This window comes from Psychrobacter sp. AOP22-C1-C5 (genome assembly GCF_052378885.1).
GTDB lineage: Bacteria > Pseudomonadota > Gammaproteobacteria > Pseudomonadales > Moraxellaceae > Psychrobacter.
The window spans coordinates 57,672-173,014 of the sequence record NZ_JBQSYC010000004.1 but is presented as its reverse complement, the minus strand read 5'-3'; the positions used below and the strand labels follow the sequence as shown (position 1 = coordinate 173,014).

Sequence of the window (115,343 nt, the reverse complement as noted above, 5' to 3'; positions counted from 1 at the left end):
CAATTTATCCCATTAGTACGAGGATATTAACGTATCGACCTTATTTTGAACTGACTACAGTTATAGCTCATACTAATTTTTTAAAACTTAGTTTAAAAATTTGACAAATAAGGCAACCAAAACACTAAGGCCAGCAATGTCGCTAATAACACAGGCGGCGTGATAAGCAAACCAATTTTCATATACTGGCCCCAGCTGATTTTATAATCCTTTTCTGCCAATACATGCAACCACAATAAAGTCGCAAGACTACCAATAGGCGTAAATTTTGGCCCCAAATCATTACCAATTACATTGGCGTATATCATCAGCTCTCGAGTTGCTTCCGGGACTTGCGAGCTATCAATCGCCAGTGCGCCGACCAGCGTCGCTGGCATGTTATTCATAACAGATGCCACAATAGCCGATAAGAAACCAGTGCCCAACGTTGCGACAATAGTGCCCTGCTTCCCTAACCAATTCAAAACTTGTGCGCCATAAGCGGTTAGCCCAGCGTTGCCCAAGCCATAAACCACTAAGTACATGCCAATTGAAAACAGTACAATTTGCCAAGGTGCGTCACGCACCACATCAAGGACAGACACCACAGCACCGCGACCGCCTTGCCAAAAGCGGCTTGCGATTGCCATGAGCAATAACGCTGCGGCACCAGTGACCAGAGAAATAGGAATGCCTAGTGACTCGGTCGAAAAATAAGCAATAAGCAATAGTGCCAATAACGGAAATGCAGCTTTAAAAACCAACGGGTCTTCAATAGCGGATGCCGGCGCACTCAAATTATCAATTGAATACTGTTTTGGAATATGGCGGGCATATACAACCCATAATACTGCCAACGTCGCTATCACAGAGACAATATTAACTGGCACCATAACTGCCGCATAACGCCCGAAACCAATGTCGAAATAATTGGCACTGACAATATTAACTAAATTAGACGTCACCAATGGCAAACTTGCCGTATCAGCAATAAAGCCAGTCGCTATGATAAAAGCTAGCGCAGATGGTGGCGAAAAATTCAAACGTAGTAGAATAGCGATAACAATCGGTGTCAAGAGTAACGCGGCACCGTCATTGGCAAAAAACGCCGAAATAAACGCCCCTAAGATAACAATCATAGGAAACAGTAAACGGCCTTGTCCATTGCCCAGCCTTGCCACATGTAGTGCCGACCACCCAAAAAACCCTGCTCTATCTAAAATAAGTGAGATGATAATAAGCGCCACAAAGGTAAAGGTTGCATCCCAAACAATATCCCAAACGACGCCCACATCAGACAACTGTACCACGCCAAAAGCCAAGCCCACCAACGCCCCGCCAAGCGCGCTCCAACCAATGCCCAATCCTTTAGGCTGCCATATCACCAAAACCAAGGTTATAATAAAAATAACAAATGCGAGCATTGAACACCTTTATTTAAGCAGACTCAATTGAGTCTATCCAATCTTAACCATCGAATGTAGCAAGGAGACTAAATCGATTTTTGATTGACACGTTGTGAGACTGCTTCAGCGCTTTCTATGCGTTCTGAGTAACGGTCCGTTAGATATTCTGAGCGGCCGCGCGTGAGCCAAGTGAACTTCACCAGCTCTTCACAGACATCAACGAGACGCAGATATAAAGGAGACATATCCATACGATCATCGTCATTGAACTCTAAAAATGCTTTTGGGATAGACGATTGATTGGGTATCGTAATCATGCGCATCCAACGACCAAGAATACGTAGTTGATTGACCGTATTAAAGCTTTGACTGCCGCCACTCACTTGCATTAAAGCCAGCGTTTTGCCTTGGGTCGGACGCACACCACCAAGTGATAACGGTATCCAATCAATTTGGGCTTTCATAATACTGGTCATACTACCATGACGTTCTGGACTGACCCAAAGCATGCCTTCTGACCACTGTGCCAGTTCTCGTAATTCTTGTACTTTGGGATGCTCAGTATCTGCATCATCTGGCAACGGCAAACCAGATGGGTCAAACATTTTGACGTCACAGCCATACCAACGCAATAAGCGACTTGCCTCTACAGCCGCCAGTTTAGAAAACGAGCGCGTGCGTAAAGAACCGTACAAGACTAATATCTTAGGCGGATGACGCGGATCATTGGTGCCAACTAGGGATTCAATGTCAATTGGTTGTATATTGTCCGGATCAATATTGGGTAACTCTGCAAAATCCACTGCGTTAGCCTCAAAGGCTGTCATTGTTTGTTTGTCTTTAACGTTTGCCATGATGAATAACCTCTCCATCTTCTTTGGTGAAGCTACTGACAGGATTGTCTAACAACTCAAACACACGCTCTGAGGGACGGCACAATGCTGCACCTTTGTCAGTGACGACAATAGGACGGTTGATTAAAATAGGATGCGCCATCATCGCGTCGATAATTTGATCATCAGAAAGCTTAGGATTATCTAAGCCCAGCTCATCATTGATCGGCTCTTTGCTTCGTAGTAACTCTCGTGGAGAGGTTTTCATTTTTGCCAATAGCTCAACCAAGTAGTCACGCGTTGGTGGTGTTTTTAGGTATTCCACCACTTCTGGCTGCTCGCCCGACGCTATCATAATAGCCAAAGTATTACGGGAAGTACCGCAATTAGGGTTATGAAAAATTAATGGCTTCAATTGTTTCAGCGGTTTCATAGCAACCTCATGTGTTTTACGAGTGTATTTATAATATTGATTGAAATATCAATTGTCGTTTTAACTGTCCGCTTTGACTGCGTCGCATCCACTCAAGCTATCTATCAGAGAAGAACACAACTCAGGATGTCCTGCACAGCAGTCTTGTAGTAAAAACTGTACCACAGACTCCATATGGGACAGCGAAGCGCGATAGATGATTTGGCGACTCTGCCTTTTTGAGACCACCCATCCCGCTCGTGCCAGCACCGCCAAATGTGCCGACATCGTATTATGTGGCACGGACAGCTGACGGGCTATTTCACCCGCAGGCAGACCATCAGGTTCTTGAGTGACAAGTAACTTGAAGGCATTTAAACGAGTGTCTTGAGAGAGCGCAGCAAAGCTTGCGATTGCAGTAGTTATTTCCATATGTCCAATAATACAGACATATAAAAATAACTCAAGTGTTTAATAAATGAATTTTCCTAAAAACCTATCTGATTTTGCATGAAAGCAGACCAAAGCAGAAATTTGCCACAAAACTGCAATTGTGTCTTGCAAGACACCTAAAATCAGCATAGGCTAATCTATTTCATTTTTTATATTCATCTATCATCTGTTTAGGAATCACTATGTTGTCACACTGGGTACGAGCCATTTTGCAAGCCACCGTCTATGACGTTGCTATTCAAACACCACTAGAAGCTGCACCCAAGTTGACTCAACGTTTTTCCAATGACATTCGATTTAAGCGTGAAGATTTGCAGCCCGTTAAATCCTTTAAATTACGCGGTGCTTATAACCGTATCAGTCAATTGAGTGACGAGCAAAAAGCGCGTGGTGTGATTTGTGCCTCAGCTGGTAATCACGCCCAAGGCGTTGCCTACTCTGCCCGCAAGTTATCACTCAACAACATCATTGTTATGCCGACCACCACCCCGGATATCAAAGTAGATGCAGTAAGAGCGCTTGGCGGTAATGTTGATTTGCATGGTGATAGCTTTGACCAAGCCAACCGTTATGCGATTGATCGTGCTGAGCGCGAGGGTTTGACCTTTATTCCGCCCTACGATGATGAGCTGGTTATTGCTGGACAAGGCACCATTGGACTTGAACTGACCCAGCAGTGGCGCAACATGGATTACGTTTTTGTTGCAGTTGGTGGGGGTGGTCTCATCTCTGGCGTGGCAGCATTCTTAGGAGAAGTGGCACCACACGTCAAAGTCATCGCCGTAGAAGCAGACCAATCCGCCTGCTTAAAGGCCGCACTTGAAACAGGTGAGCGCGTGAGACTCGAGCAAGTAGGACTGTTTGTAGATGGCGTAGCCGTGGCGCAAATTGGTGAGTTGCCTTTTGACGTGATACGTACGCAAAAAAGCGATAACTCTGGCCCAGTGGTCGAGCCTGAGGTCATCACTTGTACCAATGATGAAGTCTGCGCCGCTGTCAAAGACATCTTTGAAGAAAACCGTAGTATCGTTGAGCCTGCTGGTGCCTTATCAGTGGCTGGCATGAAAAAATATATCGCAGCCAATAATCTACAAGGCAAAAACTGCGTCGGCATCATTTGCGGTGCTAACATGAACTTTGATCGTTTGCGTTATATCGCTGAGCGTACCGAAATCGGTGAGAAAAAAGAAGCCATCTTTGGTGTGACCATTCCTGAACAGACAGGCGCATTTTTAAACTTCTGCCGCAGCCTACATGGTCGCAACATCACTGAATTTAACTACCGCGCCGATAGTAAAAAATCGCCGGACTCAATGGAGCCTGCATCAATCTTTGTGGGTATTGCTCTAAAAGAAGGCGAAAAAGAAAGACAGACGATTAGTAACCAATTGACAGCTGATGGCTACGAAGCTCATGACTTAACAGATGACGATATTGCAAAGTCGCATATTCGTCATTTGATTGGTGGTCATGCTCGTATCGAAAACGAGCAATTATTAAAAGTAGCATTCCCAGAGCGACCAGGTGCCTTGTTGACATTCTTAGAAAAATTGGGCGATGATTTTAATATTACCTTGTTCCATTATCGCAACCATGGCGCTGCTGAAGGACGCGTGTTAGTCGGTCTACAAGCCACAGAAAGCAACTCGCGTCAGCTACAAGATGCGCTACTCGATATCGGTTATGACTGTACAATGCTGAACGATAATATTGGGTATCAGTTGTTTTTAAAGTAGTCATAATAAATATAAATCATCATCTATCGTGGCAGTTTTTTAATCAATTGAAAAACTGCCACGTTAAATTGATAGTAACTGCTTGCTTTTAGCACTTATTGTTTACAGCATTTATTAACAGGCACTGGTCAGTTATGAAAAAAATACTAACGATTGTAATGGTGCTAATTTTGGCCCTTGTAGGCTATAGAATTCTTCAACCTGAAAACTCGATCAATAACGCTACAGCTGATGTTGCGACTGACACGTCGACCACTCCGGCCTCTACATCTCCTGACTTTGATGACATACCACCAACGTATGTTGATTCAGACCTAGAGACGGTATCAGCTCCAGTAGGAAAAACAGTATTAAGTACACAGCAAGCAGCGCCAAGCTATGCATGTGATGGTAGACAGCATTGCTCGCAAATGACTTCTTGTGCAGAAGCCACTTACTTTAGTAATAACTGTCCTAATACTAAAATGGATGGCAACAATGACGGTGTACCTTGTGAAGAACAGTGGTGTAACTAATTTTATATAATACAAACACTGAGAACGCCATGCATATTCCATCCATTTTCGCTGAAGACAATTTTGACCGCATCATTGATTTTATAGCGGCGAACCCTTTAGCGACATTAATCGCGCAAACGGCTGATGGTATTGAAGCCTGCCACATACCTCTATTTTGGTATCAAGAAGACACTGACAATAACTACGGTAGTCTTTATGGACATTTTGGTCGCAAAAACCCCATTTATAAGAATGCTTTGCCGACCACTTCTTGGCTCATTATTTTTCAAGACTCAGGACATTATATTAGCCCCAACTGGTATCCTACCAAAGCAAAAACGCACAAAGAAGTACCTACTTGGAATTACCAAAGTGTGCATATTCAATCCACAATTGAATTGATTGAAGAGCCTAATAACCTTAAGTGGATATTAGAAACAATGACTGCGCAGCAAGAAATTATTTCAGACAATCCTTGGTCATTGGACGATGCACCTGTTGGCTATATTAATGCAATGTGCCGAGGTATTATTGGCTTCAAACTCACAATCGACTCCATACAAGCCCAATATAAATTGAGCCAAAATAAAACAGCAGAAAATATTTCGGGAGTGATAAGTGGCTTAGAAAAGCTAGATTCAGACCACGCAACGACAATGGCTGTAAAGGTTGCCAATTATCATAAGCCTTAACTCAAAGCGGCTACCTCTTTGTAATTAATGATAAAAATCTATTTGCAAAAATAGAATTTGCCCTAATATTATTGGTATTGTTTCGTTTTAGATAGATACAGAATTCAATACAAAAGGGCTATTATGAAAAGCAATACGGATGACAAAAATCAGGCCTTAGCTAAGATTCGTCTTGATAAATGGCTGTGGGCCGCACGTTTTTATCGGACGCGCACGCTTGCCAAAGAAGCGATTGAAAGTGGACGCGTACATTATGGTGGTAGCCGTGTAAAAACCAGCAAAGAGATCTCAGTCGGAGACGAGCTGACCATTCGCCAAGGTTCAGCTACCGCTATGACCGAAAAGACGGTCATTGTCGAAGCACTTACTGCCCAACGTGGAAATGCTGCCGCTGCCCAAGTGCTGTATTCAGAGACTGAGGAGAGCGAAGTGCGCCGCGCTTATTATGCTGAGCAGCGCAAGCTTGCCAATCTCGCCCGCCCGGATAACAAACCCAATAAAAAAGAGCGCCGTGATATTCAACGGTTTAAAAGCAAGCAAGAATAATCAGGCTAAAATCGTATAGCAGAAATACTAAATCACGCTGTCTATCGTCTATAATTAAACCGCCTAAAAGTAATACGGTACTTCAACCTTGGTCATTTTCTGGTTGCCCTATGACCGTATTGTTCAGCCTCTAACCTTGCCATTTAGGGCATTAACCGTTACGCTGGCGGCTGTTTTTTAATCGATTGCATGTTAATAAGAGCCACACTCACGATGCTGGTTTCTTATAGCATGTTTTTTTCGTTATAAAAGGTCATATTATGCTGCTAAAAACCTGTACTCCATCGTCTGTACTAGTGGTTTGCTTAGGAAATATTTGCCGATCTCCTACTGCTGAGGAAATTTTCCGTCAGCAAGCAGCGATTGCTGGATTGTCGATCAAAGTGGATTCAGCAGGCACAAGTGATTGGCATGTAGGTCGTACGCCCGATGAACGTTCACAGCGCCATGCAAAGTCACATGGATATAAAATCAACAAACTGGTTGCGCGGCAAGTAAGTGCTGACGACTTTCGCAATTTTGACTTAATCTTAGCGATGGATGCGCAGAATTTAGCGGATTTGCAAGCCATCAAAAACGGTTTGATAAACACAGAGGACAATTTGGCTATGCTCGCGCTGTTCAGCGAAGAAGACCCCAATTACGGTGGAGACGATGTGCCAGACCCGTATAAAGGAGATAGCGACGATTTTGAAGAAGTGATTGAGCGTATTGAATCAAGCGCACAAGCTTGGATCGAAAGCTGGAAGGCTTGTTAAGGACAAACGCTACATTTCCACCACTTTTATACTCTGTATCCTTTATAATAAATGCCGCACGATTCGCTATTTATTTGCCAGATAGGCTGCCTTATGATTTCAACTTCACGCTCTGATGCTAGCGCTCAATCTATTATAGCTACTGACTCACCGAATGGATTGATGTCCAGTCAATTGGTTGACTTGTCACATGGTAACACCATGGCATTAGCCTGTGTCGCTGACTCTGTAGTGACGCTGACGAATGAGGCTCAGCTTGATGTTTTTATGACAAGCTATTCAGAAAATACAGAGCATAATTTGCCATTGTTTGTGCTGTCTGGCGGGAGCAATGTCCTCTTACCAGCAGCGCTAGAAGCGATTGTGTTGCAGCCTCAGATGCGTGGTATTACGCTAATGGCGCAAACAGATAAGTACGTTGATATCGAAGTGATGGCGGGTGAAAACTGGCACGATTTGGTGGTACATACTGTCAGTCAAGGTTGGTACGGTCTCGAAAATCTAGCGCTGATACCCGGTCTTACGGGAGCTGCTCCTGTACAAAATATTGGCGCTTATGGCGTTCAGTTAGAAGACTGCTTGCAGTACGTACGCGCTTATCATCTGCCAACTAGAACATGGCATCATTTAACAAGAGTAGACTGTGAGTTCGGCTACCGCGACAGTATTTTCAAACAATCGCCAAATACTTGGTTGATCAGCTGCGTTGGTTTTAGATTACATACGGATGCAAAAAAAATCTTAGCCAGTTACGGCGATGTGCGAGCAGTGACCGAGCGCTATGCTGAACAGCAAGGACGATTGCAAGCTGAGCCTGCCGATGTTATGCAAGCGATTATAGATATTCGACAGCAAAAACTGCCTGATCCTAAGCAGTTACCTAATTGTGGCAGTTTTTTTCAAAACCCTATTATCCCTCAAGAGCAATTTACGGCGTTACAAACCACCTATCCTGCTATCGTTGGCTACTCGATGCCTGATGCGATGGTAAAGGTGGCTGCAGGCTGGCTTATTGAACAGGCAGGTTTAAAAGGTGGCGGTATTGCACCAATTGTCACTCATCAGCAGCAAGCACTGGTACTTACCAACCATACGCCTTATCAAGCAACTCAAGACGATGTTGCCACTGCACAAAGATATATTTCCAACGCCGTCTATGAAAAATTCGCAATTCAGTTATCGCGTGAGCCAGTTTGGGTAAATGCGGACGGCTCTATTGGATATGATGAGCATGTGGCGTAAATCGTCAAAGTCTAAACGACTGTCATCCAAACAGTCAGGAAAGCGCCCGTTGTCTAAGCGGCTCTGGCAGTACTACTTGCGTTCAGCTGAGCGTATGATGAAGCTACTTCGTATTATCAATATCACCTTTCTACTTGGTTCAACGACCGTCATTTTAGTCGTTATCAGTTTATTTACACCGCTGTTTTCTCAAGCGATCGTTTATGTATTTTCTTTATTGCCGTTACCGAACTTGTCTGGCGCTGCAATGAGTTCGCCGCCAACTGCTTACGTGGTATTAGGCGGCGGCCTTACCAATGACAATGACAATCAAATCGTACTAAACGATTATAGTCTCAACCGCGCACGCACTGCTGCCAGCGCCTATCACGATCTACCCTTGCCTATTGTGTTAAGCGGTGCTGAAGCGCCGTGGTTAGGTCAATGGCTTATTGAGCATGGCATCGATGGATTGATCAGCGAAAATGCCAGTATGAATACTTGTGAAAACGCACGTTTCACCGCCAAGCGTATTCCACTGCATCACGTGTATCTGATTACCGACAGCTACCATATGGCTCGTGCCCGCAGACAGTTTGCCTTAAACGGTATTAATAGCACGCCACTTAGTGCGCCTCTACCTGTCAATCGTGACTGGATGAAACCTGCGCAAAACTTAAGTCATTCAAGGCGTGCGGTCTACGAAGTTGCCGCCTATCTCCGTGATGTAATACGTCCGCAGGTAGATTGTCGTCATGCTAGAGACGTGACGTCACAGCAGTTATTGACACCCAGAGGTAATGCAGCCAAGACAAATACTGATTAATGTAAACTATTCTTTTATCAAAATATACGTTGCAACGCTCTTCTGGTTTCTTTTCTGCCTACAGGCCATCGTCTCACTTACAATGGGTGTATAATAGTACGATAAACTGCTATTTAAGAGAGTTATCATGCTCAGTATATTTTTGTTGATCCCCTTAAGTCTCATGCTGTTTGTGGTTGCCATCTGGGCAGTACGATATGCCGTCAAGTCAAACCAATTCGAAGATTTGGACAATGCATCACAGCGCATCATATTGGATGATCGACAAGAACGCCGGCAAACCATACAAGCTCATGCGCATTCGGTGCCTGCGTCACAAGCCCGTGATATTACTGATGAGAAAACGAATAATGTTGATGTAGAGTCCATCAATCACTCTAATCCAGATCAAAGCTCAAAAATATAACCTTGAATATTATCTAAGAATGATCTGCTGCTCATATCTTTTTATCCAATGTAAAAGACATCATTAGATTCGCCTTATTTAGGAGACGCACCCCATGACCACAGCTTTACTCGTTGCGGCATTATTAATGGGTTTTTTTGGCTCACCTCATTGTTTAGGTATGTGCGGTGGCCTTGTAACGGCATTTGGCTTGTCGATGAAAGACATCAGCCCAGCCAAGCGCCGTGCCCTTGTTGTCACCTATCACATAGGCCGTTTGACCAGTTATGCGTTTTTGGGCTTAATTGCAGGTTTGATTGGTACGACTGTGCTAGAGCCGTTAATGACTGGTAATAATATACCGCGTATTCTACTGGGTTTGGTACTGGTGTTCGTGGGTGTGACCATGCTTGGCCCCCCTTTCCTAAACAAGCTCGAGCGTTTTGGTATGCGCTTTTGGCAATACCTAAGCCCGCTTCGTCAAAAAGTATTCCCATTAAACACTTTTCCGCGCGCCCTAACCGCTGGTCTACTTTGGGGGTTTTTGCCTTGTGGTTTGGTTTATGGTGCTTTGCTTATCGCGGTGGTCGCTCATAGTCCGATAAGTGGTGCGGCACTCATGTTTGTTTTTGGCTTAGGTACAGTACCAATGCTCGTTGCCACGCACGAAACCGTTGGTTGGTTACGTGACAAGATTGGGCGTTTTCGCTTACGCCAGCTCAATGGTGCCGTTATGGTTCTATCAGGCTTAGCGGTGGTACTTGTACCTATAATGATGTCTAGTATGCATAGCGGACATAGTCACGGCGGTGGACATGAACATATGGATCACGGCAGACACTCTGCTATGATGTCTGATGCCGACACTGCCCCTCATGATATGAGCCAAATGGATCATGATGGTATGAAACAAGAGATGGATCACAGCATGCACAATATGAGCGATGATACCGCTCCTACGCATCATTCCCATTGATTCTCAAGTACGTACTCTAATCTTAAAAGTACAAATATTAAAAGTACAAAAAAGCCCCTACTCTCATTTCTGACAGTAGAGGCTTCTTTATGAGATAGCAATTTTTATAAAATCCCACTCAGTATATAGCGATTACTCTTGCCACTGCTCAAGCGTGAACTTGGTATCTAAATGCGTCTCTAATGCCGGTATGTTAAAGGCATCATCCTCACTCACAAAACTGATGCTAATACCTGTCTGGCCAGCGCGGCCAGTACGACCAATACGATGTACATAATCGTCTGGCTGGTCAGGCAAGGTATAATTGACCACGTGACTGATATCATCGACATGAATACCTCGTCCTGCTACGTCTGTTGCCACTAAGATAGAGGCATGACCGTCTTTAAAACGCTGTAAGTACTTTTCACGTTTTTGTTGAATGACATCGCCTGATAACATAACAATTTTGTGGGCTTGGCGCAGCTTATGATAGAGACGTTTTACTTGATCTTTGCGATTGGCAAATACAATCACTTTATCTACTGCCTCATCACTAATGATACGTTCTAACGCGGTTAGCTTTTGATCTTCGGTTAATAAATAAAAATGCTGATCAACCAACTCACTGGTTTTATGCTCAGGCTCAATCTCAACAAACTGTGGTTCATGTAACCAGCGATAGGCCAGATTCATCACATCTTGGTTAAAGGTGGCCGAAAACAGCAAACTCTGACGGTCAGTGTTGGCAGGCATACGGCCTACCAAACGTTTGATATCTGGGATAAATCCCATGTCTAGCATTCGATCTGCTTCATCCAATACCAGTACTTCTACGCGATCTAAAAAGACCATACCTTTATTGGCAAGGTCAATCAATCGACCAGGAGTCGCCACCAAGATATCAACATACTGACGGTCAAGCTCATGCTGCTGAGTTTCATAATTAGTGCCGCCCATAATACAGACGCTATGTAGCGAGGTGTATTTGGTCAAAGCGATACAATCCTCAAATATCTGCTGAGCAAGTTCACGAGTGGGTGCCATCACTACTGCACGTGGCTCACCTAAGTAACGATCTTCATCACTGGTAAAAGGACGCTTAAGCAAAGCTTCCATGATCGTCAACAAAAATGTTGCTGTCTTGCCAGTACCTGTCTGCGCTTGCCCAATAGCATCTTGATTTGCCAACGTATGAGGCAATATTTTTGCTTGAATAGGAGTTAATGCAGTAAAACCTAAATCATTGACGGCACGTAAGGTCGGTGCTGACAGCGGTAAATCACTAAAAGTCGTAAAATTACTCAAAAAAATATCCTTTTAAATTAACTGCTACTCGTGGTCGGTCATAGGTAATCGTGTATAAAACATTGTCCACTTATTTGCGTAATCTCACCAAAAATTGTGGTCAATAATGATAAAAACATTTAATTTATACGCCAATAACACACATACGAGCATAAAAAAAGCCAAACCCTATACCTGACCTTACCAAAAATGTTGGTTTCTACTCAACATAGGTAAGATAAGACGGGCTTGACTCAGTAGTATATCAGTAGCGTATACAGACATTATAGCTAAACCGCTCTAATGACTGTATAGATTACTCTTCTACTTTTCTGACTTCTTCAGCTTGAAGACCTTTATCGCCTTCGACTACGCTAAACTCAACCTTTTCGCCGTCCTTTAAAGAACGATAACCATCACCTTGAATCGCGCGGAAATGGACAAAAATATCTTCTCCACTGTCACGTTGAATGAAACCAAAGCCTTTTGAGTCATTAAACCACTTAACGATACCTTGCTCACGAGCTGACATAATATTACTTCCTAAAAAAGTCTGCTTAGCCCCAAATTCCTTTGCAACATTGCATATAAACGGGATCTAAGATTATGAAATCAAAAACTTAAGAGTACTACTTTAACCACTATTATTGATACAGAGCTTTTAAAGTAGATAACTGCCCTTATAACCAGTCAGCATTTTCTTTAATAGCCCACTATAATAACAGTAACAAACTTGCAATAAATACTGCGTAAAAAATATCATAGCACGGGTTTTTAGCAACATAAAGACTTTTTAACACGTTTTTTTATTCATAGGTCGATTTTTTCTGTAATTTTTTTATAACTTCACAGTAAGCTGTTATCATAACGATACAGATATAATTAGATTATATCGTCACCCTTTTTTGTCACCTATGTACGTTGCAATAAATTATAATTCACCATCATTATTCGATTGTTATAGAGACTACTATGATGTCCCCTGCTCAGTCTGCCTCAACTTCGCAACCTTCTGACCAAAATATGACCAAGTCTCTTACCCATAAACTGTTACTAGTTAACGGTGCAAATTTGAACTTGCTGGGCAAACGTGAACCTGATATCTATGGCCATACAACACTTGTAGACATTGAAACACGTTTGGTGGCCTATGCCGCCGAGCATGATATTGAATTAATTTGCATACAATCAAATCATGAAGGCAAGCTGATTGATGAGATTCAGCATTATGGTCTATTAGCGGACACAAGTGCACAGGTAGATGCGATGATTATTAACCCCGCAGCTTTCACTCATACTTCAGTTGCCTTACGAGATGCGCTACTGGCCACACAAAAACCATTTATAGAAGTGCACCTATCAAATGTCCATGCGCGTGAAGCTTTTCGACATCACTCTTACTTAAGTGATGTGGCAGTGGGCGTAATATGTGGTCTTGGACATTTAGGATATCAAATGGCATTGACATATTGGCTAAACAATCTCTACTCTGTGAATCTGAACAATTGATATTAGACAATGACTTTTTTACCCCATAATTCTGAATGCTTCTTTTAAATATTTACTGAACAATAAGCACACTCAAAACTTATGGTTTGTATCAGAGAGCTTTCTCATCAGCACACTAGTTAAACAGCAATCGTTTGACTAAAATACTAGAATTACGGCTGAGCAAACAACCCACTACATGGTGATATGAATGGCAAAATCGTCTGGAAAGCGCTTTATGAAACTCGCTGGTATGACAGCAAGTATTGCCGGAAAAGCAGCTAAAAACTCATTTAAACATCTCTCAAGCGACGAAGAAAAACGATTGCAAGCGCGCTCGGAGCTGATGCAAGACGTGGGTATTCAGATAGCCGAAACACTGGGTGAGATGAAAGGCGCGGTCATGAAAGTGGGACAAATTGCCTCTCAGTACAAAGACGTGTTCCCACCCGAAGTTGCCACCGCTCTAGAAAAGCTACAAAAAGACGCGCCGCCCATGCCATATGCGCAGATACGCGCGCAGATCGAACGTGAGCTTAAAGCACCTGTCACAGAGCTGTTCAGTGAGTTTGAAGAAACGCCATTTGCTGCTGCCTCTATCGGACAAGTGCATAAAGCTGTTTTGCCATCTGGACAAAAAGTCGTGGTAAAAGTTCAGTATCCTGATGTCGATGAGAACTGCGACAGCGACCTTAAACAAGTACGCATGGCTTTAAAAATCGCTGGCGTGCTCAATATGAGCAAACAATTACAAGAGCAATTATTTAATGAGATCCGCCAAAGCTTGCATGATGAGCTGGACTATACTAAAGAAGCTCACAACTTACGAGTATTTGGGGCTTTTCATGCAGAAGATGAAGGTCTTATCATCCCTAAAGTCATTACCAGCCACTCTTCTAAGCGGATTTTAACGTTGACGGAAGAGATGGGTGAAACCTTGACAGTCGCGGCTACATGGGACAATGCAGTCAAACAACAAATAGCAGAGCGCCTGTTTCACTTTACCGCAGGACAGCTATTTGGCTTATATCGTATGCACTGCGACCCCCATCCAGGAAACTTCGCCTTTCGCCATGACGGCAGCGTAGTCGCTTATGATTTCGGTGGTATTCGCAGCTATAGTGACAATGAAGTACAATTATTCCGCCGATTTGCAAAACATGCTATTAGAGGCGATGTAACTGCGTTGGAGCAAGACTTAATCGCCCTAGATATTCGACGTGATGATGATAAAAATATTCCAGGTGAATTCTACGAAAAATGGCTATCTATTGGCTTAAAGCCTTTGTCTGTCAAACCTTATCAGGAAGGTGAGTTTGATTTTGGCAGTAGCCAAATACATCACGAAGCCATTGCACAAATGCGCACTTCTTTAAAGTATTTCGGTCAGTTTCAGCCCTCTGCCACCACTATAATGCTGGATCGCACCATATCAGGACAATACTGGAATTTGGTAAACCTAGGCGTCAGGATTGATTTATCACCCCTTATTAGCGAATACATCGATGTCTAAAAGCCGGCACATCAACGAAAAAATCGCTACCAACGCATATTAGACGTGTAGCGCATGTCCACAACGATCACAAAACTCTGCACCTATCGCGTGGCCAAACTTACCGCAATTTGGACAGGTCACTGGGTTCAGCTGTGGACGCATATTACGTGTCAGCTCTGAGGTAAAAATTCCTGTTGGAACGGCAATGACTGCGTAACCTGTGATCATGACCATCGTTGCAATGGCTTGACCCAATGGCGTCTTTGGTGAAATATCCCCATATCCTACTGTGGTCAAAGTCACAACTGCCCAGTAAATAGAGATTGGAATACTCGTAAAGCCGTTTTCTGGCCCTTCTACCACGTAGACGATTGAACCATAAATAGTGACTAAGAGGACCAGCGATAAGAAAAATACCGTTATCTTTTGCTGACTGGTTCTAAGCGCAGACGCCAAAAAACCTGCTTGTTGCATATACCCTTTGAGTTTGAGCACGCGAAACACGCGCAAAAGACGCAAAATACGTATCACAATGAGGTACTGCACGCCGCCGAATACGAGACTCAAATAACTGGGCAATATAGACAATAAATCGACAACGCCAAAAAAACTAAAAATATAACGAAAGCGATTGGGTGCCGAGAAAAGTCTTAAGACGTACTCGATCGTGAACAAAATGGTAAAAAACCATTCTGCATAAAAAAATATCGTCCCATATTGCAAACGTACGAACAATACGCTGTCCAGCATAACCACACCGACACTCGTCAAAATCGCAATCAATAATACGATATCGAAGAGCTTGCCCAGACGGGTATCTGTCCCTTCAATAACGATATGAATACGGTTACGTAAGTGCGTGATGGCTTCAGCAGTTAGTTGTTTCATAGAATCGGTAACTTTATAAAATCAATGGCTTGATAATATCCAATGACTTAAAATGTGAGGGATAATGCCAAGTTAGTTAAAATATACAAAACTGGTTTATAATGTTGCTCACTTATCACCGCTAATGCGATCTATAAGTTGCCACAGTGTAGCAAAAAACCACTCGTAACGACATACAAATCGTTAACGTGTAGACATCTGCTTTACTTAAGATAAACAGCTCAGCTCTATTGAAAAGCAGTGAGCCGATATCGAAAAGTGTCATTAACGACTTTTTAAGCATGATAAATAATGTACAGAAATTAATACGCAAAAATTAAGGATGTTATATGGCAGGTCATTCAAAATGGGCAAACATCAAACACCGTAAAGCCCGTCAGGATGCGGTAAAAGGTAAGATATTTACCAAGATTATTCGCGAAATCGTTTCTGCTGCCAAGCAAGGTGACCCTGACCCTGATAAAAACCCACGCTTGCGTGCCGTCATTGAAAAAGCATTATCAGTCAATATGACTCGAGACACGATCAACCGTGCCGTGGATCGTGGTACTGGTAGCGGCGATACTGAAAACATGGATGAAATCAGCTACGAAGGTTATGGCATCGGCGGCGTCGCTGTATTGGTTGAAACCATGACTGATAATGTCAATCGTACTGTTAGTGAAGTGCGCCACGCCTTTACCAAATATGATGGCAATCTTGGTACCTCAGGCTCGGTTGCTTACTTATTTAATAAGCGTGGTGAGATCACTTTTAACGACGTGAGCTTAGAAGAAGAAGTCATGCTAACGGCACTAGATGCAGGTGCGCTGGATATCGAAAACGATGGCGAAACACTGCTTGTCATCACTGAATGGGAAAGTTTTGGTCAAGTTAAAGATGCGCTGAACGCCGCTGGTCTGGTCTCTGACAATGCTGAAGTAACCATGTCGCCATCAACCACTGCTGAAATCGACAACTTAGACGATGCCGAAAGAGTCATGAAAATGATTGATATGCTAGAGGACATCGACGACGTACAAGAGGTTTATAGCAATGTGAACTTCTCCGCTAGCGTCATGGCACAGCTTGAACAGTAACTTTATCTGACACTCACTTCTACTCCTTCATAAAAAAAGCCAGACGTACGTAGCGTTTGGCTTTTTTTGTTTGATCGTTTCTATTTACTAGCGAGTAGCAATCACTTACTTTACCCTAAATTTTGCAAGTGACACCTTCAAGTGCTAATAAGTATGTCTTCTTATCCAGTCCGCCTGTATAGCCGCCAAGCTTGCCATCACTAGCTATCACTCGATGACAGGGAACAATAATACTAAAGGGGTTTTTACCATTGGCATTCGCCACCGCACGAAAACCTTTAGGGTTGTCTACGCGCTGCGCGAGCGTAGCATAACTAATCGTCTCGCCATACTCAATGTCTTGCAACGCTTGCCAGACTCGCTGCTGAAAATCTGTTCCCAAACTTATATCGATCGGTATGTCAAAATCACTGCGCAGTCCTTGCATATAGTGCTGCATCTGAGTAATGCCTGCCAACAATACCTGCTGCTCATTGTCGGTAGAATTTAAATCATCAGCAGCTACGAATTTCACAGCATTGACATCAAACTTGTAATGCTTCGCCAGCCTATCGAGTTTGATTTTATCCTGCCAATGCTCATCAAGCTCTAGCCAATTACACCAAACAAGCTTTGCTGTACGGTCTATCGTATGGCTTGCCAGCAGTAAAGCCGCGTTAGGAGAAGACAATTCTTCATAATTGATATCCGATAAGGCAACACTGGTAATGATCATAATCTAACTCCTTTAGTACTTATTTAGTTGCTGGCGATTTGATTAATTACTCTTTGTCATCCGTTTCAAACAAGGCGGCGACAAACTGTTTTGGACTAAACGAGCGTAAGTCATCAATTGACTCACCAACCCCAATATAACGAATAGGTACATCGGTTGTTTCGGCAATATTAAAGACCACGCCGCCTTTTGCCGTACCATCTAGTTTGGTGATGGTAATACCAGTCAATGGCACAACTTTATTGAACAATTCCACTTGGTTGATTGCATTTTGACCAGTACCCGCATCAAGGACAATCATACCTTCGTGCGGTGCGCTTGGATCTGCCTTACGTATGACTCGAACCACTTTTTCTAGCTCTGCCATTAGATGAGTTTTGTTCTGTAAACGTCCTGCGGTATCCGCTATCAACACATCGATGTTTTTTGCTTTGGCAGATTGCATGGCATCAAAAATGACAGAGGCACTATCAGAACCGTGGCCTTGGGCTACCACCGGAATGTCATTACGCTCACCCCAAATCTGTAGCTGTTCAGTGGCCGCCGCGCGAAAGGTATCGCCTGCCGCTAGCATCACCGACTTGCCTTCACCTTGCAAACGCTTGGCAAGCTTACCGATCGTTGTGGTTTTACCCACACCATTGACGCCTACAACTAAGATAACAAACGGTTTTTTACTCGTATCAATGACTAGTGGCGCAACTTTTGGTGTCAAAATATCGACCAGCTCGCTTTGCAGAGCTTTATACAACGAATGGGCATAGATTAAATCGCCACGAGCTGTCTGCTCTGTCAAGCTTTTGATGATGCGGTTGGTGGCACTAACGCCAATATCTGCAACCAGCAATTGATCTTCAACTTCTTCCAACAGCTCATCATCGATCTCTTTGCCACCGATAAGAATACTGACCATACCTTCAGCCAAGTTCTTACGTGACTTACTAAGTCCCGTTTTTATACGGTTGAACCAGCTGCTTGTCTTCTTCTCTTCCGGCGTCTCTGTTGACTCTTGCACTTTTGGTGCAAACTCTTGTTGATCTATGCCTTTGGCCTTGTTATCGACACTTGCAATGTCGCCTAATTGCTCTTGCAGCGGCATAGTAGGGATTGAGGACATAGCATTAGATTTGCTCACTGCCTCTGTCTCTTTAGCGGTTGAAAAACTTTCAAAGGTATTCTTAAGCGCGCTTTGCTCTTCTGTCATACCAACCGGCATACCCAAAGCGATGTTGTTTGATTCATCAGCACTGACGATATCTTTATCAATTGTCTCGCCTGCTTGCTGCTTTTCTGCCGTATTCTCATCATTAGATACTTTAGGTGAGTCAACGGTTTCCGTCTTAGACTCAGGCTCATCAACAATGGGTACAGATTGCGCCGCTAGACTGGGTAAGGTAATATCATCGTCATCTAAATCATCAAGATTGCCATCGAGATTGATGACCACACGATTGCTATTATTTGGGTTGTTCATAAGCTTGCCCTAAAGATTGTCACTGTCAGTTATTTGTTTATTCTAGATAGATTCATCTGTCATCATGGTTTTACTGCCGTATGACAGACCATTTTTAGGCTAGTTTAGCATAATTCAAGTGGTGCTCAGACCTTACCATAGTAGACGGATGTCAAAATTTACAAGTTTAAAAGCTGATGTAGTCGTCTGAGAAAGTTTCGCTTAAGATTCGGACACAAAAATATGACCTTCTGTATGGTGAACTTCGCCTACTCTAACAGGTCATATTCGGCAATCTACTCTCCATTTAATCTTCACCTTTTAGGAATTTATTATGTCAATACTATCTAATACTTGCAAAAAATATAGCAAAAGAGTTGCTACTGTCAGCGTGACTTTATTACTAACAACAATGACGTTATCAGCAGTCTCAGGTTGCAGTACCACGCATGAGTTCAAGCCGACGGCTAGCGTACTGGCTGGGGCGCACAAATCGTTATAAGGCTTTTTATCGTTATCATTAAAGTTGCTATATTCACTCACCAATCTACCACTCTTCACTTTATATAAGTAGAGCACACTATGTCATCGCCTTTACCACTGTCTACTCTCTCATTATGTATTGCTTGCGCACTAACCGTAGCCACTACCCTTACCGCTTGTCAAACCAGTGCTATAGATTCTAGTCCCCCTTCTGTAGTTAAGAATCCAGTCACTCAGAACGCCTCTAGCCAAGATAAAGCAGGTCAAAGTAAAAAACCCCAAGACGCGCAATCATCAGATTTAGCAATGAATATGTCAGGCCGACATGAGTATCAGTTAGAAAACGGTCTAAAGATAGTGGTAAAAGAAGACCATCGCGCACCAGTTGTTATGACACAGATTTGGTATCGAGTTGGCTCAACAGATGAGCCATCTGATAAGGGCGGTATCTCTCATTTACTTGAGCACATGATGTTTAAAGGCACTACCAACGTTTCAAGCGATGACTATGAACGCTTAATTGCCAAATTTGGCGGCGTCAATAATGCATTTACCAGCTATGACTACACAGGTTATTATGAGCTGTTCCCAGCCAATCGCTTTCCTTTAGCCCTAGAGCTAGAAGCAGATCGCATGAAAAACCTCACTTTTAACGATGATGCCTTTGCAAAAGAGCATCAAGTCGTTATGGAAGAGCGTCGACAGCGCACCGATGACAATCCACTTGCAAAAGCCTACGAATCATTTCGTTTGCTGGCCTTACCTGATAGTCCCAAAGGCGAGTCGGTCATCGGACCAATGGATGAGATTGCGTCCATCACCCTTCCTGACTTAAAAAACTGGTATGAGACTTGGTATGCGCCTAACAATGCCACTTTAGTCATCGTTGGTGATGTCGAGCCAACTGAGGTCTTGGCTCAAGTCAAACGTTACTTTGGTGAGCTATCGCCAAGCGATTTGCCCAAACGTCCTGCTGTCACTCAAAAAGGCTTCCGTGGCTATCAGCAAGTCGATTCTGAACAGGCTGTACAAGTCCCTGTATTATTGATGGGTTATAATGTCCCAAGCCTTGTGACTGCAGGCACAAACAATGAAAAACAAGCTTATGCACTGTCACTTGCCCAAGACGTACTGGATGGCGGGTTGTCTGCGCGCTTAGAGAGTCGGCTGATACGTGAGCAAGGCTTGCTCACCACAGTGGGGACATCTTATGACTTACTTGATCGCGGCGATGGCTTATTTTTGGTGCAGGCAACGCCGCGTGAAGGCGTAAGCTTAGCGCAAGCCCAGCAAGCCATCATCGCTGAGATAGACAAGCTTAAAACCGACCCAATTGACGCAGATGAAATCAGCCGCGCCAAAACCAATACTGTGACAGGTCTCGTCTATGCGCAAGATAGCATGGAAGGTCAGGCACGTATGATTGGCTCACTACAGTCTATCGGTCTTGATGATAGATTGCTTGCCGAGCTACCAGCCGAACTTGATAAAGTGACGATCGCAGACATCCAAGCTGCTAGTAAAAAATATTTGGTCAAGGATAACTTGACGGTGATGCATATCGTGCCACCTAAAGATAAGACCGCTAAAAAGGATGAATAGTGACATATTATTCTTTCATCTAATAAAAACGCCCACTGTAAAGACTTCATTAATAAGAAGACAATCATGACTCACAATAGCGACTTATTTCAAACAAGAAAAAAATCTTTTGATAGTGCACGAAAATCAACGTTAGCAGCCACTCCTATACTTAACAAATTATCCTATCTTAGTTTTGGAGTTTTGATAGGTATGACAACCTTGACCGTGACGGCACAGGCAGACACAGCTGGCGCCGAAGAATCTCGCGGATCAGCAGCTTTGGTTGATACGAGTGCACCCATTGCAGCATTATCCAAACTGACAAGTCTTGACGATGCTAAACCTTTAAAGCTCACAGTGCCAACGATTCAAGAGTTCAAAACCAAAGTGGGTGTACCTGTCGCCTTTGTACAAACGACTGCATTGCCTATTGTTGATATTGATTTGCGATTTAATGCAGGTAGTGCTCGTGATGGTAGCATACGTAAAGAAGGTTTCGGTATCGCTAACATGACTGCCACTATGCTGACGCAAGGCACTAAAAAATTAGACGAGAATGCATTTACGCAAGCAGGTGAAACCTTAGGTATTGATCTAAACAGTAGTGCCTATAAGGACATGTTTATTGTGTCGTTGCGTAGCTTATCTGATGACAAGCATCTACTGCCTGCCATCGATTTGATGACTCAAATGCTCAAAGAGCCTGCTTTTGATGAGCAAGTCTTAGCACGCAATAAAGCGCGACTATTGGTCGGCTTACAGCAGCAAAAGCAAGACCCCAATAGTCTTGCCAGCCTCGCTTTTAACAAGGCATTATATGGAGAGCATCCTTACGCTCACCCATCGGCTGGCACCCTAGAGAGCGTACCTAGTATCGACAAACAGCAATTGATTGATTTTAAAAATCGTTACTTGGTTGCAGCAAATGCTTCCATTGCAATGACGGGTAATTTGACCCTAGATCAAGCAAAAAAACTGGCTGAGGAAATTACCACTGACTTACCAGCGGGTCAAGCCGCTGCAGCTCTACCTGAACCAAAACCCCTCAATCAATCAAAACACATTCACATTCCCTTCCCAAGTACTCAGACCACTATATTGATGGGTCAATTGGGTAGCAAACGCGCGACCAATCCAAAAGATCAGCAGCAGCAAACCAACTTTGCCGTGGGTAATGAAGTGATGGCTGGTAGTAATTTTAATGCGCGCCTGATGTCTGAGGTTAGACAAAACCTTGGTTATACCTATGGAATCACAGGTTCTATGAATCCGATGCTGGCAAAAGGCCCTTATCAGATTGGTTTTTCGACCCGTAATGATAAAGCGCTCGCAGCCATTAATGCCAGTTTAGCAGTTATTAATGATACCCTAGACAAAGGTATTACCAGCAGCGAGATGCGTCTGACAACAGACAATCTTAAAAACAGTTTTCCGATGAGCTTTGCCAGCAATGCAGGTATCAACAGCTTACTCGGTATGATGAATTTTTATCAATTGCCGAACACTTATTTAACCGATTACATTGATCGTATCGATCAGGTAAAACTATCGAGCGTCAACCAAACCATGCGCGATACGTTAAAACCTGATGACTTCTTGATAGTCACTGTGGGACAAGACGATCCTTGGAAGGGTAAAAAAACTGAAAAATAGCGAGACTTAACTTTGGTAAGTTTTGCGTACTTTATAGCATAAAGGGCGATGTCAAATAGCATCGCCCTTTATGGATTATTTATTCTAACCGCTACTGATACTTAATTGTAGACAGTCACTGCAACATCATACATTAGATTTTTAGGCTTATAAGTTGCCCCATTATACGCCAATCGAATCACATGTTTGTCGTAAGACTCTACTTGATAATCACCGTTAGCAAAGTCATGCAACATAGGCACGACTAATAGCGCTTCAATTCGACTGTCACTTAACATGACCGAAATGTTCTGACCGTTTCGCGGGTACAAGAAATAATCACAGTAATCATCTACCATGACTTCGTCGGTACGTTCAATGACATGACTACCGACCTCTTCTTGTATCAGTTTTGGACAGATATCAGTGCGCTTGGCCGCCAATCTAGCATAAGAGTTTCTTATGTTTTCTTCTACATCTTCAGCGTTCTGTAGTTTTCTATCAAGATTGGTAGAGTCATTTGCACTCAAAGAACCATCGTCAGAAGGCGTTTCTGGACTGCAGGCACTGACAAATAACAAGAACAAAAAAATCAAACCAAACAAAGCCACGTACGTATTATTTGATTTTAAAAAGCTTTTTTTTGATTGATCTACATCACTAGGTGTTGCTACTGTTGAATACTGCTTTTTCATAAAATCTGCTCATAACGAACGCTATTTTTTGCTTCATAAATAAAATGATATAAAGGTGAATAGCAAGCTCATTAATGAAGCATCATTTACGAACATCGAGAAAACTTAATGACATTCTTACTGGCTTTTCTGAGAATTTAGGCACCCATTTTCTAACTTTAGACCACTTATCATTTGGCAGCTATTTTTGTAAGCGCCATTATAGTGTTTCTTTTCTCACTTTATTACTATCGGCTTATATTTATTTTACATTTTCATAGCTGGCAAGTCATTTAGTAACGGCAAGAAGAGCTACTACTGGCATGGTTAAAACCCCATTTTCGATACCCATCTGTGTCTAAATGGATGGCACCTGTTGCATATAGTCCTAAACCGAAATTGTGTGCTTTGCCCTGATATTGCCAAAACTGACATAAGCCGTCTTGCATGGTACTGCGCTGCCATGGGTTATCTTCGTATTCTGGCACCCAAATGTCCATGGCACTTCCATTCATATGCTTACTACTATCAGCACCGCCTGCGCAGTTATTAAGGCCAGGACTACGATACACCGACCGTATCTCACTACTTACTGGTAGAACGCCTTGGTTTTTTAACTCATTATATAGACGCAATGTCGGCACAATATTTGCCCATAACTCTTGCGGAGGTAGCTGATAAGGCTCATAGCCACACTTATCCCAGCTACGAGCAGTCGTCAGTAGTTGAGACAATGGCGGCACATTTTGAGCGCCAACTCTTGTAGCCAGATAGCGTTGATACTCTGCCACTTGCTGAGCCCGGTAGCTATTACTGTTTAACCAAGCATTAAAGTCCATGCTATTGAAGTCGTTATTAGCAGTGTTATAGGTATTACTTGGTGTACTATATTTATTATAAGTCGTGTTATAGACAGGCGAACGTCGATTGATATTTACCTGTTTGTTCTCTTCGATAGACAGATTGGAATTGGGTGCAAACTCACGTTGTTTTTGAGCGATCAACCCTTGCATGCTATCACCACTTGCACCACTCAATATGGTAACGCCTGGACTGTTACTTGCGGCGTTTGTAGAAGGTCTAATGTAAGCATTACTGCTATTATTAGTGCTACTGCCCTGACGTACTTGAATACGGCGCTCACTGCTGTCACTCAATAGAGCGGCATGCACAGAGACGCTACTGACACACATAAGTAGCGCGATAATAGGCTTTTGAAGCTGTCCATAACCATGGTTTTTTGTGTTTGTCATTGCAAGAAACTACCGCTAAAAAGGTTTTATCGATACTATCAAATTTTTGGTAAGCAGGCTAAACTATTACATCTAATCCAAGGTGTGATATTCGCAAATAACACTTATCCTCATAATTTTTATAATTACGTGACTTTAGTACTTACGTGTTACTTTATCGTCGATATTCTATTAGAATAGACACAATATAATTGTGTTTCAACCCGCACTTTTAGAAAAACCCCTCCTTTTTCACCAATTATCAGCCACTCTTTGCCTATGTCTTCTAACCTGCAGTATCGTTTTTCACGTCAGAGCCATCACTTCGGTCAAGGTCATACGCCGACACTATGGCAACGTATACATATAGATCCGTGGTTGACCCTTCTTTTATTAACGGTTTGCTGCATTGGCTTGACGATTTTATACAGTGCTTCTGGTCAAGAAGTGAGTATGGTTTTGCGCCAAATGGTCAGTTATGGCGTAGCCTTCACCGTAATGTTTACGATGGCACAGATACCGCCCAGTATCTATCGCACTTTTACCCCAGTATTTTATGTACTTGGATTAATTTTGCTGATTTTGGTTGATATCATCGGTGAGGTACGTATGGGTGCTCAGCGCTGGATCAATTTGCCTGGTTTTGGCAGCGTACAGCCATCCGAATTTATGAAGCTTGGTATGCCAATGATGTGCGCTTGGTTTTTGTCCAAGCGTGACCTGCCGCCCTCCTTAGCCAGTATCGCTATAACTTTGGCATTAATTGTTGTTCCTGTTTTGTTGATTGCTAAAGAACCTGATCTTGGTACATCATTGTTGGTCGCGGCTAGTGGCATTTTTGTGTTGTTTTTAGCCGGTTTGTCTTGGCGATTGATTTCAGCCGCCGCAGTTTTGGCTGTACCTTTTATCGCTATTGCTTGGAATTTTCTTTTACATGATTATCAGCGGACACGCGTGTTGACTCTGCTTAATCCTGAAGCTGATGTGCAAGGAGCTGGCTGGAATATTATTCAATCAAAGACCGCAATCGGTGCGGGCGGGCTGACAGGAAAAGGCTATTTGGAAGGTACACAGTCGCATTTACACTTCCTCCCAGAAGGCCATACTGACTTCATTATTGCCGCTTTTTCAGAAGAATTTGGTCTATTGGGCGTCATTTTATTGATGTTTATCTATTCTTGTCTTCTGATGCGTGCCTTGTATATTGCTTTTACACATCCTGACGTATATAGCAGATTGTTAGCAGGTGCCATTGCTATGTCTTTTTTCGTCTATGTGTTTGTCAATGTGGGCATGGTGAGTGGTCTGCTGCCTGTGGTCGGCGTACCCTTACCTTTTATTAGCTATGGCGGTACGGCCATTGTTACTTTGATGGCTGGATTCGGTCTGCTCATGTCAATTCATACTCACAAAATCAGCTGATCTCACTTTTGAGATAAATGATTTTAAATGACGTATTTACCTTAAAATTACTTATATTCAAAACTTAAAATAAGCTTTTAAAACCAATATACAAGCACTTCAAATCTAGTACCTGCGATGTAAAGTAGGTACTAGATAAAACTAAAACGTTTTGGATGAGCATTTTATAGGATTGTAGCTTCTTTTATTGTCTCTCTGCCTCTAATATAAATTTCCACTTTAGATCAATAATAATAGAAATCGTATCGATCAGTATCGTTATAACGATAGACTTAAAATGATATTATCGTTATTTCTTTACAATTAAGTCTCTTTTAACCAGTGCTAAGAAGTTTTAATCCTTGTTTTTTACAAATATTTGCGTTAACCTCGTTTTAGTGTAATTTGATACACAACCCGTACATAGCCACTAAAGAACTTTGCATTTAATTATATTTTGGTCATAGCTCGTACGTATAGTTAGCAACCTATAGATTTTCAAATTTCAAATACACTACTTAATTAACGGTTTAACAACAAAGCAACACGTAACACTCTTTAAAACCTTTATTAATTTAGCAATGAAAGAAATTTTGTAAATATGACATAGAGTAAACTCATTACCCATTTACGACTTTGGATTATGAGCTTACTAGTATTATTAGCTATCGTTTGAGCGTTTAATAAGTATCTTCGGTAATATTATCGTTGCCTACTTATTATAATGAAATGAAAAATTACCATACATCAGAACCTATAAAAGCCGCAGTGTGACATCAATGACTATATGAACAACAGATTGATGATAAGGCTTTAGAGTTTGGGTGAGGGTTAGATTGGTCTAACTCTCGCACACTCAATCTAATATAATTAGAGTTAGGTGCTGATGTATAAGTTATAGAGGTATCTATGAATAAGCGTTTATCCGGTTTACTTACAATGTCAGCGATCTTATTTGCTGGCTCTGCAGTCGCTACTAATGCCAATGCGGTAGAAGCAAAAACCTCCCTTGCAATGATTTCGCAAGATAACGCCTCCCACATCGACCGTGTACTTGGTGAGCTTAGCCGTCAACATGATGGTGCATCAAGTTTGGTCAAATCAGCACGCCAACCCACTTCATTAGCACTTAACAGCTCACTACTAGCCAGTGATACTGCACTAGCGAGTAACGATGAAGATGTACTAGAGCGCCTGACAGCTGTCGCCTCTAATTCAGTAAGTAAATTTAAGCAAACTGGTCTTGCCTCTTGGTACGGTCGTAAGTTCCACGGGCGCAAAACAGCCAGTGGCGAAACGTTCGACATGAATGGTTTGACTGCTGCTCATCGCTCATTACCGTTAAACTGTTATGTAAAAGTGACGAACAAAACCAACGGTAAGAGTGTTGTGGTAAAAGTTAATGATCGTGGTCCATTCCATGGCAACCGTGTCATGGATTTATCTTATGGTGCTGCTAAACGTCTAGGTATTACTAACAAAGGCGTCGGTAACGTTTCTATTGAGCGTGTTTCAGGCCCCTAGATTTATACCAGATTTTATTTCATCAGATTATAAAAAAGCGCCCAACGCATTTAATCGTTGGGCGCTTTTTTATGGCTTATAGTTATAACTCAAACGCACTTTCAATCGCATCATCAAGACGCTCAACAGCGATTACATTGATACCTTTAAACTGAGGCGCACCCTTAGCAGGCGCATTGGCTTTTGGGATAATGGCGTGTTTAAACCCATGCTTCATGGCTTCCTTCAGACGTTCTTGGCCATTCGGTACAGGACGAATCTCACCAGACAGCCCCACTTCACCAAACACCGCCAATGAAGATGGCAAGGCGCGCTCTTTAATACTAGAAGCACAAGCCAATAGTACTGCCAAATCAGACCCTGTCTCTATTACCTTGACGCCGCCTACCACGTTGACATACACGTCTTGTCCACTTGTATGGATACCGCCATGGCGATGCATCACTGCTAGTAGCATTGATAAACGCTGAAAATCTAATCCCAGCGCCATACGTCTTGGCTGTCCTTGAGAGTCGTCGACCAATGCTTGCACTTCAACCAGTAACGGTCTTGTACCTTCACGGCTAACCATGACCACAGAACCAGCAACAGGCTTGTCATAACGGCTTAAAAATATAGCCGATGGGTTGGCGACTTCTTTGAGTCCCATATCAGTCATACCAAAGATGCCCAGCTCGTTGACTGCGCCAAAGCGATTTTTGACCGCACGAATCATGCGAAAGCGGGAGTCAGATTGACCTTCAAAGTACAATACGGTATCCACCATATGTTCGAGTACGCGTGGCCCCGCTAATGTACCTTCTTTGGTTACGTGACCCACCAAAAACAGCGCGGTTCCAGTTTGCTTAGCGTAGCGGGTCAAAATCGCTGCCGATTCGCGAATCTGGCTGACGCCGCCGGGTGCCGAATTAATCGCATCGGTATAAATGGTCTGAATAGAATCGATAATAGCAATGGCAGGCTGCTCTTGAGTCAACGCTGCACAAATGGTCTCAACATTGGTTTCAGCCAGCACTCGTAGCCTATCAGCAGGTAAATCCAAGCGCTTGGCTCGCATGGCAACCTGTGCAAGTGATTCTTCACCAGTCACATAAAGCGCACTGCCTGCTAATGAGTCTGCACGTGCCATATTGGTCGCTGTCTGCAATAAGATGGTTGATTTACCAATACCGGGGTCACCCCCTATCAGCACAACAGAACCGGCCACCAGCCCCCCACCTAACACGCGATCAAACTCACTGATGCCAGTTGGCAAGCGCGTGTCTAATGTGACGCTGACTGCGTTGAGCGGCATGACTGCACTATGAGTACCAGAATAATTACCAGCGGGTGCACTAGTACTACGAGGCGTAGCACGACTAGCATTGGGTTTGGCGGTGTTTTTATTATGATGCGGCATACTGACATTTGGCGCTTCAACCAAACTGTTCCATTCGCCGCAGTCAGTACACTGCCCTGCCCATTTGCCAAAATGCGCCCCGCAATGTTGACAGACATAACTGCTTTTATTTTTTGCCATATAGACCTTTGTATATTCTAAAAAATATTAATACCTTTAATTTACTAGGCTCGCCATAAGTGAATAAGTTGTCATTTAGTACAGTATTGAATCCATCTACTATGCAATCAAATTTACACTTGTTTAAATACCTTATATTAATTTCAAACTACTTCTACCACATCATAACAAATAGACTAATTGCTAACTTTTGTTGTTTTACTTTTGTTTTTTGTTAGTATAAAATCGCTCCAAATAAAAATTGGAATTTGTATTATGAGAAGTTTTACTATTTTGCTCTTAATTAGCTTCTTACTACTTTATTTTGGATATCCTAAATATGAGGAATACAAATTTGTTGAGGAGATAAGAAAAAATATGCAAACAAAACTCCCAGAAACACCCACTATTCCAGGACTACCAATAACAGCTGATGTAATAAACGAATACCCCGCTACTTTGATAACTTTCTATTTGACAGACATCAATTACAATGACTTGACGCCTAGCTTGAGAATAAAGTTAAGAGAGGAGGTAAAAAAAATTGCTTGTCGCAATTTAGAAATAATTAAGAACGGTGGGCAAGAATATAAAAAAGCAATGATAAAAATTCTTGAAGAAGACCACAATAGTATGAAAATAACGGTGAGAGACCAGAATAAAGAATATATTACTGACCATCATCAAATGCTTTCTGAATGCCAAAGCTTTGAAGACTTAAAATGGTCAGCTCCTAATCAATAACTTACAACTTATTTAATTAGACCTGAAAATCTTTACCCAGATAAACCGACTTCACCAGTTCATTATCTAAGACCTCATCAGAGGTGCCTTCAGCAATAATGGCGCCTTCTGAAACGATATAAGCCTTTTCACAAATAGCCAAAGTATCACGTACATTATGATCCGTGATCAGTACGCCAATACCGCGATTCTTTAGCGTTAATATAACGTCTTTAATATCACCCACAGAAATAGGATCAACCCCAGCAAAAGGCTCATCCAATAAAATGAACTTTGGATCGGCTGCTAAGGCGCGCGCAATCTCACAACGACGACGCTCACCCCCTGAAACACTCATTCCCAATGACTTTCGCACATGCTCTAAATGGAACTCACCAATTAATTTTTCAAGCTCTTGTTGCTGCTGGCTAGCATTTAGCTCTTTTCGAGTTTGCAAGATCGCCAAAATATTGTCTTCGATGGACAATTTGCGAAAAATAGACGCTTCTTGCGGCAAATATCCAATACCTGCACGCGCGCGCTCATGCATCGCATATTTAGATAAATCCATTTTCCCCAATGTTACACGGCCTTTATCCATATTAACCAGTCCGACCACCATATAAAAACTGGTGGTCTTACCTGCCCCATTGGGCCCTAACAACCCAACGACTTGGCCTTGCTCAACAGAAAAAGAAACGTCTTTGACCACCCAGCGTTTGCCATAGCGTTTACCCAAATTTTGCATGGTTAATTGTGCAGTAGGCGCTGTACTATTGGTTGCTAAAAAATCTGTACTTTTATTATCACTCATAGCTTACTCATACGATTGCAAAATATAAGCATCGATACAGGTATACGGACTGGTTTGTATATCGATACATCAATTGTCCAGCTTATTAGCGTATGCCACTTTGGCTGTTGTTATTGCTAGGCGGGAACACCAGCTCTACTCGCTGATTACCGCCAGCAGTCGCCTCGACATCACCTGCTTTTAAGCTATAGCGTATGACATTTCCTGCAAAACTTGCCCCATTTTGAACCAGTTTGGCATTTCCTGTCAGAGTAATGATACCTGTGACTGCATTATAATCAATTTTATTGGCTTGACCTTTTGCTAGGCCTTTTTCTTGCGTGACAATCTGCTGCATGGTCGCTGGACGTCCAGTCGCTACAGCAGAATTAATACTGCGCTGCTGCGACAAATTGACCGTGATATTATCAGCAGTCATTTTAAACGTACCTTGAGTAATAATGACACTACCTGAGTAACTTGTGACACCTGTACGCTCACTATAAGTTGCTTTATCAGCCAACAGCTTTATTTCCTGATTGGCATCTGATGGCAAAGCGTGACTGTATAGCGGCAGCGCTAACAACAAAACCACTGGCAGCGCACGTAGCTGACGTAAGCGATACGATGTTGAATGTGAGCGTAACAATGATGGGCGCAAAGCTGGCAAAAATTTAGATTTCATAAAAATCACTCGTTTTATAAGGGGTAGCAGGATTTGCAAACGTCATGCTAGCTAATATTGTTATCATTCGTTTTTGGTATAAAAGCAATTGCGATTAAAACATTTTGATTAAAACAATGCTTTATCTTGGCGATCAGAGGGGGTAAATGAGACAGCAACTTGACCAAACTCATATTCACCTGTCTCAAGATTCGCAGTCATGCTTGAAGCTTCAAACCGATTCATACCTTGTTCAATCTTAACAGGCTCTTCACTATAAACTTGACCTGATTTGGTGTTACCTTTAAGAGTATTACCAGTCACCTTTATTGGTTCGATATCAGATGCGCCTTTGTTTCCTTCACTGACCAATGAAAACCCGCCTGATAGGCTAAGCTCTCCTGTCTGCTGACTGATAGCAGCACTACCCGCTTCAATACGATAACGCTGTTCTGGTGATGGCTCCCAATTCATAGTGATGCCTGACATCTCATCCAAATTGGTCTGCGGGTTGTGAGTCAACGATTCAGCAGTCAGCTCGTACTCAGTTTCGCCTTTATCGTTGGTCTGTACCGCCTTAATGTCCGTTGCTTCATAATCAACATCAGACGTCTGCATACTCACAGGTGGTGTTATCTCTCCCTGCTGGCGGAAGAACCAGCCTGCAACACCAGCAATAATCAATGCAAGGACTATCAAAACACGAGTATTCACGACAAATCATCCTGAGTGTTTGCTTCATCAAGCGTATAGTGCGCAATAAAGTCTTGATAGTGTCCATGACCTTTTAGAATCAGATCACATATTTCACGTACAGCGCCCGTACCGCCTGCCCGCGTGGTCACCATGTCACTACGATTGATGACTTCCGCATGGGCATTGGGGACTGTTGCCGCAAACCCTACCGTTTGCATTGCCTTAATATCTGGTAAATCATCACCCATATAAGCACAATCAGCTGCCGTAATATTGAGCGCTGGGTCAAGGGTAGACAACAACTCATTTAACGCAATCAATTTGTCATCACGGCCTTGTACCACATAATTCACACCCATTTCTGCGGCACGCTTATTAACCATAGCACTACTACGACCAGTAATAATGGCCGTCAAAATACCATAACGTGCTAAAGACTTGACACCCACACCATCCTGTACTGAAAATGCTTTGGTCTCGATACCATTAGCATCATAAATGATCTGGCCATTTGACAAAATACCATCGACGTCCATCACCAACAGTTTCACTTGTCCTGCTTTTTTGATTAAGTCTTGCATTCGTTATCTCTTATTCAGGGCCATTTTTTAATATTATACTTATTTCACGCCAGCTTGCAGCAAGTCATGTACCGTGATGATCGCCTCTAACCGATTGTCTTCATCTATAATCAATAATTGGCTAATACCATTTTCATTCATCACACTCAGCGCATCTGAGGCACGCATGGTCTTATTCACATGGCGAGGATTGCTGACCATCACATCACACATTGGCGTTTTTAAATCAATACCTTTCTCTAAGCCACGGCGTAAATCACCATCTGTGAATACACCAACGACCTTGTCATTATCATCGATGACCACTGTCATACCGAGACGTCCAGCAGACATAGTAAAGAGTGCTTCTTGCAAGGGCGCATGTTGATGAATTAGAGGTAAGTATTCGGACTTGGTATGCATCAAGTCTTCAACTCGCGTAAGCAGCTGACGGCCTAGTGCGCCTGCTGGATGCGATAAAGCAAAGTCTTCAGAAGTAAAGTTGCGTGCATGCACTAAAGCCACGGCCAATGCGTCCCCAAGCGCCAAAGTCGCTGTAGTACTCGAGGTAGGAGCAAGGTTAAGCGGACATGCTTCTTGCGATTTACCAAGGGTCAATACAATGTCAGCGGCGTGCGGCAACATACCACGCTTATCTCGACTGATACTAATCAGCGGAATATTCAATCGCTTCACGACAGGCAATAGCATTTTTATCTCATCTGACTCACCAGAGTTAGAGATCGCAAGCAATACATCGCCCTTAACCAACATACCCAAATCACCATGCCCTGCTTCACCAGGATGCATAAAAAATGCTGGCGTTCCAGTGGAGGCAAAGGTCGCTGCTATTTTGCGTCCAATCAATCCTGACTTGCCCATACCTGTGACAACCACACGACCTTTACAGGCCAAAATAATATCACAAGCTTGTGCAAATCTATGGTCTATCTGCTCAGTCAATAACGATAGCGCAGATATCTCAGTATTAATTGCTTCGATAGCAGTACTTATAAATTGCTCATAGGTCAAATCAATTTGGGTATTACTCATGAATCCACTCTATTTTTATAATGAATCAACATAGTATTTTACTATATTATGTCTCACATTAATAATAATCTACAAAGCAATAAAAGGCCTCTTAGGTTCTTAATCTCTGATGTTAGACAATTATTACATGCACCTTTACTTAAGCAAAAAAAACCCGCTATGCAAGCAGGCCTTGATCGAACAAATTGTGTCTCAACAACATACTTTCAATAATGATGATAGTATTTAGTCATTGTTATCATTAGATCCGTCAGTAGACTTGTCTTCAAATCGTGGGTTATCACCTGAATTTTCAAAACCGCGATCTTGACCAAAACCCCCACGTTCAAAACCGCGCTCCTGACTTTGACCAAAGCTACCACGTTCGAAACCACGGTCTTGAGCTTGGCTGAAGCCGCCACGATTAAAGCCACTACGATTTGCAGCAAAACCACGTTCTTCAAATCCGCTTGCGCCCGCTGGGGTGCTACCACGTTCAAAACCACCCGGATAACCTGCTGGAGCCGCGTTTTGAATCTGGCCACCTGTTCCTGTGGTCGCGCTACGAGGATTACGCGCTGGTACAACCGTTGAGATAGCGTGTTTGTACACCATTTGACTAACAGTGTTTTTTAGCAATACCACATATTGGTCGAATGACTCAATCTGCCCTTGCAGCTTGATACCATTAACCAAAAAAATAGAAACAGGAATGCGATCTTTACGCAGTGAATTCAAGAACGGATCTTGTAAAGTTTGTCCTTTTGACATGAAATCTCTCCTAAATATTATATAGTTATATTTTAAGTGCCAATTATTTTAAGTGCTAATTATTCTAAGCATCAATATCATTATAATGGCTAAAGGTAGATACAATACTAATTTTTCTTTTTAAAACGTATCTAAATAAACACTTATCGTTCTTAACTTACCGTAAATACGCCACTATTGTAAATAATTAAGTAACTACTTGTTTCTTCAATATTTTTTATCAACAAACGTTAGCTATTTTTGATAAGAAACTTATTGTAATAAACCATACTTAATAGTGTGATAGATTTTAATTATAACAGCTATCTATCACATATTTTGAAACTAATTGTCATTACTTTATGGTATCTTTATAAAGACTTTTGCCAAATTACGTTAGTTATAAAGCGTAATCTCTATATAATTCGTTTTTTGTGCAACCATTCTCTATTATAGATAGTCTCTTACCTGTGCCATCGTAGTAAATGTCTTTATCTTCATATCATAACTTTTAAGATAGCCTTTATTATCAGTCAAACCTGAAATCATTGGATTTCCTACTGAGACAGTTGGTAATTGCGTTATCTTTCGCAGCCACGTGTACTGTCGCTTTGCAAGCTGCCTTGTCGCATATAATGCCTTATTTTGCATTTGCTGACAAGCAAGTGCCTCGGTCTGTGTATCAGATATGCATGATTGAAGCTGAGGCTTGAGTGTACCATCTGATTTTATATTCTTGTCAGCAGGGTGTTGAAGCTCTTGAAAAGCATCATAAAACTGTGCTTTATCTAAATGCAATTGTTCAAAGATTGGATGTTTAATCTGTACTAGATACTCTAATACTTGACGATAGCCAACGCAGCGCATAGAAGGTAAGTTCGGTGTCAGTGGATATTTCTCAAGTAGACCGATCACTTCAGCAATTAGACCTTCCTTCCACATAATGTCCAGACGCTGCTCAATGCGTTCATGCAACCACGAACGATCTGGCATGACCGCCAATGCATGCCACTGATGGTTTGGGTTTTGTGCCAACGCCTGTTTGGGCTGACGCTGCCAGCCACTCATTGGAATGTTGGTTTGTAAGTAGACTTCAACGGCACGAGTGATGCGCTGGGTATCAGTCGCATTAAGACGTTGATGACTGATCAAATCCACTTTACCCAGGTAGTCATACAACGCACCAATACCCTCATCTTGTCGCCACTGCTCCACGCGGGCGCGAACGCTATCATCGCTATCTGGCACAGGAGATAATCCATCAAGTAACGCCATGTAATACATCATAGTGCCACCCACTAGCAAAGGTATCTTGCCATTTTTGTGACAGTCGTCAATCAGACGTGCAACATCACTAACAAATTCAGCAACGCTATAGCTTTGCATGGGATCGACAATATCGACTAAATGGTGTGGATAGCGCGAAAGCTCATTCACGGTAGGCTTGGCCGTACCAATATTCATATCACGATATATCAGCGCTGAATCTACTGAAATTAACTCATAACATCCTGTATCATACAGCTCATAAGCCAAAGCCGTTTTACCACTTGCGGTAGGCGCCATCAGACACACTACACTGTTATTCGTGAGATGATGAGATAAGCTATCAGACGACTGTCTCATAAGAAGGCCTTTACTAATTGTGTATATTATGAATTATTTTAACCACTTAGCGCAGAATCAGTTCAACGGTGGCTAGCTTAACGATGACTTTGGTGCAGATGAGAACATGAAAGCTACCAATCGATGAAGGTCTATGGCTTTTATAGAATTTTTCATTAATAACGCTTTAATGTCTTTGATAAATACGGCTGAGTCCTGCCTAGTCATTTGAGCGCTTATCGTCGCTAGTTGCAGATTGATATCATCAGCATTGTTTGGCGCTTTATCTTTTTTAAATACATTGTTATCAAATACAGAAGACTCAAATAATGCACTCATCTTTAGTCGCCAAGCGTCTGCGCTAATAAGCACACACTGCCCTTGACTATAAAAAAGCAACCAAGGCAGCGTTTTATCATTATTGTCCTGAATAAAAAGAGATTTGGATACTAAGTCACTCAAATCAGTAATCACATCCAAACAATATGGTAGATCTTTTGTTTCGGTAAATGAGTTATTCGAAATCTTAATAGGATCATTTAAGGCTATGCTTACTGTACTAGCCTCTTTATCTGAATCTTTGGCAATATGAGATTCTGTATGTGCAGACGATCGCCTGTTTGCTGATAGATGGTAAGATTGCTTGGGAGATTGTACTTGTCTGCTCTGAGTAAAATCAGAGGTCGAAGCCGTTTTGAGTAATGGCTTATCAAATGAGGTATTGGTAGAAATATGACTGTCTGAGACTGTTTCGCTATGCAAATTATCAGAGTTTGATACATTGATGGCGTCTATTTTCGGACGAAGTGCATGACTTAAATGAGCCATAATATTGTTTAGCGGACTGATTCTAATACGTTGTTTGGAGGGATGTACATTGATATTCAACCACTCCGTTGGTAAGTCAAAATACAGCGCATAACCGATGCCTACAAGCTGTGCACTTTGAGCCAGTTGCCGCAGCTGATTGCTGATTAGCGTCTCTTTTACCAGTCGACCATTCACGTAGAGCAATTTTGGCATGGTATCTTTTGGCTCATGTACAGGCCACAACCAGCCGCTAATGCTTGCATGACTGGCAGTACTTTTGCCATCATTATACGTTGTTGACTGCTGTATGAGACTCGATAGGTCTACCGCCACCTCAATGGCACTGTCCATCAACGGGGCGGCCGTTGCTTGTTCAAGTCGTGATAAAGGTAAGCGGTTATTATTGCCTTTATAACTAGTGTCGATAACACTAGCAGATAATGACAGCCGCTTTTTATTATCGTGGAAAAGGCTGATTGTAATATCTGCTCGTGCCAAGGCTACTTCACGAACGATGGTTTCTGTATGACTGAACTCAGTTGCAATAGATTTTAAATTGCCACGGCGTGCTGGTACATTAAAGTATAAATCCCTTACCGTAATCGTCGTACCACGATTGCGTACAACAGGTAGCAGCTTTGGCACATCATCCAACACGCCAGCGACCTGTAGTTGACGGCCAATACCACTATGATCATGACTGCTAACTAACGTCAGACGAGAAACAGCCGCAGTGGCCGCCAATGCCTCACCTCGAAACCCTAACGTCGTAATACCATGGAGATTCGCTACATCAGCGACTTTACTGGTCGCATGACGAGTAATCGCCATTACCATGTCATCGGGATGAATACCAATACCATTGTCCACCACTTCAATCATACCCATGCCACCTTGGGTGATACGCACTTCAATATCAGTCGCACCCGCATCAATGGCATTTTCTAGCAGCTCTTTGACCACAGCCGCTGGACGTGTGACGACCTCACCAGCTGCCAATTGATTGATGAGCAGTGGCGATAACTTTTTAATGCGTGTATCGGAGTGGTTATTAGACATTGGTAAACATCATATATTTTAGTAGGCTGAACGATATATTAGATAAAAGCTAAGTATTGAGTGTCGTCAAGTCCAGCCCTTGCGCCTGCCCTATCTTTGACAATCGCAGCTCAACCCGGCGAGACTCTTTACCATTCTGACCAATGGAATCCTGAGTCATATCAATAAACAAAGTTGGCGGCGGTAGATAACTGTCTGCACGACTGGCCCATTCAATAATCACTAGGACATTTGGCTCATCTAGATATTCATCAAAGCCTATGAATGACAGCTCTTCTGGATCTTGTAAACGGTACAAATCCGCATGATAGACGGGTTTGATTGTACCGTTCTCTTGCTCAATACGATAAGGCTCAACCAAAGTATAAGTAGGACTTTTTACTGCGCCTTTATGCCCTAGCGCCTGTAACCAATAGCGGGTCAATGTGGTCTTGCCTGCGCCCAAATCACCTGCCAGCCACACACTTCCTGTCAGTGACATATCGGCTAACTGTTTGGCTAAAGCTTGTGTGTCGGCCTCAGAGTGTAGGATCAACTTCTTTACATCTCGACCATCTGTTCCAGTCTTCATCTTATTATCAGACATCGGGCTGAACCTGCATGGTCACTGATGGATTAACAAAACGCTCACCACGAATCAGCTTGTCATACAGATCGCTATCATGCCATTCAGCACGAACTTGATCGCTAAATTCAAACTCGTTTAAAACAAGCTTACCCATTTGATCATTGGCAACATCGTCAGCAAAACACTGGGCATAGCCTGTTGCCGTTTCATGCGCAATCACTGAATAAACGCTGACATCTGTCTCGCCATTTTGCATTTGGGTTTGTTGCAAAATCTCTTGCGCCCAAAAGAAAATCACTCGTGAGAACTGCTCTGCTGATGGTGATACGGGTAAGCTTATCCAACGTGCACTGAATTTTTTGCAAGCAGCAATGTATTCAGGATCGTCTTTACTCCAAAAACAGATGGCATGATCAAAACTGTCAATGATGTCTTTAATCGAAGATTTTAACAGGCCAAAATCATAAACCATTTGTCCATGGTCTAAGCGCGTGGCTTCAAGAATCAGCTCAATCTGATAGCTATGACCATGGATAGAGTGTTTACAGCGCTCAGAGCTACAGTTACGAACAATATGAGCGTTTTCAAATTTAAAAAGTTTACGGATACGCATAATAATCAACCAAAACAATAAGCATCGTCGTGCTAAATAAAGATTTGCCGCTTCTATTTATCGGCTTGTTGCTTATTATAGCAAATCGTCATGTATCCGTAAGTAAGCACTTATGAATACTCGTATTGACTGAACGAATCAATTACGCTCAGTTGTGAAAAATTGGCATAAGGTAACTTTGGCTTGAATATAGAATTGTCTGTAAAGGAGCAGCCAAATAAAGTCTGTCCAACAAAAAACCTATCTAACAGAAAATGGGAACGTAGGTGAATTGTGCAAGCGCTATCTATTGCTTAATCTTGAGCCTATAATTAATTGGGTACGCAGTGTCTGCGTCACCTGTAGTAAAGTTTTTCGGTCAGCCAGCTCTGCCTTGAAACACAAACTACACGACTTCAAGAGGAAAAGACGATGAGTAAAGGTCAAGACAGCAAAAAGAATGTAAAAAAGAAACCGCTTTTAACAGCAAAAGAGAAAAAAGCGGCCAAACAAGCAAAAAAAGATGATAATGGCAGTATCTTAGGCAAACACTAATACTAAATGCGTCAAACGGCCAATCGAACCCAACAGTTTGATTGGCCGTTTTTTTAACTAACTCTTTCCTAAATCAGTCAATTGTCAAACTGAGTACTTTCAAATCAACTACTGCGCGGGGCAAACATAATAATTGCCATTCCACATAGCGCAACCAAAGAGCCAACTATATCCCATGTGGTCGGCCGAATACCATCCACCGTCCATAGCCAGATAATCGCCATCACAACATACACTCCGCCGTACGCAGCATAGACTCGGCCTACAGCCGTTGGATGCAATGTCAGTAACCAAACGAATGCAGCTAAGCTAAGCACGGCCGGAACAAGTAACCAAATCGACTTGCCTTCTCGTAGCCACAGATAAGGTAAATAACAACCCATAATCTCTGCGAACGCCGTAAGCGCAAAAAGCCCAACTGTCTTTAGTTCAGTCAAAACCTATTATTCCTCAACCGTAATAAATCCTGTCATATATTGTACGGCGTTGCCAGACACCTGCACTCTATCCCCTACAACGACACAATTGAGCACTCCACCTCGTTTGGATGCTTGATAGGCAACCAATTCATTTTTGTTCAGAAGCTCTGCCCAGAGAGGAGCAAGTCCAGTATGCACGGAACCTGTTACTGGGTCTTCCCCGCCGCCATCCTCTGACCAAAAGTATCTGGATATAAAATCAAAAGCTTTATACTCGTCCGATTTAGCTCGACAAGTTACAACCACATTTAAGGGGGACAGCTCTTTTAATTTTTCGTTATCACGAGCGACAGTCAATACATCAGACTCAGCGTTATAAACCACAAAATAGGCTTTCTCATTGCGGTACACATCAACAGGTGCAATAGAAAGACCTGCTCGTAAGCTCTCAGGAATATCATCAACCTTTTCGGGCATTCTATTAGGAAAGTCCATTTGTATTTTGCCATCGTCAGTTTGTATGACGGTAAAAACGCCAATGGCTTTGGCTGAAAATCTAATGGCATCTACACTAGGGTCTTTCTTAAATAAAACAAAGGCTGCTGCCAAAGTACCATGACCACAAAAAGCAATTTCAGAAAAAGGTGAAAACCAGCGTATGTGACAAAGGCCTTCATCATCAGAAACGACAAACCCCGTCTCAGACAAGTTATTCTCAAAAGCAATAGACTGCATCAACTCATCAGACAACCAGTTATCTGTAATAATTACCGCAGCGGAATTTCCTTTGAACAAGGTATCTGTAAACGCATCAATGACATTTATTTCTAATTGCATGTTAGGTTCTCATTTTAATTATTTATAGTGTTGCTCATTATATTGACATATTGACGAACTTATGAGTAGAAGCAAGTATAATTCAAGCTGCGTTATATAGTAGCAAAAACCTGATAGTGTCGTTAGTACCAGTCATCATAGCAATTTTACCTGCTTTACTCTATTGCAAAACGCTTGATGAACTATTTTGGTAAAGTTCGTATCTTTATTATTTGCACCACATTATCTGGACTATTTTAGCGTCTTTGAACAACTCACGTTTACGTGCGATTCTTTGTAAGAATATCGCCACGTTTGAACCATTATGGTATTGTTATTTATCAAAATAACGCCATTTATGTAGAATCAAAATATAAATAACCGCTTACTGAAGGGCTTAATCCTGAGGTTGCACTTAAATTTTAATTAGGAAATTAGCGTAATGATGCGTATTGGATTATTTTTATTAACCAACTTAGCAGTGATTGTCGTATTTAGTATTGTATTTGGTATTTTATCCAGAGTTTTTGGCATCGGAGGCGTACATTCGGCAGGTGGGTTGAACTATACCAGTCTTGCCATTATGTGTGGTCTATATGGCATGATTGGTTCGATGGTGTCTTTGTTTATCTCAAAGTGGATGGCCAAACGGTCAACGGGTACTGTTGTGATTGATACCCCGAGGAATTCTACTGAACAATGGCTTGTCGATACCGTTGCCAAACAAGCGCGAGCAGTAAATATTGGTATGCCTGAGGTCGGTATCTTTAATAACCCACAGCCAAATGCGTTTGCAACCGGTTGGAATAAAAACAAAGCATTGGTTGCAGTCTCATCTGGCCTGTTGCAAAACATGACATCTGACGAAGTAGAAGCGGTATTAGCACATGAAATCGGTCATGTTGCAAACGGTGACATGGTAACTTTAGCCCTTATTCAAGGGGTTGTGAATGCGTTTGTGATGTTCTTTGCTCGTATTGTTGGTAATTTCGTTGACCGTACTGTATTTAAGAATGAAAGCGATGCGCCTGGTATCGGTTACTTCGTCACCAGTATTGTGATGGATATTTTGTTGGGCTTCTTAGCGTCTGCCATCGTTATGTGGTTCTCACGTCTGCGCGAATTCCGTGCTGATGAAATGGGAGCCAAGCTTGCCAGCCGTGAAAAAATGATCAGCGCGCTAAATGCCTTGCGTCCTTCTGAACAACGTCCAGATCAAATGCCAGAAAATATGAAAGCGTTTGCTATCTCAACTGGACAATCTACAGGCTTTAGTATCGCCAATTTTTTCCGCTCACATCCAACGCTTGATGATCGTATTGAAGCGTTGCGAAAGTATAATCCTAGTGATGCATAGAATAAATGTGATATAGCTAACTCACCTCAAAACCAGTGAAGCGCTACTAACGTATCGATTTTATTTAGAACTGACTATGATTTAAATACTTTTTAAAGTATGACATTTCATTCTGGTGAATCTAAAAAAAGCCTATCTATAAAAGATAGGCTTTTTATTAAATCAAACTCGCTAACTAAATATCAAACTCGCTAACTAAATATCAAGCTCGCTAACTAAATATCAAACTCTAATGCTCTGTCGCCTTCGCTATCTTTGATACGCGTTGGTAAACCAATCTCATTCAACAAATTAATAAATGGCTTGGCATCAAGTTCTTCGACATTGACCATCTTGCCCGCATCCCACTCGCCAGTTGCAACCAGCATGGCAGCTGCAACAGGTGGTACACCTGCGGTATAAGAAATACCTTGGCTACCCACTTCGTTATAAGCGTCTTTGTGATCTGAGATATTATAGATAAAGACCTCGGTATCGACGCCGTTGATCTTGCCTTTAACCTTGTCGCCAATACAAGTCTTACCTGTATAGTTCGGCGCAAGTGAGCTTGGATCTGGTAATACGGCTTTGACAACTTTTAATGGAATAACTTCTTGACCTTCGGCCGTCATAACAGGCTGCTCAGACAACAAACCTAAACTCTGCAAGACCGTAAATACATTGATGTAGTGCTCACCAAAACCCATCCAAAAGCGGATATTGGGCACGTCCAAATTAGCCGATAGCGAATGCACTTCGTCATGACCGCTCAAATAACTGTTTTGCACGCCAACGACTGGCAAATCATCAGTACGCTTTACTTCAAACATCTTATTGGACTGCCACTTGCTATCCTGCCATGAGTAAACTGTACCAGTAAATTCACGGAAGTTGATCTCAGGATCGAAGTTGGTGGCAAAATACTTGCCATGGCTGCCAGCATTGATATCGATGATGTCAATATCCATAACCGAGCCTGCATCCATCATGTCATAGCCAAGACGCGCATAAGCATTGACCATTCCAGGATCGAATCCTGCGCCTAAGATGGCGGTGACGTTATTGTCTGCACAGCGATCGCGACGTTGCCATTCATAGTTGTTATACCATGGCGGTGTCTCGCAAATCTTACGTGGATCTTCATGGATAGCGGTGTCGATATAGGCGATCCCTGTCTCGATACAAGCTTCGAGTACAGTCATATTGACAAATGCTGAGCCGACATTGATAAGGATTTGTACGCCTGTGGCTTGTATCAGATCACTCAACGCTTGAGTATCCATAGCATCGACTTGATGTGTGTGCAAGACCGCCTGTATTTTAAAGCTGTCTTTCTCTACGACGCTTTGAGCAATAGCATTGCACTTGTCTAAGGTACGCGAGGCGATATGAATCTCACCAAGTACATCATTATGCATGGCACACTTATGCGCAACCACTTGAGCGACGCCGCCTGCTCCAATGATAAGTACGTTTTTTTTGTTGGGTTTAGCTGATTGGTTTGTGTTCAATGAACAATCCTCCTTTGTGTCCCTGTCGATACCATCAATGGTGGCTATGCAAAACAGAAACGAGTGAATGATATGCGTGAATTAAAAAGGAAGACCGAGGAAAACCCACGCACCCGTCGGGCAAAACATGCCTATTTTTGCCCGACGGCGATTATAACAATTTTTCCATGCCTTTCGGCAATAATTACACGATAAGATAACCAATAGTTTTGTATATTAAAAACCCTAGGACTGAAATTAAGACAAACTTGCCTTATAGTCTTGATAATCAAACTCTCGCTGCACATCAATACTCCCGTCCAGACGACGAATTACAATCGCTGGCATGTTAACGCCATTGAACCAATTTTTCTTGACCATGGTATAACCTGCGGCATTACCAAAGGTGACGGTATCCCCTATTTTTAGATTGCCTACTAATTCATATTCACCAAAGATATCTCCAGCCAGACAAGAACGACCATAAATAATGGTATTGTCTGCTTTTTCGCCTACATTAGTGGCCGTTATTTCTTGAATGGTTGCATCATTACTAGAAGATTTGACAGGGGCGACATCAATAGCGGCTTCATTAATGGCTGCAATGGGTGCTGACTCACGGTAAATAAGCAAGTCAAGCATGTGCGCTTCGATAGAAGCATCAACGACAGCAAGATTTTTTTCGTTGTGCATGGTATCTAATACAGTCGTGACCAATGAGCCTGCGCCATGAATACTCGCCTCGCCTGGCTCAAGATACACTTGCACGCCATACGTCTCACTGAACCCTTTTAATCTTGCAGCAAGTTTTTCTAGTGGATAATCAGGTGCGATAAAATGAATACCACCGCCCAAACTGACCCACTCAAGCTGCTGCAAGATATCACCGAATCTTGTCTCAATATCGGCCAAGCTTTCACTAAAGGCTTCAAAACTGTCATTCTCGCAGTTGTTATGAATCATCACGCCTGTAATATCATTGAGCACTGCGGCAATTTTTTCTTTGTCATGCTCACCCAAACGGCTAAACGGACGAGCTGGATCAGCGATAATAAACGACGAATTACTGGTCTTAGGGTTCAAGCGCAAGCCGACAGGGATGTTCTTTGCTGCCGCTTGCTCTTTAAAAGCATTTAGTTGTGAGATTGAATTAAAGATAATCTTGTCAGCATAGCTCAGTACTTCAGGGATTTCATCGGCGCTATACGCGACACTATACGCATGCGTCTCTTTTTTATTGTCACCGTTATCATTGTGCGCACCATTATTACCAAAAGTTTCATAACCCAAACGCACTTCATTCAATGACGATGACGTTGTGCCATGTAAATAAGGTTGCATCACATCAAACACGCCCCATGTCGCAAAGCATTTGAGCGCCAGCAATGCCTTGGCACCCGATAGCTCACACAGACGAGCGATAATTTGCATGTTTGCAACGATTGCGGCTTCATCAAGTAAATAATAAGGTGTTGGCGGTAATGATACGTTGGCAGTTTTTACTGAGTTCTCTAAATTCATAATAGGTTACCTAATCGCGCTATTGGCGTCATGACAGATATAAATATTTGCGCTATAGTAGACTAAATTCATCATAATTAGAATATCTCATGTCACTATCAACCGACTATTCTACTTCTAGTAGCCAAGCCAATTTATCGCAACTCGATCCACAAAACATAGATTTAGAGTATCTTGATCCTGATGCTCGTGCAGTTTTGGATTTTTGGTTCGAAAAAGGCAATGAACAATATTGGTTTGCAAAAAATGATAATTTTGACCAGCAAATAAAAGAGAAGTTTGGCAAAATTTGGCAAGCGGCAAAACAGGGTGAATGCGTGACGTGGCGAATCGCAAAGCAATCGCAAGACAGCAACAGCTCGATCACGTCTTTGGCTGGACGTTTGGCAGAAATTATCGTCTTAGATCAGTTTTCACGTAATCTTTACCGCGGGCAAGCGCGTGCGTTTGCACAAGACAGTATGGCTGTGGTGTTGGCACAAGAAGCCATTCAGCAGCCGCATTTTGATACGCTACCAGCAGCATGGCGCAAGTTTATGGTCATGCCATTCATGCATTCAGAATCGCTGATGATTCACGAGCGCTATTTAGCATTGTTCAAGCGGTTGAACGATGCTGAAACTTTGGACTTTGAGCATCGCCACAAAGACATCATCGAACAGTTTGGACGTTATCCCCATCGCAATGATACATTAGATCGCGAGTCAACCGATGAAGAAGAAGCCTTCTTACAAGAGGCGAACTCGTCTTTTTAGTATCATTACAATAGCAAAACAGTCTTAAGGGTGCGGTCTATCAGTAATTTACTGCACCCGTCTTAAAGACAAAGCTTTTGCGTTCTACTCTATTGTTATCTATTAACACATCAAAGCTCACTCGATAATCACTGTTACCATGCAGGCCGCAGTTTTTGCCGCTCCTACTAGCAATATTACAGCTTTTTAAATTGTCAGTGATGGGTAGAATAAAGGCTTCATTTGCAGGTAGTGCATTCGCTGTATTCTGATAAGGATCTTGGCGGTAATCTAACAATTCCACTGGCACATCAATATTGCGCTCTATATCGTAGAATTCCACATTGCTAACATTGATGGTGCGAGCTGAAGGTACATTGACATAGATGGGCTGCCCAATAGGATTCACCCGCAAGTCACGCCCTGTGTGTTTAACTGGATCTGGCGTTTCGTTATACAGCGCAGTCACAGTATCTGTCACGCCTTCGCATGGATAAGTAAAGATCCCTTCCACCGTTTTATTTCTGGTCGATTGTGTCCCTGCCGCGTGATTGACCAGTATATAACCTTTGTTATTGGCAGCATTTTGATTGAAAGGCGTATAAGTGGTTACACCCGTTCCTGTCACGCTTGAGCTGGGCAGCATTAAAGAACGCAAGTGATACGGCGCTGCTAACAAAGATTTGGCCATTGAATTTGCCATCACATCTGAGCTAAATAAGTTGCCCGCTGAGCTAAAATAGGTTGATTGCGCGATATTTTCGGTCGCCCCGAAACGCGCGTTAGGATAGTTTGCTTTTGATAACCTTTCTGAAAAGTCCAGCCCACCAAAAAAAGGATTTTTGGTACTGGTGACATCTGAAATATCTTCAATCCTGTTTTCGTAATGCGCATTAAATACAGTGGGCGTGCTATTGGCAAAAACATATTTTATGTAGTTTGCATGCTGAACTGCAATATTTTCTAACGCCGTATCAGCAGATAACCCTCCAAGACCACAGCTGGTTCTTGCCAGACTAAATGCATTATTAGCAATTAATGCCCCATTGGTATCATTGATTCCTATTGGGTTGTCAGCCTGATCGCCAGCATTATCACTAGGCTGGTCTTTAGGTATCTCACTTGGCTCAATGATAGGCGGTATTGGTCTTGGTGCAGGTGTATTATCAGCGTCTTCACCACCGCTGTTACAGGCAGTCAAAAATACCGCCAAAAACAATAGGGTCGCGACATTTTTTTGCGAGGTATGAGACGTGACCTGTTATCCTATAAAGTAGTAGCATATGTGTGAGCCGCAATATAACTTAAAACCAACTGTATACACGTCGATAAATGATGTGACAGTTTTCATACATTATATTGTATAAATTTTTGTTTGTCTTTTGTAAAAGATATTTATTTATAAAATATAATATTGAAATCAACTTAACTTTGCTTAGGCTATTTTGAAAGAGTTCAATTAGTTTCAAATCCTACTTCTCAAGTACCTTTCTTACTGGAGCAAAACTGCGTCTATGCTCGGGCAATACGCCATATGCTTCAATCGTCTCCATGTGAGCACGTGTTGGGTAGCCTTTATGTTTTGCAATACCATATTTTGGATGCTTGGCATCTAGTGCATACATCGTTTTGTCACGGCTGACTTTTGCCAATATGCTGGCAGCCGCGATACTGGTATGACGCGCATCCCCCTTCACCCAAGCTTGGCAATCGATGGCAGACGTTTTAATGCCTGCTTTGATAAGCATTGCCTCATCTAAATCAGGACAGCGATTACCATCGAACAATATCTGCACTTGCATATTGCTTGGCTCAGACTTGTCGGTGATAAGGTGCGGAGCGATAGTCTTCAACAGCACTTCAGTACATAAACGCATGCCGAGCATCGTCGCTTGTAAGATATTGATCTGATCGATGACAGCGGCTGGTACATCAGCGACAATATAACCAATGGCATGGTGCTGCACCAAAGGATAAAGCACATCACGCTTTTTTTCACTCAGTTGTTTTGAATCTGTCAGTATCGACAATGGCGTGTCTTTGAGCGGTTGATTCTCAATCAGTCCTGACCAAGCCGCCGGCAATATGGCAGACGCAACATTGACGCTTCCTAGTAATGGTCCACGTCCTGCTTCATCCACGCCAATCTGTAGGACTGCTGACTCCAAACCTTCTCTTAAAGCTATCGAATATTGTGTAAGTAGCTCTGATACATTTAGCTGACCAGATAAATGAACAGGCGCAGCTAACTCGATGTACTGACCTTTAACGTCAATTTGCTCAATGCTTAGGTCAATTGTTGTGGCAGAATTTTCTATAATGTGCGGATTACTCATGAATTACGATGTCTTCTTATAAATAGGCTAAATGTAGATGAAGCACGACGATAGATTAAGATTTACGACTGTTTTGCATAAACCACTGTTCAATCACACTATTGGCAGGATCATGATTGCTTTGCTGTTTTAGCAATTGCTTAGTATTTAAAAGATCTCTTAGTTGCTCTGCATAAGCACGAGGTTGTAATAGGCGCATGACTGTGCGGCAAATATTATCGCCGTTCGCCTGCTCTTGAATAAGCTCAGGAACAATGGCTGTACCGGCCAAAATATTGGGCAATGCCACATACGGAACCTTTACTAAACGCTTGGCAATCTGATATGTCATCTGATTTAATTGATAAACCACTACCATTGGTCGCTCAAGCAGCATCGCCTCAAGCGTTGCCGTACCTGATGCTAACATGACGACATCAGACGCTGCCATTGCCTGCTGACTAAAGGTTGGCTGACTGTCATCATAAACCACGACGATAGCGGAACGCAGTTGCTCTGAGCGCTGATCAATGACATCTTGAACAATATATTGATGGTTTTGATCGACGGTTGGAATGATAAAGCACAGTTTTGGGTCTAACAAGATGAGCTTTTGAATACCATCTAACATCAATGGCAAGATGGCTGTGATTTCGCCACGCCTAGAGCCTGGCATCACACAAATGAGTTGGCTGACATCGTCGAACCGCTCGATAAAAAACTGCTGCAAGCCGTCATTGTGCCAGACAAGCTCGCTGCGCCGCTGATTGATAGGTGTCTCCAACAACGTTTGATCCATGGTACGGAGCAATGGATGACCGACACAAATGGCTGGATGATTATGACGCTCATAGACTGGCAACTCAAACGGAAATAAGCACAATACCAAATCGGTAGCCGCTTTAATGTTATGAATACGCGACTCACGCCACGCCCAAATAGAAGGACTGACATATTGCACGCAAAATATACCCTGAGGCTTTAGCTTTTTAGACACTCTTAAATTAAAATCGGGCGCATCAATACCAATGAACCAATCAATATCAGCTGCCTTAAATGCTGTTAATAACTCGCGGCGGGCTTTGAGTAAATCAGGCAATTGCGCCATGACTTCCACCAACCCCATCACCGCCAAACGCTCTAACGGAAAAATACTTTGCAGACCTTGCGCCTGCATCTTGGGGCCGCCCACGCCTACCCATACGATATCATCACGTAGATTGTTCATTTGCTGCATAAAGTCTGCGCCCAAGCTGTCGCCTGACACTTCACCTGCAACGATACCTATAATGAGTGGCAAAGTCTTTGGTTCAGATATCTGAGGATCAGTCGCTATCAGGTCCGTTAAATCGGTATATTTATCAGACGTAGCAGAATCTTTCATGACAAGCTCTCAATATTCAAAATTACAATTGATACAAAAGGGATATTATAAAATATAACACATGAAATCAGTGATAAGATGCTAAACCAATTAAGCTTCATCATCGACCATCGTGCTGAAATTATACTGTTTATGTCGGTATCATACGTGACGCTGATATAAATAGCGAAATTCGCGCACAGATTTTTGATAGATGGATTATAAATAAAGGCTGCTATATCATAACAATATGCGGAAACTTTGGACGAATGACCCCAATCAACTCATTCTTTTTATGAATAAATCGTTCTAAGGTATAACTAAGTTTTGGTTTCGACATTCCAGTTAGCAGTCAATTAACTGCTGTACTGCCCTTGTCAACCAAGCGTTTTGTCCGCATAATGAATATTCCTATAAATCAGCTAGATGATATATAACCATGACAACATCAGTTACCCATAATGCAGATATTGACGACGTGAATATTGAAAAGTTCATTCCTTTGATCACTCCCGCTGAGCTAAAAACCGAGCTACCTTTGTCAGAAAAAGCGTATGACACGGTCCTAAAAGGTCGCAACACCATTCAAGATATTCTGGATGGCAAAGATAAGCGCCTATTTGTGGTCATTGGCCCCTGCTCTATCCATGATATTAAAGCCGCTCACGAATATGCTGATCGCTTGGCCGTATTGGCAAAAGAGATCGAAGACAGCGTGTTTGTCGTGATGCGTGTTTATTTTGAAAAACCTCGTACGACTGTTGGCTGGAAGGGCATGATTAATGACCCTGATATGAATGACAGTTTCGATATCGAAAAAGGTCTACGTACCGCTCGTAAATTGCTTCTCGACTTAAATGAGAAAGGCTTGCCTTGTGCGACTGAAGCCTTAGATCCCAACACGCCACAATACATGCAGGATTTAATCAGCTGGTCAGCCATTGGCGCTCGTACTACAGAGAGCCAAACGCATCGCGAAATGAGCTCTGGTCTATCGTGTCCTGTTGGCTTTAAAAATGGTACTGATGGCGGTATGACGGTCGCGGTCAATGCCATGCAAGCAGTAAAAGCAGGTCACAGCTTTTTAGGTTTATCATCAGATGGCAAAGTCTGTATCATCAAATCTAAAGGCAACCCTTACGCTCACGTGGTTCTTCGTGGTGGTAACGGCAAACCCAATTATGATGAAACGGCTGTCGCCCAAGTTGAAAATGAGCTGGCCAAAGGTAAAACCAATGGCAAGATTATGATTGACTCAAGCCATGCCAACTCAGGTAAAGACCCGTACTTACAGCCAATGGTCATTAACAACGTTGCAGAACAAATCCAAAACGGTAATAAATCTATCATCGGTATGATGATAGAAAGCCACCTAAAAGGTGGACGTCAAGAATTGACTGCTGATTTGGACGCGCTCGAATATGGTAAATCAATCACCGATGGTTGTCTTGACTGGGACAGCACGGTTACTGCCCTGCGCAGTCTGCATGATATGGTAAAAGATGTCTTACCTAACCGCTAATTATTATTGACTTCAATGCAATGATGTTAAGCAAAGCACAATAAAAAGCCCGTCTGACACTCATAATGTCAAACGGGCTTTTTTTTACTTAAGGAAAATTTATATCAGTCATGCGGGCTATTGATGAGTTTGACCCAGCTAATCATATATATATTTTAGGACTAACTGGTATAAGTTAACCATTAGCGGCATTCAGTACACTCTCTAAACTTTCAAGTACGTGTTTAGAAGCTGCCTGCTTTTGCAAATCTACAAGCTTATCATGTGCCATTTGGCGACGTGGCTCAACGAGTGTATTCCAGCGTGACAACACTTGCACTAAGCGCGATGCCAATACGGGATTTGCCTCATCCAGCTTCTTAATCACACCAGTATAGATATCTAGGCCCTCTTGTGTCCACAATGCAGTTGGCTGTGAGCTAAAGGCGCTGATCACTGAACGCACGCGGTTGGGCGTATTCCAATCGAAGTCTTTATGCTCAAGCAATGATTGGATATCATCCGCACTCACCTCATTAGCAGACGCTTGCACACTGAACCACAAGTCAATGACCAAATCATCTGCTTGAAAGCGCTTGTAAAAATCTGCCAAATACGCATCAGCATTTGCTACTTGATGATTGACCATGGCTTTTAATGCACCAAAGCGTTCGGTCATACAGCTGGCGTTTTCATACTGCTGTTTGGCCCATTCTACCGCGCCCTCGACATTGGCAGTCAATGCCATGTCCAGCACCACATTACGCAAGGCTCGTGTACCGCGAGCTTCTGCGCTATCTTCATAAGACTGCATTGGCAGCTGTCTATAAAGGGTTGCCCATTGATCTTGTAGCGTATCGGCCACTTGTTGATACAAGCCATCACGCTGCGCTTTAACCAACTCTGGATCATAGTCTTTTGAAATGGCAGAGGCCAGCTCTTGCGCGGAGGGAATATCAAGCAAACGCGCAGCTAACATGGCATCGTCGGCTGCCAGTCTCGGCAACGTTTGTGCCAATGCCTGAAAATACACGTCCGGGCTGCTTTTTGAGCCTTGGCCTTGCAACAAAATACGATTGACCAGCATTTGTGTCACTTGCCAGCGGTTAAAACCATTGGTTTCATGTTCTAGCAAAAATGCCAAATCTTCATCTTGATAGTCATAGTTAAGCTGGACAGGCGCGCTAAAGTCTCGCAATAAAGACACCACAGGCTCAGAAGCTACTTCTTCAAAAATAAAGGTTTGCTTAGCCTCATCTAGCAGCAACATACGCTCAGCGATAATATTGCCTGAGTCTTTGTCAAATAGCGCCGTCGCTACCGGAATCGGTAAAGGCTTTGGCGCGTCAAAGCCATTTACATGACGGGTCTGCTGACGCAAAGTAATGGTCAACGTTTGTGCTTCGCTATCATAATCTTGATGACCTGAGACGACTGGTGTGCCTGGCTGGCGATACCAATCAATGAAGTTCTCTATTTTATCATCAGTGATGCTAAGCGCTGATAAGAAATCCTCAACTGTGACCGCTTGACCATCATAACGACGGAAGTACTCATCCGTTCCTTTACGGAAATCTTCTGGCCCCAGTGTATTGGCAATCATGCGTACGATTTCTGCGCCCTTTTCATAGACAGTGGTCGTATAAAAGTTGTTAATCTCAACGAAGCTCTCAGGACGTACAGGATGCGCAAGTGGTCCTGCATCTTCGCTAAACTGATGCGCACGCAAGGTTGCCACATCATCGATACGCTGGACGGCACTTGACTGCTGATCTGCTGAAAAAGATTGATCACGGTAAACCGTAAATCCTTCTTTTAGGCATAACTGGAACCAATCACGACAAGTGATACGATTGCCCGTCCAATTATGAAAGTACTCGTGAGCGATAATGGCTTTGACGCTAAAACTACGCGCATCAGTCGTCGTTTCTGGACTAGAGAGCACGCAGGCGGTATTAAAAATATTAAGACCTTTGTTTTCCATTGCACCCATATTGAATTGACTGACTGCAACAATCATATAACGATCCAAATCATAGGCTCGGCCGTAATTGACCTCATCCCATTTCATGGCATCTTTTAAGGCTTGCATACCGACATCACACTTATCAATATCAGCCGATTTTGCATACAGCTCAAGCGTGACCTCTCGACCTTCGCTGGTTGTATAAGTATCCGTCAGCACATCTAAATCTGCGACGACACAGGCAAACAGATAACTTGGCTTATTGGTCGGATCCTGCCAGATCGCATAGTGACGGTTTGGTTCGTCAGCCACCTCGCCTGCTTCGACTAAATTCCCATTAGCCAATAACGTTGGGTAGCGTTTATCCGCCTCAAGACGCGTGGTAAAAATCGCTAACACATCTGGACGGTCTGGATAAAAAGTGATCTTGCGAAAGCCTTCTGGCTCACACTGAGTGACAAACATGGTATCAGCCATATAAAGCCCTTCAAGCGCGGTATTAGTCTGCGGACAAATACGTACTTGAATCTCTAAAACCACCTCATCTGGTGCATTACCAATTACAAGCTTGCCTGCTTCTTGCTCATAGTCTATGGTAGTCAATTGCTCGCCATTCATCGTAATCGCTAGCAGCTCTAGGTCTTCACCAAATAAAACCAGATCACCTGCCGTTTGGCGCACCATCTTTAGCGTACTGTCTACCTGCGCATGCGCTTCAAACAATTTAATGTCTAAATCGACGGTCTCAACATCAAAGCTTGGCTTTTTATAGTCTTTTAAGTTGATTTTGCTAGGCGCATGCGGCGGTACGTCTGGCATATCTGGATTGATAATTTGAGCATCAGTTTCAGCGATAGACATATGAGTTCCTATTATTATTTATAAGATAAATTTACAAGTGGTAATATTGATGTTTGGCAGCTCTGCAATGATTTTATTCTAACAAACTGTTAGCTAGATTGACCTAAAATGCCAAATTTCAAGAGTGCGTGAGAAAGTAATTAAGCGACTAATTTATAGAACACTCAAGACTGTCATCGTAATCAACGAAGTGATGATGCCAGCAATAAAGGAATGAGCACACGCTATTCGTTGGATAATGATGGTTAAAATGATTTAATAAGCACATGATGCTCAATTCTTGATAAATGGCCCATTATATGAAAAAACACTCTGACGTTCCTCTACCCTTATTAATAGAATATATAGACGCTCTTCTACCTTCACTAACAACGTCGCCAAATACAACCGTTGAGCAGGTGAATGACCATGCTACATTGCTATGGGTCGTCCAAGATAAGAATGCACATTCGGCGTTAAAGTCTCAGCTAAACAAACACATAGCCAATGACGTTCATGATACGACAGTAACAGACACGCAAAAACTGCAAGTGATCACCCTATCTGATCTTACTCAACAGCAAATACCTGAACGATATGCACTCGTCTGCTTTTGGTTGCCCACATTATCGTCAGAGTTACTACAACAATATACCCCACTACTCATGCGCTATCGCGATCTTTATGCGGCACATCTTTTGATCGCGCTTGATAGCACTATAGATCTAAAAGCTTATGGCTTTACACCGTTTGATATCCTAAACGCGCAATATTTAGAAAGCGATGGCATAAGCCAAGCAGATTCGTCTTTACCAGTCTCACCATCAGTAGCAACCACATTATGGCAATTTAATTTGTATGATTATAAACAATTGCCAAACTGGCTCAATGCGGATTACTGGGCCAATCCCGAAAACTGGGACAAAAATCGTTGGTAATATGCTTCATATCTCACTGTAAATTCTAGAATTATTTACAGTAATACTACTTACATAAAGTAACATTTAGTATATTATAGATAGCAATTGCCTAAGTTTTATCGTAAGCAGTTTAAAAAAACAAATTTAATTAAAATTTTAGGAGCTCATTATGTCGACCAATTTTTCTAAGATCGCGGTTCTTGCTATATTATCTAGCGCTGTGGCACTGACCACAGGTTGTGCTACCAAGCGCTCTACTTCTGAAGTTGTGGTTGCTCCATTAGGTATTCCAGGTGGTCAAGCAGGATACACTGGTGCTGTTATCGTTGATAACTCAAGTGCCGTTATCACTGGCGCTGAAAATTTGCAAGCAGTGGTTTATTTTGCTTTTGATAGCAGCGAAATCACGACTCAAGCTGCCAATGTCCTAAATCAACATGCAAGTCTATTAAGTTCAAATCCAAACGCTGGCGTGGTTATCGCTGGTCACACTGATGAGCGCGGTAGCCGTGAATACAATATCGCATTGGGTGAGCGCCGTGCCCAAGCAGCTCGTAACTATTTGGCTGCTCAAGGCGTTGCTGTAAACAACGTCCGTGTCATCAGCTATGGTGAAGAGCGTCCTGCTGCTACTGGTACTACTGAAGAAGCCTATGCGCAAAACCGCCGTGCTGAGTTGTCTTACTAAGATATATAAAGCTAGCGCTAGACCATAAAGCATTCTTCGCTTTATATATAAAAGCCCAACGATAGAGTATCGCTGGGCTTTTTACGTTTTATTAAGCTAATATAAACAAGTCAGTAACAACCGATAAATTTTATGATGCCAACATTCAGCCTCACTCATCTGCATTATACCCAGCTCGGCTCTACAACGTGGTGTGCTACTGCACAAGTAGGCGAAGCGCTGTGCTCGAACTTTGAAGCGCTAAAAGAAAAAACATCATGGCTACTGATTACTTATACACCATTCATGAAGCTTTATGCATTTAAAGATTTGGATTGGCAATATTATGGCTCGTCCGTCCCCTTCTCAGCTCGAAAAATAGCTCAACGTCAACGTCAATTACAACGTAGAGGCGTGCGATTATTATTACAAAGACTACTTAAAAAACTAGAGATTAAAGACACGCTAGATGAATCTAACTTTCCCTATCGTCTTGTGGGCAGTAGATATTACGTGTGCTTCAGCCATACAGGCGTTAGTAACAATATTAGCAAAAGCTCAGATCAGACCGTTAATAGACAGTTAAAAAGCAACGTAGCAGTCACTATCAGTCGCCATCGTCCTACGGGCATTGATATCGAAAATAGTAACATTGCATGGCGAGTGGTACAGCGTTATTATTCAGACAATGAAATTGCGACCATACAATCATTGCCAGCTATCCAGCGTCATAACATTGCTAAGTTATTGTGGCAAATAAAAGAAAGTTTTATCAAAATTCATCAATACACACTGGCTCAAGGTTTGGGTAAAGACTATGCTTATCTCGTTGCTAATTTGATTAATAGCGTAAAACAACAGTCTAATGTGATCGTCATAGCTGACAACCAATCGCACTATCATATTGCTATATTACCCATTCAACAAACGGTAGTTGTTTTTTAAACCGTATATGAACATATGAGTCTCCATTACAAATAGTAGATTTATCACAGACAAAAAAAACGACCCTAAAAAGGATCGTTTTTTTATCTTTACACTTTTCTAATGACAGTATTCAAACTGCGATTAGATTAGAAGCGGTAAGTTGCACCAACTTTAACAATTGGGAACCACTCTAAGTAATCTTTGTTTTCAAGTTCTTGTGCTGCAAGATCAGCAACGCCTTGAGCAGTTTCACCTGGAACAACGACATTGTTGCCGTTACCATCTCTGATAAATACTGGGCCAGTATTGTTACTTGCATTTACATTAGCGCTAGTTTTACCCATGTAAGCTGCACCAACTTCACCGAACACACCCCAGTTATTGTTGATGTTAGGACGGAAACCGATAGTACCATAAGGAGCTAGTTTGTTGCGATGATCAACACTACCTTGCAAAGCACCTACAGAATCAGCATCATACTCTGCGCCGTTAATTTTATATACGCCGCCTTCTGGGTTAGCAGTTACATCGATACTGTTGTCAGGTACGATAACACCAGCACCCATTGTGAACCAGTTACCAGCAGGACGTAGTTGAACGCCTAGGTATGGGTTGCTGAAGTCAGAGTCAACTTCATAGTTTACATCGTTTGCATCAAAGTCACCGCCGAATAGGTCAGCAACATCGCCACCTGCCCAACCAGCTTGCAATTCAGTTTTCTCGTTCAGTGCCCAACCAAGGTTAGCACCATAACCTAGTGTACCAACTTCAGCGCTAACTGCCGCTGGGTTAAGAGCTGTTTGGAAGAAAGTTTTAGTACCACCAAGTACAGCACCAGTAGTATTGCTTACTACACCAGCGTCAGGGTTATAAGCATAAGAAGCAGGTTGTGCTTCATAAGCAACAGCAACTGGCTCAGCTTCATAAACAACGGCATCGTTACCATCAACAACGATAACAGGTTCAGCAGCTAGTGCAGCAGTTGAGGCTAAAACGGCAGCAGAAATCGCTGTTAATTTAATAAGTTTCATAAATACTCTCCTAAAGTGTGGAATAACTCGCCCAAAAAAATGACAATTCAGCTGTTTTTAAATCAATCATTTTGTTGAGCAGATTAAAACAATTTTGGCTCGAAAAGTCACCCCTATAGACGCGCTTTTTATTTGCCATTATGTAAAGATTGCATAGATATTGTAATAATTACTACACCAACCCGCAAAACTTTGATTTTCTGTTACACAATACTCTCAAAGTAACTAAACTGCCAAAACATGAATATCAAGTGCTTAATGTTCATGTGATGGTATTACAAAATATGTCATTATAATGACCTACTCTATCGGTTAACTCAATGACAGTTGTACGGCATAATACTACAGTTTGTTGTATTTTGTGAGTTAACGTATCCATTATTGCCTTTTTATAAAATTCCAGACACATAGACATGTAAGACAAATGTTTCTATATAATGGACTTAACTGTTGCTTCATCTTTGTATCATCTTGAATTAGATAGTAATAGCGATAAATAGAACAACATTAGATTTGTCGTCATTGATTTATTTTGTGAAAACGTTGTAGCGTTTTATGTCTTATTCTTTTTACTACTACTGAGCCACTTATATGCCTAAAGTATCGTCGATAACCCGTGTACTAGAGATCATAGAGGCCGTATCCTACGCTTCTAAGCCACTGTCACCACTTGAGCTGTCTCAAGAATTGGATATTCCTAAGCCTACCATTCATAGATTGATTCAGAGCTTGGTTGATGATGGTTTTTTAACCGTTGATATTGGTGGCGGTATCATTCCGGGGAAGCGGGTACGCAACTTGAGTGTTGAGCTTTGGCAGCAGCGGTTATTTTTTAATGAACGACAAATGATTTTGCAAAAGTTGGTTGATGAGCTTAAAGAGACTTGCGGGATTGGTATTCCCTATCATATGAATATGATTTATACCAACCGTGCCCAAACGACGTTGCCCTTACAGATTTATCTACCAGTAGGCGCCAAATCACCAATGTGGTGTACCGCGACGGGTAAGCTATATCTAAGTCAATTGTCTGCTACAAGTCGCCACAAGATACTGCAAGGTTTGCCACTGGACAAATTCACTAAAAACACCATTACTGATATTGACGCGTTGAATGCTGAGCTTGATCGCATCGCTGACACTGGCATTGGTATAGACAATGAAGAGTTCATCTCTGAAATGGTGGCCGTAGCCGTCCCTATATTAGATAAGAAATCACGATATTTGGCTTCACTGTATATTCATGCGCCAACCATACGAGTATCGCTGGATGAGTTACTGATTCATGTACCGCGTCTGCAGGAAGCGGCGCAGGATATTCAAACACTTGTATATGATTTGCAAAGCTAGAAACGCTAACCAACAAACATAAAAAAAGGTCTGTACCATCATAACGGCACAGACCTTTTTATATTTGCTTTTGATTAACCTTATTTCAATAATAAGTGGTCGCACGCACACAGTCACATTAATAATGCTTAACTGAGATGGGCAAAGTAAAAGTTAGAACAGCACTGAGCTATCGTGACGACCCAAAATACTCGAAAAATCCTTATCGCCGTTTTCTACTGAATGAGCCTCATAAAGCTCTGCTGCTTTGGCACCCATTGGTGTTTCAACATTGGTATCCTGAGCAGTTTGCATGGCAAGATTTAGATCTTTTTGCATCAGCTTACTCATAAATCCGCCTTTATAACCATTACTAGAAGGGACGTTTTCCATGACTTGTGGATAAGGATTGTAGACTTCTAACGTCCAGTTACGTCCTGAGCTTTGTAGCATGATATCTGATAATACTTTAGGGTTTAAGCCATTTTTGACACCCAAATTGATCGCTTCCGCTGTCCCCGCCATGAGAATACCGAGCAGCATGTTATTACAAATTTTTGCGACTTGCCCTGCGCCATGATCGCCTGCATGGAAGATATTTTTGCCCATCACGCTTAGTATTGGTTCAGCTCTCGCAAAAGCCTTGTCGCTACCACCAACAATGAAAGTCAAACTGCCAGCAATTGCACCGCCTGTCCCACCAGATACTGGCGCGTCTAAAAAGTCTATACCAAGCTCACTCGCAGCCTTTGCTACGGTCACTGCATCTGCTGCTGCGATCGTACTGCTGTCAATGACCAATGTACCTTTGGGTAATTCTGCAAGTAAGCCGTTGGTGCCACTCTCACCTAAATAAACAGAGTGAACGTGCTTGCCAGCGGGTAACATGCTGATCACCACTTGAGCGTTGCTTGCTGCGTCTTTAGGACTATTGGCAACGCGTGCTCCTGCTTGCTGCAAGCGATGGGTCGCTGCTTCAGACAAGTCGTAGACTGACAACGCATACCCTGCCTTTAATAAGTTTTCTGCCATTGGTGCGCCCATATTACCAAGACCAATAAAGGCAATATTGGGTTTATCAGCATTTTGCTCCATCGTATTTGTATTCTTTGTACCCATCTCATCACTCCTTGATGATGCATGTAGACATTGCTACATATAGCCTGTCATTATTTCTAAGTTTCGTTTAATATTTATTTGGATTAGCAAATCAAATCTTTAACGTACCAGCTGATTGCCCAAGGCGTCATCATTCAACCAATCGTCCAATGGGTGTTCACTTTTAGGATAAGGGTTCGTAAAATGCTGTTGGATATACGCCTGCCCTTCTGTACTTAAGCAATCCGCTAATGAACTCGACCACTGCGGACTACGATCTTTATCAATCAATAGCGCACGCACTCCTTCTTTGAAGTCAGGGTTGGCGGCACAATTCACTGCCACATTGGTTTCCAAATACAGAACTTGCTCAAGCGATAGATCAGTGACTTTATGATAAAGCGCATAAGTCAACGCTGCGGTGACTGGACAACCATGCCGATAGGTGGCTACAGCTCGCTGTGTCCAACCGTCTGCAGCAAAATCTGCATCCAACTGTGCAAGGGCCTCATCACTTTGTAGTATGGTGTCAATGTCACCTAAGTCACCACTATTCATTAACTGCTGAATAGAGAGCCAATAGGTGGCTAATTTGCTAGCAGGTAACTCGGCCACGGGTTGCGCGGCAAGTGCGCGACTGACTATACTGTGAGCGCTCTTACTATAAAACTTATCTGTCCTGCCAGAGTTAACCGCCTCTTGCCAATTGCTCTGTTTCAAACGCTGTATAATGGCGTCATAATCACTACTGGCAACCGCATACTCCGCAAGATTGGCGAATAGCGCGTCATTACCATTGCACATCGCACCAGTCAGCCCCAAAAATAAGCCTGTCTTGGCTGGCATTCGTTGCAAAAACCAGCTACCAGAAGCATCAGGGAACAATCCAATGGTCACCTCAGGCATGGCAAACCTTGTGCGCTCAGTGACCAAACGATGACTGCACCCTGCCATGAGTCCCATACCGCCACCCATGATGATGCCATCGCCCCACAATATTAATGGTTTGGGATAAAAATGCATTTGTCGATAGAGACGATACTCATGGCTGAAAAACTCTGTCGCATATGGATTGGGTAATGGCGCAGTTGTCGACATGCTGTCATACAATTTACGAATATCGCCACCAGCACAAAATGCCTTATCGCCTGCACCTTTTAAGACCAATGCCACTATCTGATTATCTTGTTGCCACTGCTCTAGCTGCGCTGATAACAATTGACACATCTCAACGCTCAAGGCATTCAGGGATTTAGGCGTGTTTAACGTCATTATCCCGATTAGATGGCCGCACTCTGTCGGCTCAGTATCGAACAATACAGGCGACTCTGTCTCTATAGTTTTTTGATTATTAATATCTTCCGTCGCTGTCATATCTGTTTTTATCATAAAAAGCACCTACGAAAATTAAAAGAGAATATATAGTGATTCAGTCTGATGCCATTTACTTATTCTGCCAATTAGGCTTACGCTTCTCTAAAAATGCTTGGACGCCTTCACGCTGATCTGCCGTATCAAATAATTTAACAAAGGCTTCACGCTCATGAATCAGGTTTTGCGCAGGTGGCTTATTTCTAGCAGCTTGGATAAGTGCTTTAGAATAAGTGACGGCAACGGGTGACTGGTTGGCGGCTTTTTTTGCTAGAGCGTGGGCAGCGGCGAGACCTTCACCTTTGGCAGTAACTTCTTCAACCAGACCTATGCGGAGTGCCGTCTCTGCATCGACACGCTCACCGCATAATATCATGCGCTTTGCCCAACCTTCACCAACGAGCCAAGGCAGATTTTGTGTGCCGCCCGCACAAGGTAATAAACCCACGCCCGTCTCTGGCAAAGCCATTTGTGCGTGCGCTTCTGCAATACGAATATCACAGGCCAGCGCATATTCAAGCCCACCACCCATCGCATAGCCATTGACAACCGCAATACTAACACCGCGATATACGGACAATGCTTCAAAAGCTTCGCCAAAGGCGATTGCCATACTGACAGCCTGACCTTTATCGCCTTCTGCAAAATTATTGAGATCCGCACCTGCTGAGAAGAACTTTTCGCCATCACCATGAATGATTAAAGCGTAAACATCGTCTTTTGCATTTAGGTCAGTGACGAGTTGTTTGAGTGCTTTTAGACTGTCCATTGTCCATGTATGCGCGGGCGGATTGTTCAGTGTCACAATGGCGGTATGACCATCAATCGACAGTTTGAGGTTGGTATAATCCGTCATAGAACATCCTTGTTTTGATATGGTTTTATTTACTATAGAGAGTACGGTTATACTGGGATAAATTTTACGAAGCATCTGTCACGCTTGCGAACAGCCAGCGAGGAAAACTTATCCCAGTGAAACACAATCACCGTATGTACCACTCTTATTTTGAATTGGCTATATTAGTAAAGTGTAGTGTACTAGCGTAGTTGACTCAGAGCCTCATCTTGTAGCAGCTGACGTGAGACAATTACTCGCATGATCTCATTAGTGCCTTCTAAAATCTGATGCACGCGCAAATCTCGTACATGGCGCTCAAGCGGGTATTCATTTAGATATCCATAGCCCCCATGCAATTGTAAGGCTTCATTCGCAACATCAAAGCAAAGATCGGTTGATAAACGTTTTGCCATCGCGCAGTAAGTAGAAGCTTGTGAGTCATTATTATCGACTTTATCAGCGGCCAGATAAAGCATTTGCCGCGCAGCAATCGTTTGAGTAAGCATATCAGCGAGTTTAAATTGCACAGATTGCAAGCTGGCAATTGGGCTGCCAAACTGGCTGCGTTCTTGGACGTAGTTGGTTGCCGTCTCTAGCGCCGATTGCGCTGTACCGACTGCACAGATCCCAATATTGATACGACCGCCATCCAAACCTTTCATCGCGATACGAAAGCCTTGACCTTCCTCACCTATGAGATTTTCTATCGGTACTTTGACATCTTTAAAACTAATGGTTCGAGTTGGCTGCGCCTTCCAGCCCATCTTATGCTCGTTTTTACCATACTCGATACCGTCACTATCAGCATCAACAACAAATGCAGATATACCTTTTGGCCCTGCACCGCCCGTCCTTGCCATTACCACTAACACATCGGTTGACCCGGCACCTGATATAAACGTTTTCTCTCCATTAAGTACATAATAATCGCCTTGCTTGTCCGCTTTGGTACGCAATGAAGCCGCATCAGAACCTGCATTCGGTTCAGTCAAACAGTAGCTACCAAGCCATTCACCGCTGACCATGTTTGGCAGGTATTTTTTGCATAAGGCGTCACTGCCGTATTCACCAATCATCCAGCTTGCCATATTATGAATGCTCATATAGGCCGCCACGGACGTATCGCCCCATGCCAATTCCTCAAAGACCATAGCGGAGTCCAAGCGTGGCAGTCCCAAGCCATCATATTCTGGATTGGTATACAGCCCTAAAAAACCAAGCTCGCCAGATTTTTTAATCACATCAATTGGAAAATGCGACGTACGATCCCATTCAGCAGCGTTCGGTTTAAGCTCTTTTTGTGCAAACTGTTTGGCAGTCTGGCGAAAGGCAATCTGGTCATCAGTCAATGAAAAATCCATGAGGTCATCCTTGTACGTGCATAAAAAATGTGGTCAATAAACTTTGATGAGTCGTTTTTTCCCTATCATTATCTGAAAGGTTGGCGTCAACAGAACTAACGCCATATCACAAATATAGTTGATACCAAATAAAATGGCTACACGACATTATCATACAAGACTGGCTTAAATTTTTCTTGCTGGCTGTGCAGTTGATGCCAGACGCTACAAAAAATTTATCCCAGTCTCTCTGAATCTCTTTTATATTGACCTGACCATATAACGGCTCCAAGATTAAATCGAAATGGTGGTATTAACGCCTCGGCTTGCTTCATCATCAAACCAGCGCGCAGTCACAGTCTTCGTTTGCGTATAAAACTGTACGGCTTGCTTACCATAAGGACCGAGATCACCAAGCTTACTGGCGCGTGAGCCTGAGAAAGAGAACATTGGTAATGGCACAGGAATCGGTAGATTGATGCCAATTTGACCGACTTGGATATCTTGTTGGAATTTGTGCGCGGCCGCCCCTGACTGGGTAAAAATTGCAGTACCATTACCGTGAGGATTGGCATTCAATAGCTCTATTGCTTCATCCAAGCTGTTAGCACGCATGATACAAAGCACTGGACCAAAGATTTCTTGCTGATAAATTTGCATGTCACTGGTGACGTTATCAAAAATAGTGGGGCCGACGAAATTACCTTTTTCAAACCCTTCAACTGTGATACCGCGTCCATCCAGTATTAAGCTCGCCCCTTCTTCTACCCCTGTACCAATCAAGTGCTCGACACGAGCTTTTGCCGCAGGAGAAATCAGTGGGCCTAAGTCTTTGTCGTTCTTGCCAGCTGACACGATTAGGCCTTCCGCTTTGGCTTTAATATCATCAATCCATTCACCCGCCGCACCTACTAACACCACGACTGACAGCGCCATACAGCGTTGACCAGCAGCACCAAATGCAGCACCTGCTAATTGATTAAGAGTTTGCTCTTTATTCGCATCAGGTAGGATCACACCATGGTTTTTGGCACCCATCATGCACTGCGCACGCTTACCTGATTTGCTGGCGCGTTCATAGACGTGTTTACCGACACTGGTAGAGCCGACAAAAGAGACGGCTTTGATATCGGGATGATCGCAAATGGCATCGACTGTCGCTTTGCCACCATGAACCACATTAAGCACGCCTTCAGGAACGCCCGCTTCAATAGCAAGCTCAACCAAACGCATGGTAACCATGGGATCTTGTTCGGATGGTTTTAAGATAAAGGTATTGCCTGTGGCAATCGCCATTGGGAACATCCATAGCGGAATCATGGCTGGGAAATTAAATGGTGTGATACCCGCACAAACGCCAAGTGGCTGCCAAATACTGTAAGTGTCCACGCCGGATGCGACGTTTTCAACGAAATCACCAATTTGCAAATTAGCAATGCCTGCGGCGTGCTCAACCACTTCTAAACCACGGAATACATCGCCGCGCGCATCAGCAATAGTTTTGCCTTGCTCTGCGGTTAAAATCTCTGCCAGCTCGTCCATGTGCTCACGAATAAGCGCCTGATAGGTTAAAAAAATACGGGCACGCGTAGTAATAGGTGTTTTGCGCCATGTTTGAAATGCGGCTTTGGCGGCAGCGACTGCTTGGTTGATTTCGTCATCAGTGGTTTGCGGGACTTTGGCAATGACTTCTTGCGTTGCAGGATCGGTAAGATCAATCCACTCGTCAGTATTTGACTGAGTAAATTGGCCATTGATGAGTTGTTGAACATGATGCATAAGATATCCTTATCTTGTTTGCGTGACGACCATCTAACGGTGTCTTTATATTCGGGAAGTGAATTAATAGCTATAAATTTTTATCAACAAAGCTTAATTTTAAAATGATTTAATTTGTATCGTTATTGACTATAACAATAAATCAATTTTAGGGTCAAGTGCTTTATAGAATTTTTATTTAAGTGTTGGATAGCCAGATAAACTGTAGCGAAGTGAAAAAAAAATAAAAAGCCCATGATTTTTCATGAGCTTGTCGTTTTGTATGAAAACGGCTTAATCAACGTTAGATTTAAATAGACTACACTTTAATAGTCATTCATCGATTGTTTAATCGCATCAATCGCTGCTGGATTGTCGAGTGTTGACATATCTCCTGTGGCTTTATTTTCTGCCAAAGCACGAATGGCGCGGCGCAAAATTTTACCAGAGCGGGTTTTTGGTAACGATTGCGGGAAATAAATGGCCGCTGGTCGTGCAATACCGCCCAATGACTTAATCACAGCGCCAATCACTTGTTGCTCAATACGGAAGCGATTTTCAGTAGTGGCTACTTGTGTATGATCTTTTAACACACAAAAGGCAATTGGCAACTCGCCTTTTAATTCGTCTTGAATGCCCACAACCGCACACTCTGCCATTTCTGGATGGCTGCTAATGGCCTCCTCAATCTCTTGCGTGCCTATTCGATGACCGGCTACGTTGATGACATCATCAGTGCGTCCCAAAATATAGAAGTAACCCTCTTCATCAGTCACCGCGTAGTCTGACGTGGAGTACTGCTGACCATCAAATAGACCAAAATAGCTACTGATAAAGCGCTCATCGTTACGCCATACCGTAGTAAGACAACCTGGTGGCAAAGGCGCTTTAATCGCTAGTAGACCTTTTTCACCAGCTGCACAAGGTTTACCTGTCTCTTCATTGATAACCTGCGCATCATAGCCATACATTGGATAACCGGGTGAGCCCTGTTTGTGCGGTTTATGGTTGAATTTGGGCGTATTACTTAAGATTGGCCAGCCCGACTCTGTTTGCCAGTAATGATCTAAAATAGGAACACCCAAATGCTTGGTAAGCCAATTGGCCGTTGATTCATCAAGCGGTTCGCCTGCCAAAAAGAACGATTTGACGCTTGATACATCGTAGCGGGTCATCCACGTCTCATCTTGCTTTTTGAGCATGCGTACACCGGTGGGTGCGGTAAAGAGAATATTAACCTTATTGGCCTCGACAATGCGCCACCAAATACCCGGATTTGGACGGTGTGGCAACCCTTCATACATGACACTGGTCATGCCAGAGAGCAATGGTGCATAGATAGTATAAGAATGCCCCACTGCCCAACCGATATCTGATATTGCCCAAAAAGTCTCACCCGCTTTACCATCATAAATATAGTCCATCGAAGTGGTGAGCGCGACCGCATGACCGCCCGTATCACGTTGCACCCCTTTTGGCGTACCCGTCGTACCAGAAGTATAGAGCAAATACGAGGGTGCGTTTGACTCAAGCCAAACTGGTTCTACCACAGCGTTCGATTCACAGCTAAAGCGACGTTCGGTGGCATAATCTACATCAATATCTTGTGGCTTAAAGGGCAATATACCGCGATCCACAATGAGCACATGCTCAGGTTTTATATTTGCTTGCTCAACCCCTTGATTGACCAAACTTTTATAATTAATAACTTTACCGCCACGCAAACCTGCATCCACCGTGATGACCATTTTTGCTTCGGCATCATCCATACGAATGGCCAAATTGTGAGCAGCAAACCCGCCAAACACAACCGAATGTACCGCACCAATACGCGCACAGGCGAGCATGGCATAGGCGGCCTCCAAAATCATCGGCATATAAATAATGACGCGATCGCCTTCCACAATGCCATGACGTTGCAGCACGTCGGCAAAATAATTTACTTCTTTATATAAGTCATTGTAGGTCAAGCGGCGCTTGGTATAGTCCGTATAAAACTCAACGCTATTACCCAAATCTTTGAAAGCGTCCGTAATGCCTGGAAAGGTTTCGATCAACTCTTGATTGATTTCGGATGAGAGCCAAATGAAGGCGTCCTGCTCTGCGCGTTCCTCTAGATGACGATCCACACAGTTATAACAAAGATTGGTCTCGCCGCCGACAAACCATCGGGCAAAAGGCAAATTACTGTCATCAAGGGTTTGCTCAGGTGCTTTGTGCCAATAGATACGTTTTGCTTGCTCCGCCCAAAACTGCTCACGATCACTGATGGAAGCTTGATAGATATCATCAAAAGTTTGGTCAGTATGAGAGACTTGCGTAGAATTTTGACTGCTGGTTAGATTGGTGATTTGTTCGCTCATAATGGCTGTCCTTAGCATAAACGATGGTGAGGCGATTTTATGTCGTATTGACTATAGTACAACGCTGGCTATCCTTTGCCAGAACTAAAAAACCGATACATTACGTATCGGTTTAAAATGTAACAGAGCCAACAACAAAGGTCAACTGCTAAGCGCATCATGCATTCAGTATTTTGCTCGATTCCAGCGTCTTATCGGTTGATAAGTTGATAAGTTGATGAGGATTACACTTCGGTCTGCTCAGCATACATCTCACGCATGACCTTTTTGTCATGTTTACCCACAGAAGTTTTTGGCAACTCATCCACAAACTTAAACTGACTTGGTACACCATATTTAGGAATAATACCGCGCTCCACTGCTTTTTCGGCAATCGCTTTAATGTCATCAGCGCTGGTCTCTTGATAGGCAGGCTTGAGGACGATTAGTGCCAATGGACGCTCGCCCCACTGCTTATCACGAACACCAATCACCGACACATCTGCCACGGCTGGATGTAGAGATAAAATTGTCTCAATTTCCAATGATGAAATCCATTCGCCACCTGATTTGATCACATCTTTTAAACGATCCGTGATTCTGATATAACCGTCAGGACGTATGTACGCAATGTCCTGAGTATGCATGTAACCATTTTCCCACAGCTCCTTGCCTGCATCAGTATTCTTCAAATAGCTTTGAGTGAGCCAAGGGGCGCGTAATACCAGCTCGCCAGTATTGTCTTTGCCTAGACCCACAGACTGGTTATCCTCACCCCACACTTGAGCGTCAACCATGAGGACTGGCTTACCTGCCATACAGCGACGGGCGATATCTTCATCTTCTGTCATCTCAGGCTCATTTAAGCTAAATTCTGTCAAACTGATAAGTGGCGCCGTCTCCGACATACCGTAGCCTGTATAAACCTCGATACCTTGCGCCATTGCCGTTCTGGCCAAACCTTCGGTCAATCTTGAACCACCAATTATCATTTTGAGACCATTAAAGCTGGCATCACGATCTTGTGCTTCTTTGAGTACCATTTGCAAAATGGTCGGCACACAGTGAGTAACACTCACTTTTTCATTGATAATCAAATCCATCAAAGCGGCTGGCTCGTAGCGTCCCGGATAGACTTGTTTTAAACCAATCATCGTAGCCGTAAACGGGAAACCCCAAGCATGGACGTGGAACATCGGCGTCATTGGCATATAAACATCACCATAACTGATGCCTTGTTTATTGGGCAACATACCAAGAGTGGCCGCCTCTGCTAAGCTGTGCAATACCAGCTGGCGATGACTAAAAAACACACCTTTGGGATCGCCAGTAGTGCCTGAGGTATAAAAGGTCGTAGCAATGGTATTTTCATCAAAATCTGGAAAATTAAAATCGCTATCAGCGGCTGCTAGCAACGCTTCATACTCACCTATGACACGGTTTTGATTACCGCCGAAGATACCTTCAAACGTCACGCCATTGTCATCTAGCCAAATAATATGCTCAATACTAGAGTTTTCAAACTGATAATCTTTGACCAATGGCGCAAACTCAGAGTTGAGCAGCAACACCTTAGGCTTGGCATGATTGATGGTGTAAAGGATTTTTTCTGGTGACAAACGGATATTTACTGTCTGTAAAACATACTCTGACATCGGTATGGCAAAGTATGATTCGAGATAGCGATGACTATCCCAATCCATCACTGCGACTATATCGCCAGCGTCAAGATTCAAACCAGCTAATACATTGGCCAAGCGATTGATGCGATTAAACAAATCTTTGTAAGTAAAACGTGCTTTATCGGCATAAATAATCTCTTGGTCTTGCGATACTGTCTTAGATCGGCTCAGTAATTGTTTTACCAATAATGGATAATCGTAGGCGGATGGCGCACTTTGGTAAGTATTTGACATAGATTTGACTTCCTTGTTGGTCATAAACACAAATAATTATGTAGGTAAATTAGAATAATAATGCTTAGTTAACGTCATTAACTGTTTTGGTTTTTATTGACGATAAGTGATTGTAATTGAGAATAAATCGTTGAAAATAAATAAACTCTCTACTGATAGTAAGAAAAAAGCGACACTATGTAAAGCGACAAGTAAGTACCATCAAGCCTATCGCTTTTTTTCAAAAAAAAGCACTAAGCTTTGGGTAATTTGGTCTTAATCATACCAAAACTGGCAACAAGCAGCGCCAAAATCTGTACGAATAAAAGCAACCATACTGTGAGTGGCCACTGTCCACGCGCATAAACCATACCCCCTAGCCATGCCCCTAAAGTGCCACCCGTGTAATATCCCATATAATACAAACCCGATGCCAATGATCGTCCTTTTTTGACATTAACAGCGATATAGCTAATGGTTGCTGATTGAGTGATAAAAACGCCTGAGGACATGACAGCAAGTCCTATTATGATGCCCCATAATGGTGTCACCAATGTCAACAGCACACCAATAATCGATACACAAACCGCGACTCGAACGGTACGCGCTGAACCAAACCGCCTAAGCAAGGTGGTCGAAAGTGGCGTAATGACAACCCCGATTAAATATACCGCAAAGATATTGGCAAGCGCACCTGTACTTAGATTATAGGGCGCTTTGGCAAGATGCAGATTGATAAAGGTAAAACAGCCGACAAGCGAAAATAAAACGCAGGCACCAAGCAAGCAGGCAGTCACCACATAGCGATTGGTCACATGCTCGCCTAGGGTTTGTATCGCTGAGCGAACGTTTGGGTTGGCCACAAAATGACGCGAAGATGGCAGCATCTTAATGACCCACAACGCACCTATCAGTGTCATAGCGGCCATCACATAGTAGCCATAGCGCCAGCCAATGAGCTCATGCAAATGCCCAAGCAAGAATCGCCCCATAAAGCCGCCAAGCACCGAACCTGACACATAGAACGACATCAGCTCCGTCACCGCTCGTCCTTCGAACTCCTCACCGATATAGGCAATCGTCACTACCGTGATGCCCGGTACAGACAAGCCTTGCATAAAACGCCACATTCCCATCCAACCAATCGTTGGACTTTGGGCAATCAAAGCAGTAGGTATGGCGAGGAACAATAAAGCACCAACGATGAATGATTTGCGCCCGACAGCATCCGACAGCATACCCAAAAACGGGGACATAATTGCAATCGCCAACACTGTCGCCCCAACCACCATTCCTGCTTGTACCTCACTTGCTGACAAATCCATCATCAATACGGGCAAAATTGCCTGAATAGAGTAAACCTGCAAAAAAGCAAACATTCCAATCAGGCCGATCGTCAGTTTCAACACCCATGAAGGCGAATAAAATGGCGACTGATGCGCAGATGTGGCAGCCATTTCTGTCTTTGTCGCATGAATATTGGGAGTGGTTTGAATAGTGTCTTTACCGCTGTTATGTATGTGATTATTCAAAATAGTATGGACTGTATTGGTGCCTTTTAGTCGAAACTAAGTAGGCATAGGTGATAGAAATGAGACGATGGTATTTGAACTTACCCTCATATGAGAGACTACCTTTTTAATTGAATAGACTGTCTCTCAAAATAAATCAAAGTTGTTTTACACTATCATATCGAATAATAGACTCAGGTTTCAGTGTATGGTTCGTTCTGTTTTGCTTATTGCTTATCAATACATTTTCCCAACAACTCTATTTTATTTTTACACATCTATATTGCTTCTATCTTTTTTATTACAGACATAGCCGTTTCAAAAAACCATACTTTAAGGTCTTATGTATGACTAAACAGTACTGATAACCAAAAAAATTTGAGAAAACCAGCATTAAGGATTGATTTTGATGACCGATGAGATTTACGATTTAGGCCACGGGTTTTGGAGTATACGAGGCTCATTTATTAAAAATGGCATCATTGACATAGGAGTGCAATCTGCCCTGATAAAAATGGCGTCGGGGCGATTTATTTTCTTAGACAGTTATACCTTGACAGGTGACGTTCGTCAGCAAGTCATGGATTTGACCAACGATGGTCACGATGTAGAAGCGGTATTAAACGTGCATCCTTTTCATACTGTTCATTGCGCGCAAATGGCACAGGATTTTCCGCAAGCGACCTTCTATGGCAGCAGTCGCCATCGCGAAAAAATACCAAGCGTGAGTTGGTCAGAGGATTTGGTCGAAAGCGATGCCGTCACAGAGCGCTATGCTGAACTTGATTTCTCTCTCCCTAAAGGCATTTATTACATTTCACCCAACGACGCCGTCCATGCCAGCTCTTTATTGGTTTATCATGCCCCTAGCCAAAGTATTTATGTTGACGATACTTTTGAGATTCCCCCTTCTAAGCTATTCAATACGGTACAACCGAGTTTGGGTTTACATCCGACAACCCAGCAAGCGCTCAAAAATGAGCCGAACGCGGGCAAGCAGTATTGTGATTGGGCGACAGAGCTGGCGCACAAATGGTCAGATACTCGATATTTTTGCGGCGCGCACTCTGGTTTGGTAGAGTTTGGCGAAGGCAGATTTAAGACAGCGCTACTATCTGCCATTGACGTCGCTCGTTCTGAGCTTCAGTCGTCATAAGCTGCTGCAACAATGGTCTAAATCAGACTACTGCTTAGTAGCATTCATTTCAAAAAACTACTTACAGTCTAAGCTACTTTCTATCACTTATTCTTTTAAAATTTACATAAGGAGAAATATTAATGTCCGATAAAATACATGATTTAGGTGCAGGATTTTGGAATATACGCGGCTCGTTTCGCATTGGCGGTGTGATAAATATTGGCACTCAATGCTCGCTCGTCCAGCTAGCTTCAGGGCGTTTTATATTTTTAGACAGTTATGCCCTAACAGGCGATGTTCGCGATGAAGTGATGGCGCTGACCAATAATGGGCAAGCAGTCGAAGCGGTGCTTAATGTCCACCCTTTCCATACCATATACTGTGAGGAAATGGCGAAAGATTTTCCACAAGCGACCTTTTATGGCAGTAGCCGCCATCATAAAAAAGTGCCTAAAGTACAATGGGCCAATGATTTGGTCGAAAGTGAGGCAGTGGCTCAGCACTATCCTGAGCTTGAGTTCTCCGTGTCAAAAGGTATCTACTATATCTCGCCAAATGAGATGATTCATGCCGGCTCCTTATTGGCCTATCATCCTGCTAGCAAAAGCTTGCATGTGGATGATACTTTTATGAGTCCGCCGATGAAGTTATTAGAAGCCGTATTACCAGAACTGATACTGCATCCAACAACCAAAAAAGCGCTAACAGACGAACCTGATGCTGGCAAACAGTATTGCGATTGGGCAACCAATCTGGCACACGAATGGCGTGACGTTCGTAACTTCTGCGCGGCGCACTCATATCTGGTTAGCTTCAAAGAGGGTGAGTTCGAAAAAGCATTGTTGAAGGCAATTGATAAAGCCCGTCCAAAGTTAGAAAGTGCTTAATGATCGGCCTATCTTAAACCTGTAAAAATACAAAAAAGGGCGGCCAAAATGGTCGCCCTTTTTTATGATCAACAAGCTGTACTCTATGGGCGAAATAGGAGTGTCGCCAGCTCATCCTCATTGGTAATGACATCCGCCAATGTATAACGCTCTAGAACATTAATAAATGCCGTTAACGCCTCAAAAAATACCCCTTTGAGTTGGCAGACGGGACTAATAACGCAGCCTATAGATTTATCCACTTCTTCATTGATAAGAGTAATGGGCAAACCTGTCGAGCGAGGATGTCGATCACTAATATTCACTGGTGTCGCAAAACACTCTACCAAATCAAAATCAGGCTCTATCTGTTTGATCAATACGCCCAAATTGATGTCTTTAGGTGCGCGAGCCAACCGAATACCGCCATTCTTACCGCGCACACTCTCTATATAACCGAGCTGACCCAATTGATGAATAATCTTAGTTAAATGGCTTTTAGAAATACCATAGCTATGGGCAATATCACTGATATTTGCCAATATTGGTGGCTCAGGCTTTACTGCTAAATAAATCAATGAGCGCAGTGCATAATCACTATAATTGGTCAATCGCATTTACCACTACTCCTACTTATTTTAATTTATAGTCCGGTCAATATAAAAGACAGTCAGCAGGACTGATACAAATTTTTTGCAGCTTCTGTCTGCGCAGGCACAGCAAGCAAGAAAAATTTGTATTAATCCCTCCTTAGTATCGACTAGATCGTAACTGCTCTATTTTTCACCTCACTCTGGCGGTAAATATTATTATTAACCAAACAAACCATCAGGCCTTGGACGTGCCAGCATTGGCAAATAGCTGATACAAAACAGCACGAAGCACGCAATCCATGCACCTTGAGCCGCCATAATCCATAGTAAGTAATGTTCCATATCAACAAGTGGTAACAGCACACGGCTAATAAACGCCAGTATCATCAAACCATACATCACATTTACCATCTTAGGGGGCTGATGAATACTACGCCCTGTATGGCCAAGAGACACACGAGTCATCATCGCCACCGTCATCATACCAACACCTGCAATCGCCAACCCATGCATCGCAATACTATGAGCGTATCCCAACCACGGCTGCAATGCGTACAACACAAAGCTCAAACACATACCCAAAAACGCGATATATAGCGACCAAAGCAATGGCTTTTGCCAAATACCGCAATGATACCACCCTATTAGACGTATGAAGTTGACCACTGCCACCCCAAGCGCCGTAATGGTAAGCAAGTATTTGTTAGGATAAAATAGATCAACGATAAAAAATGCCAAAAAGAACAATAAGCTTGCGATATCTTGCGTCTTACTATTGCGCAGGATTATATCTTCTTTGTTGCCTTTACTATTTATAACGCTCAGCCCACGCTCAATAAAAAATGGTACCACGCGCCGACCAATGGTCAGAACCAAACCAATGATCAAATAAAAGCCCAAATATATCCCAATTTTGGTTATATTCATATCTGCATTAATAATGCCCCAATAACAAAGGCCATTGCCCAAGGTCAGTAACGAAAGCTTCGCCAAAATGCCCATCTGCTTGTATTGTTTAACTTGTAATACCGCCCGAAAGATTACAAAAGCCATCCAGCCAATAAACAACAAATCAAAAACGGCTCCAATATACAACCACGACAGGCTACTACCCGCGACAGTCATACCAAACCCAAAAGCTACCCAGCTCAATCGTGCTAACAACCAACAACCAAAAATACCCAGCAATTTATAGCCATACGGCATCATTACTCCTGTCCAAGTTTTTACGGCTGTCAGTAAGAATCCTGCAATCACCGCCAATGCATATCCATAAACCATCTCATGACCGTGCCAATAGAGCGGATTTAGCACCTGTGCATTAATATCTGTATGACCAGTAAATACAAACGCCCAAAGCAACATCGTTACTATGGCAAACAGCGCGGCGGCGCTAAAAAATATACGAAAACTTAAATTAAGAATAGGATGCGGTGATATTGGGGGTTTGCTGGGTAAGTTGATAGAATGCATAGTGGTCTTCTTAGCGAGCTATTAATAAAATTTATTTTAAATGAATGTTATTAAACATACAATGATTTTGCAGAAACATCGTATTTACGGCAGCTTACGCACGATGGAATCAAGGGCTTTTTATGATTACCTGAATTTTTAAATATTCATTTTAATTTTTAGATTTTTGATTGAGCGCTCAACGACTAAAACCCTTTATGACCTTATCCTACCTCGCCCTGCCATTTACTGATAAACTCGCCATTTGGATCGTATTGCTCAGTCTGTTTGTTGAGGTTAAACTGCCTGCACCCTCTCGGATCAGCACCAACCCCTGCTAAGTATTGCCAATTACCCCAGTTACTGGCGACATCATAATCGATAAGATGCTGCTCAAAGTAAGTCGCACCGTAACGCCAGTCAAGACCCAGCTCGTGAATAAGACAGCTAGCAACCAATTGTCTGCCACGGTTCGAGATATATCCTGTCGTGTTCAATTGCTTCATACAGGCATTGACGATAGGATATCGCGTTGTTCCATTTTGCCATTGTTCTAGCAGCTTTTGATCTAGCTGGGTTGCAGGTATATGCTGACCAATGCCTTTAAACCAAAATAGCTTTTGCTGATGGACAACGGCATACCAATAAAAATACTCGCGCCAAAGTAACTCAAACCATATCCAGTAAGTAGAGTCATTTGCAATGATATTGCGCTCATAGTGACGCAGACGATTCAATACCATGTTTACAGACAGTGAACCATTGGCTAGCCAAGCCGAGAGTTTTGTGGAATGCGTCCAGTCATCAAGCGCATTTCGCGTGGTTTTGTAAGTACTCGGCGCATCGGAATCAAAATAGGTTTCTAGATGCTCTAAACCGTTTGGCTCACCACCCTTAAAATCAGGTAGTTGCTGTGATGGCTCATCAAACGTTGGCTCATCGAACATTGGCGTTACAAAAAAATATTTGCGACTGTCTCGCAAAGTTTCAGGCATTGGCGGCAGGGATTTGGGAGTTGGACAAATCACAATATCTTCTTTTGCCTGCAATAAATCATAATTTGATTCGATTTTTTTGCGAAAGGCTGTAAAGCTTTTGGGCAAATCATCTAGCGGTAACTTATCAAACAACGTGGCGGTGGCTTGTACATGCCAGCATACCTGTGGGTTTTGCTCTTGCAAACGCTTATAGACTTGGTTTTGGTCGTAATCTGCCGTTTGGCTGACACAGATATCTGTGACGTGTTGCTGCTGAATAAGATCGTTCAACTGCGTGAACATGTCTGATGTCGCCAAGTTGTTTTGCAAATACAGCAATCTATTCCCAAGTTGCATAAGTGACGCATCTAAAGCTGCCAAACTCTGAGACAAAAACCGCTGACGAGCATGACCCATCGTGTCATAGTAATAAGGCTGACGGCTGCCCTTTTCATCCAGATTATTAGTCAATGAGGGCGCATAAATGAGTAATAATCGCCCATTAATGGACAGATCAGCCGCTTTTGATAAAGTAGCATTGTCTGCGACCCGCAGGTCGTTATGAAACAAAACCAGCGTAATATTCTTGGTCGATGGCTGATTTGACATATCCCAAACCTCTCAGTATTTAGATGTTCTTAATGAACCACAATGCTCAGTTTTCAATGCTTTAAAATATCATACACTGTCAATGACAGGTTTGGTATTCGACGATGGCTTTAATATAATCCTTATTGAACGATACTTCCAACCTTAAAAACCATTCATAGGCATTGACTCTCATAAGCCGGACTGCTTAAATGACTTATCCTTAGGAGAACAATATGACTGAACAAAATGCATCAGACGAAAAACGCAAGATCATCAATCGGTTTTTGATGACTCTCACAAAAGAGCAGCCGCAAATGTATTATGCGACAACGTCCGAAATTGCCCGTAGCATTCATAGGATGATTAAAGAACATACCAATCGATTGTCAGTAGAAGAGCAAGCGCTCGTAAGGCGAATGACCACCGAAGAAATTGAAGGCCTGCTGGGTTTTCATTCTAGAAAAAATAATGTTGAATGAAATTATTGATACGCACACAAAAAAGAGTGCCACTAGAGCAGTCTTTTTATTCAAAACGTTTAGCGCTTATTTAAAGCGTTTAGAAAGGATAGTCACGCGGCGTATGCTGCATTGATATCCAATGCGTTCTGGTAAATTCTTCTAGCACCCATTCGCCATTGAAACGACCGATACCTGAATTTTTTTCGCCACCGAATGGCACGTTACTTTCATCGTTCACTGAGATGTCATTGATGTGAGTCATGCCAGCTCTGATGCCACGAGCAAAGCGAAGGCCTTTCTGCATATCTGCCGTAAAAACTGCACTAGACAGACCATACATCGAGTCATTGGCTATCGATAACGCATCGTCCTCATCTTTGGCTCGGATGATACCGACCAATGGCCCAAACACTTCATTGCGCGATAAGTCCATGTCGCGAGTTACTTCGCTAAAGATGTGCGGTGGTACAACTTGACCGTCAATGTCACCACTCAATATCATATTAGCGCCCTCTTCTTGGGCTTTAGCGATTTTCTCTTTGAGCGATTTGACCTGTTTTTCATTAATGATTGGACCCACTGCCGTATCAGCTTTACTAGGATCGCCTACATTTAAGGTTTTAACGTGAGCTAAGAAGCGCTCGACAAAGTCATCATAAATTCCATCTTCCACGATAATACGGTTGATAGCGATACAGATTTGACCTTGATGGAGAAACTTACCAAAAGCAGCAGCTTTTACTGCCTGCTCAATATCCGCGTCTTTTAGTACGACAAATGGACTGTTACCACCCAACTCAAGCGCAACTTGTTTGATATAGTCACCGCCATTGGCCAATTCACTAATGTGCTTGCCGACAGAGGTAGAGCCCGTAAAGGACACAAAGCTTGGGATTTCATGAGTAACGACAGCATCACCAATTTCACTGCCCGCCCCAACGACCACATTAAGCAAGCCTTTTGGCAAACCTGCTTCTTCAAATATTTTTGCCAGTAACAAACCGCCAGTAATCGGCGTATCACTTGCAGGCTTCAATACCACCGCGTTGCCAAGAGCCAAAGCGGGTGCGATAGAGCGCTGCGTAAGATGTAGCGGGAAGTTCCATGGGCTAATAACTGCTACCACACCGATTGGCTCACGGTAGACAAAGTTTTCTTTACCTGGGGTATTAGAAGCGCGGATTTCACCGTGCACACGGCTCGGGAAGCTAGCAGCCTCAAGCGTAATTGACCGTGCACCACTGAATTCTACCATTGCTTTGATGCGAGTACTGCCCGACTCTTTAATAAGCCAATCGACGATCTCATCTTGACGCTGATCTAAGACATTGACAACCTTATACATGACAGCAGCACGCTCAGCTGGAGTTTTTTTCGCCCATTCTTTTTGTGCCTCAGTAGCAGCTTGGTAGGCTTCATCAAGCTGCTTTTTTGTGGCTTGCTGTATTTCGACTAATGTATCGCCATTATAGGGATTGACGTCAGTGTTGACGCTATCATCTTGACCGCTTTGCCATTCACCAGCGATATATTGCAAGTGAAAATCATTATAAGCATCGGCTTTAGTATTATTAATATCAGTTGACATCGTTTTTCCTATTTATTTTATGATTGTAGTTTTGGTTATGAATAAATCACACGATTAACAAGTGTGAGCTAAATTTTGAGTAAGTTCTTCATCGTTATGTTTGCAAAGCAATTTACGCTTATTGAGATGAATTAAAACCCAACTTGCTAGACGACTGGTCTAATGCTACCATAGAGACAATAAAAACAAGAATGTTTTGTCACTTTATATTGTTGAGAAAACGTAACATCAACGCATAGATGCTCATATAACACTGAATGAAAATTTATAAACAATAACAGTTAATGACTTTCATCTGATAACGCTTTATTCTCGCAGCACTTTATCCTTTTATACAACTTAATCAATCTTAGGAGAACATGACTACTATGTCTGCTAACTCAAATATGATTCCACCAGACACCAAAACGCATTTGTTAGAGACAGGCTATCAGCTTATCGCTAAAAAAGGATTCACTGGTGTCGGTATTAAACAAATACTGGACACAGCAGGCGTCCCTAAAGGCTCTTTTTATCATTATTTTGCCTCAAAAGAAGCCTTTGGTGAGGCTATCATCAGCAACTATTTTATCAACTATAAAATACGTCTAGACGCTATTGTGCATCGAAACAACAGCGCACAACAAAACCTTTACGACTATTTTCAAAGTTGGTATGACACTCAGCAAAATGGCTGCGACCATGGAAAGTGCCTAGTGGTCAAGCTCAGCGCTGAGGTGGCAGATATGTCCGAGCCTATGCGCATAGTACTGAATGCGGGCTATCAACAAATCATTACTTGGCTTGCCGAACAGATCAAAGCGGGCTGGGCAGATAACTCTGTACCACACTTCGATAATGTTGCGGCCGAGAGTATGGCCAAACGTTGGTACTTTGCTTGGCTTGGTGCCAGCTTAATCGCCAAAACCAGCCAGACCAATACCCCACTGGCAGAAGTATGGCAAATGACGACCTCACAAATGGGACGTTGATACTGCTTATGCCTTATCACAAATCATGCCTCATCACAAATTTATCAAGAAGCGTGATTTAATCATTCGTAAATGTGCATTGAAATAAGACAAACCCAGTTATAAGAGATTTTTGTAAAAACTACTAGACGACCGGTCTAATTAATGTACAATGCCCACATATGCAAAAGACTGATTGGCTAATATGCTATTGATCTTTTGCACTCAATAAATATTTAACAAAATTTAGGAATATTATGAATAACTTTCAATACTACAATCCCGTTCGTATCGTCTTTGGCGAAGGTCAAATCACGCAGTTATCAGAGTTAGTCCCAACTGATGCGCGCGTTCTGATTACCTATGGTGGCGGTTCAGCGCAGCGTACAGGAACGCTAGATGAAGTAAAAGAAGCATTGGCAGCAAGTGGCTCACGTACTGTGTTTGAGTTTGGCGGTATCGAAGCCAACCCAGAATTCACTACCCTATTAAAAGCAGCGGACATGGTCAATGAGCACAACATTGACTTTTTATTGGCTGTTGGCGGTGGCTCAGTCCTAGACGGTAGCAAATTTGTCGCTTTGGTATCTTCGCTAACTGAAGAAGACGGTACGGTCTCACGTGAACAAGCATGGGACGCCCTAACCAGCTATTGCAAAAATATTGACTCTGCTATTGATCTGGGTGCCGTCTTGACCATTCCAGCAACCGGCTCTGAGATGAACTCAGGTGGTGTTATCAACTACAGCGAACGTCAAGCAAAACTGCCATTTGGCAACCCACTTGTCTTTCCTAAATTCTCAATTCTAGACCCTCTCAAGACGTTGACACTGCCTGAACATCAAGTAATGAACGGTGTTGCCGATGCCTTTGTCCATGTGATGGAGCAGTACCTTACCTATCCTGTCAACGCAAAAGTACAAGACACCTTTGCTGAGAGCTTACTTAAGATTTTGATTGATGAAGGCCGAGCTGTTAAGCAAGATCCAGAGAATCTAGAAACACGTAAGAATATTATGTGGACGGCAACGATGGCACTTAACGGCCTCATCGGTACAGGTGTTCCGCAAGACTGGACGACACATATGATCGGTCATGAGCTAACATCACTGCATAGCATTGATCACGCTCGTACCTTGACTATCGTCCTTCCATCGGTAATGCGTGAATTAAAAGAAAGCAAAAAAGAAAAATTGCTTCAGTATGCGCGTAACGTATGGAACATCACCGATACCGATCAAGATGACGATGCCATTATCGAAACAGCCATTGCCCATACTGAAAACTTCTTCCGTGACCTTGGTTTGCCAGTCAGCTTAGAAGACGTGGATTTAACTGAATCAGCGATTGACCCAATCATTAACCAGCTCGAAGCACACAAAATGGTGAAGCTTGGCGAACATGGCAAGAACGATTTAGCTGTATCGCGCCGTATTTTGCAACGTGCCGTTACCAGTAAAGCGTCTTAAGAAGAAACATCATAGTCATAAGAAGAATATATCGTTATGTTATTTATAGTAGCTACTCAGTCCTGAGTAGTTACTACTTGAACAATAAATACTTAAAAGCAATAAATATAAAAGGAATATTAAAATGAGCTTTGATAAGCAACAAAACCAAGAAATAAATCGTCAGATCAAACTTGCTAGCCGCCCTACAGGTGAGCCAAAAGCTGAAAACTTTGACATGACCACCAGCGCTATTCCAACACCCAATGACAATGAGATGCTCTTGCGCACGGTTTACTTGTCATTAGACCCATACATGCGTGGGCGTATGAGTGATGCTAAAAGTTATGCTGATCCACTAGAAGTCGGTGATGTAATGTTGGGTGGAACGGTTGCTCAAGTCGTCGAATCTAATATTGATAAATTTGCCGTCGGTGATTTAGTGGTTTCGAACTCAGGCTGGCAGGACTACAGCGTCAGTGATGGTGAAGGCGTCCTAAAGCTTGATAAAAATATGGAAAACCCTTCGTATGGTTTGGGCGTATTAGGTATGCCAGGCTTTACCGGTTACATGGGTTTGACCGATATCGGTAAACCACAAAAAGGCGAAACATTAGTCGTCGCTGCGGCTACTGGCCCAGTTGGTGCTACTGTCGGACAAGTCGGTAATCAATACGGCTTGCGTACTGTTGGTGTCGCAGGTGGTCAAGAAAAATGTGACTTTGCCGTTAATGAGCTTGGCTTTGATGTCTGTATCGACCATAAAGCCGATGATTTTGAAGAACAGCTAAAAGCGGCCTGCCCAAATGGTATCGATATCTACTACGAAAACGTTGGTGGCAAAGTATTTGACGCCGTAATGCCTCTTTTAAACGCTCATGCACGTATTCCTGTTTGCGGCCTTGTTGCCCAATACAATGCAACCGAACTCCCTGATGGTAAGGATCGTTTGAGTGTATTGACAGGACTTGTCTTAAGCCGTCGCCTCACGATCAAAGGCTTTATTATTTTTGAAGAGTATGGCGATCATTATCCCGAATTCTTAAAAACCATGAGCAAATGGGTCGAGTCGGGTGAGGTTAAAACCAAAGAACATATCGCTGATGGCTTAGACAACGCGCCTGATGCTTTTGTTTGTATGCTAAACGGTGACAATTTTGGTAAAACAGTGGTCAAAGTGGCAGATGTGAAATAACCACTTAACAACATAAATTGTTAAGACTACCACTGTAAATTGTTGTCACAACAAGAATACTGTTAATGGTTGACCGTTATTTATCGCTAATAGCAGTGACGTTTTAACGACGTTGCTGTTGTTTGCTCTGTGATGGCTCAGTTAATGAATTTGATTACACACTAATAATAAATAAGGATACTTATGAATATTTTAATGGTACTAACTTCACACGATCGTTTGGGTGATACAGGCAAAAAAACTGGCTTTTGGCTAGAAGAATTTGCTGCTCCTTACTACGCTTTTGTTGATGCAGGTGTTAATGTAACACTTGCCTCTCCTGCTGGTGGTCAACCACCACTTGATCCTAGTAGCGATGCTGAAGATGCTCAAACGAAAGATACCAAACGTTTTAAAGAAGACTCTAAAGCCCAAGAGCATCTTGCTCATACCGAAAAGCTGGCCGACATGAAAGCTGAAGACTTTGATTCAGTCTTTTATCCAGGCGGTCATGGCCCATTATGGGATTTGGCCGTTGATAAAAACTCTATTAATTTGATTGAGACTTTTGTTCAGCAAGACAAACCAGTGGCTTTTGTTTGCCATTCTCCTGCTGCCCTTAAAAATGTCAAGATTGATGGAGAATATTTGGTAAAAGGTAAGAGAGTTACTGGCTTTACCAATTCAGAAGAAGACGCCGTTGGCCTCACCGATGTCGTACCGTTTTTAGTAGAAGATGCATTAAAAGCCAATGGCGGCAACTATGAAAAAGCGGGCGATTGGGAATCATTTGTTGTAGAAGATGGTTTACTAATTACAGGGCAAAACCCAGCATCATCAGAAGAAACGGCCAAACGTCTAATGACCAAGCTTCAAGGTTAGTACAAGGCTCAAAGGTTAATATAAGAGACCACGCAAAAGGCCAATATCATGATCCGCTTACATCATCTCAATCAATCACGATCTTTACGTATTCTGTGGCTCTTAGAAGAGCTTGGCGTGCCTTATAAGATCATTAGTCATCAACGTGATACGAAAACGTTTCTAGCGCCAGACAGTCTAAAGGCAATACATCCCCTTGGTAAATCTCCAATCATCGAAATGGATGGTAAGGTTTATGCTGAGTCAGGCGCGATTACTGAGTTATTGATTGAGCGATTTGCGCCAAAGCGACTACGACCTACTACAGATAGTGTCGATTATGGGTATTATCTACAGTGGATTCACTTTGCTGAAAGCTCGTTAATGCTTCCCGTATTGCTTGAATTATTTACCAAAAGAGCAGGCGTTGATGATAACGAATTTTTGAGTGGTTATATCAGTGCAGAAAGGCACAAACTGCTAAGTCATCTAGACAATCAAGTTGCAGGTAAAGCCTTTATCGTTGGCAACAAATTAAGCGGTGCAGATTTTATGCTATCTTTTGACTTAATTATGCTTGCCAAGCGCGAGGCACTAGAAGACTATTTGTCTATCAAACAGTATGCTTTGCAACTGGCTAGCCTTGACAGCTATCAGCGCGCTATGCGTTTAGAAGCGAATTATGATCAATCAATTTAGTGTTTTTGATTTAACTATTAACCAATAATTCTACAGCTAGAAGCATGTTCAAAAAACAGCTCTTAATAGAGCTGTTTTTTGTTTAATTTACTAACCGCATAGCCCAATCAGTACTGTCTATTTATGCCTTTTTTATCTTTAGCAGATTATCCAAGTAAGCTGATCAATTGATGTTGATAGTATGTTTTTAAAGCTGTGCTGGCTTACGGCATCAGTAATGAATTACGTGTATATGACAAAAGCTCAATAAAAATCATGATAAAATTCTGTCCGCCATTTCTAAGTTATTTTTTCGTCTTGCCCGTATTTAATAGCGTTTACCTCAGTTGATACCCAGCTAACGGGTACAATTTTTGTCTGGGCGCTTTCCTATTTTGTTTACTCTCTAACACATATTGTCGTACGCTCATGAATACTGAATATCAATTTAAGCCCCATGAACAACCAATGATGGTGGGCTCTCCAGCCAATCCTGACCATCCTGCACGCCGTAAACTATTCTATTTGATTATTGGGATTATTATTGGCATCACTGCTAGTTTTCAAAACGGTTTATTGGTTGCGAATTTGACGCAAATCCAAGGTGAGATGGGACTTACGCCAGTCGAAGGCGGTTGGATATCTGTCAGTTATAATATGACGAATGTTTGTATTACTGTCTTACTATATAAAATTCGCCAGCAATTTGGCATGTCCCTCTTTAGTAAAATCACCCTGTTTTTTCTATTAGCTGCTACAAGTCTACAGTGGCTAGTCAGTAGCCATCTATTGAACGCTACTAATATCCAGATTGATTCTTATTATCTAGAAATCATTGCTAGAGGCTTAAGCGGTATGGTTGCTAGTGGTATGACCGTACTCGGTTTATTCTACTGCTTACAAGGTATGCCAACCGTCAAACGTACCAGTGGATTGATATTGGGATTTGGCTTAGTACAGTTTGGTATTCCATTATCACGCCTTATCTCGCCCTACCTCGCTATCGATGGCCAGCTTGAAAACTTATTCTTATTTCAATTTGGTTTGGCATTGATTTGCTTTGGACTGATCAACATATTAGAGCTACCACCCGGTAATACCGAAAAAGTCTTTGAAAAACTTGATTTTTTAAGCTTTGCTTTTTTTGCCAGTGGTCTTGCCGCATTAGCAGTTTTTTTGGTACAAGGCCGTATTCAGTGGTGGACAACGCCTTGGCTGATCTACGCACTTATCATTGCAGCCGTTAATATTAGCATAGCACTATGGATTGAAACGCATCGTAAAAACCCTATGCTACAAGTTCGCTGGATGCGTAGTCGCAATATTATTGCCTTCATGGTCACTGGTGCTGTCATGCGTATTTTGCTGTCTGAGCAAAATGTAGGCGCTGCAGGATTGCTTGCCAGTCTTGGCTACGGTAACGATCAGCTGATTACTTTTTATGCCGTCATACTAGCTGCCAGCGTCTTAGCCTTAGTCATTAGCATCTTTAGCACCAATGCGATGGATTTACGCCGTCCCGTCATCTTTGCTATGGCGCTAATTGCTTTAGGGTCTTGGATGGACACTGGAATATCTGTTGATTCAGCACCTTATATGTTTTATCTGAGCCAGTTTTTCATTGCATTTGCTGCCGTGTATTTTATGGGACCGCTGGTTTTTGAAGGATTTTTACGTGCTATCGCCAGTGGCCCTGCCTACATTATTAGTTTTTCCGTGATTTTTGGGATTTCACAAACGATAGGTGGGCTCGCAGGCGCTGCTGCTATTCAGGCCTTCACGACCATTCGTACGCAAATGCATTATGCGAATATGGTCGGCTCCCTTAATTTAGGTGACCCCGCTCTGATGGGGCAAGTTGCTGGTGCAAGTCGGGCTTTGGCGAGTCAAATGACGGATACAACCCAAGTCAATGTAGCCGCTATGAGCCAAGTATTGCAAGGAATACAAAAACAGGCGACAGTTGCGGCGTATAATGACTTATTCTTTTTGATAGCCTGTATTGCCACTTTCACTACGGCTATTTTATTGATCAATTATTTTTATTACCGCTATCATAAACGTAATCCACTAGCTAAAGAGCTCGCTGTGATGGCCAAAATGCGTGAAAACAAATGATTCGACCCATTAACTCAACAGTAGTAAAAATCGTGAAACCTATGTTTAATAAAATCAGGAGCGCGTTATGAGCCAAGAAAAACCCAATGAGCTGACTCAAGAAGCTCAGACTCCAGCTGGCGCTCCAGCAACAGATACACGGATAGAATCCGATATTGATACGGCTCAAACCTCTACTAATGCTATTTATGATAAAAATGAGAAACCAGCCACTCAGCCAACTTCTATTAGTCAGAATGAGCCGCGCATTGATGATACGGTAGACAGTAATGCGCCACCCATGCCGCCCGAAGAACCTATTCCTGACTCGACTGGCTGGTCGCCCAAAAAAAAATCGTATTTAAATCTGGGTTTATTAATTTTGCTAATCGTTATTGGCGTGGCATTGATTTTATATGCGTGGAAGCTACCGCCATTTACACCCACGATACAACAAACCAATAATGCCTTTGTCAAAGGTCAAACCACCATTATTAGCCCCCAAGTATCGGGTTATGTGACTCAAGTGGCGGTACAAGATTTTGCTAATGTAAAAGAAGGTGATTTACTGATAAAAATAGACGATCGAACGTTTCAACAGCAGCTTGAGCAAGCGCAAGCCAATATGGAAGTTGCTATTACCAATCGATCTAGCAATACCCAAGACACTCAAACCAGCCAAGCGCAAATCGAAGCGCGAGAAGCGGATTTGTATAGTGCCAAAATCAATGTTGAAAGTGCTCGTGAGGACTTGAATCGCTATCAAGGTCTTGACGCTATCGGTGCTGTGTCAAAAGCTGAGGTTGCTCATATCAAAGCGCAACTTGCTCAAGCACAAGCAGGCGTGCAACAGGCGGAAGCCAATTTACAAGCTGCCCGTGAAGCCCGTGACAAAACCAGTGGCAGCCGATCATCTTTGGATGCAAATATCAAAAGTGCTGAAGCAGGTGTCAAGCAAGCACAAATTAATTTGGACAACACCATCATCACTGCGCCTGAATCTGGCCAGTTGAGCCAAGTCAGTGTCAAAGAAGGTCAATACGTTAGTGCCGGTACTCAGCTTATGTATATCGTACCAAAAGGCGTGTGGATTATTGCGAATTTTAAAGAAACGCAAATAGCCAATATGGCAATTGGTGAACCTGCAACCGTCCATGTAGATGCGCTTGGCGATGCAGCATTCAGTGGTCACGTCAGTAACATCTCGCCAGCAACGGGCAGTGAGTTCAGTGCTGGCGCTGCCAATCCTGCTACAGGTAACTACATCAAAATCGCTCAGCGTGTCCCTGTACGAATTGACTTAGATAAAGACCAACCAGAGCTTGCGCGGTTGCGACCAGGCATGTCTGTCTCCGTGGATATTGATACCGATAATAATACGAGAAAATAATATTAAGAAAGCCATTCTAAATACCTATGTAACTGGATTTAGAATGGCTCTCTTATCACTACTGCATGAACTATGGCAGTAAGCGTTTGGTCGTCCAAGCTGACGAACTACTATTTTGATCTCGCATATAAACAATGCGATCATGCATACGATTGGCGCGACCTTGCCAAAACTCGATTTTTTCTACCCTAATCTCATAACCGCCCCAAAATTCTGGCGTAGGTACTGGCGAGTTCTCTGGATAATCCGATTGTAACTGTGCAAACGTCTGCTCCATTACTTCACGATTGGACACTTCACCGCTTTGCGGCTGGCTTACCCAAGCGCCTACTTGACTGTCATGCGGACGCTTCTGAAAATACGCTGCAGATTTGTCAGCGTCAATCTTAGCGATACTACCGCTGATACGGATTTGACGCTCAAGTTCATGCCAAAAAAACAGGGCTTCTGCGTTCGGGTTTTCTGCAATATCCTGCCCTTTTGCACTTTCATAATTGGTATAAAAAACAATACCAGTTTCTGTCACTTCTCGCAGCAATACGATGCGGACACTCGGCTTATTGTCTGCACCACATGTTGCCAAGCTCATTGCATACGGCTCTTGGACATTTTGTGCTATAGCCTCACTCATCCAACCCTTTAATAGCTCAAACGGTGATTCAGGTACTGACTGTTGATCAAGCATCCCTTTCTCGTATGAGAGGCGCTGATCGGTAAAGTCCATGCTCATGATTATCCCTCATTTTGATTTTATTCGTTGGACAGCTATTGGTCTAATACTGACTTGATATGATCGGCCAAATCGTTCGCCATCACATCACATTCTATAACGTCATCTGATTCAACCATGACTCGTATCATCGGCTCTGTGCCTGATTGGCGGATGAGTAGACGACCACGTCCTTCCAATGTAGCCTGCGCTTTTTCAAAAGCGGCAACCAGCTCTTCATACTCATAAGGATCTTTCATTTGCGACAAACGCACATTTACCAGTTTTTGTGGTAACACTTCAAAACCTTCAACAAGACTACTAAGTGCACATCCTCGCGCTTGCATGACTGCCAATACTTGCAGTCCTGCTATGATGGCATCGCCTGTGCGGCTCTTATCCAAACATAAAATATGTCCAGAAGGCTCTCCGCCCAATATCCAACCATTGGCTTCAAGCACTTGCATCACATAACGATCACCCACTTTTGCACGCACAAATTCAATATCGGCAGCTTGTAGCGCAAGCTCCAGTCCCATATTACTCATGAGTGTCCCGACCACGCCTTTGGCCTTAATATGACCTTGAGTAGCAAGTAGATATAAAATACCATCACCGTCGATTAAATTGCCAGCCTCGTCCACCATTACGATACGATCACCATCGCCATCTAAAGCGATACCAACATCGGCTTCATGCTCTAGTACGGCTGCCTGTAAACCTTCAGGATGCGTCGAACCACACTCATTGTTAATATTGACACCGTCTGGCGTATTATTAATCGCAATCACGTTAGCGCCAAGCTCACGCATGACCCTTGGTGCCACACTGTAACCTGCTCCATTGGCACAATCGACCACGATGGTCAAATGACTCAGATCATACTGGTAAGGAAAACTGCCTTTACAGAACTCGATATAACGACCTTTGGCATCGTTGATTCGATTGTTCTTACCCAAATTAGCAGGGTCAGTAATGGGCATAATGACAGTATCGCCAGATGTTGCCTGACTCATAACAGCTTTTAGTTTGTCGTTGATAGCACTCTGCATTTCATCCGTTAACTTTTTGCCGTCGGCTGAGAAAAACTTGATGCCATTATCGTAGTATGGATTGTGCGAGGCCGAAATAACAACCCCAGCGTCGGCATTAAAACTACGCGTGAGATGAGCGATAGCAGGCGTTGGCAATGGGCCAAGCAGATGAACATCGACGCCAGCTGCATTGAAGCCCGCTTGCAGCGCACCCTCTATGACATAACCTGACAGACGCGTGTCTTTACCAATCACTACACTTGGCTTGCGTGCCGGATTGTCATTTTTTTCTACCAATACCTGTCCAGCCACATAACCCAATTTTAAGATAAAATCAGGCGTAATTGGCAACTCACCAAATTTTCCGCGAATACCATCGGTGCCAAAGTAGCTCATTATGTATGTTCCCCAAGTCTAAAAATAAAAGCCCGAACGTATACGCAGGCGTTGCTATCGTTATCATAATCCATTGTGTATTTTACAAAAAAAACAGCCAACAATAACAGAGCATTGTTGGCTGTTTGTATACTAAGGTCTCTACAATCCTGCAGATGAGCAATTACCAATACATTATATGAGAATAAAACATATTGCAGGATTAAAAAATGTCATCTAATTCACACGATAGTTTGGTGCTTCTTTAGTGATTTGCACATCATGAACATGTGACTCTTTCATACCTGCTGACGTTACCTTGATGAATTGCGGATTGGTACGCATGTCTTCAATGGTTGCAGAGCCTGTATATCCCATAGAAGAACGCAAACCACCAACCAACTGATTAACGATGCCAGCGACTGGGCCTTTATAAGGAACACGTCCTTCAATACCTTCTGGTACTAGTTTTTCCACGCCGTCTTTGGCGTCTTGGAAATAACGGTCTGATGAACCATTTGAGCCTGACATTGCGCCAAGGCTGCCCATGCCACGATACGCTTTATAGTAACGACCTTGGAACAGCTCCACCTCGCCCGGCGCTTCTTCAGTACCCGCCATCAACGAACCTACCATGATACACGATGCGCCAGCTGCAATGGCTTTTGCCATATCGCCTGAATAACGAATACCACCATCCGCAATCAATGGAATGCTGTCTTGTAGGGCGCTTGCAACATTGTCGATAGCTGATATCTGTGGTACACCAATACCTGCAATGATACGCGTGGTACAGATAGAGCCTGGGCCTATACCAACCTTCACAGCGTCCGCGCCCGCATCACGTAAGGCTTTAGCGGCATCGCCAGTAGCAATATTACCACCGATGACTTGCACATTTGGATAGTTTTTCTTGATCCAAGACACCTTGTCAATCACCCCTTTTGAGTGACCATGCGCTGTGTCAACCACGATAATGTCTACATCAGCTGCGATCAATGCTTCAACGCGAGCTTGCGTGTCTGCACCTGTACCGACGGCTGCGCCAACACGAAGACGGCCTTGCTCATCTTTACAAGCATTTGGATTGTTTTCGGCTTTAGCAAAATCGTTCACTGTGATTAGGCCGCGCAAACGGAAAGCATCATCAATGACGATTACTTTTTCGATACGGTGCTCATGGAGCAATCTTTTGATGTTTTCGTTGCTCTCACCTTCATGGACGGTCACCAATTGATCTTTTGGCGTCATGATTTGGCTGACTGGCAATGATAAATTGGTTTCAAAACGCCAATCTCTATGGGTCACGATACCTACAACGTTATCTGTGCCTCTTTCGACCACAGGAACACCTGAGATATTATTATCGTTGGTTAACTGTAATAACTCACCAATGGTCATCTCTGGATGCACAGTAATAGGATCAACGACCGTACCTGCTTCAAACTTTTTGACGCGGCGTACTTGTGTGGCTTGTTTGACGATATCCATGCTCTTATGCAAGATACCCATACCGCCCAGTTGCGCCATTGTAATAGCCATTTCAGACTCAGTCACTGTATCCATAGCCGCAGAAATCAGCGGTAGATTCAATGTGATATTTTTGGTCAAACGAGTAGAAAGATCAGCAGTTTTTGGCAGGACTTCAGAATAGGCGGGCAACAATAAAACGTCATCAAAGGTTAAGGCTTCATCGACAATTCGCAACATACAGACCCCTAGTGGTGGTTATTTTGATGGGTGGGATTTTGCATTTATCCCTTAAAAATAACGCCACATTATAACAAATAAGTAGGCAGATCGCATGCTTATTTGTTAGCTTATTTTACGGAATGCTGACCAGTCTTGCTGACTGAGAGATTTAAAAGTAACTAGATGTTTTTATTGGCTATTCACTCATCCCTAGTTTTGAGTATTAGGCGCTCGGCTGGTAAGTATGCCTTTTGTTCATGATACAGATAATGGAGCATCTTCTCACGTACTTGACACTCTAAGTAAAACGCACTCATAGGGCCATCAGATGCCATACTCCCACGAAGTTTAATGGTGTTTTCGCTTAATGACACCGTGACCATTTCAGGATCAGTGTCACCATCCCACAAATCATTTGCTTTTACCAGCGCAATAAACTTCTCGCGAATGGCATCAATATCTGCACCATAATCAACGTATAAATAGACCACAGAGGTTTGATGCGTTTCTGTATGGGACCAGTTTTCTACAATTTCGGTAATCAATAGGCGCATAGGGACAATCAATCGACGCTCATCCCATGTTTTTAATACCGCATAGGTATAACGTAAGTCCTCAATCGTCGTCCAATCACCTTCCATCATCACTGTATCGCCAATACGTACTGGCTGAGTCACTGCTACCTGTACACCTGCGATAATATTACCTAATATAGGCTGCGCGGCAATACCGAGGACCACACTCGCAATACCAGCTGAGGTCAATAACGTTCTACCCAGACCTTCCATATTAGTGAATTCACTAAGTCCCATCCAAATACTGCCAAGGATCATGACGAAGATAAAAACACGACGGAAAATCGACACATAGGTACGCCGACGACGCTCCTTATCAAAATGCTCTTCAGCCAAATTTTCAATCTGCATGTTTTGGTAGCGGTTAGCGAAGAAATTAATGATGCGTATGCCCAGCCACATGGTACTAAATACCAAAACAATCCAAATCAGTGGACGAATCGACGGGGCAACTGCATCTAAATACGGGAACCCACCTGAAACCAAGGTAAAAACCAGCAAAAAACTGATGGTAAAGGTCAAAGGTACGGTCAGCTTACTGACCAAATCTGCGACGCCATTACTACTACCGACATACATGCTGTACTTTTCATCATCAATATAACGACTGATGAGCTTTTCGGTTCCTTTACTGAGTAGCCAGCCAAGCCCCATGGTAAATAAAAAGAATATCGTTAACGCAAAAAATTCCCACAGGGCGATACCAAAAAACTTGAGTTTCGACCATGTCGGTAGATAACGCTCAAACTCTGCTGGATGATATTGCTCATAGAGATTGTCGATATTGCCAACTGTCTGAGCGGAGAAAACCCAAATAGAGGGATTGTTTTCTACCCGTACTCGCTGCAAATAGATAGGGACACGGCGCTCCCGATAATCAATATACCCGAGCTGGATGGAGCGTCTAGCGATACCTGTTACGCTACTGTCATTACCAAGCGGTGGCTCAACTAGGCCATCAGGGCGATCCGGCAAATCATCAAATACATAAAGCTTTTTTTCAGACAATAAAAAGTCAAGACGCTTTGTTAATTCAATAGAACGACTGCGTTGCACCTCTTCTTCAATGAGATTCATATTAAGCGCATACACAGCCAAATCATATTGTTGCTTCATCACTGCAGATTGAAAAAACTCTAAGGTAGCAAGCGGTGTGGACAAATTCGGCGGTTCTGACAATGGTGGCAAGCCTGTATTGAGCTTGTTTAATACATAGTAACTCTCATTGTATTCGCCCGTCAGGCCAGAATCACCTTGTAGTGTGCCTGCTTGTTGTACCGCGCTGCGCTCGGTGGGATCAAACATCTCTTCTGCAATTTCAGACAGACCGACGTTTTCTTTTTTAATTGTGTTCATCTGCTGAGTCGCATACTCAACCAAGGTATCAGGTGAGCTTGCATTTTGCTCGCTACTGCTTCGCTCGTCGGTAGCACTGGCAGCCTGTACAGAGACCATAGGTACGCAAATAATACTTGCGACAACGAGCAGATAAGTTAATAGCAGCTGTAACATGCGATAGCGTCGCTGTTTGGATTGGCTGTGAGAACATTGATTGCCGTACAACTCACAGCCTTCAACCTCAATTGCCGTATTGTTGGCTGCTATAGTGCTTTTCTTGAAAGTGTACATATATTTAAAAGCCGCCAATTCATGTAAGGTTTGTATGCAAAAAATTTTTATTATCTACTTAACCTAGTGCAGTCTACAAAAAAAGTCAGCATAAAGCTGACTTTTTTATTACGATAAGTATGTAGGTTGTGTAATTGCGACTTTATGCGCGGCGCCATGTCGTACCAGCGCGACTGTCTTCAAGCTCAATACCCGCTGCTTTTAACTGCTCACGTATCTCATCAGCCCGTGCAAAGTTTTTGTTGGTTTTGGACTCTGCACGCTCAACAATAAGACCGTCGATCATCGCATCTGTTAAGCTGCTTTCAGTGGTATCACCTACCACGGCTTGCAAAAACTGCTGCACTGGTTGTTGTAAAATATTCAATACTTGTGCCAACGCTTTGAGCTGCTGCGCCAATTGCCAAGCCGTCTCTATGTCTTCTGCTTTAATCGCTTTATTGATATCACGCGCCAGCCCAAACAGTACACTAATCGCTGTAGAGCTATTAAAATCATCATTCATCGCTTTGATGAAGCTTTGCCCAACTTCACTGCTGTAAGCCTCATTTAACGAGGCATCGTCGACGGTTAACGTTTGCTGCTTTTGTTGTTCTGCCAATTTTAATGTATTGTAGAGTCTGCTTAGGCTATTATGTGCTTCGTCTAAAGCGCTGTCAGAGAAGTTTACTTGGCTGCGATAATGGCTCGACAATAAGAAAAACCGCACGGTTTCAGGCAAATACTTTGCAGTCACATCGCGGATGGTTGAAAAGTTAGCTAACGACTTAGACATCTTTTCGCCATCGACGTTGATGAAGCCGACATGCATCCAGTTGCGCGCGTACTCGCAGCCAGTCGCTGCTTCAGACTGTGCAATCTCATTTTCGTGATGCGGAAACTGTAAATCATGACCACCACCATGAATATCAAAGGTACTGCCTAGACATTTGGTTGACATGGCTGAGCATTCAATGTGCCAACCTGGACGTCCTTGTCCCCAAGGCGACGCCCATTGCGGCTCATCAGGTTTTGCCGCTTTCCATAATACAAAATCAAACGGATTGCGCTTATCATTTTCGACATCTACTCGCGCGCCTGCTTGCATGTCATCTAGATTACGTTTTGATAATTTTCCATAATCGGCAAAACTATCGACCGCATAATAGACATCACCATTGTCACCTGCATAAGCATAGTTGCCTGTGACCAGCGTTTCGATCATTTGTTGCATCTCATCGATATGATCTGTCGCACGCGGTTCGGCATTAGGTACCAAGCAACCAAGTGCAGAGAAATCTTCGTGCATCGCTTTAATAAAACGCTCAGTCAATGCACCAATCCCTTCACCATTTTCGGCGGCACGAGCAATGATTTTGTCATCTATATCGGTAATATTACGCACATAATTGACGTCATAACCCAATTGCGTAAGCCAGCGTACCGCCATATCAAAACCAACCATCATCCGAGCATGACCGATGTGACAATAATCATAGACGGTCATACCGCACACATACATGCCGACCTTGCCTTCAACAAGCGGCTTAAATGACTGCTTGCGTCCAGTGAGAGAATCGTAAATGGCAAGCTGAGACATAGCGTCTGCAAGTGGTGTGGTCATAACGAAAAAGCCTTTTTATTAAGAGTATGAATGGTTAAGAATAAAATAAAAGCATGAGCAATATATTGTAAATGAATAAAAGCCACTATCAGATAAATCTAATCCCCCAAATAAGGGTGATTATCAACGAATAAGCACCATTACTGATAAATGCTGTTTATAAAGCTATCGTCAAAAAAGATGATCCTATAGAACTTGGCCCATTATCTTAGCGAAAACCGCTATAAAATACTACAATGAGCGCGCAACTAACATTATTCAATCATAAAAACAGTTAAGGATATCAATATGGGCAATCGTTTAAGCAAAATATATACACGTACTGGAGATGACGGTAGCACAGGCATGGCAGATGGCAGTCGCGTCAGTAAGGCAGACGATCTATTCAACGTGATGGGTGACATTGACGAGCTCAACTCACACATTGGTCTTGTTCGCGCACATTTAATGCAAGCAATGACAGATAACGAGATGCCACAAAAGCAACTACTGACACATTTGCCATCACAAACTGTTTCAGACTTTGACCAAGCCTTGGTTATTATTCAGCATCTATTATTCAACATCGGCGGTGAGCTTGCTATGCCTGAATATGAAGGCATTACCGCCACTCATATTGACTGGTTAGAACAGCAGATCGATACCATGAATACGACACTGCCACCGCTAAAAGATTTTATTTTGCCGACAGGCTCAGTGTTGGTCAGTCAGCTGCATGTGGCACGTAGTGTGTGCCGCCGTGCCGAGCGCCAAGCCGTGTCATTACAGCAGCAACGTCCACAAGCAATTCGTGGGACTGCTGTCAGCATTATCAACCGTTTGTCCGATTGGCTTTTTGTTGCTGCCCGCTTTTGTACAGACCCTGAGCAAGTCTCTGAAGTGCTTTGGAACAGTCAGGTTTTACAAGTATTCACGGAAGATAAGTAGGGACTTAAGACCATATCGCTGTTGTTAAGAAGCCTTAAACCATAAAAAAGCCCGCAACATCAATATTGCGGGCTTTTCTTTTTATGACACGCTTATTTAGCCATGACCTTAACTTTACTGATTAGTAAGTCGCACTTTCGTCTTCGATGATTACCATATCGATGCTTTCATCACTAGGCACAACTTTTGGTACAGATGGTGTTGTAGGATTGGCAGTAGGCGCCGTAGCGGACGTGTTGCTACCGTTAGAGCTGCTCTGATTTTGGTTACTGCTTGGACGATTCACAGTGGGTGTTGTCGCAGGTTCAGTAGGACGGATTGGCTCAACTGGAGTTGCTGCTCTAGGCTGACGAGCTGGTGCTGGTTGGCTGTCATTGTTCGAAGCAGCAGGACGCTGGGCGCGTTGCTCATCCATCGCTAATTTGAATACAGAAGCTGCTACCACATCGGCCACTACGTTAATCAAGGCTGGCTGCCCAGCAATACGCGCACGTACCTGACCGCCTTGAGTGCCAACGACATAAGTGAAGGCATCATCAACGAGCATGTTGTTATTAATACGAATATTGTTTTGCGCTAAGCGTGACTGTAAGCTTGGCTGGTTATTAGCTGCTTGGACTTGGCTGGCTTGATATAAATCTTCGCTTGGCAATGTCATACTAACGCTTGCCTGACAAGTTGTCATGCCATTTGCATTGGCTTCTTGTATGACTGCCGCATTTTGCACATCGATCACAATGCCGTTAGTTTTGCTAGTGATAACACCGTTTTCCAAGCTGATTTCTGATTCTTGGGCGTAATTACCAGCCATTGTTTGTGCTTGCTGATTCAGTGTGTTTTTTAAGGCCGCTTTAAGACGATCTTGTACCATTGGATCATCACAGCTAACTGCGGTCGCTGCCGCATTCTCCTTGACTGCTGGTGTCTGCTCCGTCACCTCTGCTGTCTGAGTGGTATCTTCTTTTTCTGAGCGATCGCAGCCTGCAAGCGCCAAACTACATACTATGCCAATGCCCGCAACTTTGTGCCACTTGTTCAAACCATTATTTGCTACGCTCATATTACTTTTGCTCCCGAATTACTGATTCTTACCGCCACTGGTAAATAGTGATTGATATTCAAATCTCAGTTCTAGCGACTACAGATCTGAAAACCCCGTTATTATACGGTCTTTAGATGAAATGGTCATTAGTGTAACCTCTGGATATGCAAATAACGTCACCTAACAAGGAAAAACCTGCACTTAGTTGCAAAAACATAACAAACACACATTTATCAAACTTTGTAAGGCTGGTAAAAGTACTTGGTTATATAGTGAGTCTATTGAGCAAATTTCATTAGACGTTATCAATATGACGCTATATGATTACTCTTGAAAACAGCTAACGCTATGTAGAGCTATGATAAATTTTGAACGCACGCTTTTATTAGGTCATCGCGGTGCTCGTGGTGAAGCAGTAGAAAACACACTCATAGGTTTTCAGTACGCCCAACGGCTCAAGGCACGTGGCTTAACAGGTATTGAATTTGATGTACAATTGAGCGCTGACGGTCATTTAGTGGTGTTTCATGATGATGATTTAGCACGCATGTGTGGTCAGCAATCACGCATCGATCAATTGAGTATGGCGGAGATACGACGACATAGACAATTTGAACATCAAATTGTTGAACTGACCAGCATAGCGCCTGTACTGAACGGTTTTACTTACATTGAGCTTGAGATTAAGACGCATAGTCGTACTGATTATGCCAAATTAATCAAAGCCCTGACGCATGATTTGATTCATAGTCCGTTTGCTACTCTTCCCATTGCTCTAACCAGCTTTGATGTAGAACTACATGCACGGCTCCAAAGCAACAAGCTGTTAAACCATATTCCACGCGGCTTACTCATTCGCACACCCGAAACATTGATGATGGCTACCAACACCGCCATAAAACTTGGCTGTGTTCAGCTAGGTATTCATTACCCTCTTTTAAGTCAGTCCTTTATCAAACACAGTCACCGCTATGGTTTGCCAGTTAGCGCATGGACAGTCAACGATGTTGACACAATTAAACAGCTCATTAAATGGCAAACTGACGTCATTATCACGGATTTTCCGAGTTATTTGCTCACAAACTGACAAACCTATCCTGCCCTTGATTTACTTCAAATAGACTACATATCTATAGTGCTTCTTACACTTCTACCCCATGCCCGATAAATCACCGATTAATTTTGTGAATGCATTCCATAATCCATACAAGTTATTGTTATTTAGCAATATTTTTATAGTGTATAACTGTTCACTTTATTGATTTTTTAAGGTACTATAGGGGCTTAAATTAATACCGCTAGGGATATTATATGATTGCAAAAAAAGCACTTGGCTTCCCGCTTAAAGGCTTACGTTTCGCTATCAAATCTGGTGATACGCTTGTAAAAGCTGCCAGCGTTCAAGTCACACGTTTTAAAACGCGTTTTGATGAGAATAAAACGAAAAGCGCACTCAATGATCAGCCTGTTACCAAACGCGATTACGCGGACGTTGACAGTCAAACTGCTGCTTCTACCAAAGAAGCAAGCATTGATATGCGTGAGTTTGAGTTTACGAAAGCACCGATCAATTGGATTCCAGCGACTATTTTAGTTGCTACGCCTATTGCTGCCGCTATCATTACGCCATGGTATTTATTTACTCATGACGTTAGTGCACCAGTTTGGGGTGTATTTGGTGCCTTTATGGTGTGGACAGGTATCAGTATCACAGCTGGCTACCATCGCCTATTGTCGCATCGTGCTTACAAAGCACATCCAGTGGTCAAAAACTTTTTATTGCTTGGCTCCACCCTAGCGGTTCAAGGTTCAGCATTTGACTGGGTATCTGGTCACCGTACTCATCATCGTCATGTTGATCATCGTTTAGAAGACCCTTATTCAGCCAAACGCGGATTTTGGTTCAGTCATATGGGTTGGATGCTACGCAACTATCCTAGTGGTAAGTTTGACTACAAAAACATTCCTGATTTGACCAAAGATAGAACGCTACGGATTCAGCATAAGTATTATGGTTTGTGGGTAGTGGCACTAAACGTTGGTATGGTCGCGGCTATCGGCTGGCTACTTGGTGATGTTTGGGGCACATTGGTCATCGTTGGTTTGTTACGCTTGGTCTTAACGCATCACTTCACCTTTTTCATCAATTCTTTATGTCATATGTTTGGTACGCGTCCTTATACCGATACCAATAGTGCCCGTGATAACTTCTTCTTGGCACTAGTGACTTGGGGTGAGGGTTATCATAACTATCATCATTTCTTCCAGTACGACTATCGTAATGGCGTAAAATGGTGGCAGTATGACCCAACCAAATGGTTGATTGCTGGTTTATCAAAACTTGGCCTCGCCAGCGAACTACGTACTGTTGATGATACGACCATCAAACATGCTGAAGTACAAATGCAGTTCAAAAAAGCACAGCAGCAGATTGATACGGCAACAGGTAGTGGACTTGATCTCCCTCATGCAATGAAAGCGTTCCAAGATCGCATCAAGTTTGAATATGATGCCTTTACGCAAACTGTGGAAGAGTGGCAAGCGCTAAAAGCTAAAACCATTGAGCTGAAAAAGACAGAGTTTGCTGATCGTTTGCATGAAGTTGATGATAAATTAAAGCATGACTATGCCAAAATTGAGAAGAAGATACTTGAGCATAATAGCAACCTAAAAACAGCGTTTCGCTCTATTGGTCAAAACACCAAAGCGGCTTAATCGCTCACATGTCTATCTTCATTATTCTACTTTAAATTTTCTCCCTCCCTCTATTTGTAATAAATAGAGGGATTTTTTTATGCTTATTTTATGGCAATTTTTGACAACTATTTTTTAAGTAAGACTATTTTTGAAAACCTGAGTAGTGACGCAAACCAGTTTGACACAGCCAAATCTGTTTTTTGTGATCGGTTCGGATGAGCGTGGATACAAGAGAAAGACAGAGCGAAACGATGCCCTATGAAGGCTATGCTATAGTGAGTTTCTAACTTTATAATTCGATTTTTTATTTCAATGGGAGCGGCTTTTATGCGTTATCAAAATACCTATGTCAACTTGGACACACGCCTTTACCATGAACAGCCGCCTACACCATTAGACAATCCGCGCGCTGCTCATTTCAACACACAGGTCGCAGAGCAGTTGGGTTGGACGGACGACGATGAATTAATGACACGCTGGGTGGAAATCTTGGCTGGTCAATATGTGCCAACTGAATTTAGACCACTGGCAATGGCTTATGCTGGTCACCAGTTCGGGCAGTGGGCTGGACAATTGGGCGATGGACGTGGCCTATTGATGGCGCAAGTTCTAGACAAGGATGACAAACTACAAGATTTGCATCTTAAAGGCATTGGATTGACGCCCTATTCGCGTATGGGTGATGGCCGTGCCGTCTTACGCAGTACCATTCGTGAGTATTTATGTGGTCATGCGCTCACTCAACTTGGTGTTCCTTCGTCTAATGCATTGGGGTTCGTCGTGTCTGAGACGCGAGTACGCCGCGAGCGAATGGAAGCGGGAGCCGCATTAATGCGTGTGGCGGATAGTCATATTCGTCTCGGTCATATTGAGTGGATTGCTAGCTTTGCACCTGACTTACTCGGTGAGTTTACCGATTATATGATTGACACCTACTATCCAGAATGCCGTGATAGCGATACACCCGTACTTGCATTTTTGACTGCCGTGGTTGAGCGTACCGCAAAAATGATCGCGGACTGGCAGTTGATTGGTTTTGCACATGGCGTCATGAATACAGACAATTTGTCTATTACCGGTAGTACCCTAGACTTCGGTCCCTTTGGTTTTATGGAGCGCTTCAATCCAGCTTGGATAAACAATCACTCTGACCATACAGGACGCTATGCGTATCAAAACCAGCCTGCCATCGGTCATTGGAACCTCAATATCTGGTTGCCGCACTTTATGCGTTTAGAAGGTGTCACTCGTGAGGCACTGTCAGATTGCTTAGCGCCTTATGAAGCGACATTCATGCAGCATTATCAGCAAGGACTGTGCCGTAAGCTTGGACTGCCACATGAAAAGGACAGTTTAACCTTAGCCTTTGAGTGGTTGACGCTATTAGAAGACAACTTGCTTGATTATAACAATAGCTTTAGAGCCTTACTGGGTCTGGTAGCGCCAGACGAGCACCCTTATGAGCAGCAGCTGCTAGCAACGATGACGGCGGAGCTCAATCAGGAGGCACAAAAAGTGTGGCAAGACTGGTCAATAAGTTATTTAGCGCACTTAGAGCTTGTATCTTTTGAACAAGTCATTAATGATATGAGAACCAATAACCCTGTCTATGTCTTGCGCAATAGTATGGCACAGCGGGCAATCACTGCCGCAGAGCAAGGTCAGTTTGATGAAGTTGATCGTGTGTTTCGTTTGCTTGCCAGTCCTTATGAGGTGCAGGATATTGCCAGCGAGCTTGACACTACGCCTCCTAACACCGACACACCGCAGATGCCAATCAGTTGCTCATCTTAATACAGATAATTAGCTAAGAATAATAACAATAATATAGAGATTATGGTTGATATACGTCCGCAGTCTTTAGTATTATCAAATGGCGAAATGTTGAATATCATTTTAGTATATTATTCATCCAATTCTTTGCCGTTAGCTAGGCCGTGAATTGCCAGTGATGATAGGATGACAGCCTTTATTAGACTGTGTTTTTAATCTGATATTCAACCGCTTATTATTGTTATACCAATGTCATGACTCTCTTCGATCTTCATCATTCAATGATCTTTTAAGGGTAAGACGTTTTTATCACCATTTAATTTAATACAATTTATTCCAACCATGGCAATTATTATGAATGACGATACCAATTTGAATACGGATAATCTTAGTACAGAAAAAGAGCAGTTTGAACAAGCTGCCTTACACTATCATGAATTTCCTCGTCCAGGTAAAATCTCAGTCACCCCTACTAAGCAGCTAGCTAACCAGCGTGATTTGGCACTTGCCTACTCGCCAGGTGTCGCCATCCCTTGTCTTGAAATTGCAAAAGACCCAAAATTGGCGGCCAAATATACGGCACGTAACAACTTAGTTGGCGTTATTACCAACGGTACTGCGGTACTCGGTCTAGGTAATATTGGTCCACTAGCCTCAAAGCCTGTGATGGAAGGCAAAGGTGTTCTATTCAAAAAATTCGCAGGTATCGATGTCTTTGATATTGAAATTGCCCAAAACGATCCAGACAAGTTCATCGAAGCTGTTGCTTCTCTTGAGCCTACTTTTGGTGGTATCAACTTAGAAGACATCAAAGCACCAGAATGTTTCAAAATCGAGCGTGAATTACGCGCACGCATGAATATTCCGGTATTCCATGATGACCAACATGGTACCTCAATCATTGTTGCTGCTGCAATGCTCAACGCTTTGTTGATCACTGGCAAAAAAATTGAAGACATTAAAATTGTTTGTTCAGGTGCAGGCGCAGCGGCTATTTCTTGTCTAGATATTATCTGTGCGCTTGGCGTTAATAAAAACAATATCTTTGTTTCAGATTCACGCGGTATCATTAGTACCAGCCGTGAAAACCTTGATGAAACCAAACAGCGCTATGCCCGTGATACCACTGCGACAACTATTGAAGAAGTCATGGACGATGTTGATATGTTCTTGGGACTATCAATGCCTGGTACGCTGACAGAAGATATGGTTCGCCGTATGGCAAAAGACCCTATCGTCTTTGCTCTTGCCAACCCAACACCCGAAATCATGCCAGAATTGGCGCATGCTGTGCGTCCAGACGTGATTATGGCAACAGGTCGCTCGGATTATCCAAACCAAGTAAACAACGCCCTATGCTTCCCTTATATTTTCCGCGGTGCATTAGATGTGGGTGCAACGACTGTTAACGAAGAGATGAAAGTCGCTTGCGTTAAAGCAATCGCTGCTATGGCACACGTTGAAGCCACGCCAACGACCAGCGCCAGAAATATCGAAACCATGAAAAGTTTCGGTCGTGACTACTTAATCCCAGGCCCTCTAGAGCCTAACTTAATCATTGAGATTGCCTCTGCTGTCGCCAAAGCGGCGATGGACTCAGGCGTTGCAACCTTGCCTATCGATGATATGAGAGTGTATCGTCAGCGTTTGTCTGAGTTTGTTTACAACTCAGCATTCGTTATGAAGCCTATCTTTGCTCGTGCTAAAGCTGATCCTAAGCGTATCGTATATTGTGAAGGCGAAGACAATAACATCCTACTTGCCGTACAGGTCGTCGTTGATGAAGAGCTTGCACATCCTATCTTAGTCGGTCGTCCAGCTGTCATTAACGATCACATCAATAAGTTGGGCTTGCGTCTAAAAGATGGCGAGAACATCACTATTGTAAATCCAGATGACGATCCTCGCTACAAAGACTACTGGCAGGGTTATTACGAGAAAAACAAACGCCGCGGTGTGAGTATTGAGCTTGCCCGTCGTGATGTACGCCGTAAAACTACTCTGATCGGTGCTTTATTGGTCGACAACGGCGATGCGGATGGCATGATTTGTGGTACGTTTGGTCATTATCAGATGCACTTAGAGTATGTCAGAAACGTCATTGGCAAAAAAGAAAGCGTCAGTGATCTTTATGCTATGAATGCCGTCTTGATGCAGGATCGCAACATCTTTATTGCTGATACTTATGTTCATGAAGATCCAACGTCTGAACAATTGGCTGAAATGACTGTCTTGGCTGTCGATCAGTTGCGCCGCTTCGGTATCACGCCGCGTGTTGCACTCGTCTCTCATTCTAACTTTGGCGCATCAAACCGTGCCAGCGCGGTCAAAATGCGTAAGGTTCATCAGTTATTGACTGATATGAATGTAGACTTTGAGTTTGAAGGTGAGATGCAAGGCGATGCTGCGCTTAACGAAGTGATTCGTTCAAACCAGATGCCATCAAGCCCGTTAAAAGGTGCAGCAAACCTGCTTATTTTACCCACGCTTGACGCATCAAATATTGCGTTCAACTTACTCAAAACAGCAACTGGTAGTGCTTCTATCGGCCCTATCTTATTGGGTACGAACCAACCTGTCCATGTTCTAACCCCATCAGCGACGGCACGTGGTATCGTCAATATGACGGCGCTTACTGTAACGGAAGTTCAGGACTTAGAAAGCGAAGGTGAGTAATAGCTCGCCAGATAGCACAAACGTATGGTTAAGAGAGTCGCTGTAATTTATTTTTAGAGACTCTCTGCTATACTAAACCAGTCAATACTTTAAAAGCATTGACTGGTTTTTTTATGAATAAAAATTGAGTCTAAAAAAAGAGAAAATTATGCAAGTGTATCTTGTTGGTGGTGCGGTACGCGATCAACTGTTGGGACGTCCTATAAAAGACAAAGATTTTGTCGTCGTTGGGGCAACGGTTGCCGCTATGCTAGAGGCAGGGTTTCAGCAAGTGGGCGCTGATTTTCCTGTATTTTTGCATCCGACCAGTCATGAAGAATATGCACTGGCACGCACAGAACGCAAACAAGGCGTCGGCTACCAAGGCTTTAGCATTTATGCCAGCCCTGATGTCAGCTTAAAAGACGATCTCGAGCGCCGTGACCTGACCATTAATGCTATGGCAATAGAAGTCATTAGCCTAAATGATGATTCCCCTATTAATGGTGAAGTGATTGATTATTATGGCGGCCTGACTGACATAGATAACAAAACCTTGCGCCACGTCTCAGATGCATTTAGCGAAGATCCGTTGCGAGTGCTACGAACTGCTCGTTTTTATAGTCGATATTATGACTTGGGGTTTACTATTGCCGATGAAACATTAACCTTAATGCGCCAATTGGTTCAATCAGGAGAGCTTACGCATTTGAGTGCGGAGCGCGTTTGGCAAGAATCGAGTCATGCAATCATGCAGCTGTCGCCTCACGTATACTGGCAGCAGCTGTATGAGATTGGCGCGCTTACTGAGTACTTTGCACCCCTACATCATGCTTGGGCTAACGATCATATAAGAGAAACCATACAGACGGCGCTGTATTTTGCAGGTCAAATGCAGCTGAACTTATCACAGCGATGGGCACTGCTAATGACAAGCCTGAGCTCCTCTTCATTCACTCTGAAAAATAAAGACTTAGTGCTTGACGAAGCTATGTATGCAAAAGGTGTTAACGACAAAGGTATTAGTGACATAGGCAATATAGTTAAAGTGCCAAAAGCACACACCCAGTTTGCAAAGTTATTCATTCAACAAATCGAAAAACTAAATACCATAAACCATCTTAATGCTGCCGAAAAGATTGAACTCATACAAGCTTGCGGCGCTCACAAAGAGCCCGAAAAACTTTCACAACTGCTTGTCACCAGCCACGTCTTGCAACTGGCCATACAGCACCGTCAGATGATGATTGCATTAGGTAGCTTTCACGCTATTGGTATGGAGGATATCCAATCAGATTTGAAAGGGCCAGCCATTGGTGAGGCATTACAACAGGCTAGAATTTCGCATTTACAAGCGCATACCATATCTAATCAACACTGCAACCCTTCTTAGACAGTAAAATATTCGATTTATGAACCTAGACTATAACGTTACTCAACCAAATAATGGCAGTACACCAGTCATGCTGGTGACTGGTAGCGCTAAGCGTATTGGTGCAGCCATTGTTAAAGCGGCTCACAATCAAGGCTATAGAGTCATCATTCATTGTCATCAGAGTGAACAAGACGCTCAAGCTTTAGCTACGCAGCTTAATCATACTCGTGCTAATAGTGCTGTCGTTATCGTTGCTGATTTAGCTATTGTCGAGGACAGTAGTGCTTTGGCTGAGTTTATCGAAGATATCATGAGCACTTTTGGACAACTGGATGTACTGGTGCACAATGCTTCGCGCTTTTATCCAAGCCCTCTTGGCGATATTCATCATGCGCAATGGGATGAGCTTTTTTTGACCAATGCTAAGGCTCCTTTGTTATTAAGCCAAGCGCTCCTTCCTTACCTGAAAGAGCAAAAAGGCTGCATCGTCAGTCTATTGGATATTCATGCGCACGATAAGCCCTTTAGTAATTACATTGTCTATAACATGGCAAAGGCGGCTCATCGTATGATGGTACAGTCTTTGGCGTTAGAGATGGCACCAGAGGTACGTGTCAATGGTGTCGCGCCTGGCGTCAATGTCTTACCTGAAGCCAATAGCGATCAGGCAATTGAAGCTAAACAGCAACGAAGTATCATCAACTCCATTCCCATGCGGCGGATAGGCCACCCTGATGAAATTGCCCATAGCGTGCTTTATCTTGTGGGAGCCCATTACGTCACTGGTGAAATCATCACAGTCGATGGTGGCCGCAGTCTGACGCTAGCTGGCAGCCTTGTTTAGTAGAAAAATAGCACTTTATAGAAAATATCTTTACTACTCTCTATCTTTTACTTGAAAAATAAAAAAAATCAGGTATCATTGTGCGTCTAACGTTAGGGCCCATAGCTCAGTTGGTTAGAGCAGAGGACTCATAATCCTTTGGTCGTAGGTTCAAGTCCTACTGGGCCCACCATATTTATATTGTACAAAGAAATCAGGCTTGTTTGCAGCGATGCGGCAAGCCTTTTTTTATGTCATTTCAACTGCAAAACCAAAAACCCCTAATAAAAAAAGCCGAACACTACTTTTCACAGTAGTATTCGGCTCTTTTATACGTACTTTCTAGCTATTAGAAAGACGTACGACGGTAGTTGCGATATCTAGGTAACCAAAAATTGGCTTTTAATCGACGTTCTAAATTTTCCACTGTTACAGGTAAGGCCAATCCATCTTCAATTGCTTGTATTGCCACTGCATAGGCGATTTTTTCGCTGATTTCTCTAATGAATTTAATTGAAGGTAATATTGCACCTGGTGCTTTCTCATACTCCATGGATATATCTGCAAGTGCTTGGCTGGCCGCCATCAACATATTATCGCTGATACCCGTCGCATGCGATACCAGAACACCCAAACCAATACCAGGGAAAATATAGCTGTTATTACACTGAGAAATCTCAAAAGTCTGACCTTCAAAAGTGGTATGAGGGAAAGGACTACCTGTTGCAACAATTGCCTTACCACGACTCCAGTTAGTCACTTCCTGCGGTGTCGCTTCAACACGAGACGTTGGATTTGATAACGGTAATACTATAGGATGTTCGGTATTAGCACATAAAGTCTCGATCACCTCTTGTGTAAATAGACCTTTTTGTCCGCTTACGCCGAATAGTACCGTGACTTTTCCTTCTTTAACCACTTGTGCCAACCCAAGTTTTTGACTCTTATTCCAGTGTGCAATGGCGGCTTCTTTTTGTACTAAAGGCACTTGGAATTTTTGTAGTTCTGTCATGCTATCGGTTAATAGACCATAACGATCCACCATAAACACTTGGCTGCGGGCTTGCTCTTCTGTTAAACCCTCACGCTGCATTTGGCGAATGATATGTTCGGCGATACCGCAACCTGCAGATCCTGCCCCTAAAAAAGCGATTCTTTGCTGGCTAAGTTTTTGACCCTTATTCAAACACGCGGCAATCAATGTACCGACTGAAACCGCCGCCGTTCCTTGAATGTCATCGTTAAAGCAGCATAATTGGTCACGATATCTGTTCAATAATGGTGTCGCGTTTTCTTGTGCAAAATCTTCAAATTGTAATAACACTTCCGGCCAGCGACGTTTAACAGCTTGAATAAACAGGTCGACAAATTCATTATATTCATTACCAGAGATACGTGGATTTCTCCAACCCATATACATAGGATCGTCAAGCAACTGCTGGTTATTGGTACCCACATCTAACAAAATCGGTAGACAGTAAGCTGGGCTAATACCGCCGCAAGCTGTGTATAAAGACAATTTACCAATGGGAATTCCCATACCGCCGATACCTTGATCGCCTAGGCCCAAGATACGTTCACCATCAGTGACCACGATGACTTTTACTTTTTGTTTGGTGGCATTTTGCAGCATATCGTCAATGTTATGACGCTCAGGATAAGAGATAAATAAACCACGTTTACGGCGATAAATTTGCGAGAATTTTTCACAGGCCTGGCCAACGGTTGGTGTATATATAAGCGGCATCACCTCTTCAATGTGCTGCTCAACCAAATGATGAAATAACGTCTCATTGGTATCTTGTATATTACGTAAGTAAATATGCTTATCCATATCGCTCGTAAATGAGCGAAGTTGATGATAAGCACGTAATGATTGCTCTTCAATCGTCTCAATGTTATGAGGTAATAAACCTGTTAAATTGAAGTTATTTCGTTCTTCTGATGAAAAAGCGCTCCCCTTATTTAATAAAGAGGTTTCTAACAAGGCTGGTCCAGCAAAAGGAATGTATAACGGACGTTTGGTTTGCATAATAAATCTTCTTAGTGAAAGTGTATTGTGGTACAAATTTAACTATTTAAATATTTTTGCTCATTCATTAAATAATCAGACTTTAAAGCGGAAGCGATCAAAAGGATAATAACGTCAATTTAAGTGCAACGGTTCAGTCGTTAAGAGCAGCGATGCAAACGTTATCCAAATACCAGAACAAAACCAGCCGAAGCAAGCTTGTTGGCATAGCGCCCTATTATACTGAAATTATGGCCCTACTTGAAAAAATTAAGCAATTTAAACAGTAATTAAGAATGGCTAAAGAGAAACAAAAAGTTTTGACTAGGGAGTATTAAGATTAAATAAATAAAAAACCCGATCATTTTGTATGAGCGGATTTTTTATTTATTAGCGACAGCGGGCTTTTAACCTGCGTCTTCAAGATTCGCTGCCTGCTATATTGATAGTTGCAAACTCTTTCGCCACTAATTAACGTAACTCATCAACGACGGCTAGCATAGCGATCAATGACGCTTCACCCAATTTCGCTGAACGCTCTGGCGACCAGCCTGTCTCTACATCAGGTACATTATCATTGTCTTTAAATGGCATCTCTAACGTATTGGCAAGGCAATCAAAACGTTCTGCAACCCAATTGGTAGCAAGCGTCATATTGGCTGTACCTGGTGCATCAATGTCATAACCAAATTCAGATTGGAAATCGGCGCTCGCAAGCTTTAATACGTCTGAAAACTTATCGCGTAAATTCGCAAGGCGCTCATTATAACTTGGCGCACCTTGAGAACCTGCAAGGAACACATAAGGCAGTGCTTCATCGCCGTGCACATCATAGAACAAATCAACCCCTGTCTCTTCCATCTTATTGATTACGTAGAATACTTCAGGGCTTTTCTCCAAACTTGGGTTTGACCACTCACGGTTCAAGTTAGTGCCTGCTGCATTGGTGCGTAGATGCCCGCGCACGCTACCATCTGGGTTCATATTAGGCACAATATAAAAATTTGCTTTTTCTAATAGCAATCTACTATTGGCATTATCACTGTCTAATAAACTTTGTAGCAAGCCTTCGACCAACCATTCTGCCATCGTCTCACCAGGATGCTGACGCGCCGTGATCCAAATATTGCGTTTGCTCGCATCATTATCACCGATTTTGACTAAGGTTAAGTCACGCTTATCGAGCGTCTCGCCTAGATGCTCTAATGTCACTAACGGATGCTCTTGAGCGGCTGCCAATAAATCTTGATGACGCTCATAACTGTATGGAGCAAAATAAGCAATTTGAATAGTTGCATATTCTAAGTTTGCTACGATGGTTAGCTTCCCCTCTTTATAAGTGGTGGGCAAACGGAACCAATGCTGACGATCATAAGACGCAACCGCTTGGTAATTCTCCCAGCCAGTAGGATATGAGGACTCCCCTGCATTAACAATATTGAGAACATATTGCTCGCCGACCTGACCTGATAGCCGAAAGTTAAACCACTGGAAAAACTCACCGCCGACGTCTGGGCGAATCGCCAATTGAATGTCTTTTTTGTCCTCTAAATTGATAACCTCAATATTACCGGCATCAAAATTGTCAGTGATATGCATAACTTCTCCTTAGTATATTCTTAGAATGGTTTTTATATGACTTTTGCTTACAAACTTATCATTAACACAGACTTAAACCAAATCTATTGACTAAAAGTCTGCCTACTCATTCATTGCTTTCGACTAGAAGTTAATAGACTATTGATAGTACATGTTTAATGTAAAAGGTTTAATCGATGAATAAAACACTGAGTTTCATTGTGTCGACTTTTCTTCTAACTGGCTGTGCGTCAACGAGCAGTATGAAAGACAGTAGTAGTAACATTGAGCCTGATATAGATAGATCAAGTCTACCCAGCGGAATATTTACTTACTATGACGACCCTTCGCGATATTATCTACCCGTCGAATACTTTTTAATAGGTCAGTTTGTCACACAAAACGACTGTTTATTATTTGAGACAAATGCTGAGCTTTATACGCCTGTACTGCCAGCAAAACATACGAAGTATACAATAGGCGACGCTCAGATCACTGTCGGTAATGAAGCGTACAAAATAGGAGAAACGGGAGATATTTCCGCGCATCCTATAGAAAGAGAATACATTCGCAATTTTATCACTGAAGGACCGTCTCAGTGCCTACTTGATCAGTTTATGAAAATAGAAGTCCGAGGTGTAAAGATATAATCTGTTTGCACTACTATTGCGAAGAATTATCCAATCTCTTATGAAGAAACCTACCCGGCTATTGACATAAAACCCAATAGGCGTAACAATAAGAAAAACATTAATGATTATCAATAACTAATCTGCTCTTTCCAATACTATACACCTGACGTTCCAGCCGCCGTAGTCACCAATACACTCACTCATATTGACTACGGCCCCGCTTTTGAGCGCTGTGATGCTATCTAAAAAACCACTATTACTATATTTATAGATTGGATACATACCTTATGGCTCAACCTGTTGCTCAAGATGTTATCAATAAAACCCCACTAATAGTCGCTGACAAAGACCTGTTTGTCGATCATATCAACGATGAGCACCAAGATGAGCTGGTAATGTTCATCAACATTTTTACCAAAGCATCCATACGCGAGGATTCAGTTCCATCAATAGTTGAGCTGTATCCTGATGGGATGCTACTAGCGTTGACAGGCATCAATAACGATCAGGACAATCCTGAAAATACAGCTTATCCAATTGAGCAACACTTTATTAACTTTATGTCCCCTGTTGATGACACGACGTCTTTGAACGAACAATATATAGCCTTGTTACAAAGAGCCGCCACCAAGCTTGGCAAACGCACAATAAAGCTACGCGAGCAGTTATTTACGGTGATTGATGGCTACTATGCCAGTCCTAACATGTATCGTCTGCTGGTTACTGCTCCTGACAATACGCCACTCCATCAGGCTGGTTACGCCTATTTGCTTGATCTTAATGCCTCGTTTGTAGCCTCAAAACTGGCCTCAGCCCAACAAAATGACGCGGATGACAGTGATAGCACTAATGAGTTCCAAGGTGTTTATCGTTATTACTCACTAAGAAAAGCATGGCGAGACTCGGATAGCGCGTCTGTTCACGCTTGGATAGATGTTTATATCCATGGAGATACGCCAGGCGGCAATTGGGCGAGATCTCTCGGTACGGGTGCACAGATAAAAAGTGTGCGTGAATATCCCGAAAAATTAGATCACCTCACTGACGGGCAATGCCTGCTTATCTGCGATGAAACCTCACTGCCTACGGTTGCCAATCTCTTAGAGAACTGGCAAAACCCATTGTCGCCACTCGTCATTGCCATTACTAATGATCCAAAAGACATAAGCTATTTACACAACATCACACTTAGCAAGCGCTTGTCTCATGACAAGGATTTCAAACAAGAAAACCTACTACATATTATCAATGTGCCAAAAACGTCAATTACTGACCAAATATTAACGACTTTAAATACGCGATTGGCCGTAACGTCTACCAAAATCGACAAAGTATGGGGCGCGCTTGAAGCAGCTGATATTAAGTCTTTAAGACCACAATTAAAGTCAGTCCTTGGGCTATCTCGTCAAGACATGACGATACAAGTCTATTGGCGCGTGTAATAGTCATGGTCTTATAAGATATAAAGGCTTTTTAACTTTATCAAGTACCTACAATGACTAACGATGCAGTGCCTACTACTTTGCGAAAGTTTCCGATAAACATATTTTTTAAATAAAAATGAAAATCATTTGCATTACTAAGCTATTTTTATTTAGAATGCTTCATTTACTTTAGACTGCTCACTATGATGTACATCAATGATTTAGGTTTAATACGTCAAAAAAAAGTATTACTGCATCCGACTTCTTTTAAAATTGAACCAAAAAAGCTTTATGCCTTGATTGGGCATAATGGTTCGGGCAAATCCAGTCTTATTAAAGCGATGGCAGGAGAGATGACACCGAGTCAAGGTGACATTCAGATCAATGAGCACAACCTACGAGAATTTTCTGCCAAAGCATTGGCGCAAAATTTGGCATATCTACCGCAAAACCTGCCTGACGCTGGGGCTTTCACCGTTTATGAGCTGGTGATGCTGGGACGATACCCTCATCAAAAATGGCTACAAAAACCCACTGCTCAAGATCATGAGCATGTGAATAAAGCCATCACTCTCACTCAAGTTGACGCTTTTCGAGACCGTCAAGTGTCAACCTTGTCTGGTGGTGAACGTGCGCGCGTATGGCTAGCCATGTGCCTGGCTCAGCAAACAGAATTTCTGCTATTAGATGAGCCACTGGCTGCGCTTGATGTCGTCTACCAAGTTGAAGTCCTAAAATTGATTCGTCAGTTGGTTGACGAGCAAGGGTTGGGTGTGGTCATTATCTTGCATGATTTGAATTTAGCAGCGCGTTTCTGTGATGAATTTATCGCTTTAAAACAAGGTCAGCTTTGCCACATGGGTGATGTGAAAAGCACCATGCAAAAAGACGTATTACACTCGATATTTGGGGTAGATTTCACCCTATTGACCCATCCTGACACCAGTCATAAAGTAGCGGTTATATGAAAGCAATTGCCCCTATCATTGGGCTTTGTGCAGCTTTATGCTCAGGAGTATGGTTGAGCGGTTGCCAACTCTCTGATGCCACACCACCTTTGTCTACACCAAACAATCAAACATCTCCTAAAGTAATGACCCCTGATTGGGGCATTGCTGCGACGCTGGTTGCCATGGGGCACCCGCCAGTGGCTATGGGTGACAAACCTTTTTATAAGGAATGGGTCGGCAAACCCCTCATACCTGCTACGACATACGATGTGGGTACACGTTATCAGCCCAATCCTGAGATGTTCTCCCAACTAGACATAGATGTGGTGATAGACAGAGCATTTTATGAGCACTTGCGTCCTATGTATGGCGACTTGGATGTCCATTCTATTGAACTCAACAGCACCAATAGAGTCGCCGCTTGGGAAGATTTTATAGAACCCACTTTAGACTTGGGCCGGTCTATTAACCAACCTCAGGCCGCCCAGGATTATCTAGATAATAGTAAAAAACAGATAATACAAGCAGGACAAACTTTTCACACACGCTACCCTCATATTAAAAAATTGGCTGTCGTACAATTTGCGGATACCAACAATTTGCGGATGTTTTCATATAACAGTTTGTTTCAGCCAGCATTGGATGCTATGGAATTAGAGCTAGTGGCATTTGCAGATGGTAATGAATGGGGCTTTGCATCCATTATGCTCGGCGATTTAGCGAAGCTGGATGATGATACCTGCCTTGTGGTCGTTGAACCTATTGGCGACCTTCTCAAGTTAGAGCTAAAAGACAGCTTGGTATGGCAGCGCTTGGGATATTCTTTTGATGAAAATCAAACTGCCAATAAAGGCCGATGCCTTGCTTTGCTGCCTGCAACATGGAACAACAGTGGTGTGGCTTCTATGAATGTCTTAGCCGATCGCCTAATGAACGCCACTTTTGTAGGCAATACCGACTTATGATGATTAAAAACAATTTTTTGTCTACCAACCGCATTCAGATTATGGTCATCCTATTAATCGTGATGGCAATGGTAAGCAGTTACGCAGTCGTGCGGCAGCTGTGGAACTTACCTTTCCTCGAATTGTTTACACCGTCATTTGATTTGTCTCTTACAGACATGAGTCTTCAGCTACAAATCGTACCGACTATGTTGGTGGCTTCCACGGCTGGGGGTCTTTTGGGGTTGGTCAGTGTCCTGTTACAACAGTTGGTAAAAAACACGCTCGCTTCAGACACGACATTGGCCGTCGGTAGTGGCGCAAATATGTCGTTGCTGCTTGTCACTTTATTTTTTCCCAGTTTGAACCTAGGCGGTAGCTTTTGGGTCGCTTTCATAGGGGCGCTCAGTAGTATGGCGATTGTATTCATCCTCGCCGCTCCTAGTCGTATGAACCCTTTAGTGTTAGTACTTGGTGGCTTGGTCACCAATATTTTACTGGGGGCAATTGCAGCCTTATTGTTAATCTATTACGCTGAAGAATCCCTCAATGTCATGGTATGGGCAGCAGGCAGTCTCACGCAGAACAATTGGCACGTCTCTACCGTACTAACCGTCGCCAGTGTGATTGCCTTTATTAGCTTATTGCCCTTATTAAAGCCTTTAGAAATAATGAGCTTGGACGATAGGCAAGCAAAAAGTTTGGGCGTGCCTGTCAATCTCATTCGCGGACTGGTGATTGGATTGGTTGCCATACTAACGGCTCTTGTCGTCAGCCGCGTGGGGCCTATTGGTTTTATTGGTCTAGGTGCTGCTACCCTCGTCAACGTGTTTTCGGTCAGACATATCGGTTACCGTCTACTGTTGGGTTATGGGTTTGGGGCGCTTTTGTTGTGGGTGACCAGTAATGTCACGACGATACTACAACATTATTTGAGCTTAAACGTACCTGCTGATGCAATGACCGCTCTCCTTGGTGCGCCTTTAGTCATATGGCTGATCATGACCCAAAGTCGTCAGCATACGGACGAAATTACTCCGACTCTTGTATCGGAACGCCGCGACACACACTTGCTCCGCTGGAGTGTCGCTTTAGTTTTGCTAATAGCCAGCATCCTTGTCTTTACTGCCACCGCGAATGGCTGGCAACTCAATGCTGTCTGGAATTTGATTGTTGATTTTAGACTGCCGCGTACCCTAAGCGCTGCTGCAACTGGTGTGATGTTAGCGACTGCGGGCGTACTGCTACAGACCTTGACTCGCAATCCTATGGCCAGTCCTGAAGTATTGGGCATTAGCTCCGGTTCAGCCATAGGCGTGATTTTGGCCTTTATTTTCTTACCGAACTTTGGCTACACTGGCATTGTACTATCAGGGTTATTGGGCGCATCGGTTGTGCTTGGTTTAATCTTATGGTTGGCTCGTAGAGTGAATCCCGCTTACCTACTATTGGTTGGCATCGCCATTGCCGCATTGATGGGTGGTCTGTTAAGTCTGGTCAAAATATCGGGCGATCAACGACTACAAGCGGTGCTGAGCTGGCTATCAGGCTCTACTTATCTTGCCAGCCCTGAGACTGCTTGGTTACTTGTGATATTTGCTATATCCCTTTTCCTATTGAGTCTTATGGTGATAAAACCATTAGAGATATTAAGCTTAGGTAGCGGGATAGCTCGGGAGCTTGGCGTATCTTTGCGACTGTTTCAAAGCGTGATATTAATTTTGGTAGCTGCCCTAAGTACCATATCAACGTTGGCAGTGGGTC

The 115,343-nt window shown here is 42.9% G+C and carries 98 protein-coding genes, 1 tRNA gene and 1 pseudogene (1 of these 100 only partly in view); 49 read left to right on the top strand and 51 right to left on the bottom strand.

The features are described 5' to 3' along the window. Positions 1-92 precede the first annotated feature (92 nt). The 4 genes from ACT3TH_RS07660 to ACT3TH_RS07645 all read right to left on the bottom strand — a co-directional run bounded on the left by ACT3TH_RS07660 (position 93) and on the right by ACT3TH_RS07645 (position 3,062). Positions 93-1,403 carry an arsenic transporter gene (locus tag ACT3TH_RS07660; protein ID WP_444755255.1) on the bottom strand — a complete coding sequence of 437 codons (1,311 nt, stop codon included), beginning with the start codon at positions 1,401-1,403 and terminating at the stop codon, positions 93-95. Between the two features lie 68 nt (positions 1,404-1,471). Beyond that, positions 1,472-2,212, bottom strand: a complete 741-nt coding sequence (arsH, locus tag ACT3TH_RS07655; protein WP_444755367.1) for an arsenical resistance protein ArsH — start codon at positions 2,210-2,212, stop codon at positions 1,472-1,474. Between the two features lie 13 nt (positions 2,213-2,225). Beyond that, entirely contained in the window at positions 2,226-2,651 is a 426-nt protein-coding gene (arsC, locus tag ACT3TH_RS07650) for an arsenate reductase (glutaredoxin) (RefSeq protein WP_444755254.1), read from the bottom strand. A gap of 60 nt (positions 2,652-2,711) precedes the next feature. Next, the gene (locus ACT3TH_RS07645; RefSeq protein ID WP_444755253.1) at positions 2,712-3,062 is read right to left on the bottom strand and encodes an ArsR/SmtB family transcription factor; all 351 of its coding nucleotides are present in this window, start codon (positions 3,060-3,062) and stop codon (positions 2,712-2,714) included. Between the two features lie 203 nt (positions 3,063-3,265). On the opposite strand from ACT3TH_RS07645, the gene ilvA reads away from it, so the two are divergent. From ilvA to ACT3TH_RS07600, 9 genes are all read left to right on the top strand, one after another. Further along, the gene (gene ilvA, locus ACT3TH_RS07640; RefSeq protein ID WP_444755252.1) at positions 3,266-4,819 is read left to right on the top strand and encodes a threonine ammonia-lyase, biosynthetic; all 1,554 of its coding nucleotides are present in this window, start codon (positions 3,266-3,268) and stop codon (positions 4,817-4,819) included. 134 nt (positions 4,820-4,953) lie between these two features. Further along, a complete protein-coding gene (locus ACT3TH_RS07635; RefSeq protein WP_444755251.1) occupies positions 4,954-5,334 on the top strand; it encodes an excalibur calcium-binding domain-containing protein in 381 nt (126 codons plus the stop codon). A gap of 29 nt (positions 5,335-5,363) precedes the next feature. After that, a complete protein-coding gene (locus tag ACT3TH_RS07630; RefSeq protein ID WP_444755250.1) occupies positions 5,364-6,008 on the top strand; it encodes an FMN-binding negative transcriptional regulator in 645 nt (214 codons plus the stop codon). 123 nt (positions 6,009-6,131) lie between these two features. Then, entirely contained in the window at positions 6,132-6,554 is a 423-nt protein-coding gene (locus tag ACT3TH_RS07625; protein WP_444755249.1) for an RNA-binding S4 domain-containing protein, read from the top strand. A 260-nt stretch (positions 6,555-6,814) separates the two neighbouring features. Continuing rightward, positions 6,815-7,312, top strand: a complete 498-nt coding sequence (locus ACT3TH_RS07620; protein WP_444755248.1) for a low molecular weight protein-tyrosine-phosphatase — start codon at positions 6,815-6,817, stop codon at positions 7,310-7,312. 162 nt (positions 7,313-7,474) lie between these two features. After that, positions 7,475-8,554, top strand: coding sequence for a UDP-N-acetylmuramate dehydrogenase (gene murB / locus ACT3TH_RS07615; RefSeq protein ID WP_444755366.1), 1,080 nt, complete (start codon positions 7,475-7,477; stop codon positions 8,552-8,554). Further along, the gene (locus ACT3TH_RS07610; protein WP_444755247.1) at positions 8,544-9,359 is read left to right on the top strand and encodes a YdcF family protein; all 816 of its coding nucleotides are present in this window, start codon (positions 8,544-8,546) and stop codon (positions 9,357-9,359) included. The genes murB and ACT3TH_RS07610 overlap by 11 nt, the downstream gene beginning before the upstream one ends. 127 nt (positions 9,360-9,486) lie before the next feature. Next, complete coding sequence (ccoS, locus tag ACT3TH_RS07605; RefSeq protein ID WP_444755246.1) at positions 9,487-9,765, top strand: cbb3-type cytochrome oxidase assembly protein CcoS; 279 nt, start codon at positions 9,487-9,489, stop codon at positions 9,763-9,765. A 94-nt stretch (positions 9,766-9,859) separates the two neighbouring features. After that, on the top strand, positions 9,860-10,720 hold the full coding sequence (locus tag ACT3TH_RS07600; RefSeq protein WP_444755245.1) for a sulfite exporter TauE/SafE family protein: 861 nt from the start codon (positions 9,860-9,862) through the stop codon (positions 10,718-10,720). Between the two features lie 132 nt (positions 10,721-10,852). Here ACT3TH_RS07600 and ACT3TH_RS07595 read toward each other — a convergent pair whose 3' ends face one another. Further along, positions 10,853-12,007 carry a DEAD/DEAH box helicase gene (locus ACT3TH_RS07595; RefSeq protein WP_444755244.1) on the bottom strand — a complete coding sequence of 385 codons (1,155 nt, stop codon included), beginning with the start codon at positions 12,005-12,007 and terminating at the stop codon, positions 10,853-10,855. A gap of 295 nt (positions 12,008-12,302) precedes the next feature. Then, positions 12,303-12,518, bottom strand: a complete 216-nt coding sequence (locus ACT3TH_RS07590) for a cold-shock protein (protein ID WP_011513806.1) — start codon at positions 12,516-12,518, stop codon at positions 12,303-12,305. Positions 12,519-13,009: 491 nt separating this feature from the next. Between ACT3TH_RS07590 and aroQ the strand changes: the two genes are divergently transcribed. Both aroQ and ACT3TH_RS07580 read left to right on the top strand, forming a co-directional pair. Beyond that, positions 13,010-13,495 (top strand): type II 3-dehydroquinate dehydratase, encoded by a 486-nt coding sequence (aroQ, locus tag ACT3TH_RS07585; protein ID WP_444755365.1) that lies wholly within the window; start codon positions 13,010-13,012, stop codon positions 13,493-13,495. A 190-nt stretch (positions 13,496-13,685) separates the two neighbouring features. Continuing rightward, positions 13,686-14,987 (top strand): ABC1 kinase family protein, encoded by a 1,302-nt coding sequence (locus ACT3TH_RS07580; RefSeq protein ID WP_444755243.1) that lies wholly within the window; start codon positions 13,686-13,688, stop codon positions 14,985-14,987. A gap of 39 nt (positions 14,988-15,026) precedes the next feature. Here ACT3TH_RS07580 and ACT3TH_RS07575 read toward each other — a convergent pair whose 3' ends face one another. Further along, entirely contained in the window at positions 15,027-15,857 is an 831-nt protein-coding gene (locus ACT3TH_RS07575) for an ion transporter (RefSeq protein ID WP_444755242.1), read from the bottom strand. 329 nt (positions 15,858-16,186) lie between these two features. Here ACT3TH_RS07575 and ACT3TH_RS07570 point away from each other — a divergent pair, with 329 nt between their 5' ends. Further along, positions 16,187-16,936, top strand: coding sequence for a YebC/PmpR family DNA-binding transcriptional regulator (locus tag ACT3TH_RS07570; protein ID WP_444755241.1), 750 nt, complete (start codon positions 16,187-16,189; stop codon positions 16,934-16,936). Between the two features lie 115 nt (positions 16,937-17,051). Here ACT3TH_RS07570 and ACT3TH_RS07565 read toward each other — a convergent pair whose 3' ends face one another. Both ACT3TH_RS07565 and ftsY read right to left on the bottom strand, forming a co-directional pair. Continuing rightward, positions 17,052-17,651 carry a methylated-DNA--[protein]-cysteine S-methyltransferase gene (locus ACT3TH_RS07565; protein ID WP_444755240.1) on the bottom strand — a complete coding sequence of 200 codons (600 nt, stop codon included), beginning with the start codon at positions 17,649-17,651 and terminating at the stop codon, positions 17,052-17,054. A gap of 46 nt (positions 17,652-17,697) precedes the next feature. Beyond that, positions 17,698-18,666, bottom strand: a complete 969-nt coding sequence (gene ftsY / locus ACT3TH_RS07560; RefSeq protein WP_444755364.1) for a signal recognition particle-docking protein FtsY — start codon at positions 18,664-18,666, stop codon at positions 17,698-17,700. 772 nt (positions 18,667-19,438) lie between these two features. Here ftsY and ACT3TH_RS07555 point away from each other — a divergent pair. The 3 genes from ACT3TH_RS07555 to ACT3TH_RS07545 all read left to right on the top strand — a co-directional run bounded on the left by ACT3TH_RS07555 (position 19,439) and on the right by ACT3TH_RS07545 (position 22,824). After that, positions 19,439-19,606 carry a hypothetical protein gene (locus tag ACT3TH_RS07555; RefSeq protein WP_444755239.1) on the top strand — a complete coding sequence of 56 codons (168 nt, stop codon included), beginning with the start codon at positions 19,439-19,441 and terminating at the stop codon, positions 19,604-19,606. An 80-nt stretch (positions 19,607-19,686) separates the two neighbouring features. Next, positions 19,687-21,189, top strand: a complete 1,503-nt coding sequence (locus ACT3TH_RS07550) for a M16 family metallopeptidase (RefSeq protein ID WP_444755238.1) — start codon at positions 19,687-19,689, stop codon at positions 21,187-21,189. A 192-nt stretch (positions 21,190-21,381) separates the two neighbouring features. Then, positions 21,382-22,824 (top strand): M16 family metallopeptidase, encoded by a 1,443-nt coding sequence (locus ACT3TH_RS07545; RefSeq protein WP_444755237.1) that lies wholly within the window; start codon positions 21,382-21,384, stop codon positions 22,822-22,824. A 101-nt stretch (positions 22,825-22,925) separates the two neighbouring features. Here the strand turns inward: ACT3TH_RS07545 and ACT3TH_RS07540 are convergent, their stop codons facing one another. Then, positions 22,926-23,498 (bottom strand): hypothetical protein, encoded by a 573-nt coding sequence (locus tag ACT3TH_RS07540; protein WP_444755236.1) that lies wholly within the window; start codon positions 23,496-23,498, stop codon positions 22,926-22,928. A 272-nt stretch (positions 23,499-23,770) separates the two neighbouring features. Next, a complete protein-coding gene (locus ACT3TH_RS07535) occupies positions 23,771-24,730 on the bottom strand; it encodes a D-Ala-D-Ala carboxypeptidase family metallohydrolase (RefSeq protein WP_444755235.1) in 960 nt (319 codons plus the stop codon). Between the two features lie 258 nt (positions 24,731-24,988). On the opposite strand from ACT3TH_RS07535, the gene rodA reads away from it, so the two are divergent. Further along, a complete protein-coding gene (gene rodA, locus ACT3TH_RS07530) occupies positions 24,989-26,131 on the top strand; it encodes a rod shape-determining protein RodA (protein ID WP_444755234.1) in 1,143 nt (380 codons plus the stop codon). An 888-nt stretch (positions 26,132-27,019) separates the two neighbouring features. Continuing rightward, a complete protein-coding gene (locus ACT3TH_RS07525; protein WP_444755233.1) occupies positions 27,020-27,634 on the top strand; it encodes a septal ring lytic transglycosylase RlpA family protein in 615 nt (204 codons plus the stop codon). An 82-nt stretch (positions 27,635-27,716) separates the two neighbouring features. Here ACT3TH_RS07525 and radA read toward each other — a convergent pair whose 3' ends face one another. Beyond that, a complete protein-coding gene (radA, locus tag ACT3TH_RS07520; RefSeq protein WP_444755232.1) occupies positions 27,717-29,153 on the bottom strand; it encodes a DNA repair protein RadA in 1,437 nt (478 codons plus the stop codon). A 255-nt stretch (positions 29,154-29,408) separates the two neighbouring features. Here radA and ACT3TH_RS07515 point away from each other — a divergent pair, with 255 nt between their 5' ends. After that, positions 29,409-29,876, top strand: coding sequence for a hypothetical protein (locus ACT3TH_RS07515; protein ID WP_444755231.1), 468 nt, complete (start codon positions 29,409-29,411; stop codon positions 29,874-29,876). A 16-nt stretch (positions 29,877-29,892) separates the two neighbouring features. Here the strand turns inward: ACT3TH_RS07515 and lptB are convergent, their stop codons facing one another. The 10 genes from lptB to ACT3TH_RS07465 all read right to left on the bottom strand — a co-directional run bounded on the left by lptB (position 29,893) and on the right by ACT3TH_RS07465 (position 39,005). Further along, positions 29,893-30,669 (bottom strand): LPS export ABC transporter ATP-binding protein, encoded by a 777-nt coding sequence (gene lptB, locus ACT3TH_RS07510; protein WP_444755230.1) that lies wholly within the window; start codon positions 30,667-30,669, stop codon positions 29,893-29,895. Between the two features lie 85 nt (positions 30,670-30,754). Further along, the gene (lptA, locus tag ACT3TH_RS07505; protein ID WP_444755229.1) at positions 30,755-31,333 is read right to left on the bottom strand and encodes a lipopolysaccharide transport periplasmic protein LptA; all 579 of its coding nucleotides are present in this window, start codon (positions 31,331-31,333) and stop codon (positions 30,755-30,757) included. 108 nt (positions 31,334-31,441) lie between these two features. Next, the gene (gene lptC / locus ACT3TH_RS07500) at positions 31,442-32,026 is read right to left on the bottom strand and encodes an LPS export ABC transporter periplasmic protein LptC (RefSeq protein ID WP_444755228.1); all 585 of its coding nucleotides are present in this window, start codon (positions 32,024-32,026) and stop codon (positions 31,442-31,444) included. After that, a complete protein-coding gene (locus ACT3TH_RS07495; protein ID WP_444755227.1) occupies positions 32,023-32,589 on the bottom strand; it encodes a KdsC family phosphatase in 567 nt (188 codons plus the stop codon). The genes lptC and ACT3TH_RS07495 overlap by 4 nt, the downstream gene beginning before the upstream one ends. A gap of 39 nt (positions 32,590-32,628) precedes the next feature. Then, positions 32,629-33,621 (bottom strand): KpsF/GutQ family sugar-phosphate isomerase, encoded by a 993-nt coding sequence (locus ACT3TH_RS07490; RefSeq protein ID WP_444755226.1) that lies wholly within the window; start codon positions 33,619-33,621, stop codon positions 32,629-32,631. A gap of 225 nt (positions 33,622-33,846) precedes the next feature. After that, the gene (gene hfq, locus ACT3TH_RS07485) at positions 33,847-34,371 is read right to left on the bottom strand and encodes an RNA chaperone Hfq (protein WP_444755225.1); all 525 of its coding nucleotides are present in this window, start codon (positions 34,369-34,371) and stop codon (positions 33,847-33,849) included. Positions 34,372-34,800: 429 nt separating this feature from the next. Then, positions 34,801-35,976 carry a tRNA (adenosine(37)-N6)-dimethylallyltransferase MiaA gene (miaA, locus tag ACT3TH_RS07480; protein WP_444755224.1) on the bottom strand — a complete coding sequence of 392 codons (1,176 nt, stop codon included), beginning with the start codon at positions 35,974-35,976 and terminating at the stop codon, positions 34,801-34,803. Between the two features lie 72 nt (positions 35,977-36,048). Next, positions 36,049-37,824, bottom strand: coding sequence for a DNA mismatch repair endonuclease MutL (gene mutL / locus ACT3TH_RS07475; protein ID WP_444755223.1), 1,776 nt, complete (start codon positions 37,822-37,824; stop codon positions 36,049-36,051). Positions 37,825-37,873: 49 nt separating this feature from the next. After that, complete coding sequence (gene tsaE / locus ACT3TH_RS07470) at positions 37,874-38,410, bottom strand: tRNA (adenosine(37)-N6)-threonylcarbamoyltransferase complex ATPase subunit type 1 TsaE (protein WP_444755222.1); 537 nt, start codon at positions 38,408-38,410, stop codon at positions 37,874-37,876. Then, positions 38,403-39,005, bottom strand: coding sequence for a 6-pyruvoyl trahydropterin synthase family protein (locus ACT3TH_RS07465; RefSeq protein ID WP_444755221.1), 603 nt, complete (start codon positions 39,003-39,005; stop codon positions 38,403-38,405). Before ACT3TH_RS07465 ends, tsaE begins: the two co-directional genes overlap by 8 nt. A gap of 411 nt (positions 39,006-39,416) precedes the next feature. Between ACT3TH_RS07465 and ACT3TH_RS07460 the strand changes: the two genes are divergently transcribed. Beyond that, complete coding sequence (locus ACT3TH_RS07460; RefSeq protein WP_021815223.1) at positions 39,417-39,539, top strand: hypothetical protein; 123 nt, start codon at positions 39,417-39,419, stop codon at positions 39,537-39,539. Positions 39,540-39,643: 104 nt separating this feature from the next. On the opposite strand, the gene ACT3TH_RS07455 is transcribed toward ACT3TH_RS07460, so the two are convergent. Together ACT3TH_RS07455 and ACT3TH_RS07450 are read right to left on the bottom strand one after the other, a co-directional pair. Further along, positions 39,644-39,976 (bottom strand): YnfA family protein, encoded by a 333-nt coding sequence (locus tag ACT3TH_RS07455; RefSeq protein WP_444755220.1) that lies wholly within the window; start codon positions 39,974-39,976, stop codon positions 39,644-39,646. Between the two features lie 6 nt (positions 39,977-39,982). Further along, complete coding sequence (locus ACT3TH_RS07450; RefSeq protein ID WP_444755219.1) at positions 39,983-40,795, bottom strand: PhzF family phenazine biosynthesis protein; 813 nt, start codon at positions 40,793-40,795, stop codon at positions 39,983-39,985. A 421-nt stretch (positions 40,796-41,216) separates the two neighbouring features. Here ACT3TH_RS07450 and htpX point away from each other — a divergent pair, with 421 nt between their 5' ends. Next, positions 41,217-42,131: a protease HtpX gene (gene htpX, locus ACT3TH_RS07445; protein ID WP_444755218.1), complete on the top strand. Its 915-nt coding sequence runs from the start codon at positions 41,217-41,219 to the stop codon at positions 42,129-42,131. Positions 42,132-42,346: 215 nt separating this feature from the next. Here the strand turns inward: htpX and ACT3TH_RS07440 are convergent, their stop codons facing one another. After that, positions 42,347-43,621 (bottom strand): saccharopine dehydrogenase NADP-binding domain-containing protein, encoded by a 1,275-nt coding sequence (locus ACT3TH_RS07440; RefSeq protein WP_444755217.1) that lies wholly within the window; start codon positions 43,619-43,621, stop codon positions 42,347-42,349. Positions 43,622-43,858: 237 nt separating this feature from the next. Continuing rightward, positions 43,859-45,121: a carboxynorspermidine decarboxylase gene (locus ACT3TH_RS07435; RefSeq protein WP_444755216.1), complete on the bottom strand. Its 1,263-nt coding sequence runs from the start codon at positions 45,119-45,121 to the stop codon at positions 43,859-43,861. Positions 45,122-45,210: 89 nt separating this feature from the next. Between ACT3TH_RS07435 and ACT3TH_RS07430 the strand changes: the two genes are divergently transcribed. Continuing rightward, the gene (locus ACT3TH_RS07430) at positions 45,211-45,876 is read left to right on the top strand and encodes a DUF924 family protein (RefSeq protein ID WP_444755215.1); all 666 of its coding nucleotides are present in this window, start codon (positions 45,211-45,213) and stop codon (positions 45,874-45,876) included. 40 nt (positions 45,877-45,916) lie between these two features. On the opposite strand, the gene ACT3TH_RS07425 is transcribed toward ACT3TH_RS07430, so the two are convergent. The 3 genes from ACT3TH_RS07425 to lpxB all read right to left on the bottom strand — a co-directional run bounded on the left by ACT3TH_RS07425 (position 45,917) and on the right by lpxB (position 49,554). Continuing rightward, positions 45,917-47,056, bottom strand: a complete 1,140-nt coding sequence (locus ACT3TH_RS07425) for a CAP domain-containing protein (RefSeq protein WP_444755214.1) — start codon at positions 47,054-47,056, stop codon at positions 45,917-45,919. Between the two features lie 271 nt (positions 47,057-47,327). Next, complete coding sequence (locus ACT3TH_RS07420; protein WP_444755213.1) at positions 47,328-48,191, bottom strand: ribonuclease HII; 864 nt, start codon at positions 48,189-48,191, stop codon at positions 47,328-47,330. A 55-nt stretch (positions 48,192-48,246) separates the two neighbouring features. Beyond that, positions 48,247-49,554 carry a lipid-A-disaccharide synthase gene (lpxB, locus tag ACT3TH_RS07415; protein ID WP_444755212.1) on the bottom strand — a complete coding sequence of 436 codons (1,308 nt, stop codon included), beginning with the start codon at positions 49,552-49,554 and terminating at the stop codon, positions 48,247-48,249. Between the two features lie 418 nt (positions 49,555-49,972). Here lpxB and ACT3TH_RS07410 point away from each other — a divergent pair, with 418 nt between their 5' ends. Beyond that, on the top strand, positions 49,973-51,055 hold the full coding sequence (locus ACT3TH_RS07410) for a 3-deoxy-7-phosphoheptulonate synthase (protein WP_444755211.1): 1,083 nt from the start codon (positions 49,973-49,975) through the stop codon (positions 51,053-51,055). Between the two features lie 175 nt (positions 51,056-51,230). Here ACT3TH_RS07410 and pepN read toward each other — a convergent pair whose 3' ends face one another. Further along, positions 51,231-53,819 (bottom strand): aminopeptidase N, encoded by a 2,589-nt coding sequence (gene pepN / locus ACT3TH_RS07405; RefSeq protein WP_444755363.1) that lies wholly within the window; start codon positions 53,817-53,819, stop codon positions 51,231-51,233. 341 nt (positions 53,820-54,160) lie between these two features. On the opposite strand from pepN, the gene ACT3TH_RS07400 reads away from it, so the two are divergent. From ACT3TH_RS07400 to ACT3TH_RS07390, 3 genes are all read left to right on the top strand, one after another. Next, positions 54,161-54,778 (top strand): DUF6231 family protein, encoded by a 618-nt coding sequence (locus tag ACT3TH_RS07400; protein ID WP_444755210.1) that lies wholly within the window; start codon positions 54,161-54,163, stop codon positions 54,776-54,778. Between the two features lie 151 nt (positions 54,779-54,929). After that, complete coding sequence (gene pal / locus ACT3TH_RS07395) at positions 54,930-55,448, top strand: peptidoglycan-associated lipoprotein Pal (protein ID WP_444755209.1); 519 nt, start codon at positions 54,930-54,932, stop codon at positions 55,446-55,448. Between the two features lie 132 nt (positions 55,449-55,580). Further along, positions 55,581-56,372, top strand: coding sequence for a 4'-phosphopantetheinyl transferase family protein (locus tag ACT3TH_RS07390; protein WP_444755208.1), 792 nt, complete (start codon positions 55,581-55,583; stop codon positions 56,370-56,372). Positions 56,373-56,500: 128 nt separating this feature from the next. Here ACT3TH_RS07390 and ACT3TH_RS07385 read toward each other — a convergent pair whose 3' ends face one another. Next, positions 56,501-57,385, bottom strand: coding sequence for a hypothetical protein (locus tag ACT3TH_RS07385; protein ID WP_444755207.1), 885 nt, complete (start codon positions 57,383-57,385; stop codon positions 56,501-56,503). A 591-nt stretch (positions 57,386-57,976) separates the two neighbouring features. On the opposite strand from ACT3TH_RS07385, the gene ACT3TH_RS07380 reads away from it, so the two are divergent. Beyond that, a complete protein-coding gene (locus ACT3TH_RS07380; RefSeq protein ID WP_444755206.1) occupies positions 57,977-58,735 on the top strand; it encodes an IclR family transcriptional regulator in 759 nt (252 codons plus the stop codon). 153 nt (positions 58,736-58,888) lie between these two features. Here ACT3TH_RS07380 and mmsB read toward each other — a convergent pair. The 8 genes and pseudogenes from mmsB to ACT3TH_RS07340 form a co-directional block, all read right to left on the bottom strand. Further along, a pseudogene (gene mmsB, locus ACT3TH_RS07375) lies at positions 58,889-59,842 on the bottom strand (3-hydroxyisobutyrate dehydrogenase); the annotation flags it as partial. Positions 59,843-59,932: 90 nt separating this feature from the next. Continuing rightward, positions 59,933-61,201, bottom strand: a complete 1,269-nt coding sequence (locus tag ACT3TH_RS07370; RefSeq protein WP_444755205.1) for an enoyl-CoA hydratase/isomerase family protein — start codon at positions 61,199-61,201, stop codon at positions 59,933-59,935. Between the two features lie 55 nt (positions 61,202-61,256). Further along, positions 61,257-62,039 carry an enoyl-CoA hydratase gene (locus ACT3TH_RS07365; RefSeq protein WP_444755204.1) on the bottom strand — a complete coding sequence of 261 codons (783 nt, stop codon included), beginning with the start codon at positions 62,037-62,039 and terminating at the stop codon, positions 61,257-61,259. A 182-nt stretch (positions 62,040-62,221) separates the two neighbouring features. Beyond that, entirely contained in the window at positions 62,222-63,382 is a 1,161-nt protein-coding gene (locus ACT3TH_RS07360) for an acyl-CoA dehydrogenase family protein (protein ID WP_444755203.1), read from the bottom strand. Between the two features lie 273 nt (positions 63,383-63,655). Then, positions 63,656-65,140: a CoA-acylating methylmalonate-semialdehyde dehydrogenase gene (locus tag ACT3TH_RS07355; protein ID WP_444755202.1), complete on the bottom strand. Its 1,485-nt coding sequence runs from the start codon at positions 65,138-65,140 to the stop codon at positions 63,656-63,658. A 305-nt stretch (positions 65,141-65,445) separates the two neighbouring features. After that, positions 65,446-67,482 (bottom strand): propionate--CoA ligase, encoded by a 2,037-nt coding sequence (locus tag ACT3TH_RS07350; protein WP_444755201.1) that lies wholly within the window; start codon positions 67,480-67,482, stop codon positions 65,446-65,448. 224 nt (positions 67,483-67,706) lie between these two features. Beyond that, positions 67,707-69,377, bottom strand: coding sequence for a fatty acid--CoA ligase (locus ACT3TH_RS07345; protein WP_444755200.1), 1,671 nt, complete (start codon positions 69,375-69,377; stop codon positions 67,707-67,709). Positions 69,378-69,610: 233 nt separating this feature from the next. After that, positions 69,611-70,813 carry an MFS transporter gene (locus tag ACT3TH_RS07340; RefSeq protein WP_444755199.1) on the bottom strand — a complete coding sequence of 401 codons (1,203 nt, stop codon included), beginning with the start codon at positions 70,811-70,813 and terminating at the stop codon, positions 69,611-69,613. Between the two features lie 463 nt (positions 70,814-71,276). On the opposite strand from ACT3TH_RS07340, the gene ACT3TH_RS07335 reads away from it, so the two are divergent. Both ACT3TH_RS07335 and ACT3TH_RS07330 read left to right on the top strand, forming a co-directional pair. Then, positions 71,277-72,023, top strand: coding sequence for a hypothetical protein (locus ACT3TH_RS07335; RefSeq protein ID WP_444755198.1), 747 nt, complete (start codon positions 71,277-71,279; stop codon positions 72,021-72,023). 122 nt (positions 72,024-72,145) lie between these two features. Continuing rightward, positions 72,146-72,892 carry a hypothetical protein gene (locus ACT3TH_RS07330; protein ID WP_444755197.1) on the top strand — a complete coding sequence of 249 codons (747 nt, stop codon included), beginning with the start codon at positions 72,146-72,148 and terminating at the stop codon, positions 72,890-72,892. 83 nt (positions 72,893-72,975) lie between these two features. On the opposite strand, the gene ACT3TH_RS07325 is transcribed toward ACT3TH_RS07330, so the two are convergent. From ACT3TH_RS07325 to ACT3TH_RS07315, 3 genes are all read right to left on the bottom strand, one after another. Next, entirely contained in the window at positions 72,976-73,488 is a 513-nt protein-coding gene (locus tag ACT3TH_RS07325; protein ID WP_444755196.1) for an Rrf2 family transcriptional regulator, read from the bottom strand. A gap of 195 nt (positions 73,489-73,683) precedes the next feature. Beyond that, on the bottom strand, positions 73,684-74,937 hold the full coding sequence (locus ACT3TH_RS07320; RefSeq protein ID WP_444755195.1) for an NnrS family protein: 1,254 nt from the start codon (positions 74,935-74,937) through the stop codon (positions 73,684-73,686). A gap of 203 nt (positions 74,938-75,140) precedes the next feature. Further along, positions 75,141-76,502 (bottom strand): DASH family cryptochrome, encoded by a 1,362-nt coding sequence (locus tag ACT3TH_RS07315; RefSeq protein WP_444755194.1) that lies wholly within the window; start codon positions 76,500-76,502, stop codon positions 75,141-75,143. A gap of 215 nt (positions 76,503-76,717) precedes the next feature. On the opposite strand from ACT3TH_RS07315, the gene ACT3TH_RS07310 reads away from it, so the two are divergent. Next, entirely contained in the window at positions 76,718-76,963 is a 246-nt protein-coding gene (locus ACT3TH_RS07310) for a hypothetical protein (protein WP_444755193.1), read from the top strand. Between the two features lie 79 nt (positions 76,964-77,042). Here ACT3TH_RS07310 and ACT3TH_RS07305 read toward each other — a convergent pair whose 3' ends face one another. Continuing rightward, positions 77,043-78,533 carry an aldehyde dehydrogenase family protein gene (locus ACT3TH_RS07305; protein WP_444755192.1) on the bottom strand — a complete coding sequence of 497 codons (1,491 nt, stop codon included), beginning with the start codon at positions 78,531-78,533 and terminating at the stop codon, positions 77,043-77,045. A 368-nt stretch (positions 78,534-78,901) separates the two neighbouring features. Between ACT3TH_RS07305 and ACT3TH_RS07300 the strand changes: the two genes are divergently transcribed. The 7 genes from ACT3TH_RS07300 (at position 78,902) to ACT3TH_RS07270 (ending at position 87,131) form a co-directional block, all read left to right on the top strand. Continuing rightward, positions 78,902-79,504 (top strand): TetR/AcrR family transcriptional regulator, encoded by a 603-nt coding sequence (locus tag ACT3TH_RS07300; RefSeq protein ID WP_444755191.1) that lies wholly within the window; start codon positions 78,902-78,904, stop codon positions 79,502-79,504. Between the two features lie 236 nt (positions 79,505-79,740). Beyond that, entirely contained in the window at positions 79,741-80,952 is a 1,212-nt protein-coding gene (locus ACT3TH_RS07295) for an iron-containing alcohol dehydrogenase (RefSeq protein ID WP_444755190.1), read from the top strand. Between the two features lie 124 nt (positions 80,953-81,076). Further along, positions 81,077-82,126 carry an NADP-dependent oxidoreductase gene (locus tag ACT3TH_RS07290; protein ID WP_444755189.1) on the top strand — a complete coding sequence of 350 codons (1,050 nt, stop codon included), beginning with the start codon at positions 81,077-81,079 and terminating at the stop codon, positions 82,124-82,126. A gap of 183 nt (positions 82,127-82,309) precedes the next feature. Then, complete coding sequence (locus ACT3TH_RS07285) at positions 82,310-82,987, top strand: type 1 glutamine amidotransferase domain-containing protein (protein WP_444755188.1); 678 nt, start codon at positions 82,310-82,312, stop codon at positions 82,985-82,987. A 48-nt stretch (positions 82,988-83,035) separates the two neighbouring features. Continuing rightward, positions 83,036-83,665, top strand: a complete 630-nt coding sequence (locus ACT3TH_RS07280; RefSeq protein ID WP_444755187.1) for a glutathione S-transferase family protein — start codon at positions 83,036-83,038, stop codon at positions 83,663-83,665. Between the two features lie 408 nt (positions 83,666-84,073). Then, complete coding sequence (locus tag ACT3TH_RS07275; protein WP_444755186.1) at positions 84,074-85,762, top strand: MFS transporter; 1,689 nt, start codon at positions 84,074-84,076, stop codon at positions 85,760-85,762. 67 nt (positions 85,763-85,829) lie between these two features. Then, entirely contained in the window at positions 85,830-87,131 is a 1,302-nt protein-coding gene (locus ACT3TH_RS07270; protein ID WP_444755185.1) for an HlyD family secretion protein, read from the top strand. 70 nt (positions 87,132-87,201) lie between these two features. Here the strand turns inward: ACT3TH_RS07270 and pdxH are convergent, their stop codons facing one another. From pdxH to cysS, 5 genes are all read right to left on the bottom strand, one after another. Next, complete coding sequence (gene pdxH / locus ACT3TH_RS07265; protein WP_444755362.1) at positions 87,202-87,855, bottom strand: pyridoxamine 5'-phosphate oxidase; 654 nt, start codon at positions 87,853-87,855, stop codon at positions 87,202-87,204. 41 nt (positions 87,856-87,896) lie between these two features. Then, positions 87,897-89,270, bottom strand: a complete 1,374-nt coding sequence (glmM, locus tag ACT3TH_RS07260; RefSeq protein ID WP_444755184.1) for a phosphoglucosamine mutase — start codon at positions 89,268-89,270, stop codon at positions 87,897-87,899. A gap of 216 nt (positions 89,271-89,486) precedes the next feature. Continuing rightward, positions 89,487-90,959, bottom strand: a complete 1,473-nt coding sequence (gene guaB / locus ACT3TH_RS07255; RefSeq protein WP_444755183.1) for an IMP dehydrogenase — start codon at positions 90,957-90,959, stop codon at positions 89,487-89,489. Between the two features lie 182 nt (positions 90,960-91,141). Next, a complete protein-coding gene (locus tag ACT3TH_RS07250; protein WP_444755182.1) occupies positions 91,142-93,145 on the bottom strand; it encodes a mechanosensitive ion channel family protein in 2,004 nt (667 codons plus the stop codon). Between the two features lie 142 nt (positions 93,146-93,287). Beyond that, positions 93,288-94,748 (bottom strand): cysteine--tRNA ligase, encoded by a 1,461-nt coding sequence (cysS, locus tag ACT3TH_RS07245; RefSeq protein WP_444755181.1) that lies wholly within the window; start codon positions 94,746-94,748, stop codon positions 93,288-93,290. Between the two features lie 288 nt (positions 94,749-95,036). Here cysS and ACT3TH_RS07240 point away from each other — a divergent pair, with 288 nt between their 5' ends. Beyond that, positions 95,037-95,675, top strand: a complete 639-nt coding sequence (locus ACT3TH_RS07240) for a cob(I)yrinic acid a,c-diamide adenosyltransferase (RefSeq protein WP_444755180.1) — start codon at positions 95,037-95,039, stop codon at positions 95,673-95,675. 121 nt (positions 95,676-95,796) lie between these two features. Here the strand turns inward: ACT3TH_RS07240 and ACT3TH_RS07235 are convergent, their stop codons facing one another. After that, positions 95,797-96,735 carry a hypothetical protein gene (locus tag ACT3TH_RS07235; protein WP_444755179.1) on the bottom strand — a complete coding sequence of 313 codons (939 nt, stop codon included), beginning with the start codon at positions 96,733-96,735 and terminating at the stop codon, positions 95,797-95,799. A 340-nt stretch (positions 96,736-97,075) separates the two neighbouring features. Here ACT3TH_RS07235 and ACT3TH_RS07230 point away from each other — a divergent pair, with 340 nt between their 5' ends. The 7 genes from ACT3TH_RS07230 to ACT3TH_RS07200 all read left to right on the top strand — a co-directional run bounded on the left by ACT3TH_RS07230 (position 97,076) and on the right by ACT3TH_RS07200 (position 106,233). Beyond that, positions 97,076-97,804 (top strand): glycerophosphodiester phosphodiesterase, encoded by a 729-nt coding sequence (locus ACT3TH_RS07230; protein ID WP_444755178.1) that lies wholly within the window; start codon positions 97,076-97,078, stop codon positions 97,802-97,804. 449 nt (positions 97,805-98,253) lie between these two features. Next, on the top strand, positions 98,254-99,432 hold the full coding sequence (locus ACT3TH_RS07225) for an acyl-CoA desaturase (protein ID WP_444755361.1): 1,179 nt from the start codon (positions 98,254-98,256) through the stop codon (positions 99,430-99,432). Positions 99,433-99,741: 309 nt separating this feature from the next. Continuing rightward, positions 99,742-101,208: a protein adenylyltransferase SelO gene (locus ACT3TH_RS07220; RefSeq protein ID WP_444755177.1), complete on the top strand. Its 1,467-nt coding sequence runs from the start codon at positions 99,742-99,744 to the stop codon at positions 101,206-101,208. 333 nt (positions 101,209-101,541) lie between these two features. Beyond that, positions 101,542-103,863 (top strand): NADP-dependent malic enzyme, encoded by a 2,322-nt coding sequence (locus ACT3TH_RS07215; RefSeq protein WP_444755176.1) that lies wholly within the window; start codon positions 101,542-101,544, stop codon positions 103,861-103,863. A gap of 148 nt (positions 103,864-104,011) precedes the next feature. Then, positions 104,012-105,235 carry a tRNA nucleotidyltransferase gene (locus tag ACT3TH_RS07210; protein ID WP_444755175.1) on the top strand — a complete coding sequence of 408 codons (1,224 nt, stop codon included), beginning with the start codon at positions 104,012-104,014 and terminating at the stop codon, positions 105,233-105,235. Between the two features lie 19 nt (positions 105,236-105,254). Further along, complete coding sequence (locus ACT3TH_RS07205) at positions 105,255-106,061, top strand: pteridine reductase (protein ID WP_444755174.1); 807 nt, start codon at positions 105,255-105,257, stop codon at positions 106,059-106,061. A gap of 95 nt (positions 106,062-106,156) precedes the next feature. After that, a tRNA-Ile gene (locus tag ACT3TH_RS07200) sits at positions 106,157-106,233 on the top strand. A gap of 156 nt (positions 106,234-106,389) precedes the next feature. Here ACT3TH_RS07200 and ACT3TH_RS07195 read toward each other — a convergent pair. Beyond that, positions 106,390-108,072 (bottom strand): NAD-dependent malic enzyme, encoded by a 1,683-nt coding sequence (locus ACT3TH_RS07195; RefSeq protein WP_444755173.1) that lies wholly within the window; start codon positions 108,070-108,072, stop codon positions 106,390-106,392. A gap of 450 nt (positions 108,073-108,522) precedes the next feature. Beyond that, on the bottom strand, positions 108,523-109,650 hold the full coding sequence (locus ACT3TH_RS07190) for a M14 family metallopeptidase (RefSeq protein ID WP_444755172.1): 1,128 nt from the start codon (positions 109,648-109,650) through the stop codon (positions 108,523-108,525). 176 nt (positions 109,651-109,826) lie between these two features. Here ACT3TH_RS07190 and ACT3TH_RS07185 point away from each other — a divergent pair, with 176 nt between their 5' ends. From ACT3TH_RS07185 to fhuB, 5 genes are all read left to right on the top strand, one after another. Next, the gene (locus tag ACT3TH_RS07185) at positions 109,827-110,279 is read left to right on the top strand and encodes a hypothetical protein (protein ID WP_444755171.1); all 453 of its coding nucleotides are present in this window, start codon (positions 109,827-109,829) and stop codon (positions 110,277-110,279) included. 269 nt (positions 110,280-110,548) lie between these two features. Continuing rightward, positions 110,549-111,703, top strand: coding sequence for a siderophore-interacting protein (locus ACT3TH_RS07180; protein ID WP_444755170.1), 1,155 nt, complete (start codon positions 110,549-110,551; stop codon positions 111,701-111,703). Positions 111,704-111,888: 185 nt separating this feature from the next. After that, positions 111,889-112,653, top strand: a complete 765-nt coding sequence (locus ACT3TH_RS07175) for an ABC transporter ATP-binding protein (protein ID WP_444755169.1) — start codon at positions 111,889-111,891, stop codon at positions 112,651-112,653. Beyond that, complete coding sequence (locus ACT3TH_RS07170) at positions 112,650-113,600, top strand: ABC transporter substrate-binding protein (RefSeq protein WP_444755168.1); 951 nt, start codon at positions 112,650-112,652, stop codon at positions 113,598-113,600. Before ACT3TH_RS07175 ends, ACT3TH_RS07170 begins: the two co-directional genes overlap by 4 nt. Then, positions 113,597-115,343 carry the 5' portion of a Fe(3+)-hydroxamate ABC transporter permease FhuB gene (gene fhuB / locus ACT3TH_RS07165; protein ID WP_444755167.1) on the top strand. The gene runs 227 nt beyond the window's last position, so only the first 1,747 of its 1,974 coding nucleotides appear in the window; it begins with the start codon at positions 113,597-113,599; the stop codon falls past the right edge of the window. Before ACT3TH_RS07170 ends, fhuB begins: the two co-directional genes overlap by 4 nt.

Bases quoted from the DNA above. Each gene is read 5' to 3' on its own strand.
- guaB (WP_444755183.1), bottom strand. From the start codon at position 90,959: ATGTTGCGAATTGTCGATGAAGCCTTAACCTTTGATGACGTTTTATTG.
- ACT3TH_RS07460 (WP_021815223.1), top strand. From the start codon at position 39,417: ATGAGTAAAGGTCAAGACAGCAAAAAGAATGTAAAAAAGAAACCGCTT.
- ACT3TH_RS07220 (WP_444755177.1), top strand. From the start codon at position 99,742: ATGCGTTATCAAAATACCTATGTCAACTTGGACACACGCCTTTACCAT.
- ACT3TH_RS07190 (WP_444755172.1), bottom strand. From the start codon at position 109,650: ATGCATATCACTGACAATTTTGATGCCGGTAATATTGAGGTTATCAAT.
- ACT3TH_RS07365 (WP_444755204.1), bottom strand. From the start codon at position 62,039: ATGACGGATTATACCAACCTCAAACTGTCGATTGATGGTCATACCGCC.
- aroQ (WP_444755365.1), top strand. From the start codon at position 13,010: ATGACCAAGTCTCTTACCCATAAACTGTTACTAGTTAACGGTGCAAAT.
- ACT3TH_RS07310 (WP_444755193.1), top strand. From the start codon at position 76,718: ATGACTGAACAAAATGCATCAGACGAAAAACGCAAGATCATCAATCGG.
- murB (WP_444755366.1), top strand. From the start codon at position 7,475: ATGTCCAGTCAATTGGTTGACTTGTCACATGGTAACACCATGGCATTA.
- arsH (WP_444755367.1), bottom strand. From the start codon at position 2,212: ATGACAGCCTTTGAGGCTAACGCAGTGGATTTTGCAGAGTTACCCAAT.
- ACT3TH_RS07280 (WP_444755187.1), top strand. From the start codon at position 83,036: ATGATCCGCTTACATCATCTCAATCAATCACGATCTTTACGTATTCTG.
- pdxH (WP_444755362.1), bottom strand. From the start codon at position 87,855: ATGGACTTTACCGATCAGCGCCTCTCATACGAGAAAGGGATGCTTGAT.
- ACT3TH_RS07600 (WP_444755245.1), top strand. From the start codon at position 9,860: ATGACCACAGCTTTACTCGTTGCGGCATTATTAATGGGTTTTTTTGGC.
- ACT3TH_RS07380 (WP_444755206.1), top strand. From the start codon at position 57,977: ATGCCTAAAGTATCGTCGATAACCCGTGTACTAGAGATCATAGAGGCC.
- ACT3TH_RS07230 (WP_444755178.1), top strand. From the start codon at position 97,076: ATGATAAATTTTGAACGCACGCTTTTATTAGGTCATCGCGGTGCTCGT.
- radA (WP_444755232.1), bottom strand. From the start codon at position 29,153: ATGGCAAAAAATAAAAGCAGTTATGTCTGTCAACATTGCGGGGCGCAT.
- ACT3TH_RS07195 (WP_444755173.1), bottom strand. From the start codon at position 108,072: ATGCAAACCAAACGTCCGTTATACATTCCTTTTGCTGGACCAGCCTTG.
- ACT3TH_RS07350 (WP_444755201.1), bottom strand. From the start codon at position 67,482: ATGAGCGAACAAATCACCAATCTAACCAGCAGTCAAAATTCTACGCAA.
- htpX (WP_444755218.1), top strand. From the start codon at position 41,217: ATGATGCGTATTGGATTATTTTTATTAACCAACTTAGCAGTGATTGTC.
- ACT3TH_RS07515 (WP_444755231.1), top strand. From the start codon at position 29,409: ATGAGAAGTTTTACTATTTTGCTCTTAATTAGCTTCTTACTACTTTAT.
- ACT3TH_RS07540 (WP_444755236.1), bottom strand. From the start codon at position 23,498: ATGAAAAAGCAGTATTCAACAGTAGCAACACCTAGTGATGTAGATCAA.
- ACT3TH_RS07465 (WP_444755221.1), bottom strand. From the start codon at position 39,005: ATGCGTATCCGTAAACTTTTTAAATTTGAAAACGCTCATATTGTTCGT.
- ccoS (WP_444755246.1), top strand. From the start codon at position 9,487: ATGCTCAGTATATTTTTGTTGATCCCCTTAAGTCTCATGCTGTTTGTG.
- ACT3TH_RS07210 (WP_444755175.1), top strand. From the start codon at position 104,012: ATGCAAGTGTATCTTGTTGGTGGTGCGGTACGCGATCAACTGTTGGGA.
- ACT3TH_RS07215 (WP_444755176.1), top strand. From the start codon at position 101,542: ATGAATGACGATACCAATTTGAATACGGATAATCTTAGTACAGAAAAA.
- ACT3TH_RS07450 (WP_444755219.1), bottom strand. From the start codon at position 40,795: ATGCAATTAGAAATAAATGTCATTGATGCGTTTACAGATACCTTGTTC.
- ACT3TH_RS07590 (WP_011513806.1), bottom strand. From the start codon at position 12,518: ATGTCAGCTCGTGAGCAAGGTATCGTTAAGTGGTTTAATGACTCAAAA.
- ACT3TH_RS07635 (WP_444755251.1), top strand. From the start codon at position 4,954: ATGAAAAAAATACTAACGATTGTAATGGTGCTAATTTTGGCCCTTGTA.
- ACT3TH_RS07360 (WP_444755203.1), bottom strand. From the start codon at position 63,382: ATGGATTTTTCATTGACTGATGACCAGATTGCCTTTCGCCAGACTGCC.
- ACT3TH_RS07645 (WP_444755253.1), bottom strand. From the start codon at position 3,062: ATGGAAATAACTACTGCAATCGCAAGCTTTGCTGCGCTCTCTCAAGAC.
- ACT3TH_RS07410 (WP_444755211.1), top strand. From the start codon at position 49,973: ATGACAACATCAGTTACCCATAATGCAGATATTGACGACGTGAATATT.
- ACT3TH_RS07435 (WP_444755216.1), bottom strand. From the start codon at position 45,121: ATGAATTTAGAGAACTCAGTAAAAACTGCCAACGTATCATTACCGCCA.
- ACT3TH_RS07295 (WP_444755190.1), top strand. From the start codon at position 79,741: ATGAATAACTTTCAATACTACAATCCCGTTCGTATCGTCTTTGGCGAA.
- ACT3TH_RS07325 (WP_444755196.1), bottom strand. From the start codon at position 73,488: ATGCGATTGACCAATTATAGTGATTATGCACTGCGCTCATTGATTTAT.
- ACT3TH_RS07545 (WP_444755237.1), top strand. From the start codon at position 21,382: ATGACAACCTTGACCGTGACGGCACAGGCAGACACAGCTGGCGCCGAA.
- ACT3TH_RS07660 (WP_444755255.1), bottom strand. From the start codon at position 1,403: ATGCTCGCATTTGTTATTTTTATTATAACCTTGGTTTTGGTGATATGG.
- ACT3TH_RS07570 (WP_444755241.1), top strand. From the start codon at position 16,187: ATGGCAGGTCATTCAAAATGGGCAAACATCAAACACCGTAAAGCCCGT.
- pal (WP_444755209.1), top strand. From the start codon at position 54,930: ATGTCGACCAATTTTTCTAAGATCGCGGTTCTTGCTATATTATCTAGC.
- cysS (WP_444755181.1), bottom strand. From the start codon at position 94,748: ATGACCACACCACTTGCAGACGCTATGTCTCAGCTTGCCATTTACGAT.
- ACT3TH_RS07430 (WP_444755215.1), top strand. From the start codon at position 45,211: ATGTCACTATCAACCGACTATTCTACTTCTAGTAGCCAAGCCAATTTA.
- ACT3TH_RS07185 (WP_444755171.1), top strand. From the start codon at position 109,827: ATGAATAAAACACTGAGTTTCATTGTGTCGACTTTTCTTCTAACTGGC.
- lpxB (WP_444755212.1), bottom strand. From the start codon at position 49,554: ATGAAAGATTCTGCTACGTCTGATAAATATACCGATTTAACGGACCTG.
- ACT3TH_RS07555 (WP_444755239.1), top strand. From the start codon at position 19,439: ATGTCAATACTATCTAATACTTGCAAAAAATATAGCAAAAGAGTTGCT.
- ACT3TH_RS07420 (WP_444755213.1), bottom strand. From the start codon at position 48,191: ATGAGTAATCCGCACATTATAGAAAATTCTGCCACAACAATTGACCTA.
- hfq (WP_444755225.1), bottom strand. From the start codon at position 34,371: ATGTCAAAAGGACAAACTTTACAAGATCCGTTCTTGAATTCACTGCGT.
- mutL (WP_444755223.1), bottom strand. From the start codon at position 37,824: ATGTCTAATAACCACTCCGATACACGCATTAAAAAGTTATCGCCACTG.
- lptA (WP_444755229.1), bottom strand. From the start codon at position 31,333: ATGAAATCTAAATTTTTGCCAGCTTTGCGCCCATCATTGTTACGCTCA.
- ACT3TH_RS07490 (WP_444755226.1), bottom strand. From the start codon at position 33,621: ATGAGTAATACCCAAATTGATTTGACCTATGAGCAATTTATAAGTACT.
- ACT3TH_RS07290 (WP_444755189.1), top strand. From the start codon at position 81,077: ATGAGCTTTGATAAGCAACAAAACCAAGAAATAAATCGTCAGATCAAA.
- ACT3TH_RS07270 (WP_444755185.1), top strand. From the start codon at position 85,830: ATGAGCCAAGAAAAACCCAATGAGCTGACTCAAGAAGCTCAGACTCCA.
- ACT3TH_RS07355 (WP_444755202.1), bottom strand. From the start codon at position 65,140: ATGCATCATGTTCAACAACTCATCAATGGCCAATTTACTCAGTCAAAT.
- ACT3TH_RS07240 (WP_444755180.1), top strand. From the start codon at position 95,037: ATGGGCAATCGTTTAAGCAAAATATATACACGTACTGGAGATGACGGT.
- ACT3TH_RS07580 (WP_444755243.1), top strand. From the start codon at position 13,686: ATGGCAAAATCGTCTGGAAAGCGCTTTATGAAACTCGCTGGTATGACA.
- ACT3TH_RS07225 (WP_444755361.1), top strand. From the start codon at position 98,254: ATGCGTGAGTTTGAGTTTACGAAAGCACCGATCAATTGGATTCCAGCG.
- ACT3TH_RS07315 (WP_444755194.1), bottom strand. From the start codon at position 76,502: ATGTCAAATCAGCCATCGACCAAGAATATTACGCTGGTTTTGTTTCAT.
- ACT3TH_RS07175 (WP_444755169.1), top strand. From the start codon at position 111,889: ATGATGTACATCAATGATTTAGGTTTAATACGTCAAAAAAAAGTATTA.
- pepN (WP_444755363.1), bottom strand. From the start codon at position 53,819: ATGCCAGACGTACCGCCGCATGCGCCTAGCAAAATCAACTTAAAAGAC.
- ACT3TH_RS07400 (WP_444755210.1), top strand. From the start codon at position 54,161: ATGAAAAAACACTCTGACGTTCCTCTACCCTTATTAATAGAATATATA.
- ACT3TH_RS07575 (WP_444755242.1), bottom strand. From the start codon at position 15,857: ATGAAACAACTAACTGCTGAAGCCATCACGCACTTACGTAACCGTATT.
- ACT3TH_RS07525 (WP_444755233.1), top strand. From the start codon at position 27,020: ATGAATAAGCGTTTATCCGGTTTACTTACAATGTCAGCGATCTTATTT.
- miaA (WP_444755224.1), bottom strand. From the start codon at position 35,976: ATGAGACAGTCGTCTGATAGCTTATCTCATCATCTCACGAATAACAGT.
- ACT3TH_RS07625 (WP_444755249.1), top strand. From the start codon at position 6,132: ATGAAAAGCAATACGGATGACAAAAATCAGGCCTTAGCTAAGATTCGT.
- ACT3TH_RS07610 (WP_444755247.1), top strand. From the start codon at position 8,544: ATGTGGCGTAAATCGTCAAAGTCTAAACGACTGTCATCCAAACAGTCA.
- ACT3TH_RS07180 (WP_444755170.1), top strand. From the start codon at position 110,549: ATGGCTCAACCTGTTGCTCAAGATGTTATCAATAAAACCCCACTAATA.
- tsaE (WP_444755222.1), bottom strand. From the start codon at position 38,410: ATGTCTGATAATAAGATGAAGACTGGAACAGATGGTCGAGATGTAAAG.
- ACT3TH_RS07235 (WP_444755179.1), bottom strand. From the start codon at position 96,735: ATGAGCGTAGCAAATAATGGTTTGAACAAGTGGCACAAAGTTGCGGGC.
- ACT3TH_RS07620 (WP_444755248.1), top strand. From the start codon at position 6,815: ATGCTGCTAAAAACCTGTACTCCATCGTCTGTACTAGTGGTTTGCTTA.
- ACT3TH_RS07535 (WP_444755235.1), bottom strand. From the start codon at position 24,730: ATGACAAACACAAAAAACCATGGTTATGGACAGCTTCAAAAGCCTATT.
- ACT3TH_RS07300 (WP_444755191.1), top strand. From the start codon at position 78,902: ATGTCTGCTAACTCAAATATGATTCCACCAGACACCAAAACGCATTTG.
- ACT3TH_RS07335 (WP_444755198.1), top strand. From the start codon at position 71,277: ATGACCGATGAGATTTACGATTTAGGCCACGGGTTTTGGAGTATACGA.
- glmM (WP_444755184.1), bottom strand. From the start codon at position 89,270: ATGAGCTACTTTGGCACCGATGGTATTCGCGGAAAATTTGGTGAGTTG.
- ACT3TH_RS07565 (WP_444755240.1), bottom strand. From the start codon at position 17,651: ATGATCATTACCAGTGTTGCCTTATCGGATATCAATTATGAAGAATTG.
- ACT3TH_RS07495 (WP_444755227.1), bottom strand. From the start codon at position 32,589: ATGCAAGACTTAATCAAAAAAGCAGGACAAGTGAAACTGTTGGTGATG.
- arsC (WP_444755254.1), bottom strand. From the start codon at position 2,651: ATGAAACCGCTGAAACAATTGAAGCCATTAATTTTTCATAACCCTAAT.
- ACT3TH_RS07630 (WP_444755250.1), top strand. From the start codon at position 5,364: ATGCATATTCCATCCATTTTCGCTGAAGACAATTTTGACCGCATCATT.
- rodA (WP_444755234.1), top strand. From the start codon at position 24,989: ATGTCTTCTAACCTGCAGTATCGTTTTTCACGTCAGAGCCATCACTTC.
- ACT3TH_RS07250 (WP_444755182.1), bottom strand. From the start codon at position 93,145: ATGTACACTTTCAAGAAAAGCACTATAGCAGCCAACAATACGGCAATT.
- ACT3TH_RS07550 (WP_444755238.1), top strand. From the start codon at position 19,687: ATGTCATCGCCTTTACCACTGTCTACTCTCTCATTATGTATTGCTTGC.
- ACT3TH_RS07385 (WP_444755207.1), bottom strand. From the start codon at position 57,385: ATGAAACTTATTAAATTAACAGCGATTTCTGCTGCCGTTTTAGCCTCA.
- ACT3TH_RS07285 (WP_444755188.1), top strand. From the start codon at position 82,310: ATGAATATTTTAATGGTACTAACTTCACACGATCGTTTGGGTGATACA.
- ACT3TH_RS07205 (WP_444755174.1), top strand. From the start codon at position 105,255: ATGAACCTAGACTATAACGTTACTCAACCAAATAATGGCAGTACACCA.
- ACT3TH_RS07320 (WP_444755195.1), bottom strand. From the start codon at position 74,937: ATGCATTCTATCAACTTACCCAGCAAACCCCCAATATCACCGCATCCT.
- ACT3TH_RS07305 (WP_444755192.1), bottom strand. From the start codon at position 78,533: ATGTCAACTGATATTAATAATACTAAAGCCGATGCTTATAATGATTTT.
- ACT3TH_RS07340 (WP_444755199.1), bottom strand. From the start codon at position 70,813: ATGGCTGCCACATCTGCGCATCAGTCGCCATTTTATTCGCCTTCATGG.
- ACT3TH_RS07390 (WP_444755208.1), top strand. From the start codon at position 55,581: ATGATGCCAACATTCAGCCTCACTCATCTGCATTATACCCAGCTCGGC.
- ilvA (WP_444755252.1), top strand. From the start codon at position 3,266: ATGTTGTCACACTGGGTACGAGCCATTTTGCAAGCCACCGTCTATGAC.
- ACT3TH_RS07170 (WP_444755168.1), top strand. From the start codon at position 112,650: ATGAAAGCAATTGCCCCTATCATTGGGCTTTGTGCAGCTTTATGCTCA.
- ACT3TH_RS07275 (WP_444755186.1), top strand. From the start codon at position 84,074: ATGAATACTGAATATCAATTTAAGCCCCATGAACAACCAATGATGGTG.
- ACT3TH_RS07370 (WP_444755205.1), bottom strand. From the start codon at position 61,201: ATGATAAAAACAGATATGACAGCGACGGAAGATATTAATAATCAAAAA.
- lptB (WP_444755230.1), bottom strand. From the start codon at position 30,669: ATGAGTGATAATAAAAGTACAGATTTTTTAGCAACCAATAGTACAGCG.
- ACT3TH_RS07345 (WP_444755200.1), bottom strand. From the start codon at position 69,377: ATGTCAAATACTTACCAAAGTGCGCCATCCGCCTACGATTATCCATTA.
- ACT3TH_RS07330 (WP_444755197.1), top strand. From the start codon at position 72,146: ATGTCCGATAAAATACATGATTTAGGTGCAGGATTTTGGAATATACGC.